We start from the raw sequence: 115,343 nt of genomic DNA on the forward strand, positions 1-115,343 counted from the left end.
TGCTGAAATCGCTCAACACATTTTGGAACAGGCTCTGACAATTGCGCATCCGGCCAGCGCTGAACCAAAAGTTCAGTGGAGTTTCCCGGACCGCAACCAATATCAACCACCTTGCGCGGGTTATTTGTCTTTATCTGCGCCAGAAGATCAGCCGCAGGACGGCTTCGTTCGCCTTCAAACTTCAAATATTGCTTTGCGGACCAGTCTTTCATTTGGACACGCCTCACCTGTAATTGCTCGCATGTTGTATAGAATATCAATATTCCATATCAATCAATGGCGGCATGTAAAAATTTATTAAAAAAATCATCAATTCAAAAAAGGAATAAAAATGTTTATAGAATTAAGAAGAATTGATCACCTTGTATTTACTTATAACTTTGATCATCTATGGACATTCAGCGATAGCGGCGGAACAACTACATTGTTATTCAGCTGGGGACCGGCTATAGTTCTGGAAACATATGAAGAAGTAAAAGCCCTGATCGAGACATACAAGTAAAAAAACAACCCCAAGAAAATATTCTTGGGGTTGTTCATTTCTAAATAAGCCGGAAATTATACCGGTTTAATCTTTCTATTTAGCGTGTCAGCGGCTTGTAAGTCACCCGCTTTGGATTGACGCTTTCGGGTCCGAGACGACGAACCTTATCCGCTTCATAATCTTCGAAGTTACCTTCGAACCATTCGACATGGCTGTCGCCTTCAAATGCCAGAATATGCGTCGCAAGACGATCGAGGAACATACGATCGTGGGAGATGATAACAGCGCAGCCAGCATACTTTTCAAGCGCATCTTCAAGCGCTGCCAGCGTTTCCGTATCAAGATCGTTGGTCGGTTCGTCGAGCAGCAGAACGTTACCGCCAGCCTGCAACATCTTGGCAAGATGCACACGGTTGCGCTGACCGCCGGACAGATTACCAACCTTGGCCTGCTGATCGCCGCCCTTGAAATTGAACGCACCACAATAAGCGCGGGAATTCATTTCAAACTTGCCGAGCTTGATAATATCGTTGCCGCCGGAGATTTCTTCCCAGACATTCTTGTTGGCGTCGAGGTGATCACGGCTCTGATCGACATAACCAAGATGAACGGTATCACCGATACGGATCGAACCCGAATCCGGCTTTTCCTGACCCGTGATCATCTTGAACAGCGTTGACTTACCCGCACCGTTTGGGCCGATAACACCTACGATACCACCCGGAGGCAGTTTGAATGTCAGGTTTTCGATCAGCATACGGTCGCCAAACGACTTAGTCAGACCTTCAGCTTCAATAACCACCTGACCGAGACGCTCACCAGCCGGGATCAGAATCTGAGCATCGCCCGGACGCTGATTGTTGGCGGCTTCCACCAGTTGGTCGTAGGCCTTGATACGTGCCTTCGACTTCGACTGACGTGCCTTAGGGCTCGCTGCAATCCACTGGCGTTCACGCTCAAGCGCTTTCTGGCGGGAATCGTCTTCACGACCTTCCTGAATCATACGCTTGGACTTGGCTTCCAGATAAGCAGAGTAGTTGCCTTCGTAAGGAATGCCGCGACCACGGTCGAGTTCAAGAATCCAGCCAGTTACATTGTCAAGGAAGTAGCGATCGTGCGTAATGAGCAGAACAGCGCCTTCATATTCACGCAGATGCTTTTCGAGCCATGCGGTTGTTTCAGCGTCAAGGTGGTTGGTCGGTTCGTCAAGCAGCAGCAGGTCTGGCTTCGATAGAAGCAACTTGCAAAGTGCTACACGGCGACGTTCACCACCCGAAAGCGTTGTGACATCGGCATCTGCTGGCGGGCAGCGCAGGGCTTCCATCGCCATTTCAACCTGACTGTCCAGATCCCAAAGGTTCTGGCTGTCGATGACGTCCTGAAGAGCCGCACCTTCGTCTGCGGTTTCATCAGAATAGTTCATCATCAGTTCGTTGTAACGGTCGAGAATAGCTGTCTTTGAAGCCACACCTTCCATAACATTGCCAAGAACGTTCTTTTCAGGATCGAGATGTGGCTCCTGCGCGAGGTAACCACAGGTCGCACCGTCTGCGAGCCAAGCTTCGCCGGTGAAGTCCTTATCAAGACCAGCCATGATCTTGAGAATTGTCGATTTACCGGCACCGTTTGGACCAAGAATACCGATCTTCGCATCTGGATAGAACGACAGATGAAGATTTTCGATAACCTTTTTAGCACCATAGGCCTTGTTCAGCCCGGACATATGATAGATGAATTGGCGTGCCATAAAGCGCGTCGTCTCCACGAGTTAGAGAGCGTGAACGGCCAGTTGCCGAACCGCAAGGAAAAATTCTGCTGGGTATGTAGGCGAAATAGTGCGCGGAAGCAAATATCATCACGCAGATCGTGCTTGAAAAGCGCCCATATAAAATGAAACCGGGCGCGGATATTTCCGTCACCCGGTTTCCCCTCTGGCCACCACTCGGGAAAGTTTCCTCCCTTTCGCCGAATGGCCTGCTCGGTATGCCTTAAAGCTGGTCTTCCACGGCTACTGAAACGTAGCCAGCATGCGTTGTTAAAGATAGATTTGCCTATGATTTTGCGCTTTTCAAGCGGAATTTGCTCAAAAAATGCAATTGCCTAAAATTAATTCACTCAACCCCTGGATGCCTTATTAAAAGACGCACCCAAAAGAGAATTTGACTATTTGCTCAGCATAAATTCTGATGCTCTGATGTCATTTCAAATCACCCATCGCGTGAAACTCACAGACGGAACCGAACTGCCGTTCCGGCAGTCGTTGGCTTCTTTGCCAAAAGGAACTATTCACATCAATCATGGACTTGCCGAACATTCAGCGCGTTATGCGCGATTTGCACGCGCACTCAACCTAGCCGGCTACAACGTCTACGCCCATGATCATCGCGGCCATGGCGTCAATATCGGCCCACATGCGCCAAAAGGGACGGTCGCACGAAAACACGGCCATAGCTTGGCTATTGATGATGTTCTGGCGCTAAACCGCCACATACATGCAACGCATCCGGGTTTACCGGTCGTTATATTCGGCCACTCCATGGGTGGGCTAATTGCGCTCAATTATACAGTGGCGCATTCAGACACCGTTGATGCCGTTGCAATCTGGAATTCAAGTTTCAATGGCGGCATTGAGAACCATGCTGCAACCGCACTTCTATATGCAGAACGCATGTTCAAGGGGTCCGACGTTCCAAGCACGATCCTGCCGAAGCTTACCTTCCGCGCCTGGGGCAATTCAATCCCCGATAATCAAACAGCTTTCGACTGGCTTTCGCGTGATCCCGCCGAGGTCAAAGCCTACATCAATGACCCTCTGTGCGGCTTTGATGCCAGCGTTGCTCTGTGGATTGACATTTTCCGCATGATGAAAGCCGGAGCAAAAGACAGCAACTTTGCAAACATCCGCAAAGACTTACCGTTCAACCTTGTTGGCGGCGAAGAGGACCCCGCAACCGATAAAGCCAAAGCGACACGCAAACTCGCTCAAAGAATGCAGGCAATGGGCTTTAAAAATGTCACCTGCACCATTTATCCCGAAACCCGCCATGAAAGCCTTAATGACATAAACCGGGATGCGGTCACGCAGAATTTTCTGAATTGGCTGCGCGAGGTACTTCCGTCGCGTCACAAGTCCGGGTAAAAGCGGCTTCTATTTTAATTAGCGGTCGAGCCAAGGCTTTCCTGAAAAGTCTTGGTTTGGTTTGCGATCGATGGTATGGAGCCCGCCTTGCGCACTACAGGGCACCTGTACTGAGATATTACGCACACTGATTTCACGGTAAATGCGCAAGGAATGAAGGAAGCTCCGCTTGGCAACACCAACGATTTCTGTGGTCATACCCTGCCGCAATGAAGCCGACAATCTCGCTTTTCTACTCGATGAAGTCGACAGCGCCATGCTCGGCCGCGCCTATGAAGTGATAGTCGTAGACGATGGCTCAACAGATTCCACCAGCGATGTTCTGGCTGGGCGCATCCATGCAGGCAGGCCTTTGCGCCACATTCGTCACGACCGTTCATCCGGCCAGAGTGCCGCATTGCGCTCCGGCGTTTTCGCGGCGCGCGGCCATATCGTGGTTACTATGGATGGCGATGGTCAGAACAATCCGGCCTACCTGCCAGCGCTTGCAGATGCTTTGATCAATGCCGGTCCGGCTTTTGGTATTGCAGCCGGTCAGCGCCTTAAGCGCACCGATACCAAGCTCAAGCAGCTTTCGTCGCGCTTTGCCAATAATCTGCGCGGTGCGATCCTCAAGGACGAGACGCGCGATTCCGGCTGCGGACTAAAAGCCCTGCACACTGATCTTTTCCGACAACTGCCGTTTTTCGACGGCTGGCACCGTTATCTACCAGCGCTTGCGCTGCGTGAAGGTTTTGATGTGGTGCACATTGATGTCACCGACCGCGAACGTCGCCACGGCAAATCCAATTACGGCATTCTCGACCGCGGTCTGCGCGGTGTTCTCGACCTTTATGGCGTGTGGTGGCTTCGCAAGCGTCGCAAGGTAGTTCCGCGCGTGACGGAGATCACCCATGACTGATATTTTAAACAGCTTGTTGCAATGGCTCCACGATGTTTTCGTGGCACAATGGGATGGCTGGATCATTCTTGGCTTTGTTGCACAGGCCTGCTTTACCATGCGCTTTGTCGTACAATGGCTGGCATCGGAAAAAGCGAAGAAGAGCGTCATGCCGGTGGCATTCTGGTTCTTCTCGCTGTTTGGCGGCGTTCTTTTGCTCGTCTACGCGATCCAGCGTAAAGACCCGGTTTTTATCGCCGGTCAGGGCTTTGGCCTGATCGTCTATATCCGCAATCTCTGGCTGATCGCCAATGAGAGGAAGCGGTTGAAAGCAGCGGAATAAAACCAAAACGCCGGCCTGATCAGACCGGCTTTCTTATATTACATGCGCCCCACCGAACGATAATCCAGTCCAGTGCCAAACACATCGTCCGCCTTATAAACATTGCGCAGATCGATCAGCACATTGCCTTCCATCAAGCGCGCAACACGTTTGAGATCAAGCGCGCGATAGGCATTCCATTCGGTGAGCAGCGCCACAACGCCTGAACCTTCTGCTGCTTCATAGGCAGAGCTGCACCAGACCACATCCGGCAGAACGGTCTTTGCAGCCTCCATAGCCTCCGGATCATGTGCACGCACGGAAATACCAGCCTTTTGGATAGCGGCGACAATATCAAGCGATGGCGACTCACGAATATCGTCAGTGTTCGGCTTGAACGCGATGCCGAGAACGGCAACCGTCTTGGTTCCGCTTTCGCGCGCCGCCGCAACTATGCGTTCCGCCATGGCCTGCTTGCGCGCCTCGTTCACTGCAATCACTTCCTCAATCAGCGACTGCGGCGCATCATATTTCTTGCCGGTCGCAGCAAATGCCCGCGTATCTTTTGGGAAACACGAACCACCAAAACCAGGACCAGCATGTAAGAATTTTGAGCCAATGCGATTATCCATGCCGATAGCGCGCGCGACTTCCTGCACGTTTCCGCCAGTCCTTTCACACAGATCAGCTACCTGATTGATGAAAGTCACCTTCATCGCCAAAAATGCATTGGCTGCATATTTGATGATTTCCGCATTTTCCAGCGACGTGATGACCATCGGCGTTTCGCGCAGATAAAGCGGACGATAAAGCCGCTGCATGGCAGCTTTTCCGCGCTCATCATCAACGCCTACGACCACGCGATCAGGCCGCATGAAGTCTTCAATCGCAGAGCCTTCGCGCAAAAATTCAGGGTTTGAAACCATGGAAAATTCAACGCCCGGGCGAGCGGCCGCAATCCGGTCGCGAATACGCGCATTGGTGCCAACCACAACCGTCGATTTGATGACAACCACAGCACCTGGCTTCATTGAGGCTGCAATTTCATCCGCAGCCGCTTCGATATATTGGAGGTCAGCTTCACCGTCGCCGCGCCGCGAGGGCGTGCCGACCGCAATCAGGATCACGTCTGCATCGGCAACACTGCTGACAAGATCGGTGCTGAACTCCAGCCGTCCGTCGCGAATGTTCCGAGCCAGAAGCTCATCAAGCCCCGGCTCAAAGATAGTGACTTTGCCAGCCTCCAGCCGTTCGATGATCGACGGATTCTTGTCGACACAGGTAACGTGAAAGCCAAATTCAGCAAAACACACACCTGAAACCAGTCCCACATAACCAGTTCCGATCATCGCCAGCTTCATGATTTGATCCTTTTTCGTTTGTCGCAGGCCTGCTGAACCTGTTGAGATTCCGGTTATGGTCTCTCGAAAATAGTGATTTTCGAGAACCGGCGTGCAGCGTCCTTAAAGGTACGCGAGCACCGGAAGCCAGAAAAGTGCCATTTGCAAACTGCCAAAGCCGGAATATCAGTAGGGTCAGAGCCACTTATCGTAGTCAGAAACCAGTAGATGTAACGGTTTTTCATTCTCTTCAATATTTGAGAAACGACCGATCGGCTCACGGAAAATATTGTCCGTCAGATCGTCATTGACCGTCGAGACTTCCCCTATCAGCACATCGCCGCCCTCACCCCAGAACGCATGCCAGTTGCCGGGAAGCAATGTCACGCTTTCACCCGGTGCGAGCTTCAAATGCGCGCCAGCCTTTTGCGTCACAAGACGTCCATCGGTGGCAACCGTTACATCTGTTTGCTCATCGACGCTGCCATCGGCGTTTGAGTTAAAAAGCTCAAGCACAAGTGTGCCGCCACCCCGATTGATGATGTCTTCGGCCTTCACTACATGACGATGCATGGGTGAGAGCTGATTCTTACGCGAAATCATGATCTTTTCAGCATAAAGCATTCCGCCGCCACGCTTGAGGTCTCCCGAATTGCCGTTGCGCGTGGTGAAAAGAAACAGGCCAAGATCGGCAAAGTTGCCCTGACCGTAATCGGTAATGTCCCAGCCAAGACGTCCATCCAGAATAGCTTTGGCATCGCTTGATGTGCGGTTTTTCAACTCTTCCGGCGACCAATAAGCAAACGGAGGCATGACATAGCCAAATGAGCGAATGAACGCATCGCTTTCGCGGATGATCTCGTTAATTTCGGAGCGTTTCATGTCCTCTGAGCCTCCCATTGAATGAAACCGAATATACTCGCAGTTTGGTAACTGCCTTTGAGTGCGTTTGGCAATCCCGTACGCGCAAGTCACACATATTTGCAAAATGCAGCGGGTCATTTTTAGAGCGCATTCCGAAAAATGTGTAACGGTTTTTAGACAAGATGCGCGTCAAAACAAATGCTTAGAGCGCCGATCTGCTGAAAGCAGATCGAAATGCGCTCTGAGTGTCGTCTTTACGCGAAAATCATGTCGCATCCCAATGCGCGTTTAGAACATTTCAATGATTGAATCATGACAACGGAAGCCAGCCTGAACATCGAGGAATGAACAGGCAAGCCATTGAGATAATGGGATAAGCTGTGCTTCCAGAAGATAACGGGAACACCCGGTCAAGCAAGCGTCGCTGAGAGAACAGCACCGGCATGATCAAGATCACGGACACAGAGGGTTCAAAACGATGGACGTTCGCAACGAAATGCTGGGACACTTAACCGGGCGTAACCCGAATTTCAGCCTGGAGCAGAAGTTTTACACGGATCCAGATTATTACAAGCTGGATCTGGAAAACATCTTCTATCGCGACTGGTTATTCGTTGGCCATGATTGCGAGCTGCCAAAAACCGGCTCTTACATGACAGTGCAGGTCGGCGCCTATCCGGTGGTAATCGTGCGCGATGCACAGGGTGGCATTCGCGCCTTCCACAATTCCTGTCGTCATCGCGGCTCGCGTATCTGCTCCGCAGAAAAAGGCACAGCTGCAAAGCTCGTCTGCCCCTATCACCAGTGGACCTATGAGCTTGACGGTCGCCTTCTGTTTGCGCGTCAGGTAGGCCCGGATTTCAAGCCTGCCGAATATGGTCTCAAGCAAGTCCATTGCGAAACAGTTGCAGGCTATGTCTATGTGTGCCTCGCTGACGAAGCACCCGATTTCAACAGCTTCCGTGCACTTGTCGAGCCCTATCTCGCACCGCACAACATCAAGGAAGCTAAGGTTGCCTTTGAAAGCTCAATCATCGAGAAAGGTAACTGGAAGCTCGTCTGGGAAAACAACCGCGAATGCTATCACTGCGCGGCCAACCATCCAGAACTCTGCCGCACCTATCCTGAGGCTCCAAGCGCAACCGGCGTTCAGGGCGTTATGGAAGACCCGGAGATCAACCAGCTCTGGAAAAACTGCGCGTCCATCGGCCTGCCGGCCGAGTTCAACATGTCGGATGATGGCCGCTATCGCATTACCCGTATCCCACTGCTGCGCGATGCGGTGAGCTACACCATGTCAGGCAAGCCAGCTGTGAAGAAGTCATTGAGCGATCAAGTATCGGGCAACACCAATATAGGTGCAATGCTGCTCTTCAATTATCCGTCGACCTGGAACCACTTGATGGTTGATCATGCGATTTCCTTCCGAGTGCTACCGATTAGTGCAGAGGAAACCATGGTCACAACCAAGTGGCTTGTGCACAAGGACGCAGTAGAAGGTGTCGATTACGATCTTGATGAGCTGACCCATGTCTGGATTCAGACCAATGATCAGGACCGCCAGATCGTTGAAGAAAATGCTATCGGCATTCGTTCGCCTGCCTATCAGCCTGGCCCCTATTCGGTCGAGCATGAAGGCGGCGTGATGCAGTTCCTCGAATGGTATACCAACACCATAACACCGCGCCTGCGTGGTGATACTGCGAAACTAAGCCGCGTTGCCTGATAAAAGGGTGGGCGTTATTTGGACCGCAAGGACCAAGATAATTGTAGAAGTGAGAAGGCCATGCAGCCTCTGAAATATCTGGATGAGATGCTGCCGTGGAACGACAGGTTGCAGATGCTGCAATGCATCTCGGCCATCGAAGAAGCGCCAGACGTGATGACCTTCTCCTTCAAGGCAGCCGACGACAACTGGTTTCGCTACACGCCGGGCCAGTTTGTCACTCTGGAACTGCCGATTGAGCGCGCAGACGGGCTTGGACCAGTCATGCGCACCTATACGCTGTCATCCACCCCTTCCCGGCCCTATCATATATCGGTTACGGTCAAGGCCCAGAAGGACAGCATTGGCACCCGCTGGATGCTCGAAAATTTGCGCCCGCCGATGAAAATCAAGGCTTATGGGCCAAATGGCGATTTCTCTCTCGCCAATCATCCAAGTGAAAAATACCTCTTTATCTCAGCAGGCTCCGGCATCACGCCGATGGTGTCGATGACGCGCTGGCTGTTCGATTGCGCGCCTGCAACCGATGTCGCTTTCATCAATTGCGCACGCTCCCCGGACGATATTATCTTCCGCAAAGAGCTTGAGCTGCTTTCTGGCCGCATGGAAGACATGCACCTTGCCTTTATCGTTGAGCAGTCTTCAGCGCGCCACGTCTGGCCGGGGCTTCATGGTCGTATTGACCGCGCACGTCTTGAACTACTGGCACCCGACTTCATGCGTCGCAAAGTTTTTTGCTGCGGACCAGAGCCTTTTATGAATGGTGTACGTGGCCTTTTGGAGCAATCCGGCTTCGATATGGCCAATTATCATCAGGAGAGCTTTCAGCCTGCGACGGAAATCTCTTCGATTCCAGTGCCCGCAGCACTTACCACTGCACCAGATAAAACACCTACGGCACCGACTGCCCCTGTTGTGGCACCTGCAAGCGTTGTGTTCACGCTTTCTGGCATTGAAGTCGAATGCACGGAAAACGACACGATTCTGCTTGCAGCGCGCAATGGTGGACTCAAAATTCCAAGCGCCTGCGAATTTGGCATTTGTGGCACCTGCAAAGTCAAATGCATCGCGGGCGAAACCGAAATGAACCATAATGGCGGCATTCGCGACGACGAGGTCGAAGAAGGCTACATTCTCGCATGTTGCAGCCGCCCCCGCGGTCGCGTCGAGATTGATGCCTGAACGACTTGACGACCCCAGCCACATAGCGCACCACTAACTTATTGTTTAAGATGGAGCGCTTTATGATTGGTCATGCCCTTCTGGTTGTCGATGTTCAGAATGATTTCTGTCCCGGTGGTGCACTGGCGATTGATCGGGGTGACGAAATTCTGCCGACCATCAATCGACTGATTGAGGAAAGCGAACACGTCATTCTGACGCAAGACTGGCATCCCGCCAATCATACAAGTTTTGCATCCAATCATTCTGGAAAGAAGCCCTTCGATATGGTCGAAATGGCTTATGGACCGCAAACACTATGGCCCGATCATTGTGTTCAGGGAGCGCAGGGCGCCGATTTTCACCCAGATTTGCAATGGACCCGTGCACAGCTTGTTATCCGCAAGGGTTTTCGCATTGGCATCGATAGCTATTCGGCCTTCTTTGAGAACGACCGTGAGACACCGACCGGGCTTGCCGGATATTTACGCGACCGCAATATCGGCTCGCTCACTTTGGCTGGTCTCGCAACCGACTTCTGTGTCGCTTATTCGGCACTTGATGCCGCAACACATGGCTTTCAGGTGCGTGTGCGGCTGGATGCTTGTCGAGGCATTGATCTAAACGGCTCCATGAGTGCAATGCTCGAAGCAATGCAAAAGGCGGGCGTTGAACTCATAAACGAACCCGCCCTTGCATCGCATCTGCTCTGATTATTTTTGCAATTCACCATCGGGCAGAACGACATAAATCAGCACGGCAATGATCGTGATGAAGAAGCGGAATGCGGATTCAATTCCGTTCCATGTGGACGACATCCACATGCCGAACCATTCGCCACCAATCGACATAAAGCCGACCTGCCAGACAAGAAAGCCGACCGAAAGACCGGCAATTGCCCATTTCTTGGAGCGGTTGAAGCTTGCAGCATCGCCACTCAGCCGGCCGAGCATCGCGAAAGCACCAATCCAGCATAAAATGGCTGTGAGCGTCTCAGCCGCAATAATCATGATATAGGCAGCGTTATGCAGGAAGTTGCTGTCAATGGCGCGATACTTGATCGTTGCATCTGGGAAAATCGTATCCATCAGAAGCACATGCTGAACGAATGCAAAATTGCTGCCGTAATCGGTAATGTTGCCGAAGGCGACAAGTGTTGCGAAAAATGCAATTGCCGCAACAAATGCGGTTTTGCTCAAACGAGTAACGACCATGGAAAACCCCTCTCCAAAAAAGTCGCAGCCGTAGCCATTCCTGACTGACGGCATGTGAAGGTACACTCAGACGGGCCTTGTCGTGAGCAAGTCAACGCTTGCCAACTCTTTTGATTCGGTCAACAAAAAAGGCGACCAAAGCCGCCTTTCTCACCATTATGCAGTGGGCCTTAATGCAAAGCAGCTTCATCAGCCTCGTTCTGCCAATCCGGATTTTTCTTGTTGTAGCGGATCGACGAAAAGAGCGAAAGGCCAATAAGCAAGGCGCCGATCAGACCGGTGATCACTTCCGGAATATGGACGAGTGTCTGCACATACATAATTACGGCAAGCACGAGGATCGCGTAAAACGCGCCATGTTCCAGATAACGATACTGACCGAGCGTCTTTCGTTCCACCAGCATGATGGTGAGCGAACGCACGTAAAACGCACCAATACCAAGACCAATCGCGATCACGAACAGGTTCGTAGTCAGCGCAAAGGCACCGATAACACCATCAAACGAGAAGCTGGCATCAAGCACTTCAAGATAGATAAACGCACCTAAACCGCCGCGATGCACCATATCGACCTGCTCCTGCGACGCATCAAGAACCGCGCCCAAGCCTTCGACTGCAAGAAAGGTAAGCAAGCCAAACAATGCGGCGACGAGGAACGTGTGCGAATGTTCAGCATCAAGCTGGTATGAGAAAAACAGGATCAACGCGATGGCAACGCCAATCTCGATACCTTGAACTGATGCAAACTTCGACAAGCGGCTTTCTATCACCTTGACCCAGTGAACATCCTTTTCGACATCGAAAAAGTATTTCATGCCAACCATCAGCAGGAAGGTGCCGCCAAAGGCTGCAATGCCGGTGTGGGACTCAGCAATAACCCGCGCATATTCATCCGGTTGCCAAATGGCAAGCTTGAGCGCCGAGATCGGGTCTGTCCACATAGCAACGGCAACAATGGCAAGCGGAAAGACAATACGCATGCCGAAAACGGCAATGATAATGCCCCATGTCAGAAATCGATGCTGCCATTCCGGCGTCATGTCGCGCAGAATGCGTGCATTAACGATGGCATTATCGAATGAAAGTGAGATTTCCAAAACGCTCAGAACCGCACAGATGATAAAAACGGAAACCATGCCTCCGATCGTACCTGTGGTCGAATACCCCAGCCAGAGCGCACCGAGAAGGCCTATGACCGTGAAAAAGGCAGGCCAAATGAAGTACTTATAAGTGGTCATAGCAAACCATCTGATTGTATGTTGATGAGGCAGGCCGAGTATCAACCTGAAAACAGCCAGGCCAACGGCGCTCCTCCTGCGGCGCAAACCTTATGTAAGAGGCAAGCCACGCGCGAACAAGAAAAACTATGGTCAAATTTTGTTCACGAAAAAACGCACAGCTCAAAATTGCGTGATCAGTTGATCTAGGATGTTGTTACGATTTAACTTAAATAAATCACCTATATCTGAGGTTGCAAGGGAGATTGCCATGATCACAGGTCCACAATGTCGTGCAGCGCGGGCGCTGGTTGAATTTTCGCGGGATCGACTGGCCCAGCTATCCGGAATTGACGCGCAGGTCATCGAATATTTCGAGCGCAAGATCGGCACGCCCACGGATGAACAAAATCAGGCTCTGCAAGATACACTCGAAAAGGTTGGCGCACAGTTCATCTGGGAGAATGGCGGCGGACTTGGCGTTCGTTTGAAATTCAACCGCTCGGAAGCAAAGCGTATCGCAAGCCTTGAAAACGAAGGTGGTGTCGCCGCTTATGACGATGTGCCATAAAAGAATGGGCGACCATGTAGTCGCCCTTCTCTCTCAAACTGATTAGTTTTTATTAAGCAGCGAAGCTGGTTCCAGTTTCGGCTCCATCTTAATCACCAGCACATCCGTGGCATCAAGGTCGAGATCCTTGAATGCTACACCTTTCAGGACCGCTCACCACAGGTTAAGCGGCAAGAACAAAACGCTGGCCCGAATAAAACGCGACGGCGGCGTGGTGTCACCCGGAATGCCCAGCATTCCTGAACCTGCGCCCAGCGGTTTCACTTCCTCCCTAAGAATTTTGGTTGGCTTTGCATCAAGAGGCGAAAGCTTCACATAATTTCTCAGATTGGTCAGATGCCAATCAAACGACGGCGCATTGGTCATGACACCAAGCGGATTGTCAGTAGCTTTCAGCTTACCCTCAATTGGTTCGATAACAATCGCAGCGCCAGCCGCATCATGCAATGTGTAATGCACAAGCGGCACAATACCCATGTCATTTTGCTGGACGGTGACGACTGAAATCGAGTTCAGCGCCTCCTTGACCTCTGAAACCGTCTCGAAATTCATCAGCGCCAAGGTCAGAAAATCCCACGGAGTAAGTCTTTAATCAGACTTTGCACTGGATGGGTCAGTATAATCAGCAAAGCCCGGAAAATAAAGAATGCCGCCCGTCAGACCCTTTTCATTCATACCATCTGCGAGAGCCAGTATCCCGAAAGCATTCATGCCGACAGCAGCATATTTTGCTTTCCACTTCTTACCGGTCTTTCCGTCAGGAGCGCTTGCTACAAGCGCAAAGTTGCGTGGAATCACGATCATTTCGGAGTTGATTGGGAATGCAAATTCCATCGTGCATCCATAAACCAGAGTACCATCCATCGTCGGCTGAACGAAGCTGGTTCCAGCCAGAGCCGCCTGGTGGCGCGATGAGCCAGACAGCAATCAACGCGACTGCAGCAGCGCGGGCCAAAGCCTTGAAAGTCGATTTATAAATTGACAAACTTTTCCGCATCATATCCGCTGCAAAAGCAAATATCCAAAATGATAAACTAACTGGCAATTCCGAATCTTAACATTGCACCTGACATCGTCAATAAAGGCGTCTACGCGATACCGGCGAATGAAATGATTCGTCCTGTAAAATGTCAATCAAGTAAAACTGTTCAGTAATCGAAATTTTTAGTTTATTTCTCACCATGATTAACATATTGATGTTAATAAGCCTTTTCTGGCAATACTTTAAATTACTCTAAATTACGTTCCCAGGGGATTTAACCAAAATGAAGCTGAATTCACGCGCTGATAGCAAGAATTTTGCGGGTACGCATATGCGTAATATTTTTTTCGCAAGCGCTTTTTCTTTGGTAGTGCCAGCAACATCTGCATTAGCAGCTGACATCGTTGCACCCGCGCCTGTACACGCAGAAATACAAGACCAGCAACATTGGCGTGTGATCTTCAGTCCCTATGTTTGGGGTGCCTCGCTGAATGGCAATGCCGGATTGCTTGGATTTTCGAGCAAAGTTGACGTCCCGTTCAGGGAAACTTTCAAAAATCTCGATATGAGCCTCATGGGAAATATCGAGATTACGAATGGCACATATGGTGCCTATTTCGACGGCCAATACACCAAGACCAGTCAAGGCGAAGATGTTTTTAACGAGCAGCTTGATCTCGACATTACCGCTACAACGTTAACTGGCGGCGTTTATTATCGTGTTTATCAACAGGATCTGGATGGGCTGACTTATTTCGGGAGACAGCGCATTTTTGCAATCGAGCCGACCGTCGGCATTCGCTGGACGCAGCTAAAAGCGACATTGAATGTTGGGCCTTATAGTGAATCACGTAAGGTGGACTGGACTGATCCGTTTATTGGCACGCGCGTGCTTTATGACATTAATGATCGCTGGAATATTTCCGCAGAAGCCGACATCGGCGGCTTTGGAGCGGGCACCAAACTGAGCGCCAACGGCCAAATTTACCTTGGTTATCGTACAAAACTGTTCGATGTGCCGACAATATTGCGTGTCGGCTATCGCGCACTTTATCAGGATTATCGTGATGACGATACGCGTGAGAAATTCAAATACGATGTGACACAGCACGGACCGGTTGTTGGTTTTTCCGTGCAGTTCTAAACCCGTAAGTTCTGCGAAAAATAAGAGCCGCTCTTCATCAAGGGCGGCTTTTTTTGTTTAGAAAGAAATAAGCATCCCCCTACTTCATACTTGCAAGATTTATATTTCTGGCTTCAAGTGAAATCATAAGGGGTGAGGTTTCGCTAAAGCTTTTTTCTAAAAACTGCCGCATCCCGACATATCTTCAGCACTGAGGAACGGATGTCTCTAATTTTTGAACTTTCAGTCTACGTTTCTTTCATCGTCTTTTTAGTGCTGGGTATTGGCGTGTATGCCATCGGGCGCGTGGCGCTTCATCTTCTTTTCCGCCATGCAAGCCATGACGTGTTATCGATACCAATTGGCGCTTTTATAAGCACCATCGCAACGGCCTGGGCGCTCTCGCTGGGCTTCGTGGCGGCTGATATTTGGACTGCGAACTCCAGAGCTGATCAGGCCACCAGCGAGGAAAGATCGTCGATTTCGCGCCTTATCGGTGCCGCCAGTCCCGATATTCTGAATGTACCTGCACTCCGAAGTGCCCTAGTCGATTATCGCGAAGCTGTCGTGAAAGATGAATGGCTGAAGAACAGTAATATCGAACCCGCGGCCACCGTGGAAATTGAGTTGCAAAATATCCGCCGTCAGATTGTCGATCTCGCGAGAACAGATATTCCAACACCTATCATCACGCAGCTCGTTCATGACTTTGACGAGTTACAGGATGCGCGCAATACACGCCTGTCTGTGGGGTCAACGTCGGTCGATATGTATAAATGGTATCTTCTTCTGTTCTTAACGATCCTGACAGCGATCACCATTTCGGCCACCCATGCGGACAGAGTGGTGGCCGGCGTCAAAGCCCTGATCATTTATTCGACCACGGCAGCTTTTTGTCTGTGGATTTTGGCAATCCATGCCAATCCTTATCAGGGACTTGAGCGGATAGAACCTTCGCTTCTATTTACAAATCATAAACTGGGATGATCGAACATCATTATACGCTTGCAAAATAACACCTATTTAAAGCCATCCATTATGGCGATTACAGCAATCGCTTTGTTCGCAGTCATCCCGCAGGCCAACGCTGCGACGTTCCGCGTGTGCCACGGTTACGACTGCTATTACAAAACGAAAGTCACCCTGACACCCAAAGACGTCAGCCGCATTGAGAACTGGCTTCGGCAAGGCACCAAATCCGCTGCAGCTGAACGCAAAGCGCTACGTCACGCCGTCGCTCTTTTCGAAGAACGCAGCACCATTACCATCGGGGTTCGCGATAAGCCTCGCATGCAATTTGGCAAAGCGCGCATCAAAGGACAGATGGATTGCGTCGATGAATCTACCAATACGGATAATTTTCTGCGCTATCTTCATTCTCTCGGCTGGTTGAAATACCATCAACCCGCACGCAAAACGACGCGTGGCAGTTTCATTGACGGGCGATACCCACATTGGACAGCCGTTATCGAGGATAATGGCGGAGTTAAATGGGCGGTCGACTCTTGGTTCGAAGCGGGCGGTGGCCCGCCAGACATCATGCCTTTGGCCGAATGGAAACGCCGGGGCTATGGCGGCGAGCGATAGACGCTAAAGCATGTCGCGGAAAAGTGGGAACCGCTTTTCCGCGACATGCGTAAAAACAACGATTTAAAAGTGTGTTGTATGAATATGATAAAAAGCGACACGCTTTAAAGAACAAATAAACAGTCAACCAATTGAAAAGCGGGGTTATCAATGGCTATTCTGAAGAAATCTCTGGCAGCTGCATGCACCAGCGTTCTTGTCGCTGCCAGCATGTTCGTGGCACCTGTCGTCGAAGCTTGTACACGTGTGGTTTATCTTGGCGCGGATGATCAGGTAATCACCGCACGTTCCATGGACTGGAAAGTGGATGTTGGGACCAATCTGTGGATTTTCCCGCGCGGCATGGATCGCAGCGGTGAAGCAGGCCCCAATTCCATCAAGTGGACCTCAAAATATGGCAGCGTTATCTCATCGGGCTACGATATTTCGACGACAGACGGAATGAATGAGGCCGGCCTCGTCGCCAATGTTCTCTGGCTGGTTGAATCCGAATACCCAAAATACGACGGAACTGGACCGGGCCTTTCAATTGCAGCATGGGCGCAATATGTGCTCGATAATTTTGCCACCGTTGATGAAGCTGTCAAAGCGCTCAGCAGCAATCCGTTCACCATCGTTACCGATTATGTACCGGGCGAAGACAGGCTTGCAACGCTGCATCTCTCCATCTCAGACGCATCTGGCGACAGCGCAATTGTGGAATATATTGATGGCAAGCAGGTCATTCACCACAGTCCCACCTTTCAGGTTCTAACCAATTCTCCAACATTTGATGAGCAATTGGCCCTTCATTCCTATTGGACACAGATCGGCGGAACGGTCATGCTGCCGGGTACCAACCGTGCGGCAGATCGCTTCACCCGTGCAGCTTTCTATATCAATGCTGTGCCTAAAACCGATGACGCGGTTGAATCCATTGCCAGCGTATTCAGCGTCATTCGCAATGTTTCTGTTCCATACGGCTTAACGACGCCGGATCAGCCCAATATCTCCTCGACACGCTGGCGTACGGTTTCCGATCAGAAGCGTAAACTCTATTTCTTTGAATCGGCTCTCACGCCAAATGTTTTCTGGGTGGATCTGAACACAATTGACTTCTCTGCCGACAAGGGAAAAGTGCAAAAGCTTGATCTCGGTCCCGATCAGCGCAACATTTTTTCAGGTGTCGCAAACAAGCAATTCAAGGACGCGGAGCCTTTTAAGTTCCTGGGTATATGAAAAAAGCTCAGAAAAATCTGAACCAATCGCCCACACGCACGTTGATTTAACACAACAACCAGAACGGAGGAAATCCAATGGACTGGAATCGCGTAGAAGGCAATTGGAAGCAGGCTAAGGGTAAGGTCAAGGAACAGTGGGGCAAGCTCACTGATGATGACCTCGACCAGATCAATGGTCGCCGCGAGCAGTTGGAAGGCAAAATTCAAGAGCGCTACGGCATCGAAAAGGACCGTGTTAAAACGGACGTCGATGACTGGTACAAGCATCAGCAATGGCTCTCTTGATAAGAGCGCTCCAAAATTAATATGAAGCCCTGCCTCTCGCGGGGCTTCTTTTTAATCTACATTCTTTTTGCCTAGCAGCGATCAACGCGCGAGAGCGATGCGGACAGACCCATCAGCGAAAATGTGTATTTTGTTTGTGTTCCGCGCGAAGACGTTGCCTGCACGTTCACGGTGCGTCCAGAGCGCATAGCACTGATAATACGCGCCTCATCGCCTTCATTCTGCGCCCAAGCGCGGTTTCCCTCGCTGAAAAACGGGAATTGTGCGCCGTCAATCATAACTTTCACGCCACTATCAGACTTTAAATCGTAACCCATCACGAGTTGGGGGCTGTAGCTGGTTGAGCCTTTTGAGATAATGATGAAGTTATCGCCATGCCGGACGCCTGCAGGAAGGAAACTCGAAGGCACGGTCAAGGCATAGCATTTGTTTCCAGGCAACTGCGTGTTCTGATAAACACCCCAATCCCGGAACTCGCCAATGTGGCTTGTTTTAGCCGAAGCCGCGAGAGAACTCGCCACCAACCCTGCAAGCGCCAACGCAACAGTGGTTGTCTTTTTAGTCATTGCCTGAAACCTCCATTTGTCAAAAATCACGTAGCATAAAAAATTGTTTCATTACGTTACTATTTCTTTAACAGCGCCCTAAAAACTTGTTGAACGGGAAAATCGTCACACCAAAACCTGTTCCTAATCCCTGACTCAAACGTTTTTTGTCCTATTTTAGAATAATGTGAATGAGCTTGAAACCTTCTGCCCTCCCGACAGTTTCTATGGCCAGAGGAGTTCCACCATGCTCATTCGCGTTGGATATGAAGTTGCTATTGAAGTCACGCAGCCGACAGCTGTTTACACCTATTTGAAGGTTCATCCTGAAAATCAGAAAGACGTCTTATGGTCGACGGTTGATCAGCCTGATGCCTCCACTTTCATTGATATTTACGGCAATGAATGCAGTCGGCTGATCATTGAACCTGGCGATACGGTCTTCAAATATGATGCAATTGTCAAAAATAGTGGAATGCCTGACCCCTTCGATGAAACCGCAGACCAGATTATCCCAAACGATCTTCCGGTCGAATGTTTGCCCTACCTGCTGGGCAGTCGTTATTGCGAAACGGACCGGCTATCACAGGTGGCATGGAACCGTTTCGGACATTATTCTCGTGGAGCGGACCGAGTGCGCGCGATTTGCGACTTCGTGAACGCCCATTTGAATTTTTCTTATGGCTATGCAAGGTCAACCCGAACAGCCCTCGAAGCATATAGTGAACGCGTGGGCGTATGTCGCGACTTTGCTCACCTGGCGATTACGTTCTGCAGGGCGCTTAACATTCCCGCCCGTTATGTGAATGGCTTTATGGGTGATATTGGCGTGCCCGCTGATCCATCACCGATGGATTATAACGCATGGCTTGAAGTCTATCTGGGTGGACGGTGGTTCACCGTCGATGCAAGGCACAATCAACCACGCATAGGTCGGATTGTTGTCGCGCGCGGCAGAGACGCTAGCGATATTCCCCTATTCTCAACCTTCGGGCCGCATCAACTCAATAGATTTGAAGTCTGGACGCAGGAGCATGAAGGTACTTACCCGATTAGCCGTGCACAGCCACGCAACCCACGCCCTGTCTCGGCCCGCTATGGACCGGCAGGACGTTCTCCGCACGATCTCGGCGTTAGCCCTTACGTGAATAGTTTATTCTAAAGCATAGTCGGCACTTCGTCACACGAGAATCGATAAGATTGTGCTTAAAGAACCAGGAGTTAGAGCACCCCCAGCAAAAAGTTCGCAGCGGTTCAGCACGGGATAATGAATAAAGACAAATAGCTAATGCATGTACATCGTTACGAGTAGGTTCAACACTCTATACAAGATAAAACTTAAAAAAGCGCCTGTTCTGGCGCTTTTTTTGTTGTAGTATATAGCGTATATTCAAGCATAAAACCTGCTTTACATCGTCGTCTCGTGATGATCACCAAGATCGGGTTTACCACCGCTAATTGCAGCAAAAAGCATTTTACTGGCAGCTACAAAACGACCCGGGCCATCCCAGAATTCAGCTTTAATCGGACGCACCGTAATAATTCGAATACGTGGATCTTCCGGCTTATCCCAGAACGCCGCAGAAAACTGGTTCCAAAGGTCTTTTACCTTCACAGGATCATAAGTGATCGTCGCAGAACCCTTTATAAAAAGATAGTCATTGGCACTTTCATTTGAAAACGTCAGTTCAACGGTCAGATCGTCTTTAATCTCATTGACCTTTTCCGTAGCAGCTTCGGTCAAAAAATAAATCGCGCCCTCCTCTTTTCTGACAATTGCAGACATTGGAAATTGCTGATTTCCGGTTCGAAAAAAGCAAACATGGCACCCTTCAGCAATTTCCCAAGCGCGGTCTTGGTGATCTGCGGACATTATTGTTTCTCCTCAGTTAAACTCACTGACAATAAACGGCTGGCGTCCGCCATCGTTCCACCAAAACTCTGATAATCACTAATTCAATTGTCAGTAGACCTTCAAAACTTACACCTCATTCATTGACGAACAAAACAAGAACATGTAGATTGAATTATGGCTCTCATGACCTTACAAACGAAACTGGCGATTTTGTCGGATGCCGCAAAATATGATGCCTCCTGTGCGTCGAGCGGCGGTGAAAAACGCAACTCCTTAAAAGGCGGCATTGGATCGTCGGGAGGCAGCGGCATATGCCACGCTTATGCGCCCGATGGACGTTGCATATCCTTGCTCAAGATTCTGATGACCAATTTTTGCATGTTTGATTGCGCTTATTGCATCAATCGAGTGTCCAGCAACGTGCAACGCGCAAGATTTTCAGTTGAAGAAATCGTTTCATTAACGCTTGATTTCTATCGGCGAAACTATATCGAAGGCCTATTCCTTTCATCCGGCATTATCCGTTCTCCCGATCAGACCATGTCAGAAATGGCGCAGGTTGCCCGAACCTTGCGAGCGGATCACGGTTTTCAAGGCTATATTCACCTCAAGACTATTCCAGACGCAGCGCCTGAACTTATTCGGGAAGCAGGTCTTTATGCGGATCGTTTATCAATCAATGTGGAGCTTCCGCAGGACCAGAGTGTACGGAAATTTGCACCCGAAAAACGGCCGGAAACTATTCGGGCAACGATGGCGCAAGTCCGCCTCGAAGGTGAAGCAGCCTCGGAAAAGACCTTGAAGGGTAAAAAGCCACCCAAATTTGCACCCGCCGGTCAGAGTACGCAAATGATCATCGGAGCGGATGGCAGCAACGACGCGACGATTTTGAACACTGCTGTGCGTCTCTACACCGGCTATAAGTTACGACGGGTCTATTATTCTGCCTTCAGTCCCATTCCGGATGCAGCCAAAGCGCTGCCGCTTATTAAGCCCCCGCTTGAGCGCGAACACCGACTTTATCAGGCAGATTGGCTGATGCGGTTCTATGGCTATGATGCGCAGGAAATAACCGCTGGCTCAAAAGACGGTTTTCTCGATCTCGATATTGATCCCAAGCTTTCTTGGGCCTTGAAAAATCGTGGCATCTTTCCGCTCGACGTCAACAAAGCTTCTCGCGAAATGCTGTTACGCGTGCCCGGGTTTGGAGTACGCACAGTGGACAGAATCCTACTTGCGCGACGTCAACAGCGTCTGCGGTTTGACGATCTTATGCGCATGGGTGCGCTCACGCGCACAGCAAGGCCCTTTATTATGTTGCCCGATTGGACGCCCCGTGCACTCACGGACAGCGCGAATTTACGAGATCGTTTTGCACCGCCACCCAAACAACTGAGTTTGCTTTAAACCCCATGAAAATGCCTTCGTGTTAGGTGATTCTGCTATGTCTTTTTCTGTCGGCCTTGCCGAAACAGGCACATTCGATGCCTGGAGGCAGGCAGCCAAAAGCGCCATATCACATCATATCGAGCCGCAGCATATTAACTGGGCCGCGCAAAATTCGTTGTTTATTGAACAGCCATTGCCTGACGCTTGCGATAAGACCGCAATTTCCACACCAAAAGCTTTCCTTGATTTGGCGCATAGTATCGTCTGGCATTCCGATCCTGAACGGTTTTATTTGCTCTATGAAGCTTTGTGGCGGATTGTTCATCGCGATGGCAACCCACTTTCTCCCGTCGATGCGTTGGGTATTCGCCTCAGCCGTATGGCAAAAAACGTTCGACGCGATCTGCATAAAATGCATGCATTTTTGCGATTTCGAGAAGTTGAACCGCTCACAGAACGCAGACGCTTTGCGGCTTGGTTTGAACCGGACCACAACATTGTCGAACCTGCATCGAGCTTCTTTGTGGCTCGATTTTCGGACATGGACTGGTCTATCCTGACGCCACAACGCTCAGTCAATTTCGAAAATGGGAAACTATCATTTCAGCCGGGGGCAGAGCGGCCAAACCTTTCGTCCGATGCCACTGAGGCGCTTTGGGCGACCTATTTCACCCATATCTTCAACCCCGCGCGAACCAATGCGCGCGCTATGCTTTCGGAGATGCCAAAAAAATACTGGAAAAACCTTCCAGAAACCAACCTGATACCGGAGATGCTGAAAAATGCAGAAGCGCGTGTCGGCGAGATGCGTGAAGCTCAGGCAAGTACGCCTCGAAAAGGCGCGGCACGCATCTCCGAGCGCTATCGTGTTCAGTTTGAAACATTATCTGACAATGTGGAGGTGTTGGATGATCTTCAAAAGGCCATCCGCCAATGCACGCGTTGTAACCTGTGTGAACATGCAACGCAGGCCGTTTGTGGCGCAGGAGCGGAGAAGGCCGATCTTATGATCGTCGGCGAGCAGCCGGGCGATCAAGAGGATTTAAACGGCCAACCGTTTGTCGGACCAGCTGGCCAATTGCTGCGCCGCCTTATGCATCAGGCTCATATTGCGCATGAACATGTCTGGTTGACCAATGCCGTCAAGCATTTCAAATTCATGCCGCGCGGAAAAAGACGCCTGCATCAGACCCCCAACCGCGATGAAATAAATCATTGTCGCTGGTGGCTTCGTCAGGAGATAACCTTGATCAAACCACGCGTAATTCTTGCTTTGGGCGCATCGGCAGCTTTTGCATTGACCGAGATAAACAAACCACTTTCTGAACGTCGAGGCCGCACCGAAACGACTTATGATGGCACAATTATAAAATTTTCCTGGCATCCCGCCTATATTTTGCGCGTACCAGACAAACAGCGTCATATCTCAGCCGAACAAGAATTGCTGGCCGACTTAGTGGAATCTTTTCATCTTACGAAAGCAGACGCTTTGCATATGCCCCAGCGGTTTGTCTCTGGGGCATAGTGTTTTCAAGTTTTAGCTTTGGATGTAAACGACGTGCGTTACGGTAAACTCGTATAGGCCGTGCTTGCCATCGGCACCACCGATACCCGACTTGCGGCGACCTGCATGAAAGCCCTGCATTGCTTCGAAATTTTCACGGTTAATGTAGGTTTCACCAAACTTCAATTCCCGTGAAGCCTGCATGGCAGCAGAAAGATCACGCGTATAGACTGACGATGTCAGGCCGTAATCGGAATCATTCGACAATGCGATTGCTTCATCCAGACTATCTACGATCTGCACTGGCAGAACAGGGCCGAAAGTCTCCTCGCGCATAATGTCCATATCAGCCGTAGCGCCGGTAATCAGCGTCGGCTCATAATGGAAGCCTGAAGCGCGGTCGGCTACCTTGCCGCCAAGTACGACTGTTGCGCCCTGCGCGCGAGCCTTATCGACAGCTTGAGCGACCTTGTCCAGTCCTGCCTGATTGACCAGTGGACCCATATGAAGATCGTCTTCGACAGACGGATCGCCATAACGGGTGGTTTCAAACAGAGCCTGCAGTTTTGCAACGAACTCATCATGCACAGGGCGTTCGACATAAACGCGCTCCGCACAATTACAGACCTGACCCGTATTGATAACGCGGGAGTCGTAGATCGCTTTGGCTGCCAGATCGAGATCAGCATCTTTAAGCACGATTGCCGGTGCCTTGCCGCCCAGTTCGAGATTGACCTTGGTGAGGTTTTTGCCCGCGAGCTGCATAATATGCGAACCCGTACCAACACTGCCTGTGAAGGTGATTAGATCAATGCCGGGATGAGAAGCAAGCGCTTCACCAGCGACGCGGCCACGACCACCCACAAGGTTGAACACGCCCTTTGGCAGATCCGTTTCGGCCAGAAGCTCCGCGAAAACATAGGCGTTGAGCGGTGTTTCTTCACTTGGCTTGATAACAATCGTATTGCCGGTCAACAGCGCAGGCGCCATTTTGCGAGCAATCAGGAAGAATGGGAAGTTCCACGGCAGGATACCAGCAACCACACCAAGCGGCTTGCGCAGAAGCAGCATGGTTTCATTTGGGCGGTCGCTGGTCAGGACTTCGCCTTCAATCCGGCGTGCCCATTCAGCCATGTAGTCAATGTAATCAGCGGTAAAATCGACCTCGACCTGTGCAAGACCGCGAACCTTACCCTGTTCCTTAACGATAATATCGGCAAGCTCAACACGATGTTCGCGTAGCTTGGCGCTAATCTTACGCAGATAATTGGCACGTTCGATCGGCGGAAGCTTTTCCCAAGCCCCTTGCGCAGCGCGCGCAGCCTTAACCGCAGCATCGACTTCATCTGCGCCTGTTTCTGGAATACGACCGAGCAAAGCACCAGTTGCGGGATTGGTAACGTCAATCAACTCGCTACCAGCATGCACGAATGCTCCGTTAATATAATTGCGATAGTCGTGCGGCGTGTCAGAAAATGCCTGCGATTGCGTACGTGTGCTCATGCCTGTTCCTCCTTGAGCGATAATCAATCAGTTCTTAACCCTAAACATGTCAGTGGCTTTTATCAGTATTCCCCTCCGCATAGCGTGGACGCAAGCGACTGATGTCGAAGACTTTTCTATCAACACTTGTCCGATCACCGGTGATCAGATCGGCCATCAGTTGCCCCGCACCCGGACCAATACCAAAGCCGTGCCCTGAAAAGCCGGATGCAATATGGAAACCAGGAATGTGATGGATCGGGCTGATGATCGGAATTGCACCCGGTGTGGCATCAATCACGCCGGACCATTCGTTCAGCACGCGTGCCTTCGCAAAGCCGGGAAAGCGCCGCGTCATGTTACGCAATGCTTTGCGCGTGAAACCAGAGTTCGCGGGCGGATCCATGACGCGGCATTGTTCAAAAATGGTCTTTTCGTTGAGCTGCCATTTGCGTTTCGTTGCAAGCTCCCGAAAAAAACTTGAGTTAAAGCGCAGGCTCAGTTCACGCCATGTGGTGAGATAGGTCGGCGCAAATTCTGTGAAAAGCCGCAGATGATCAGGTGTTATGGGGGCAAGGTTGAGATTGCGCACCGCAATGGTGAAGCTGCCATCGAGGCGCTTGCGATAAGCAAAATCCCCCGCCCCCACAGGCATGTCGGTCATGCCTTCAACACCATCGACATGTGCGACCGGGCCTATGACTTTGAGTTGCGGGAAGTCGATACCCATATTGCCCGCAAACAAGCGCGACCAGATACCACCGGCCAGCACCACAGCCTGACAGTGGATCTCACCGCGTTCCGTCACGACTGAACTGACACGTCCGGCAGTGGTTTCGATACCACGCACCGCGCAGCCGGTCACAATATGTGCACCCTTTTCGCGGGCAGCCTCCGCCATAGCTGGCACAGCTATCCACGGCTCGGCGCGTCCATCTGAGCCAGTGTGCAAAACGCCCAGAAGACTGCCGTTATTTCCCGGAATTTTTTCAGCAATTTCGCTAGGCGTAAGCATCCGGGCATCGACGCCGTGGCGCTTGCCGATCTCTGCCCATGCAAGCCAGTCTTGAAGCTCGCGCTTTGTATAAGATAGGTAGCTGATACCAGTAGGGCGCCAGCCGGTTTCGCGATTAATGCGAGCATTCATCTTGGACCAGAGTTCAACAGAATGCATACAAAGAGGCAATTCGCGCTCATCGCGTCCCATCTGACGCGTCCAGCCCCAATTGCGCGAGGATTGCTCGCCAGCAATGACGCCTTTTTCGCAAACAGCGACCGATATTCCCCGTTCGGCAAGTTCAAGTGCAGTGGAAATGCCAACAATGCCGCCGCCGATAATGACCACGTCGACAGCTTTCGGCAGCGTATCCTCGCCCTTGAATGGTGCGACCGGAATAGAAAGCGGCTTCATTTATAGAACTCACTTTGATAATATAAGCAGCAATTTTGGTTGAAGATTTATCGACCCGGACGGTCTATAAAATCGCGCAACCGATACCAGCCAGTAAAGAGTGGCAAGAACCACGGCTTTTCCGAATAAAGAGGAATAGCCATGAATTTCTCGCGATCAAAGGCAGATGGCATGTTCTGCTGGCCGAGAATTTTCCGCGCAACCTGATAGCCAAGATAGGTCATCAGAGCGACGCCATTGCCGTTGCAACCAACCGCAAAATGCGCGCCATCGCGTTCACCAATATGCGCAATCTTATCGGCAGTCATAGCAACGCTCCCCACCCAGGAATGTGTTATTTTAACGCCGGAAAGTTCAGGCCATATCGCCAGCATCCGTGCGTAGATGCGCTTTGCTGCCTGTTTTTCGCTCATCTCAAACACACCGGGGCGCGATCCAAACAGGATACGTGTGCCATCTGGCGATACGCGCGTATAAATAAGATCACGCCTGGTATCGGACACCATCCGGCCATTCGGGATCAATCGCGCAAGCAGATCGGCTGGCAATGGCTCGGTTGCAATCTGATAACTTTTGACTGGAACCAAACGTCGGGCCAGTTCAGGCGAAGCATCCTTGCCGGTATAACCATTGGTGGCATAAATGACATTCGTCGCGCGAATAGAACCGCGAGCAGTCGGCACAATTTTTTCACCATTGCCACTTTCTTCAACACGCCCTGCACGCGCATGGGAACGAAGCTGGACACCGGCAGCTTTTGCGCGTTCACGCAATGATTTATGGAACATGGCAGGATGCAAACCACCATAATCATCCACCAGCATGCCACCGTGATAATAATCCGACCCAATCACTGAACGTTGCTCTGCGCGCAAAATGTGATGAACTGTAACGCTTGTCTTCTCGTTGAGAAGCGTTCCATGCCGCTTGAGAATGTCGTAATCTCGGGCTGTGTAAGCGCCGAAGAAGCGTCCGGTCAGCGTCAGGGACGCATCCAGATTTTCACTGTCGATCAGTGTCTTAAGATAATCGAAGCTCTCATTGCTTTCGCCGATCAGGCGCGACACAAGTGCCGGATCAATTCCGTTGATAGCGCCACCAACCACTAGCTTTTGTCCACTGGAAACCATGCCGCCGGAACGCGTGGAACAACCAGCACCCAGTTGCTCACTGTCGAGCACGACAACCGATCGCCCCGCACGGGCAAGATGTGTGGCTGCATTCAGCCCGGCATAGCCAGACCCAACGACAACAACATCAACACGCGTGGGCAGCGGATCAAGGTTGGTTTCGGGCTGCGCAGCCTCCCACCAATAAGGTGTTTCCTTGAAATTCTCGGCATAAATATTGTCGTAACGGGACATGGAACATCGGGCCTGAGGGCTCGTCCTTCTTGGAATGAAACAGTGCCAAAAGCGAAGCCGTCAACACCGTGAGAAGAGGTCGCAGCGTAGTGAATGCTTGATGCTAGATTAGAGGACTTGCCCCAAGAACTCGCGTGTGCGGGGGTCCTGCGGGTTATCGAAAATCTGCGCAGGAGGTCCACTTTCAACAATCATGCCATGATCGGTGAAGCAGACGCGGTGTGAGACTTCGCGGGCAAACTTCATCTCGTGGGTGACGAGAATGCACGTCAGCCCATCTTCCACCAGTTCACGAATTGTCAGAAGAACGTCTTTCACGGTTTCAGGATCAAGCGCGGCGGTCACTTCGTCGAACAGGATGACTTCCGGCTGCATGGCAAGTGCGCGCGCAATCGCCACACGCTGCTGCTGACCACCGGAAAGCTGGCCGGGATAGCTGTCAGCCTTGTTTGAAAGGCGGACTTTATCCAACAGTTTACGCGCACGCTTCTCGACTTCAGCACGATCATGACCCAGCACCTGAATGGGCGCCATCATAATATTTTCCAGCGCTGTTTTATGCGGAAACAGGTTGTATTGCTGAAACACCATTGCGACTTCGTGACGAAGCGGACGCATGGCTTTTTCGGTCTTCATCTCATGAACCTGATAGGGTCCGACACGAATGGACCCGTGATCGATCGGGATCAGACCGTTGATACAGCGCAGGATCGTCGACTTACCGGAACCCGAAGGCCCGATGATACATACGGCCTCGCCTTTTTTGACCGACAGATCAATGCCTTTGAGAACTTCGAAACTGCCGAAGGATTTGCGGACATTTTTGATTTCAATGAGGGGGGCAGATTGGTTCATAGATTATCTCCCTTGACTGCACGTTCCAGACGGCGGGCAAACACCGCGATCGGATAGCAGTAGGCAAAGAACAGGAAGAGCACGGTCAAGTAGAAGTAGACGAGCGCACGCTCGCTCTCCATGGCAATGGACGTGTTCAGAATGGTCAGAACGTCCTGAATGCCGGTCACCGTCGCAAGCGAAGTGGCGATCATCAACAGCGCATAAAGGTTCATCCAGCCGGGGATCATGCGTCGAAACGCTTGCGGCAGGATCACGTAGCGATAGATCTGGGTGGGTGTATACCCGAGGGATCGCGCCGCTTCCCATTGACCGGTATGGATCGACTGCACCGCACCGCGAATGACTTCCGAGAAATTTGCAGCTGTCGGCAACGCCAAACCGATGACTGCTTTCATGAATGTTGGAAACGGGATGACAAAGCCCAGAACGCGCATTTCAAACGGGATGATGTAGAGCATCGCAAACAGCAACACCAACCAAGGTGAGTTGCGAAGGAAGTTCATCACGAGCAAAGCCGGAACACGCACAGCGGCACTTTTAGCCATTGTGGACAGGCCCATAATGGTTCCCAATGCTGTTGCCAGTGCCATTGCTGCAATCGACAGCAGTATGTTGAGCGCAAACCCACCCGTTATGGGCCATCCCGAACCGGAGCCGGTCAAAAGCAACGGCAGTCGTACACCAACCCTGCGCCACTGATCGGCACCACCGGAAAGCGCATCAATGGCGATCCACGTTGCGATGGCAAGGGCGATGAAGAGAAGGACTGCCTTCTTCTTGTTATCGTAGGTCAAAAGATTATTCATCATCAGCCCGCCTTGCCATAACCAGGGAAAGCCATCCATGCTTCCAACTCCGCCATGCCATAGGTCAATATGGACACAAGGGTCACATAGATCAGCAATACCAACAGCATAACTTCCAGTGTACGGAAATTATCGTTGTAGATTTGACCTGCATAATACATCAGCTCAGGAACAGTAATGACCGACGCCTGAGACGTTGTTTTGAAAAGATTACTCAAGATGTTCGTCAGCGCAGGAAGGCAAATGCGTGTTGCGATTGGCGCTTCAACCCGCCAAAAACGTGACCAGCGGCTATAGCCAAGCGAACGTGCAGCTTCGATAATCGAACGCGGCATTGTATCAATGCCCGAACGGAACGCCTCGATTGCCAAAGCGCCGCCAAACAGACTTAGTGAAATGGCAGCACACGCAAATGCGCTCAACAGCGGAACGGAAAGTCCCGTTACTGGATCAACAACCTTCAAACCTAAAGTTGATAGGGTAAAATACGCAAACAGCATTTGCAGCAGTGGCGGCGTGTTGCGAAACACTTCCACGAAAAGCTCTATCAGCGCATCGAGCCAATAAACGCGCAGTGTCAGACCAAGCGCACCCAACATACCAATCAGCACCGCAGCGAAGGAGGAAATCGCTGCGAGCTGAATAGTATTGAGAACACCAATCACCAACCAATGCTGGTAGGTCGGATCACCGAGCCATGAATAATCAAGACCGAACAAAAGTGTCTCTCCGTCTTGACGTCAGTTATTTGCAGCAGCGGCAGCTTTCGCTCGCTCTGCAATGTAGTCGGAAGCAGGCATGTTGAATTCCTTCTCCCATTCAATGAGCTTGCCTTCGGCTTCAGCTTTGTGGATCGCTTTATCAACGACTTCTTTGAAAGCCACGTCGCCTTCGCGAATGCCACCGCCCATTGGCGCGAACTCGTAAGGCTGAACAGCGATCTTGTAGCCGGCCCAATCCGCCTCACGCAGCTTCATGCGAAGCGTGATGTCGTCAAAAACGAAACCGATGCAGCGATTATCCTTGAGCGCGCGATAGGCTTCCGGTGGGTTTTTGAAAGCAACCAGTTTCATGCCGAAGTCTTCGGTCATCTTCTTGTTGAAGTATGATCCCTGAATTCCGCAAACAGGCTGACCTTTGAATTGGTCCCATTTGTCCAGCTTGGCTTCTTGCGCCATCATGATCGACGGTCCGCCTGCCGATACGTACTGCGTGGTAAAATCGATGACGCGGTCACGTTCAGGCGAAATGCCAAGCGTCGCAAACACCACATCGACGCGACCAGCGGACAGAAACTCAATACGATTCGCCGCAACAACTGGCACGAGCTCAATCTTGTCTTCTGAGCCAAGCAATTCTTTGGCGACGTATTTCGCCAGCTCGATTTCAAAACCGACAATTTCACCCTTATCATTGAGATAACCGTAAGGTGCGTAATCGTTTTTGACGCCAACAACGAGTTTGTCACGCTCTTTGATGGTTGAAAGTGTATCAGCCATGGCGCTTTGCGCAGACAGCACGGCACAGACGGCAACCGTCGAGAAAGCAAGTTTCTTAATCATTGAAGTTCCCTTTTTCAGAATGCTCAGAATCCACCAGAATGAAGCCGCCATTTATTTAATCATTTTCCCGGACAGCTCATTTTTCAGCATTGAACACCGATAATTCTCACTATACAAGTTATCTGGCCATAGTTTTTCATAATGTGAGAATTGATGATTCAAAATCCCAAAACTTCTCCAACCGGCGGCACGCAACTTTTGGATCGTGCCGTGCAATTGCTTGATCTGGTCGCCGACGGCGGCAATGAAGGACTAACGCTAAAAAAACTGACGGAATTATCTGGCCTCAACAACGCTACTTGCCACCGCATACTGAATACGCTTGTCGGCCATAAACTTCTTGCCCGAGACGATAAGAAGCGCTGCTATCGCTTGGGAGCGCGCATGTCGATTTACGGTGCTCGCGCTGCACGCGGACCCGGACTTATCAGCCGTTGTGAAATTGCCCTTACCCGATTGCGTCGCCGAACCGGAGACACCGTGCACCTTATGGCACGGTTCAACCATGATTCAGTCTGCCTTGACCGCCGCGACGGAGAATGTGTGGTTCCCACTTTAACGGGAATGATCGGCGGGTCTGTGCCGCTGGGCGTTGGTCCCGGATCAATAGCTATGCTGTCCTATCTCGATCAGGACGAACAGGATTTCATCATTCGCGCGAATGTCGAACGCTACTCAAACTACAGGGGTTTGAGTGTAGACAGGATTCATGAGCTGATAGGACAAACGCGCGAGCGCGGATATGCGGTGGATGACGAAGAACTAATAAAAGGAATCGTGGGCGTAGCCGTTCCCATTTTTACCGACGGCGTTACTGCCGGAGCATCCATAGGTTTTACGATACTGGGTGCAAAACTCGCACCAAATTCTTTAAGTGAATACGCTCGTTTATTAAAAGATGAAGTGACCGCCATTTTGGATCAGTAATTTTCTTAGAGCGCATCCCGAAAAGTGTGCAGCCTTTTGGAATGCCATGCCCGTAAAAATAAAGGAATTAGAGCGGCTTCTCCGGATGCGGGGATGCATCATATGCGCCCCAGATTGATTGGTCGAAATTAACGATTGCGCCTGTCATTAAGCCAGACTCTTCTGACGCCAGAAAGGCAATCGCGCGGGCAACTTCGGCGGGATCAATCAGGCGCCCAAATGGCTGATTTTTTACGGCTTCATCCAGCCAATTGGCTGGCGCACCATGAAATTCGCGCTGGATACGGTCTTCCCCATCCGATGCCATCCAACCGATATTAAGGCTGTTGACGCGAATGCGATTGCGCAACACCGAATAAGCCACGTTACGGGTCAGCGTGTCGAGTGCACCCTTGGACGCGCAATAGGCTGCAATGAATGGCTGTCCGCCCATGGAAGACATTGATGAAATGTTGACAATAGCCCCTTCAATCTTGTCGCGCCTGAATAGCTTGACGGCCTCCTGAATAAGAAAAAACGGTGCACGTGTATTGACTGCAAAAAGCCGGTCAAACAGTTCAGGCGATGTATTAAGAATATCACCACGATCTGTCAGTCCGGCGGCATTGACGAGAACGTCGATCCGCCCAAAACTCTGATCCGCTTCCGCGATTACCTTGCGGCAATCTTCGACTTTTTCGAGATCAGCTTGAACGAAAACTGCTTTCGTACCCAGCTTCTCCAACGCATCTACCTGCGTTTCTCCCTTCTCAACTGAACGCCCGCAGATCACGATGCCCAGCCCACCACGCTCTGCAAAAAGCCGCGCTGTGGCCGCACCAAGCCCCTGGGTGCCGCCCGTGATGACCGCAACCTTGCCTTTGAATTGCCCGCTCATTCCCAGCTCCAGATTCAAATTAAACCCGCCCGCCAAGCGCCGACGACAGATCAGCCAGTTCCTGACCACCCGCCATAAGGCTTTGCAGCTCATCCATGTCCACATCGCTTCTCGTGCGCGTACCGAGCGTGGCCCCACGATTAAGCACGGTGAATTTATCGCCCACGGCATGAGCATGTCGCACATTGTGGGTGATAAAGATCACACCAAGCCCACGCTCCCGCACGAGATTGATATATTTGAGCACCATAGCCGTTTGCCGCACGCCGAGTGCCGATGTCGGTTCATCAAGGATCAGCACTTTCGCGCCAAAATAGACGGCACGTGCAATGGCCACACATTGTCGCTCACCGCCGGAAAGCGTACCCACCGCCTGCTGCGGGTCGCGAACATCAATGCCGATTTTCTTCATTTCCTCACGCGTGACGTCTTCAGCAAATTGTGTGTCGAACCATTTAACCGGCCCGATACCCTTTGTCGGCTCCCGTCCGAGAAAAAAATTCCGCATGACCGACATCAGCGGGATCATCGCAAGATCCTGATAAACCGTCGCAATCCCATGATCCAGCGCATCGCGCGGACTGTTAAAAACGACCTGTTTGCCTTCGACAAAAAACTCGCCACTTGTCGGCTTATGTACGCCAGAAAGCGTTTTAATCAGCGTCGATTTACCGGCACCGTTATCGCCAAGCAGACAATGCACCTGCCCCGGCTCTACGATAAGCGAAACACCGTTGAGTGCAATAACCGGCCCAAAGTGTTTGACAAGATTACGAACTTCAATGATCGGAGTTGTCATCGTTCATACTCCCTATCAGCGCAGTTTCAGGAAAAGTCGCAGCCGGTTTTCCTGAAACTGCGTGAATGATAAAACCTATCGCTCGCCAGTGGCGCGCTTGCGAATGAAATTATTGAAAAGCACAGCAATCAGCAGCATTCCGCCGAGGAATACCAGATACCAGTCCTGATCAATCGTCGTGTAGGTCAGACCAATGAGCACCATGCCGAAAATGATCGAGCCAAAAAAAGCGCCAATGGCAGAACCATAACCGCCGGTCAGCAGGCAACCACCGATGACAGCTGCAATGATCGCCTCGAACTCTTTTTGAAAACCGCGTCTTGCATCGGTCGATCCCGCATCCAGCACAGTGAGAATTGCAACAAGCGCCGCGGCCATCGCCGTGCACATGAACAGAATTGTCTTCACACGCCGAACCGGCACACCGGAATTGCGTGCTGCAAGCGCGTCACCGCCCGACGCAAAAATCCAGTTACCAAAGCGAGTACGCACGAGAACATAAGTTGCAAGAAGGGCAATCCCCACAAACCACAGCACTTCGACCGGAACACCTGTCACGCTCGGCTGGCCATTAGGAAACTTTGCAATCAGGTCTTTTTCCGCAAGCCAGGCGAACAACCCTTGAAAAGCATCGCCCGAAAACAATCCCGCAATATAGCTGGTACCTACAGCTTCCTTCACGCCGCGCAGCTGCGTTGCGCCACCTGTTGCCCATTTAAGACCGACAAGCGAAAGCCCGCGCAGAATAAACAAAAACGCCAACGTTACGATAAAGGATGGCAAGCCGGTTTTAAGCACAATCTGCGCATTAACCGCACCCACAAGGGCGGCAAAAAACAGCGTCAGGACAATCGCAACAATTAGCGGCACCTGAAAGACAACAAGGGCTGCGGCGAATATCAGCCCCGCAAAGGCTATCATTGAGCCGATCGAAAGATCGAACTCGCCACCAATCATAAGGAGCGCAGCAGCGATGGCCAGAATGCCAAGCTGAGAAGCTGGCGCCATAAAATTCATGATACCGGCAGCGGTGAACATTGCCGGATTGGCCGTGGAAAGGAAGAAAATCGTAATCAGCACGAGACCAGACACCGCGCCCAATTCGGGACGGCTAAGCATACGTTGCAATGGGCTGGCATTCTTCAGCCGTTCATCCTGTTTTGCAGCGGCAATCGCCGGGTCATTTGTGGCTGCCTGAGCGGGCTGCTCTGATGAAGTTGGCTCACTCATGCTTTCCTCCTGCAAGCGCATCGATAAAAAATACGCATTAAAACAATTCTCTAGAGCACCATATTGATTCAACTTGAGAGATACGCGCTCGAGATTAAGCGCCACCAAGGGCGCGAGCTTATGGGTATTATTACCCATTCCCGCCCATTTTCATGGGCGGGTGAGGCATTTAAAGAATTATGCTTTACTAGCGGATACCCTTCGCAGACAACTCAACCACCTGCTTGGCCTTATCCTTCGTGATCAGGTTTGGACCGGAAGGCACGTTACCACCCGGCATCAAACCATATTTCGCATTCAGTGCAAGGAACGCCACCGGAAGATAGCCCTGCAGGAACTGCTGCTGGTCAATCGCAAAATCCGCTTTTCCATTTTCGACGGCTTCAAGAAAGCCTGCCGACATGTCGAAAGTGGCTACGTGAATACCTTCGCGACCGCTTTCCGAAGCCGCCTTCACTGCTGGTTCGCCAGCAAGCGTCGCATTCAGTGTCAGGATTGTATCGAGAGTGGTGTCGGATGCGAGTGCAGCACGAACCTTGGATTCATTTTCAGTAGGATCAGCTGAGGTTGGTAGAACAGTCACATCGCCGAAACCTTCCTTGAAACCCGCGCATCGCTGATCAAGCGAAACGTTACCGACCTCCTGATTGACGCAGATGCCTTTTTTGCCCCCAGCTTTTTTGAGCGCTTCACCCGCGACTTTGCCGGCATCAAACTCATCCTGACCGACATGCAGAAGCGCACCAAGTTTCTTAGATGCATCCGAACCCGCATTCATTGAAATGACCGGAATGCCTGCTGCAACTGCCCGCTCAATCGATGGCCCAAGCGCATCTGCATCGGGGATAGAGACGACTATCCCCTGCGGATTCTGGTTAATTGCAGCATCAATAAGCTGCGCCATCTGCACCATATCGAAGGTTTCAGGCGCACGGTAATCAACCTTTGCACCTGTATCTTTGGCGGCTTCAGCCACGCCATTTTTCACAACCGACCAGAACGGATCGGATGCCTGACCGTGGCTTACAACCACAATGCTGACGTCCTGTGCCTGTGCTGCGAACGACCCAGCCATCAATGCAACGCCAGCAACAGCCGACTTCAAAAGAGATTTCATCTGCACTCCTCCCTGCCCGGCACTCCCCGCCGGTTTGTTAATTTGTCTACACCTCAATCAGAGCTCATTCCGGGGCTGCCTCCACGCATTTTATCCCTGCAATTTCGCTCTGGCCTTTACTGCTTAATGGAATGAAACATTCATTAGAAATTTCTCGTGGAATTATAATTCCATTTCTGTTAGCTCATGTCAATCACATAAGCTACAGTTGAAACACGTCCGTAATTTTACTCTGGGAGGAGAGAATGGCAGTTGTAGCAGGCCTTATAGGTTCTGGCTTCATGGGCAAAACCCATGCTTTGGCTCTTGCGAACGTAACCCGGGTTTTCAATCTGCCAACAGCAGTCGAACTGCACACATTAGCCGATGTGGACGAAGCAGTGGCCAAACGCGCGGCGCTCCAGTTTGGCTTTGCGCACTCCACAGACAACTGGCGCGAGCTAATTAACAACCCTTCAATCAAGCTTGTCCATATCACCACACCCAACCGCTTTCACAAGGAAATGGCGCTTGCCGCGATTGACGCGGGAAAGCATGTCTATTGTGAAAAGCCACTAGCCCCCACCGCTGCCGAATGCCTTGAGATGACGCTCGCTGCCGAACGAAAGGGCGTTGAAACCGCTGTCGGCTTCAACTATCTGAAGAACCCGATGATGAAACTTGCAAAGGACATCATCGAGAGCCGTGAAATAGGGGAAATTAGAAATTTTCGCGGCATTCATGCCGAAGACTTCATGGCCGATCACCGCATTCCATGGACATGGCGACTTGATCCGGCAGGTGGCGGCGGTGCACTTGCAGACATTGGCAGTCATATCATTGCCGCAGCACGCTATCTGGTTGGCCCGATCGCCGAAGTGATGGGCAAAAGCATTACCGCAATCACTACGCGCCCTGATCAAGCCGATCCATCTGAGATGAAAGCTGTAGAGGTCGACGATATTTGCCATGCCTTTGTCTCGTTCGAAAATGGTGCCACAGGAACACTCGAAGCGAATTGGGTGGCAAGTGGCCGCAAGATGCAGCATGAATTTGAGATTTCCGGCTCAAAAGGATCAATCTTTTTCTCGCAAGAACGTTTTAACGAACTCGATCTTTTTCTTTTCTCCGACAAAAAAGGCCAACAGGGCTTCCGCAAGATTTTCGCTGGTCCCGATCATAAACCTTATGGCGAATTCTGCGTGGCTGGCGGACATCAGATCGGCTTCAACGATCTGAAAACCATAGAATTGCGCGACTTTTTGCTGAGCATAATAGGCCAGACTCCGGGACACGCAGATTTCCGCGAGGGCTATGAAGTGCAAAGGATAATTGAAGCCATCTATGCCTCTAGCCGCGAACGGCAGTGGAAGACCCTATAAATTTTGACGGCAATTTGAGAAGGCGCTTCAAACAATGTTTAGTCTCAAAATTCTCTTCTAGGCCGTTTGGACGATTATGTTTTGGAGCGTGTTATGGATGAAAATAGTACAGGTTTAGGAGCAAAGCCGAAGGTGGAGTGGTTCTCCATCAAGGTTCTGCGACGCAAAGCTGGGTTATTTTCACCATATCCCTTCGGGACGTGGTGGATTTTCTCTCTGAATGCGTCGAACAACCTTTGTGGAGAACCACTCCATTGGCGGTCTGTTCTCCTGTTCAGAAACAAAATCCGTCTCACGCCACGCCCGAAAAATAATCGTCCACACGGCCTAAGAACTTTTAAGAACTAAGCTTGGACGGGTGGCTCGGTTTGTCAGAACAGGTCCGGGCGCTTGCTCAGAGAATTTTGCCTTGGTTATGGCCCATCATATATAAAGTAGGTCTCGTCCAGAAGCTGCCGATCAAGGAATAAATATGGTTGCCGAGAATTATAACAGCCCAGTTAATGGGTAATTCCGACACCAGCATCAGAAACTGCCCTGTGGCCGCAGAGATCGATTTCTCCAGTTTTTATTGACGCCTAAACCGCTCGACGAACCCCCTCTTACCCGAGTTTCTTTGGCGTCCATCGAAAAAGCAAACCTAATTTTTGTCAAAATACCCATTCAGTCCACCGAGGTGAACTGCGATTTCTAGTCAGTATTGAAGAGGTTGAGTTTGATATGACGGGCAAGTGTACCGCGTCGAAAGCCAATATGGGTTCTCGCGCGATCATACCGTCAGGATATTTCCTACTACCAGCAGCGAAGCCGAAGTCAGGCAAAAAGTCAGTTATCTTAGCTGTTGAAACTTTCTAAGTGAGCTCACTCTGTCTGTTATACCACGACCGCCTTGCTATCTCCCAAAACTTAACTCTTCATGGAAATACCAAGTTATTAATTCCTTGAGGAGGTTGCCTGGATTCGAACCAGGGGATGCCGGTACCAAAAACCGGTGCCTTACCGCTTGGCTACGCCCCAACGTGTAGGTGTGGATAGACGCTCTCTATTAAAAACTCAAGTGCCAGTTTTTGGTTTGGGTGTTATTTTTTAACACACTGAAAATGCTGACTATCAAGCTGCGAACACGCGATACCAGGAGCTCAAGCATTTTCAATCCAAATGGTTCAGACGAACTTGGTTTACGTTGGTAACGCGCTTCTGCGTTTTGCTTTAAACCTGATCTGAGATTTGTTTGGCAACTTCCATAACCGAACACAGAAATATAAAAATTAAATAGAAATTCTCACATCATTCCTTAGCTGAAATGTGGTGGACCGAGTCATATCCAACTTGATTCTTTGAATACTATTCACGATCGAATAGTCAAAACCACTCAAATAATCCGGGTTTTCCCTGGGCGTCGCCGTGACAACCTATTAGGCCTAAGTCTTTGAATTTTATAAATAATGGTGGGCCCGGAGGGACTCGAACCCCCAACCAAGCGGTTATGAGCCGCCGGCTCTAACCAATTGAGCTACAGGCCCCACGCAACACTGCACGTAGCGTAAAGAAACGCGGGACACAAGCTGTCAATTATACGATTTGCCCTAATACGCACATATTCGATTGCCATTCATGCAACTCAAGACAAAAGCCTATCCAATTTGAAGCGTTTGGTTGCAATTGCGCAGCGTTTCGCATCAGATAGTGGCATATTTTTCTTAGGGGGAACTTAAATTAATTAATGCGTAGACCAAAAAGCCTCAAGCGCTTTTCGGACAAAATGCGCAGCAAAATAAATAGTTATAGTACTCATCTTATTCAATCGAATTAGAAACCGTACTAACAGCAAGGCAGAATTGGTTTCTTGCAGAGACTGCCTTGCATCGGCTGTATCAACTTTCTCTACAGGAGATTTTATGAATAACCGCGCAACTACTCTTCTTGCCACCTCTTTATCGGCAATCATGCTTGCAGGCGCATTTTCACTGCCAGCGACAGCGCAGGAGAAGCATATGTCCAGACATCATGCTCGCATTTCGGTCTCGGGCGAAGGCAAGATGACCGCCGCCCCGGACATGGCTATTCTTAATCTCACCGTGCTCCGCGATGCAGAAACAGCGCGTGAAGCAATGACCGCCAATAATGAAGCAATGACTAAAGTTCTGGAGGCTATGAAAAAAGCTGGCGTCGAAGAGCGCGATCTCCAGACAAGTGGCATCAACATTCAGCCCCGCTATGTCTACCCAGACGACAAGAACGGTCTGAAAGAAGCTAAAATCAGCGGATATAGCGTTTCCAACGGCCTTACGGTTCGCGTGCGCGATTTGTCAAAGGTTGGCAGTATTCTTGATGAATCGGTTACGCTCGGCGTCAACCAAGGCGGCGATTTGACTTTCGTAAATGACAATCCGGCGGCCACCATTAACGAAGCACGCAAGCGTGCCGTTGCAGATGCTATTGCAAAGGCAAAAACGCTTGCTGATGCAGCTGGTATTGGGCTGGGCCGTGTCATTGAAATCAGCGAACAAAGTCGCCCGCCCATGCCAATGCCTATCGCACGTCAGGTGAAGATGATGGCGGCCGCAGCACCGCAAGATTCAGTTCCTGTTGCAGCCGGTGAGAACAGCTACGATGTTTCTGTGAATGTCGTTTTTGAAATAAAGGAATAATAATAGGACGCCTGGGCGCCCTCCTCTTCAATTTTCCATCAAAAAAGCCAGCCTGATAGTCGGGCTGGCTTTTATTGATTTAGGGCTTATGTTCAGCGAATAATTGGGCAACCGCGCACATTGGCGAAAACAACGCCGGTCGAACGACCATGACGGATACCGCGAACCTGAACTGATTTTCCGCGGTACGCAACGCGTGCGTTGCGGATTCCCATGCGGTGTGCCTTCATCTTCGCACTTTCAACAGAACATGCAGGGCCACGATAAGAGGAACGTCCGGGATGGCGATTACCCCGGTAGTCGATATTTATCACTGACGAATGTGCCGCTGTGCTCATTGCGGGCACGGACGAAGGGGACGCGGCATTTGCGGAAGCGCCAGCACTGAAAGCCGCGGCCAAACCAATTGCAGCAGTAACAACGAATGACTTAAACGAAATTGCAGACATCTTGAAATCCTTTCAAATTTTTGTCAGGCGATGCTCACCTTACACACCCAACAAGTACTCGATGAAAGATGAACACAAACCTCGCCGTGTATTCACATGGCGTTCAGTTTGGTAAAGAAATAAGGATAATTTGAAGATTCCAAAATTAAATTTACTGTCTTTTCAGTAACTTAGCGAGCTTCAACTGTTAATTGCTCGAAGCACGAGTACAACATTAAACTTAATTAATGGAAGTGTTTTTAATCCAGCGGAACCATATGCTGGATATATTCCTCTTCGTCTGCCAACTCATGATCAAAAGCAGTTACTTTACCCCGAATGGAAACCCCTGCCTCATAGATCGTATCCGGTGACCCCGAAACCAGCGGGTGCCACCAATAGAGATCAGCCCCCTCTGCAACCAGCCGATAAGCACAGGTGGCGGGTAGCCAGTTGACCTCATAGACGATCTCAGGCGTCAGAAACACGCAATCAGGAACTGTCTTGCGGCGGTTTGGGTAGTCGCTGCACTTGCAGCTCTCTGCATCCAGCAGCGTGCAGGCCACCGTTGTCCAATAGACTTCCTCGGTATCATCGTCCAGCAACTTATGCAGGCAGCATTGACCGCACCCATCGCACAGGCTTTCCCATTCCTGCCGGTTGAGTTCTTCAAGAGATTTGGTCTGCCAGAAAGGTTTTTTATCCATGCGGGTGCATATAGAGTATTTGCAGCAAAAGTGCGTAGCGGTTTTGAGTCGCATAACGCGTAAAAATAAGAGCCTATGCAATTAGTAAGCAAATGGCATGGGCAAATCGCCGCCCTTCCCTATTGAAACAAACGTGATGCTACGTTAGAGAATGTTCATCATCCTTATGATCGTAAGCGTCTTACGTTAAGCAACGCATCAATTCAGCCGGGAACGGCGATTTGCTTTGATGTTTGGTTGCGCGTTCCCCGCCTAATATTCAGGAATACACATGTCTCAGTTTAACGGTTCACGCCGCAGAAAACTGCCAGCGCGCTATGCATCTATTGTGATGCCTCTTATTCTCTCAATTATGATGACATTTGTTGTCTCGCTGATCGCAACAGCAAAAAGCCTCGGCTTCACCCATCCCGATCTCGCTTATAACTGGATGACCTCGTGGGCGCTGTCATGGGCAATTGCTTTCCCAGTCCTTCTGGCCATATTGCCAATGGTTCGAAGGATGGTCGGTTTCGTCTGCCATCTGCATTAAAAAAAGCCGCGTATTATTCATACGCGGCTTTTTCAATTCGATTGTAGGTATCTAGCGGAAAATCGCTTCGCCTTGCTCATCAACGATCTGACGACCTTTATTGAGCGAAATGCTGGCTGCGTCTTCAATGCCCGGGCAACGATCTGCACGCACAAAACGGTGCTCTTTCAGTTCACCACCTATGGTCTTCGAGATCACACCACAAACCTGATATTGACCACCTTCACTATAAGGTGTTGCAATAATCAGGAAATCTTTATGCTCAAGGCGTCCGGCTTCTTTTGGTGCTACTGGGGTTTCTTCTGCTGAGCTGCCGCCGAAAAGGCGTTTCAAAAAAGACATAACGCTCCCTCTCTTTAGAGCGCACTTCGATCTGATTCAATAAGAACGACGCTCTATATCTTTGTTTTGAAGCGCATCCCGAAAACCGTTTCACACTTTTCGGGATGCGCTCTCATAAAATTCGCCCGAAACCATATCCGGCATCGGGCTATATATTTTTAGCTGTCGAGGAACGAACGCAGCTTGCGCGAACGGCTCGGATGCTTGAGCTTGCGCAATGCTTTCGCTTCGATCTGGCGGATACGTTCACGCGTTACGGAGAACTGCTGACCAACTTCTTCAAGCGTATGGTCAGTGTTCATGCCGATACCAAAGCGCATACGCAGCACGCGTTCTTCACGCGGAGTCAGCGATGCGAGAACACGCGTCGTCGTATCGCGAAGGTTTGCCTGGATAGCGGCATCGATTGGCAGCAGTGCATTCTTGTCTTCGATGAAATCGCCAAGGTGTGAATCTTCTTCATCACCGACAGGCGTTTCAAGCGAGATCGGCTCTTTCGCAATTTTGAGAACCTTGCGCACTTTTTCAAGCGGCATGGCCAGCTTTTCAGCCAGTTCTTCCGGCGTTGGCTCACGACCAATTTCATGCAGCATCTGGCGCGATGTACGAACGATCTTATTGATCGTTTCGATCATATGCACCGGAATACGAATGGTGCGTGCCTGATCCGCAATCGAACGGGTGATTGCCTGACGAATCCACCATGTCGCATAGGTCGAGAACTTGTAACCACGGCGATATTCGAACTTATCAACCGCCTTCATCAGACCAATATTGCCCTCTTGAATGAGATCGAGGAACTGAAGGCCACGGTTGGTATACTTCTTGGCAATCGAGATAACGAGACGAAGGTTGGCTTCCACCATTTCCTTCTTGGCAATGGTTGCTTCGCGTTCGCCCTTCTGAACCTGATTAACGATACGGCGGAATTCACCGATCGAAATCGCAGTTTCAGTAGCAAGCATCTGAATTTCCGAACGGAGTCGATCAATCGCCCGTTCTTCTTTGGCTGCGAAATCTTTCCAGCCGCGCGCTGTCAAAGTGCTGACGCGCTCAACCCAGTTTGGATCAAGTTCGTGACCCTGATATTCTTTCAGGAAATCTTCACGACGCACGCCAAAGGATTCCGCCAAGCGAAGAAGCTTGCCTTCGTTCTGAACGAGACGCTTGTTAATGTCGTAAAGCTGTTCAACCAGCTGCTCAATACGGTTCTGGTTCAGCGAAAGCGACTTAACCGCCTTAATCAGCTGATCTTTCAGTTCCTTGTAGCGGCGTTCCTGGCTCGAAGACAGATCAGCGGCAGCGGCCAAGCGGCTTTCGACCTGCTGGTCCTGCAACTTGCGCAGCTTGCGATAGGTATCAGCGATCAGATCGAGCGTTTCCATAACCTGTGGGCGTAGCTCGGCTTCCATGGCCGCCAGCGACAGGTTGGCTTCGTCCTCGTCGTCTTCTTCCTCTTCCGCAGGCATGTCGCCGCCGACATTGGTAATGTCGTCGTCATCACGCGAGCGGCGTGGACCCTTATCATCACGTGGCTTCTCTTCTTCCACGCGCTCAACGATAGGCGCTTGCTTGGCTTCAGGGCCGGCATAAGTGGTTTCGAGATCAATAATTTCGCGCAGCAGAATGTTGGATTCATTCAGCTGTTCGCGCCAGATAATGATAGCCTGAAATGTCAGTGGGCTTTCGCAAAGCCCGGCAATCATCGTTTCGCGACCCGCTTCAATACGCTTGGCAATGGCGATTTCGCCTTCGCGCGACAGAAGCTCGACCGTACCCATTTCGCGCAGATACATGCGCACAGGATCGTCGGTCCGGTCCGTTGGCTCTTTCTTGGTTGTGGTGGCAGCTACGGCAGTGCCAGTTGCCTCAACCAGATCGCCGCCTTCTTCCTGCTCATCATCACTGTTGTTGTCGTCGCGATCAGTTTCCTGCTCATCGTCTTCAACAACGTTGATGCCCATATCCGACAGCATAGCCATCGTGTCTTCGATCTGCTCAGATGTCACTTCTTCGGAAGGAAGCACAGCATTCAGCTCGTCCATTGTGACGTAGCCGCGCTTCTTCGCAAGCTTGATCATCTTCTTGACAGCATCGTCAGAAAGGTCGAGAAGCGGCCCGTCGGTCGCACCTTCGCGCTCGACTTCGGCTTCTTCGTTTTCCTTAGCCTTCGTTGCCATATTGCTCGTCTCCAGGCGACACCGGTCGCGTCTAAGATATATAGAGTGGTCAAACGGTTTTGCGAGAGCGCCGTTTAACTGTTGATTCTGCGAATAGCTGATTTCACGTTAATGCCGGATTAACCCTGCCTTCATTAACGGATCCTGCTGTCTCCAAATTCCTGTGGGTAGATCCGGTATCAATGGTCGCCATAAAGGCCCTGCCCGGTCTGTAATCATTGCCCATCAAGGTGGAATTCAGGAACTCATCCAGGTAACGTCTGCAATATCAGTTCTTTATTCCTTGTCTGAACTGTCGTGATTCCGTCATTTGTGCCGCACGTCAAAAGCGACTCACCTGATTCGGGTCTAAAAAGCGAATCATTTATTGTCGCGGCGCATTCTCAGGCCCTCAAGTCACGCCTGATTCCCGCAAATCAGCGATTTCACCGGCGCGTTATCTTGAAGTGATTCGGCTATGAATTAGGACGAACCGGCACTACGACCAGAAGACAATCCAAAACCATCAATAAGCGCTTCCGTGGCTTCGGCCTGAGCAATCTGCTTTTGAATATCAATGAGGCGGGCAAAGACTTCACCCGTTTCATCACTATCAAGCGATGCCTCAACAGCACGCAACTCCCTATGTAGGGTGCGCGCGCGCTGATGCAAGTGAAGCGCCTGTTTTAACGCTTCACGCACATCATCCTCCGCAGCCTGCGCTGTGGCTGTCCATTCGCGGGTCCGACGCACCGTTGCCTCAAGCATTTCGATCAGTTCAACATGACCGGCTGCGACCAGCGCCTTGCGCATTGCAAAACCATCATCCACATGACCTGACGCAAGAACGTCAAGCATTGCAAAATGCAGAACCTTCAAAGCCTCATGCTCAAAATCAAGCGCTGCCATTGCCTCGAAATCTTCTTCGATCAAGCGCGGATGATTAAGCAGCATCAGCACAATCGCCGTTTCGCGCAAAGGTGCATTGCGCCCCTTCACCACGTTGGACCGTGTCAGGCTGTCTGAGAAAGCAAGGCGTCCTCCAAAGGCTGCGCCGCCTCTTCCGCCTTGCTGCCCACGGGGATTATTGCCCTTGCCGCGATTGAAATTACCGTTGCCGCGCTGGCCATTTTGCCTTCCCTGCCCAAAGAAAGCCTGCGCACGCTCACGCATTTCCTGACTGTAGTGACGGCGAATATCTTCATTGGCAATGCGGCTGGTGATTTCGCGCAACCGAGCTTCAAGTTCGGCACGTCGTTCGGGCGTATCGAACACACCGCTTGCGGTTTCGCGCGTCCAGACCATATCGACAAGCGGCTTGGCATCGCGCAAGACTGCATAAAAAGCCGATGGACCTTCTGCCTTGACCAGATCGTCGGGGTCCTGCCCCTCCGGAAGCATTGCAAAACGCAGCGATTTGCCCGGCTGCAAACTGGGCAACCCAAGATCAGCAGCACGATGCGCTGCACGCACGCCAGCGCCATCACCATCAAAGCACAGGATTGGCTCAGGGCTGATACGCCAGAGCAATTCAAGCTGCTCTTCGGTCAAAGCTGTGCCAAGTGGCGCTACGGCCTGATGAATCCCAGCCTGTGCCAGCGCAATCACATCCATATAGCCTTCAACGGCAATGATGGGCTTTGCTTCTTCACCGCCCTGTGGCTGACAAGCTTTTCGTGCACGCAAACCGTTGTAGAGAATGCGGCCTTTATGAAAGAGTTCGGTCTCGGGCGAATTCAGATATTTTGCAGGCGCATCAGCGGAAAGCGCGCGACCACCAAAAGCGATGATCCGCCCACGCAAATCCTCAATCGGGAACATGATACGGTCACGAAAACGATCATAGGATACGGCAATACCTTCGCCATGGACAACAAGACCGCAAGCCTCGATCTGATCTTTCGCCACCCCCTTGGAGGCCAAAAACTCTTTGAGAGCATTGCGTGACTCCGGTGCATAGCCAATCCGGAATGTTTGCTGCGTTGCACTGGAAAGCCCGCGATCACGCAAATAGGCACGCGCTTTCGCACCCGATGCACTTTGCAACTGGCTCTCAAAAAACTGTGCTGCAAGCTCCATCACTTCATAAAGCGTTGCGCGTTGTGCCTCGCGCTTTTCCATTTCTGGATCACGCTCAGGCATCGGAACGCCTGCCATATCTGCAACGCGTTCGACAGCTTCCGGAAAACTAGCACCCTCAAGCTCGGTCAGAAATTTGAAATGATCACCGGTCACGCCGCAACCGAAGCAATGGTAACGCCCCTTGCGGTCTTCACAGTGAAAGCTCGGCGTCTTCTCGCCATGAAATGGGCAGCAGCCCCAGAAGTCGCCCTTGGGTGGATTACTCTTCTTGCGATCAAACGAGACGCGCGTTCCGATCAGCGTCGAAATCGGCACCCGATCTCTTATCTCATCAAGGAATGAAGGCGGAAAACGCATTGAGATTGTTTCTTTCAGGTCAGCAAGCTGTATAGTCTATAGCCTATATAGGCTTGCGCGCAGATGCAGTCCATCACCCTGGCAAAACCCTCCCCGTTAATCACAAGCTGCGAACAACCAGTACGGCAAACCGTTTTGTCACAAAACTGTCACATATCCTTCACGTGAGCGCCGCTAGGCTTGATTTTGAAGGCATTCAGGCCCATATTCTTTAACTGATATGATTAGCCGGAACATATTTTTTCTCTTTTTGTTGCGTAGACTTAACTGAAATATTTGTTCCCCCGCCTCCAACCTGAAAGGAGTTCCCGTGAACGGTTCTCTTGTCCTTTTGCATCTTGCCGGTGCTGTTGCCCTCCTGCTGTGGGCCACACGCATGGTGCGAACAGGTGTGGAGCGGGCCTATGGTGATCGCTTGCGCCGTCGTTTGCGCAACCAGATGCAAAACCCGCTGCTTTCAATTGCCTTTGGTCTTGCGCTTGCAATCGCACTGCAAAGCTCGACAGCAGTCACACTGCTGGTCGGCTCTTTCGTCGGATCAGGCATTGTTAGTGGCGTCGCAGGCCTGATGGCGGTGCGCGGTGGCGAGCTTGGTTCGGCGCTTGTCGTCAAGATCCTGAGCTACGATCTCACACTTCTGGTGCCGCTCTGCCTTGTATCGGGCACCGTCATTTTCATGACGACAGAACGCCGTGACTGGCGGCAGATCGGGCGTATTCTCGTCGGTATCGGCCTGCTCATCATGTCATTGGAAATGACAGGTCATGCAACCGAACCACTACGTCAAAGCGAACTTCTGCCCGTCATAGTCGATTACCTTTCCGGTGATCCAGTGACTGCCTATCTGCTGGCAGCGCTTATGACGTGGCTGTTTCATTCAAGCATCGCAGCCGTCATTCTGCTGACCACATTTGCATCACGCGGACTGATCACTCCTGAACTGGCCGTGGTTATGGTGCTTGGCGTCAATCTCGGCTCTTCGATTATTGCACCTATCCTGACCCGCAATGCGCCACCTGAAACGCGCGTTGTACCGCTTGGCAATCTTTTGATGCGTGGAGCGGGCTCCTTGGTGATCCTCATCCTGTTTGAAACCTTCAAGCCATCGATTGCTTTCCTCGGTGGCGATCCGGTTTCGCAAGTGGTCAACGCGCATATTATGTTCAATGTCATTGTCATGGTCGCAGGCATTCCTCTTTCAGGATTGGTTCTACGCGCAACGGAAGCACTGGTGCATCTCAATGCCGACAAAAACGCACCCTCTCAACCGCTTGAGATCGAGGAATATAGTGCGCTTGATACGACAGTTCTTGATCGGCCCTCGCAGGCACTTGCCAATGCAACGCGCGAAGTGGTGGGCGTCTGTGACACAATTGAGGTCATGCTGCGACGCATTATCGACCTGTACGAAAAACCCGATCAGGCACGCATCAATGAACTCGCGGCTTTGGATGACCGGGTTGATAAAAAACACGCAGCCATCAAGCTTTACCTTACCAAGGTTGCAAGCAAGGATCTTGATGAATATGAAGCGCTGCGTATGCAGGAGCTGATGGGCGCTTGTGTAAAGCTCGAACAGGTTGGCGACATCATCGTGCGCAACATGCTCGCGCATGTTCAGAAAAAGATGGATCACAATCTCGAATTTACCGAGGAAGGCTGGAAAGAGCTAAGCCACTTCCATGCCATGGTGCTCGCCAATGCGCATATGGCCTTTAACGTGATTGTCTCGCGGGATGGCCACACGGCGCGTCAGCTTGTGCAGGAGAAAGACAATCTGCGCGATCTGGAAAAGCAGACAAGCATGCGCCACTTCTCGCGCCTTCGCGATGGTTCAACCCGCAGCATCGAAACAAGCACCATCCATCTCGATACCATTCGCGATCTCAAGCAGATTAATTCGCTGCTGGCATCAATGGCTTACCCAGTTCTTGAAGAACAGGGTCTGCTCGGTACAACACGCCTGAAAACGATCAAGCAAGGTTCATAGAAAACGTTCAGAAAGGCTACGGGTCTTTCTGAACGCATAAAAGAACATGTCATCTACCGAATAACGACGTGACGCTAAAAATCGATCACCACTGAAGGTGCGCTGCGCTGTGCTGCACCATGGTAAACCGCCTCAATGTTATTGCCATCGGGATCGAGCACGAAAGCCGCATAATAATCGGGGTGATAAGGACGCTCGCCGGGAGCACCATTATCCTGACCGCCATTGTCCAGTGCGGCGCGGTAAAACGTGTCAACTGTCGCGCGATCTTTTGCCTGAAAGGCCAGATGGTGCCGGCCCGTCAATACACCGAGTGCGGCTGGACTATCCGCCGACGACACAACAAGTTCGTCGGCCCAGAAATAGCCGTCAGATGTCACATTGATAGGAATATCCAGTACGGCCAGAACAGCCGTATAGAAATCCTGACTGGCCTTAAGGTCGCGGACGACAAGCTGAATATGGTCAATAAGCCTGCCGCGATGCAGTTGCATAGTTTCCATGGTCGTTCATCCGATGTGGGTTTATTTTTGCGTCGCAAAATTCCTGACGGGTGAATGATCAGAATGCTTCAAGATGATACTTTCAGCAATATAAAACGCGCAAGACTTCTAAAATCCGAATGCAAGCAGGGATCGCTATCTGCTGGCATTCGGGGTTTCTATTGCGGAGCATACCTCGGATGCGCAGTTCTCAGCGTTTTATTGCAGCAGTGTTTTCACCAAAGCGCTGGCCTTGGTGAAATCCATCTGGCCAGCATAGCGCTCTTTAAGAGCGGCCATGACCTTGCCCATATCGCGCAAGCCCTGAGCGCCAATATCGGCGATCACATCTGCGCAGGCTTTCTTGATCTCGTCTTCACTCATCTGCGCTGGCAGAAAATCATTGAGAATGAGGATTTCCGCACGCTCGCCTTCAGCCAATTCGATGCGATTGCCTTCTTCATAAATGCGTGCGGATTCTTCGCGCTGCTTGACCATCTTGCCAAGAATGCCAAGCAGTTCTTCATCGCCAACGGGGTCTTTTCCCGCACCGCGATTGGCAATATCGCGATCCTTGACCGCTGCCATGATCAGACGCAGTGTGGACAAGCGAAGCTTATCCTGCGCCTTCATAGCGGCGGTCATTGCATCAGAAATCTCTTGGCGCAGCATATGTTTCTCCTAAAATCTGTAAACTGTTCAATTAAACCCGCTTCTATTCTAAAAGCGGGGGCATAAGCAATCACACGCCCAAATCCGACATTTCATGAAAAGCTTGCAATCAGGCAATTGACCCGGAGTGCAAGTTTCTCTATTCCTCAAAGCTTAGCAGGACATCGGTATGTGCTCACGGCGGGAAGTTTAATCCCCGCTGCTTTTTGGCGCATATATGGCCCCGAAAACACCGGTTTTCAAGTTGCTCAGCCTTGAGCGGCTTAAACATGGACACATGCCGCATGACTGATAAACCAAAAACGCGCGCCGGACGGCAGCGCGAAACCACGCAGGAGTGCACGCCATGACCAAATCCCCATCGAAGACAGCACCCTGGACAATTGCCAAGCGAACCGCCGTTCTGGTGCTGGCGGACGGCACCGTTATTGAAGGTCAGGGCGTTGGCGCAACCGGCGCGATTGAAGCGGAAGTCGTCTTCAACACCGCCCTTACCGGCTATGAAGAAATCCTGACCGACCCTTCCTATGCAGGCCAGATCGTCACTTTCACGTTCCCGCATATCGGCAATGTCGGCGCAAACGCTGAAGACATCGAAGACCTGACACCCGCCAATCGCCACGGCGCAGTCGGTGCGATCTTCAAGGCAGACATTACCACGCCATCCAATTTCCGCGCCTCTGAACACCTCGACGCTTGGTTGAAAAGCCGCGGCGTCATCGCACTGACCGGCATCGACACCCGTGCGCTGACCGCTCTTATCCGTGAGCGCGGCGCACAGAACGCCGTCATCGCGCATGACCCGGAAGGCAATTTCGACATCGATGCACTCAAGGCACGCGCCGCCAGCTGGTGCGGCCTTGAAAACCTCGACCTCGCAAAAGATGTTACCATCGGTCAGAGCCAAACTTGGGATCAAACTCCATGGGCGCTCGGTGAAGGCTACGGCGAGCAGGGCGACGCCCCATATCATGTGGTTGCGCTCGACTTCGGCGTGAAGCGCAATATTCTGCGTCTGCTCTCGGGCCTTGGCGCGAAAGTGACCGTGCTGCCTGCAACGGCGACCGCAGAAGACGTGCTGGCTTATAATCCAGACGGAATTTTCCTATCGAACGGCCCTGGCGATCCGGCTGCAACTGGCGAGTACGCTGTGCCAACCATTCAGAAGCTTGTTGATAGTGAACTACCGGTTTTCGGTATTTGCCTCGGCCACCAGATGCTGGCATTGGCGCTTGGTGCCAAGACCGAAAAGATGCATCAGGGCCATCATGGTGCAAACCATCCGGTCAAAGATTACACCACCGGCAAAGTTGAAATCGTATCAATGAACCACGGCTTTGCGGTTGATTCCGACAGCCTGCCGGATCATGTCGAAGAAACACATGTTTCGCTGTTTGACGGCACCAATTGCGGCCTGCGCGTTATCGGTAAGCCGGTCTTCTCCGTGCAGCATCACCCTGAAGCTTCGCCCGGCCCACAGGACAGCCACTATCTGTTCCGCCGCTTCATCAATCTGATCCGTGAGAAGAAGGGCGAAGCGCTCCTGCCTGAACGCGAAGAAGCTGCTTGAAATCAGCTATGAACTAAAAACGAAAGCCGGGATTTGATCCCGGCTTTTTCTTTATTCATAGTCATCTCAGCGATCAAATATCGCCACTAAATGTATCACAGGAATCGATCTTCCCGCTATCAAAACCGCGCTGGAACCATTTTGCGCGTTGCGCCGATGTACCGTGGTTGAAACTTTCCGGCACAACATATCCCTGAGAGCGCTTTTGCAGCGTATCGTCACCAATCTGATGCGCAGCATTAATCGCTTCTTCGAGGTCGCCCGCTTCCAGAATACCTTTCTGATCAGTGTAATAACCCCAGACACCTGCAAAGCAATCCGCCTGCAATTCGACGCGCACTGACATTTGATTGGCCTGCGCCTCGTTCATTTGCTGACGCATCTGATTGAAACGCGGCAGAATGCCGAGCAAGTTCTGCACATGATGCCCAACCTCGTGCGCGATCACATAGGCATTAGCGAAGTCACCCGATGCACCAAACTTGGTCGCAAGCTCGTTGAAGAACGTCAAATCGAGATAAAGCTTGCGATCTCCGGGGCAGTAGAACGGACCCGATGCCGAAGAGGCCATGCCGCAAGCAGAACGCACGCCATCCGAGAAAATAACCATTGTCGGCGGTGCGTAAGCCTGTCCGCGCGATTGGAAAATACCGCTCCACGTGTCTTCGGTTTCAGCCAGAATCGTGCGTGCAAATTGCGTCGCCTCATCATTGGCAACCTTGCCACCGCTGCTCTGCTGGCTCGTTTGGGTTGACTGAATGCTGCCATCACCAAAAAGCAACGGCAGCGGATCAATACCAAACGCGCGTAGTACAAAAAACATCACGACAAGAATGAGAATGCCGGAGATACCGCCGCCTCGCATAATGCGAAAGCCCGGACCACCACCCATGCCGCCGCCGCGAAAGCCCCCGCCTCCGCTTTGTTGTCCACGTACGTCTTCGACATTATCGCTTTGTCTACGGCCTTGCCAACGCATGGACCAACTCCCCTTAACCGCACCGTTCAGTCACTAAAACGGCATCAATCTATTGCCAGTAATTGTCGCACAAACTGTTGTCACAGCAACATAAAAAGTAAATGGCAAAGCCGATCACAAACCAACAACCTACCGTAACACAAAACGACAGGCCGCACCTCTTACGAGAAATTTCGCAAATGCCCGCATTTTCTTTGAAATAAGGGCATTTGTGGGGTTCCGCTTTCGCTCATCATTGCCTATAAGGCCCACTTAGCCCACAGAATATACCTCTGCCAACCCGCCGGTAAACCGAGCGGGATTTTCTGGCAGGCTAAAAGCATGTCTCTCAAAAGTGGGAACCGGTTTTGAGACAAAGACATGCGTTAACACTAAGAACAAGGATGACGCTCCCATGCCGAAACGTACAGATATTAAATCGATTCTGATCATCGGCGCGGGCCCAATTGTTATCGGTCAGGCTTGCGAGTTCGATTACTCCGGCACGCAGGCTTGTAAGGCGCTGAAAGAGGAAGGCTATCGCATCATCCTCGTCAACTCCAATCCGGCAACGATCATGACTGATCCGGATCTGGCAGATGCGACCTATATTGAGCCAATAACCCCTGAAGTTGTTGCAAAAATCATCGCCAAGGAACGCCCGGACGCGCTGCTGCCGACTATGGGCGGTCAGACCGCACTCAATACCGCATTATCGCTCCGCCGCATGGGCGTTCTTGAGCGCTACAATGTTGAGATGATCGGCGCCCACGCGGAAGCCATCGACAAGGCAGAAGACCGCGCCCTTTTCCGCGAAGCCATGGACAAGATTGGTCTTGATACGCCCAATTCCATGTTGGCCAATGCCACTGAAATCAAAGATGAAGACCGTAAGCGTCACGAAGCCAAGCGCAACGAAGTAAAGTCGCAACACACGGGCGACGACCTCGATAAGGCGCTCGACAAGCTCGAAACCGAATGGCAGCTGGGCGAAGTCGAACGCAAGCAGCGCTACATGAGCCATGCGCTGGCCAAAGCAGCACAGGCGATGGATTTCGTTGGCCTACCAGCCATCATCCGCCCAAGCTTCACGCTCGGCGGCACCGGCGGCGGCATTGCCTATAACCGTCAGGAATTTTTCGAGATCATCGAACGTGGTTTGGATGCATCGCCAACCACCGAAGTGCTGATTGAAGAATCGGTTCTCGGCTGGAAAGAATATGAAATGGAAGTCGTCCGCGACAAAGCGGACAATTGCATCATCATCTGCTCGATCGAAAACCTTGATCCAATGGGCGTGCATACAGGTGACTCTATTACAGTAGCCCCTGCTCTGACACTGACTGACAAAGAATACCAGATCATGCGTAACGCCTCAATTGCGGTGCTGCGCGAGATCGGCGTTGAAACCGGTGGCTCAAACGTTCAGTTCGCGATCAACCCGGCCAATGGCCGCATGATCGTCATCGAAATGAACCCGCGTGTATCTCGTTCTTCGGCACTTGCTTCCAAAGCAACCGGCTTCCCTATTGCCAAGGTCGCGGCCAAGCTTGCCGTCGGCTACACGCTGGACGAACTCGACAACGACATCACCGGCGGTGCCACGCCTGCATCGTTCGAACCTTCGATCGACTATGTCGTCACCAAAATCCCACGTTTTGCCTTTGAAAAATTCCCCGGCTCCTCGCCGATCCTGACCACCGCCATGAAGTCGGTGGGTGAAGTGATGGCCATTGGCCGTACTTTCCAGGAAAGCTTGCAGAAGGCGCTGCGTGGACTTGAAACCGGCCTCACCGGTTTCGACGAAATCACTATTCCTAATATTGAGGAAGGCGACGAAAAGAACGCGATCCGCGCCGCCATCGGCACGCCAACGCCAGATCGTCTTCGCATGGTCGCTCAGGCTATGCGCCTCGGCCTCACCACTGAACAAATCCATGACGTCTCAAAGATCGATCCGTGGTTTTTGGAGCAGATAGAAGAGATCATCAACACTGAAGCGCGTATTCGCGAACATGGCCTGCCAAAGGACACAGAAAATCTGCGCAAGCTCAAGTCGATGGGCTTCTCCGACGCTCGCCTTGCAAGCCTGATTGGCAAAGATGCCGAAGACATCGCAAAACTGCGCAATGAGCTTGATGTGCATCCGGTCTTTAAGCGCATCGACACCTGTGCTGCGGAATTCGCTTCACCGACCGCTTACATGTATTCGACCTATGAAACGCCTTTTGTCGGTCAGCTGCGCTCAGAAGCAGAAGTTTCGGATCGCAAGAAGGTCGTCATTCTCGGCGGTGGTCCAAACCGTATTGGTCAGGGCATCGAGTTCGATTATTGCTGTTGCCATGCGGCCTTCGCGCTTAATGATGCCGATTATGAAGCCATCATGATCAACTGTAACCCGGAAACCGTATCGACCGATTACGACACCTCGGATCGTCTCTACTTCGAGCCTCTGACTGCCGAAGACGTGCTGGAAATCCTGCGCGTTGAGCAAGAAAAAGGCACACTTCATGGCGTGATCGTCCAGTTCGGTGGCCAGACCCCGCTCAAGCTTGCAACAGCACTTGAAAAGGCCGGTATTCCAATCCTCGGCACGTCGCCGGATGCAATCGACCTTGCAGAAGACCGTGACCGCTTCCAGAAGCTTCTCATCAAGCTCGGCCTCAACCAGCCAAAGAATGGCATCGCCTATTCGGTTGAACAGGCCCGCCTGATTGTTGCCGACCTCGGCTTCCCGCTGGTTGTGCGTCCATCCTATGTTCTGGGTGGCCGTGCCATGCAGATTATTCACGATGAACGCGGCTTGCAGACTTATCTCCTCGACACCGTTCCTGAACTGGTGCCGGAAGACATCAAGGCCAAGTATCCGAACGACAAGACCGGCCAGATCAACACGCTTTTGGGCAAGAACCCGCTTCTGTTTGATACCTATCTGACACAGGCTATCGAAGTGGATGTGGATTGCCTTTGCGATGGCAAGGACAGCTATGTTTCCGGGATCATGGAGCATATCGAAGAAGCTGGCATCCACTCGGGTGACAGTGCCTGTTCGCTACCAGTTCACACACTGTCAAAAGAGATCGTCGCTGAACTGGAACGCCAGACTGCATTGCTTGCCAAGGCACTCAATGTCGGCGGCCTGATGAACGTGCAGTTTGCCATCAAGAACGATGAAATCTTTATCCTTGAAGTGAACCCACGCGCATCGCGTACCGTTCCATTCGTCGCAAAAACCGTTGGCACGCCAATTGCCAAGGTTGCGGCCCGCATCATGGCAGGTGAAAGCCTTGAAGATGCGATCAACGCCTATGGCGGCAGGCCACAGCCAAATGCCCGCCCGCACATCGCGGTTAAGGAGGCTGTGTTCCCATTCGCCCGTTTCCCCGGCGTTGACACATTGCTCGGACCTGAAATGCGTTCGACCGGAGAAGTCATGGGGCTCGACTATGATTATGCACTGGCTTTCGCCAAGGCACAGCTTGGTGCAGGTGTTGAACTTCCACGCGAAGGCACGGTTTTCGTGTCAGTTCGTGACGAAGACAAGGAACGTGTACTTGGTCCGGTGCGCAAACTGGCAAGCATTGGCTTCAAGGTTATGGCAACGGGCGGAACCCAGAAGTTTCTTGAAGATAATGGTATTGAATCAACCAAGATCAACAAGGTTATCGAAGGTCGTCCGCATGTTGAAGACGCGATCCGCAATCGTCAGATTCATCTGGTCTTCAACACGACCGACAGTGCGAGCGCTGTCTCGGATAGCAAATCGATTCGCCGTGCAACGCTGATGCAGAAGCTGCCCTACTACACCACAATGGCCGGTGCAGAAGCTGCCGCCGAAGCCATTGCGGCTCTTAAAGCGGGCTCGATGGAAGTCCGTCCGCTTCAGGATTACTTCCGCGCATAAGCGTTAAATCAGCGATTGAAAAAGGCTGCAGATGAAAATCTGCGGCCTTTTCATTTTCAAACACCTGCTCAAGATTGATGCGGCAAACGCAGTGGCGTAGCCTGTAAATCCATCTCAAGATGAAGCTTGGTCGGAAACAAACCGTTATGACCTAATCCTTTGCCAATATGGATAACGGATGCGGCTTTCAGTGGCCCTTCCAGAAGATCATAGGCACGCTTTCGCGCATCTTCATCCATGCCGTCCAGCGTACCATCAATCACTATCCAGCTTGGATTTTGTAGCACCAGCCGCGCCAAAGCAAGGCTCTGCTGCTCATCAGCCGTCAGCGTCCGATCCCAACGCAAAACACGGTCTATCTGCGACACAAGCCGTTCAAGTCCTGCAAGCTTCAACACCTCTGCAATCTGATTTTTTGAAAAATCAGCCGAACTCAAAGGATAAACTACCGCATCATGCAGATTACCCGGCGGGATGTAAGGCGCATGGGGAATGAACACCACGCGGTCGCCCGCAGGCAATCCAATCCGCCCACTGCCCCAAGGCCATAGGCCACCGAGCGCTCGAAAGAGCATGCTGCGCTCCGATTCTGTGGCCCCCGTTACAAGCAGACGCTCACCGGGATTGATGACAACCCTCGTCTCCACCAGATTGAGACAACCTTCCGGCGCTGCAATCGACAGATTATCGATCGTCAATTGCTCTTGAGGATTGGTTTCAACAGCAATCTGACGATCAAGATGACCAATTTCATCCATACGCAAAATCGCTTGCCGAAAACTTGCGACACGCAGCAGCGTTGCCCGCCAATCTGCAATGGCGCCGAAATTATCGACAAACCAGCGTAGTGAATTATGCACCTGCGTAAAAGCGCCAACGGCCATCATCAGGCCACCGAAGGTCAGCCCACCTGAGAAATAAACGGGAGCCGCGACAAGGATCGGCGCAACGATGGTAAACCAGCCATAGCCTGCCGTCACCCAAGTGAGATTAGTGGTGGCAATCACGATGCGTTTGATAGCGAGCAGCACCGCATCAAGATCACGATCCAGCCTGCGACGCTCATCGGCTTCACCACGCGCCAGCGTTACTGCATCGATATGCTCGTTGACGCGCATCAGAGAAAAGCGGAAATCAGCCTCACGCGCATAGCGATTAGCATTGTGATTGACGAGGCTGCGACCCACAAACCACGAAAGTAGTGATGCAGATCCCGCATAAAACACCGCCGCCCAAACCATGTAACCGGGTATGGAGAAATTATAACCCCACACATGGAAAACAAAGCCACTCGAAAGCGACCACAAAACGCCAACAAAACTCACCAGAATGACGGTTGATTGCAGCAGGTTGATACCGAGATCGCTGGTTGTTTCGGCAAGATGCCGCGCATCTTCCTGTAAGCGCTGATCCGGGTTGATGCCAATTTCGCCTGCCTTTGCAAGACGGAATGCCCGTCCCGGCTGCAACCATTGCCCCACGAGATCACGTGCCAGCCCATCCCGCAATTTCAGCTTGAACATCTGGTTCAGCCACGTTTGCGATACGTTGAGAATGAGAACCGTGCCTGCAATCGCGAAGAAAATCAGCAACTGATGGAAGAAGGCACTCAGATTGCGATCAGACAACGCATTATAGAAAGGCACATTCCAGCGATTGATCGCGACCTGTCCAACAGCGATGAGAACAATGAGAACAAAAATTCCGGTTCCAAGCGCAATAAGCTGATTACGCACGGGCGACACCCAAAACGCACTCATCATCATGCCAGCTTGCGAGAAAAGATCGCTGCCGTCCTGCTTTTCAGGAGGCTTACCCTTTTGACGCGTGCGGTCGACTTCTTGCGGCTCATCCTGCTTTGACTGGGGCAACGCGTCTTTCCTTACCAAACCTGGCAGATATGCAATTTTGTTGGCAAAAATCTTGTCTGCAATAGCAGACGTGTCTGTTTGGTCTTAACCAGTTCTATTGGCAGCCTATAGCAATATTTTGGAACTTTTGCGTGAAGTGTGAACCTGTCATGTCAGCGCATCAAATAAAATAATGCATTGCCGCAATCGCAGTTCCAGCGGGCTTGAGCATAAACAACAATGCGCCGTGATTGATGATGAGAAAAAGCATTTCAAAAATAGGCGTTTACAGATAGCAAAGCCTGTCTTGTGCTGGTCAAATTTGTCGCATATAGTTTCGTCATCGATTTTTCGGTCAAGTGACTTTGTGACCGCCCGGCCTGCCGTGCTTCCTAACGATCTCCTGTCCATAAATTCGATCCACAGGGACGTGTGCGAAGCATACGGACTAACGACTACTAATGTTACAAAGGAATTTCCCATGGCTACGGGAACAGTTAAGTGGTTTAACACGACCAAGGGCTTCGGCTTCATTCAGCCTGATCAGGGCGGCACGGACATTTTCGTTCACATTTCCGCTGTTCAGCGCGCTGGCCTGGCCACGCTCGATGAAGGCCAGAAGGTTTCCTACGAAGTCGTAGAAGACCGTCGTTCGGGTCGCTCGTCTGCCGACAACCTCGTCGCAGCATAAATTTTGCCGGATAGGCAACAGCATGTCTCCCAAAAGTGGTAATCGATTTTGAGACTAAAGCATGCGTTAAAATAAACAAAAAGGCGGGGTCATGCCCCGCCTTTTTGTTTGTTATAAATCAGGGCAGCCAATCCATCGGCACATGACCCTTATCGGCTTCCACCCGTGTAAGCCATGCTTTGATCTCTGGATAGCGATCCATATCAAAGCCGCCGCGGTGCGCTTCATGCGTATAGGCATAAAGCGCAATATCCGCGATGCTTAGACCATCACCTGCCAAAAACGACGTCTTTTCAAGCTGCACCTCCATAACACCCAACGCCTTGTCTCCACCTACCAGTGTCGATGCAAGACGTTCAGGCGTCGCATCACCCGCACGCTCAGGATAAACCATCAAGGCACGGCGCACCGCCACATACGGCTCGTGACTATATTGCTCAAAGAACAGCCATTGATAAACAAGCGCCCGCTCATACGCATCTTTCAGCAGATACGGCGTATTCTCAGCGAGATAGAGCAAAATCGCATTTGATTCGGATATGAAGCGCCCATCATCAAGCTCAAGCAGCGGAACCTTACCATTGGGGTTCTTGGCCAGATATTCAGGCGTGCGCGTCGAGCCATCAAGCGATGAAACACTGACATGCTTGAAAGGCTTGCCGAGTTTGGCAAGCAAAAGCCGTGGCTTATAGCAATTTCCAGAATCTGGCTGTGAATAGATCGTGAGCATTTATCTCTCCTGTATCGATATAACATGTCCGCCACTTCACGCGCTGTCCAATCAGTTTCGTTGAAGCAATATGTGTGCATCCATGATGGTTCAGAACTTTTCAGCAACACAATCGCGCGACAAACCGGAATTTCTTGCGAAACTGCAAAGCTTTTGTTGCGATTCGTGCGCCGATGCGACATAGAAAGCCCGCAAGACCGGACCATGCCCGGTGCCGGTTATCTGATCCTGCCATCTATGGAGATCTATCATGGCATTTCTCGCCGACGCCCTTTCTCGTGTAAAGCCATCTGCGACCATCGCGGTCAGCCAGAAAGCACGTGAACTGAAAGCCAAGGGCAAGGACGTGATTGGTCTCGGAGCGGGCGAACCCGATTTCGACACGCCGGACAATATCAAGCAGGCCGCTATCGACGCAATCAATCGCGGCGAAACCAAGTACACTCCGGTTGCAGGTATTCCTGAACTGCGTCAGGCCATCGTTGCCAAGTTCAAGCGTGAAAACGGCCTCGACTACAAGCCTGAACAGGTCATCGTCGGCACCGGCGGCAAGCAGATCCTCTTTAACGCCTTCATGGCCACGCTGAACCCAGGCGATGAAGTCATCGTGCCTGCGCCATACTGGGTGAGCTACCCTGAAATGGTCGCAATCAACGGCGGCACCCCGGTTTTCGTCAACACGAAGATCGAAGACAATTTCAAGCTGACAGCAGCCGATCTCGAAAAGGCAATTACGCCTAAGACCAAGTGGCTGATCTTCAACTCGCCATCCAACCCAACCGGCTCCGCTTATACGGAAGCAGAACTCAAGGCGCTGACCGACGTACTCGTACGTCATCCGCACGTTTGGATTCTGACCGACGACATGTATGAGCATCTCGTCTATGGCGATTTCGTCTTCACGACGCCTGCGCAGGTTGAGCCTTCGCTTTACGACCGCACGCTCACTATGAACGGCGTATCTAAAGCCTATGCAATGACCGGCTGGCGCATTGGTTACGCAGCAGGCCCGCTGCAGCTTATCAAGGCTATGGACATGGTGCAGGGTCAGCAGACCTCCGGTGCCTGCTCCATCGCTCAATGGGCCGCTGTCGAAGCGCTAAACGGCACACAGGACTTCATCCCGAAGAACAAGGAAATCTTCCAGGCGCGTCGCGATCTGGTTGTCTCCATGCTCAATCAGGCGACTGGTATTCATTGCCCAACACCGGAAGGCGCATTTTACGTCTATCCGTCATGCGCTGGTCTGATCGGCAAGAAGACGGAAGCTGGAAAGGTTATCGAAACCGACGAAGATTTCGTAACCGAACTGCTGGAAGCAGAAGGCGTTGCTGTCGTTCACGGCTCGGCCTTTGGTCTTGGACCAAACTTCCGCATTTCCTATGCAACATCTGATGAGTTGCTTGAGGAAGCCTGCTCACGCATTCAGCGCTTCTGCTCAAGCCTGCGCTAAACATTTCGAAAATAAAAAGACGAAGGGGCCGAAAGGCCCCTTTTTCGTATGTGCTTTTCGGAAATCCTCGGTCCGGCGCGAAGCCAAAAAAAAAGCCAGACAAATGTCTGGCTTTGAGTTTTGAAGGTGCCATTGAGGCAAACCTCCAGAGGGGAACACTCAGCCTGCGTAAAATGGGAGGAGGAAACGCAGCACTGAGATGATCTTTATATGCCCTGTGCTTATTGTTTTGGCAATCCAACTTTCGCACAATACAGCTATGCATTTTACGCATGGCTATTTTTAAAGAAAAAACTTCGCGATTTCATTGACTTACCGATTAACCACTCACAAAGTATTACACATCACTGTTGCACGACCAGCCCAAACATAAGGCATTTTGTTACCTGCCCTGCCTGCAAAAATAGCAAATCACTTGGCTAGGTTCCAAAAAAAGGCCGCGCGAGTATCACCCGGCGCAGCTTTATTTGGCTTAAAAGTCGATAATCAGAACGTCCAGTTACGGGCTTTCGAAAATAGGAAGTCGCGGAAAGCATGGAGCTTGGCTGAATTCTTCAGCGCTTCCGGGTAGCAGAAGAATGTATCGAAAGACGGGATTTCCTCAAGCTCCGGCAGAAGCTGCACCAGACCGGATTCTTTGTCAGCCATATAATCAGGAAGAACCGCAATACCCGCCCCACGCTGAACTGCACGGCGAATGGATAGCAGATTATTGACCTGCAAGACCGGAATACGCGTGCTTCCATCGGTACGCCCGGCAATCTCCAGCCAGTTCAGCCCGGTGAGATAGCTTGGTGCTGGCTCACCGAAAGTCACAACGCGATGCTGGTCGATCTCATCGATCGAATTCAACTTGCCATATTTCGATACATACCCTGCCGACGCATAGACATGCATATGCACGGTAAAAAGACGGCGCTGTATCAGATCAGGCTGCTGCGGCTGGCGCAGGCGGATCGCACAATCTGCATGACGCATGGTGAGATCGAGCTCTTCATTATCAAGAATAAGCTGAAGCTGCACATCGGGATAAAGCTCGACAAACTCCTGAATCCGCTCGATCAGCCAGCCGGAACCAAGACCAACGGTCGTTGTCACACGCAGGCGTCCGGTCGGCTTTTCCTTGCTCTCGGCAAGTTTCGAGCGGACATTTTCAAGCTTCATCAACACATCATGCGCGGTGCGATAGAGCGTTTCGCCCTGCTCCGTCAGGATGAGGCCACGCGCATGCCGGTGAAAAAGCGGAACACCGACATCCTGCTCCAACGCGCTGACTTGCCGCGAAATAGCTGATTGCGACAGATGCAATGTCTGTGCGGCATGGGTGAATGACCCTGCTTCCGCAGCAGCATGAAAAATACGCAGTTTGTCCCAATCAAGCGGTGCGACCACGTTCTCCCCCTATCTTTACTCCGCAGCTTCGTGCAGCGGTTCCTGTGCAGCCAACCAGCGCTCGGATTCAAGCGCTGCCATGCAGCCCATACCGGCGGCGGTCACTGCCTGCCGGTAAATATCGTCGGTGACGTCGCCAGCAGCGTAAATACCCGGCACGTCGGTCGCGGTCGAATCGGGCGCCGTCCAAAGATAGCCGTTTGGCTTCTGCTTAAGCTTGCCCTCGAACAAGGAAACAGCAGGCGCATGGCCAATGGCAACAAATACGCCATGGGTTTCAAGCTCACTCAATTCGCCCGTTGCGATATTCTTGAGACGAACACCGGTTACAGTCGCGCCCATGGGCGGCTTTGCCTGCGTGCCAAGGATTTCATCGATCACGCTGTTCCAGACCACTTTGACGTTTTCACGCGAAAGCAGACGATCCTGCATAATCTTTTCAGCGCGGAACCCTTCACGGCGATGCACGATGGTTACACTTTTTGCGATATGCGAAAGATAGAGCGCTTCTTCGACTGCCGTATTGCCGCCACCGACCACAACAACATCCTTGCCGCGATAGAAGAAGCCGTCGCACGTGGCACAGGCCGAAACGCCGCCACCCATAAAGGTCTGTTCGCTCTCAAGGCCAAGCCACTTGGCTTGCGCACCGGTTGCGATAATCAGCGCATCACAGGTGTAAATAGTACCCGAATCGGCAATCAGGCGGAACGGACGCGTTGTCGTTTCAACTTCAGTAATGATGTCATACACGATTTCCGTGCCGACATTCTGCGCCTGTGTTGCCATCTGATCCATCATCCACGGGCCCTGCACAGGCTCGGCATAGCCCGGATAATTTTCCACGTCAGTGGTGATCATCAACTGACCACCTTGCTGCAGACCAGTAATAATGATCGGCTTGAGCATCGCACGCGCTGCATAAATCGCCGCCGTGTAACCTGCCGGACCTGAGCCGATAATGATGACGGGCGCATGACGCTGTGACATGGGATAGTTCTCCGGTCCAAAAATCGATTTAACGCGGACATATCGCTTGGTAGAATCGCTTTCGCGCTCAGTTTTGCCAATGCCCTGATATTATGGCCAAGTTAGGTCCGCGAACCTGCCTTTGCAAGGTTTGAGCCACGTTTGCCATCGGTCGCCCACAGCTTGTCGTCGTTAAGCACAGCGATACACGATACCCACATTGCGGCTGGCAAATTCCCGCGTTAAACAAACATAATAGACTGCTGCTTTCAAAATTCGCTGGAGCCGACCGCCATTTACAAGACTGTCGCCAATATCTGTGCGCGTTTCGGCCTCGTAATGGCTGTAGCCATGCTGCTCCCTGCGGCTATCGATCTGCGTGATGGCAGCGACGACTGGCTGATTTTTGTGCGCTCCGCTGCCGCCACCGGCGCGCTGTCCGCGCTTATCCTGCTTGCAACACAAAACCAGAATACACGATTCACGCCGCGCTTGGGTTTTCTGCTCACCGCCTGTCTGTGGCTAACCGCAAGTTTCTTGGGTTCGATCCCGCTCTATTTTTCACATCTGCCAATCAGCTATGCGACGGCATTCTTTGAAGCCATGTCGGGCGTAACCTCCACGGGGGCTACGGCGCTTACCGGACTTGACGATATGCAGCGCGGCATTTTGCTCTGGCGCTCGCTTTTGTGCTGGATCGGTGGTGTCGGCTTCATCGGCTTGGCGCTTTTGATGCTGCCTTCGCTGCGCGCAGGCGGTTTGGCGCTTTTTCATATGGAAAACTCAGACAAATCGGAAAAGATTTTGCCGCGTATGAACCAGATCGCGCTTGGCATCATCCTCGCCTATTTAAGTCTCACCGCCGCCTGTATGATTGCTTACTTTGCAGTTGGCATGAGCATATTCGATGCCGTCAATCATGGCCTTGCAACCGTCGCGACCGCTGGCTTCTCGACTCATGACAATTCATTCGGTTATTACGAAGGCAATCAGATGCTCTTGGTGGTTTCGACGGTCTTCATGATGCTGTCAGCCCTGCCCTTCGTGCTTTACATTAAGGCATTCATGCCGCGCCGCACCGAATTGCTGAAAGACCCGCAGGTGAAGCTCTTCTTCACCATCGTCATCGGGTTCAGCTTCATTCTCGCCATCGTTTTGCAGGCAAACACGCATATACCCTTCGGCGATGCGCTGATTTCAGCCTCATTCCACTTCGTATCGGTGATTACGACCACAGGCTTTACCATAGAGGACTACTCCCTGTGGGGCCCGCCAGCCATCGGCATTTTCTTCCTCGCATCCTTCTTGGGCGGCTGCGCGGGCTCGACATCGGGCGGCATCAAGATGAACCGCCTCATCATTCTGTGGAGCCTGACACAAGCCAATCTCGCACGCCTTGTCATGCCGCACGCGGTTATCAAAATCCGCTACGGCTCTTCGGAAGTATCGGGCGAGATCGCGCAGAATGTTTTGCTCTATCTGTTTCTCTACATTGCATCGCTGGTGATCGGTGCAGTTTTGCTGGCTTCACTTGGGCTTGATTTCGTCTCGGCTTTCACGGGTGCATTGACGGCGCTATCCAATGTTGGCCCGGGATTTGGCGATACAATCGGCCCGGTCGGCAATTTCTCGACAATCGACGACCCTGCACTTTGGGTACTCTCATTTCTGATGCTGGTCGGTCGTCTTGAGCTTGTGACCGTATTTATCCTGTTCACACGCACTTTCTGGATGCGCTAACACCTCTATAGGCAGTTTACATCGTGTCATTTCTTTTGGTATGAGCAGGATTAGATTGCGCTACAGTGGCGCTGAATGTTTTATTATTACGCCTGAATGAAATTTCATTGCGCGCGGAGTTTTATATGCCGATCAAGGCCGACCTGGACGACATCGATTGGAAAATCCTTCGGGAGCTCCAGAACAACGGGCGCATTACAAATGTCGAGCTCGCCGAACGCGTCGGCATCTCTGCTCCTCCCTGCCTGCGTCGTGTGCGCAAGCTGGAGGAAAGTGGCGTCATTCGCGGTTATCGCGCAATCCTCAACGGCAACACACTGGGCCAGGATCTGGTGGCATTTTGTTCGGTAGGTCTGCATCGACAGGCCGATGCTGATCTCAAGGCCTTTGCCGAAAAGACCAAGCAATGGCCGCTGGTACGCCGCGCATGGATGGTGTCGGGCGAATCCGACTTTCTGCTGCATTGCGTTGCACGCGATCTGAACACATTCCAGACCTTCGTCATCGAAGAACTGACCGCCACGCCCAATGTGGATTCGGTGCGCACAGCACTGACAATTCGTCCGGTTAAGGACGAACCACTGATGATTCTCTAAGCATGTTTCCCCAAAGTGGGATCCGGTTTTGGGATAAAGACATGCGCAAAAACAAAGAATCGAACTACTTGCTACAAAAAACCCGCTCGTAAACTGCGCTGATTGCTTCAGCCTCTTTTTCGAGCGGGAATGTATTGCGCACATGTGCCAGTGCGTTTTCGCCATGACGTTCAGCCATGGCAGGATCGGCAAGATAAGGCTCGACTGCATCGCGCAGCGCATCACCATCGCCTGCCGCAACGAAACTGCCCGTACCATCGACGATCATTTCAGCATAAGCACCGGCATCACTTGCAACCACGGCGGTTTTTGAAGCCATGGCTTCAAGCGGTGTGAGGCCAAAACCTTCATTGCGCGATGGCGCAACATAAAGCGTCAACCGCCGATACCAGATGCGCACATCCGGCACTTCACCAAGAATACGTATACGATCCTGTAATCCCGCAGCAGCAATGCGCACTTTCAGATCATCCTCGAATGCCTGATGTTCAGAAGTCGTGCGGCCTGTAATAATTGCCGTCCATTGTGGATATTTCGGCAGAAGCGCAATCATCGCATCAACAAACAGATCGGTACCCTTAGAATGGCGCACGCGGCCAAAACAGCCAATCGCATATTGTCCGGGCAGGCCTGATGCGCTGAACTGATCTTCTTCGCCAACAGGCGGATGAAACCGCTCCAGATCAACGCCATGCATGATGACCTGATGTGGCACTTCAAGAAAGCTTCCCGAACGACCACTGGTAGCGATCACCGCATTCATGCGGCGGATCAGCCATTTGGTGAAAGGCTTGTGATGACGCTGGGCAGCGGAGGTAAAGACCAGTCGCAGCTTCATGCGCAGCACATCGCGCATAAAAACACCGGCCAGCATTTCAATATTGCGACGCGCATGCCAGATGCGAAAACGTCGCTTTAAAGGTTTTCGCCAGAATGAGAAGATAGCTGTACCGCCAAGATGCGGCAGGCTGTCGGGCAATCCCGGCCCCATTGTAGCAATGCCCAATCCCTTTGCACGTTGCAAAGGGATAAGCTGCACGATGGTTGAGGTCACACCGGAAAGGCGGCGCTTGAAATTGGGCGCTACAACCTCAACCTCTTCAACGGGAACTGACACGTTTAGTCTCAAACGTATTTAAGCCCAAGAATCTCGTATGAACGCGAACCGCCCGGTGCATTGACCTCGATGGTATCGCCTTCACCCTTGCCAATCAGCGCACGCGCAATCGGCGACGAGATGGATATGCGGCCTTCCTTCACGTCAGCTTCCTGATCGCCAACGATCTGATAGACTTTTTCTTCTTCGGTATCTTCATCAATCAATGTGACTGTTGCACCGAACTTGATCTTGTCACCAGAAAGCTTGGTGACATCAATAACTTCTGCGCGACCAACCAACTCTTCCAGCTCGTTAATACGGCCTTCATTCAGGCTCTGCGCTTCTTTAGCGGCATGATATTCAGCGTTTTCAGAAAGATCGCCATGCGCACGCGCTTCGGCAATTGCCTCAATAATCCGCGGGCGTTCATTTTGCTGACGCGTGCGAAGTTCTTCTTTAAGGTTCTCGAAACCGCGAGGGGTCATAGGGAACTTTTCCATACCCAGTCCAGTCCTTTCCATCGCCCGCCGCACTTCCGTTCAGGACAAGCGCGACGGCATTTTAATTGCCCGCCTGATCCTGCACCACAACTGAAACAGGATACCCAACCGGGGGTAGATCACCCGCCGATACACAAAAAGAAAACGGTCCCTGAAGCGCAGGCTCCAGAACCGTTAAAATAACATTCCAAGAACTATAGCATTTTCAATGGCCATTTCACGAACAAAAATTTTAGCCTGTTAATTATGCTCAACGATAGCTGCTATTTTGCTGGAACGGGCCAGGTTGCAGGCCATTTTTCAGGTCCACCATCGTAATTGCCATCGCAATCGCCTTTAGATCGCTCTTCGACCAACACAAGACGCACTTTCCCGTTCACATCATCAATGGCTTTCCAGACATCATAAGTGCCGCAATCACCAATGCCACGGCCTTTGAAAAAGGCAGTTAAGGTCTTGTTTGCCTGTGACCAGTCGATATTCCATGCCTGATCCGTTGTCGTCGGACCATCATCGGAAATGGTTGGCAATGAAATTGGAACAATCTGGTCATCATTCTGACTATAGAAGACATAAGACTGATTATAGGCTCCCGGAGAACCGCATGGCATCGCGATCAGCTTGAGACCATCGGCGATTTTTGCCTCAAAACCACCGCCCGTCCTGAACGAATCACCATCTGATAAGCCACAAACCCCATTCTCGTCGCTAAAATCTGTGCGGATTGCTTGCGGCAACTGATCAATGGCGGTGATCAGTGTCACCTCTGGCGCAGATGGTGCAGGCTTGGTGCCCTTCGCCTGCAATGCATCGACCGTTCCTGCACGCGATTGCTGCTCATCCATGTAAATCAGGCCGCCGACAAATCCCGACAACGAATAATTGGAGGTTTTGCCCGCAAATTTGAGTTGCAGTTTCTGCCCATTGCGCATCGTGTCCATCAGTTTAGTAACTGCGGCTGCATCCGTATAGGTGAGCTGGCTATCCTCCAGTTTCAACGCCGACACTGCGACGCTTAGCGCTGGTTTACCATCAATCGAAATGTCGATGCTTCCCGATAGTTTCGCGGGGTCAATATAAAAAAGCTGAAGCTCCGGCTTTGCGCCAACGGCACGAGAGCGATAAATGCCAAACCCCGGAGCACCTTCGCTGGCAACAGGACTAAGAGTCAAAGTACAATTCTGCGCAAAATCACACATCACAGCAGTATCGCGGATCTGCTTGTACGCTGCTTGCGAAATGCCCGCTCCATACAGCAACGATGCCGCCGCTGCACTCGCCAGCAAGATTGCTCTCATTTTGCATTTTGGAAAAATCATCGACGACTCCTCAACGGGTGGGCTTGCCGAGACCTCATCATATTTTCTATAGCATGGCCATCCCGAAAACATGACGCGGATCAATGCGGGCATATCGGGGCGAGGCAATCAATCATGACGCGTGTGCAGGCAAATCTACTCCTTCTTCTGGCCGGTGTTATTTGGGGCATGGGCTTTGTGGCACAATCGACCGCCATGGCCAGCATTGGCCCGTTCTTTTTCATCGGCGTCCGTTCAGCCATTGCCGCCGTTAGCGTTTTGCCTTGGTCAATTGCCGAAGGACGGCGTTCATCCCATAAGCTTCAACGCTCGAACTATCTGTTTTTCATGCTTGTCGGTGCTTGCTTGTTTACAGGCCTCATCCTGCAACAGATCGGCCTCATCACCACCTCCGTCACCAATGCCGGCTTTCTCACCGGACTTTATGTCGTCATGGTGCCGGTGATGGGTGTAACCATTTTTAGAAATTGGCCGCATCCGATTATTTGGCCAAGCGCTGCAGCCTGTCTTATCGGCATATTTCTTTTATCAGGTGGCAAGCTGAGCGCGCTTAAACAAGGCGACTGGCTGGTGATTTGCGGCGCATTGTTCTGGGCCATGCAGGTTTTGCTCATTAGCCGCGCCAATCGTGCGGGACGCCCTATCACACTCAGTTGCATACAATTTGCGACCGCCGCAGTTGCAGGACTTGTGATTGCTGCGGCGGTCGAAGACATCAACTGGAATGCAATCGCACTAACATGGAAAGAGTTGCTGTTTACCGGCATCTTTTCATCGGGCATAGCCTTCACGCTGCAAGCCATCGGCCAGCGTTATACAACATCTGCACAGGCAGCGATTTTCCTGTCATCCGAAGCAATCTTTGCGGCGATGTTTGGCGCAATCTTCCTTGGCGACCGTTTAACCTTTATCGGCTTTATCGGTTGCGGCCTGCTATTTGCTTCCATGATGGCTGTTGAACTGGTTCCTATGTTCTGGAAAAGAAAATCAGAACCAGTCCCTGTAGCGGCAGAATAGCTAACCTCGGAAAATAAGAGCAGCGCCACCGGCAATCAGCGCAAAACCAAACACATGATTCCAGGTGAAAGCTTCTTTGAGATAGAAGATCGAAAACAGGCTAAAAATCACCAATGTGATGACTTCCTGCATCGTCTTAAGCTGCGCTGCTGAATACACCTCATGTCCGATACGATTGGCAGGCACCGCCAGAAAATATTCGAACAGCGCGATACCCCAACTGATGAAAATGACCGTCACCAGCGGCGTACTGGTGAACTTCAAATGCCCGTACCAGGCAAAAGTCATGAAAACATTGGAGCCGATCAGAAGCAAAATCGGCAGAACACTTGGCGATATAAGTGCTGACATGGAAGAAAACTTTGGGGACCGAGAGGACAATGTAGCGGCTTGGCCCGAAACCGCTGAAATATACTAACAAATAGGCATGAAGATTTTGCCAATCTTATGTCAAACAGCGGCCCGAATATCACCACAGACATTAACGCAGACACTGACTGTTCGTTTACGCTTATGGTCTAATATGTGTTGGGGCCAGTTCCAAAATGAAAGGCATGGACATGAGTTTTGCGTTGTCCAACCGCTTTCGTCGCTATGCACTTTCGGCAAGCTTTGCATTGCTTTTACTTATGGCTGGCTGTTCCGGAGATCGTCCACAACGTCCGCAGGCCGAAATCGGCAATGCCGATATAATTGTTCCACCTGCCCCCGTAGCTTCCGCCAGCACACCGCCCGAAGATCGTGTTGTTGGCCTTGCCGAAGAAATCGAAAACAATGCTCATGAGATGACAACGCGGAGCCAACCGCAATATACTGGCGATTATGGCTTTGCTTCACCTGTGCAAAACCCGGTCAGTACCGCTGAAAACATCTATACTATGTCCAATTCAGAGGTTGCCTGCCGCACCCGGCTCAAACGCCTCGGTGTCGTCTTCACGGAAAAATCGCCCATCAATCAAAGCGGAAGCTGCCGTATCGACAACCCGATTGAAGTCAGCGGCTTCAACAGTGGTTCCATCGCCTTCAAGCCAGCCGCAACACTGAATTGTCAGGTCACAGAAGCGTTTGCGCGCTGGATCAAGGGCGATCTGCAACCATCGTCCCGCCTGCGCTATCTTTCCGGCATCAACACCATTCACAATGCTGGCGGCTATTCATGCCGCACGATGAACAATCGTCGCGGTGCCAAAATGTCGGAGCATTCTCGCGGCAACGCCATCGACGTTACGAAAATCGTCCTCAACAACGGCAAAAGCATAGTGGTACGCAAACCGGGCTTCTTCTCCTTTCGGGAGAAGGGCCTGCTCAACAGCGTTCGTTCGGATGCCTGTGATTATTTCACTACCGTTCTTGGACCGGGCTATAACCGCGAACATGCCGACCATTTCCACTTTGACCTGATGCAGCGCCGCAGCGGTTATCGCACATGTAAATAGATAGCAAAAAGCCCGGACATATCCGGGCTTTATAACTATTCCGCAGGAACCGGCGTTGGCTGACCGCTCTTGTCGAGTGCGACCATGACGAACTCGCCATGTGTCACCAGATCCATCTCTTCCGCGAGATAGCGCTGCGCCCACGCTTCGACATGCAGCGTAATCGATGTGCGGCCAACGCGCGTAATCTCGGTGTAAACACACAGGACGTCGCCGATCTTCACCGGCTTTGCGAAAGACATTTCCCGAACAGCCGCCGTTACAACCCGCCCCTTGGCACGTTCTGAAGCGCGAATAGCACTGGCAATATCCATCTGCGCCATAACCCAGCCACCAAAAATATCGCCAGCTGAGTTGGTATCGTTCGGCATGGCCTGTGTGCGAACCGTCAGCATGCCCTTGGGCGCAGTAAGATCGATCATCGATAAGTCCCTCGCATATAGAGCATTTCCAGCAAAAGTGCGTAGCGATTTTGCGTAGGATAATGCGGAAAAAAATAATTACAGCGTTTCCTAAGATTCACTCAAAAGAGTCGGTTGTGAGTATGCTTCAAGCAAACTCCAAGGAAAAGTGCGGCATCCGCACCGCAGCCATGCAAATCAAGTGCACCCATAATTAAAATGGATAAATTCTGAATTGTTAAGCATAGATACATCCATATAAATATTACCAAGTAAATTTTTAAAAATAGTGATATATATACATTTATCTCGATTAGATATGGGGAAAATAATGAGACTTATTTTTAAATCATCTATTGCTACATTAGCTATTCTATTTGCAACGAGCGCAGAAGCTTCAAGCGGCCTTGCGACTACAAATATAAATCTGCGCACTGGTCCCGGCACACAATATCAATCCATGGGCACTATACCAAACGGTGTCGTCATTGGCGTTGCGGGCTGCACAAGCGGTTACGGCTGGTGCCGTGTCAATTTTCACGGCCTCGATGGATGGGCATCCTCCCGCTACATTGCCGTTCAGACAGGGGGCGGCGGTTACACCACCAACGACAACTTCGGATCGACCGCTGCTGCCATAGGCATTCCTTTGATTGCAGGTCTGGTAATCGGCTCAGCCATCAGCAACAACAATCGATGGGATGATGGTCCCAACTGGGGACCCCGTCCAGGCTGGGGGCCAGGTCCATATCGTCCCGGTCCCGGCTGGCGCGGACCAAATCAGTGGGGTCCACCGCGTCCACATTGGGGCGACCGTCCCGGCTGGAGCGATCATCCGGGGTTCCACCCGAATTTCTATGGACCGGGCGATCGCTGGCGTCCGCGTGGCAGGCTCTAACATACCTCCTGACAGCCTGATGTCAGGAGCCGCATATAATTGAGAAGGTGCGCACCGGATTTGATACAGATTCAATCCGGCTCCCCTTTTCATTTCGACTACGACATTCCATATTGCCTCTATGGCCTCCTCAAAAGACAAATACACTCAGGATTCGCACGACGAAACTCACGGCTTTGGCGAAGCGCCACAGCCCGGCTTGTCAGGCACACCATTATCCGGTTCGATTGCCGATTGGGCAAAAGAGATCGGGGATGAGGCTGATAAGCCAAAACCCAAAGCAAAATCTGCAAAGGCAGCTAAATCGCCTAAGAAAGTGCCGGAACGCAGCGCGGAATCCTCGCGCAGTTCTCGCGGCACATCCTTGGGCGGCGCAGCCTCCGCAAAAGAGCGTGCCGCCGCAGGTCTCAATCCGGTTGCCGGTCTCGACATCAGTCTTGAAGACGCCGCCGCATTGAATCCCACGGGCGCAACTGCGACCGTACAGGCACTTTCCGATCTCATCGAATCCGGTAATCCGCTGTTCAAAAATGGCGAATTATGGACACCACATCGCCCTGCCCGCCCGCCAAAATCCGAAGGCGGCATTTCGATCCAGATGGAATCGAGCTTCGAGCCATCGGGCGATCAGCCGACGGCTATTCATGATCTTGTCAGCGGACTGGCAGATCAGGACCGTACCCAGGTTCTTCTTGGCGTCACCGGCTCCGGCAAGACCTTCACCATGGCGAAGGTCATTCAGGAAACGCAGCGCCCGGCGCTTATTCTTGCGCCAAACAAGACGCTTGCTGCCCAGCTTTACGGCGAGTTCAAAAACTTCTTCCCGAACAATGCCGTCGAATATTTTGTTTCCTATTACGATTACTATCAGCCCGAAGCTTATGTCGCGCGGTCTGACACCTACATCGAAAAGGAATCGACGGTAAACGAACAGATCGACCGGATGCGCCACGCGGCGACCCGCGCGCTGATCGAGCGCGACGACGTGATCATCGTGGCATCAGTATCGTGCATTTACGGTATCGGCTCAGTCGAAACCTACACGGCCATGACTTTTGAGATGAAGATCGGCGACCGGCTCGACCAGCGCCAGCTTCTCGCCGATCTCGTGGCACAACAATATAAGCGGCAGGATATTAATTTCGTGCGGGGCTCGTTCCGCGTGCGCGGCGATACGATTGAAATCTTCCCGGCCCACTTGGAAGACCGCGCATGGCGTATCTCTCTGTTTGGCGATGAAATCGAATCCATTGCCGAGTTTGACCCGCTGACCGCTCAGAAGACCGGCGATCTGCAATCGGTCAAGATTTACGCGAATTCCCACTATGTCACGCCGCGTCCGACGCTCAACCAAGCCATCAGGTCGATACAGGAAGAGCTTCAGCATCGTCTTGCCGAACTGAACAGTGCTGGTCGTCTGCTAGAAGCGCAACGTCTTGAACAACGCACCAATTTCGACCTCGAAATGCTTGAAGCAACCGGCGTCTGCAACGGCATCGAAAATTATTCGCGCTACCTGACCGGACGCAAGCCCGGCGAACCACCACCAACGCTGTTTGAATATATCCCCGACAATGCGCTTGTTTTCCTCGACGAAAGCCACGTCACGGTTCCACAGATCGGCGGCATGTATCGCGGTGACTTCCGCCGTAAAGCAACGCTGGCCGAATATGGCTTCCGGCTGCCTTCCTGCATGGATAACCGTCCGCTGCGTTTCGAGGAATGGGACGCCATGCGTCCGCAGACCATTGCCGTTTCGGCAACGCCGGGTAAATGGGAAATCGAAGAAGCTGGCGGCGTGTTTGCCGAGCAGGTCATCCGCCCGACCGGGTTGATTGATCCGCCGGTCGAAGTGCGTCCAGCGAAAAATCAGGTCGATGATGTGCTGGGCGAAATCCGCGAAACAGCGCGCAAGGGCTACCGCACGCTCTGCACAGTGCTGACCAAGCGCATGGCCGAGGACCTCACCGAATATCTGCACGAACAGGGCGTTCGCGTGCGTTATATGCATTCGGACATCGACACGCTGGAACGTATCGAAATCATCCGCGATCTGCGCCTCGGTGCATTCGACGTGCTGGTGGGGATCAACCTGCTGCGCGAAGGTCTGGATATTCCCGAATGCGGCTTCGTCGCCATTCTCGATGCCGACAAGGAAGGTTTCCTGCGTTCAGAGACCTCGCTTGTTCAGACCATCGGCCGCGCAGCGCGTAACGTCGACGGTAAGGTCATTCTTTACGCCGACAACATGACCGGCTCCATGACACGTGCGATGGATGAAACCAGCCGCCGTCGTGAAAAGCAGGAAGCATACAATCTGGAGCATGGCATCACGCCTGCTTCCGTGAAGAAGAACATCTCGGACATTCTCAATTCGGTCTACGAGCAGGATCATGTCCGCGCCGATATTTCCGGCTTTGCCGAACAAGGCGCCATGATGGGCAACAATCTTGCATCACATCTTGAACATCTGGAAAAGCAGATGCGCGATGCTGCAGCCGATCTTGATTTTGAAAAGGCAGCGCGTCTGCGTGATGAAGTCAAGCGACTGCGTGAAATGGAACTAGCGATTGCCGACGATCCGATGGCGCGCGAAGTGGAACTCGAAAGCCCGGTAACGGGCCGCACCAAGGGCCGACATAATGCGGGTCGTAAGGTGCATCGCACGGTCGATGCCGAGCCAAAGCAATCGCTTTTCGCCAAGCCGTCGCTCGACAATATGGGCCCGGGCACCGATATGGCAAAGCCGCTGTTCCGTAAAAATACGCTGGATGAAATGACCGTCAAGCGCACGGAAAAGCCAGCTGGTGCGGATGACGCTGCAATCCGACGCGAACGCGCTGGCGTCGGCTCTTATGAAGACCCGGCTGAAGCAGCCCGCAAAAAACGTCGCCCCGGCAAGACTGGCCGACCGGGGCGGTGATTAAGCGCTCACTTCATCAGCGGCACTGACTGCCGCTGATAATGCGATAGCCTGCACGTTCGGCTTCACAGCGGTTGGAGAATGTCTGCCGGTCATTGCCACGTCGTGCACAAACCGGCATGAATTCCCGCGTACATGCACCAGCACTGGGACGGCCCGGTCTGTTACCCTGATGTGGCGGACGCCCCGGGCGCTCGCCTCCCCAGCCGGAACCCGGCCTCGTAGCAGGTCTTGAACTACACTGGCCGTTGCCGACAACCCGATAGCCGTCCGCGCGTGCCTGACATGCATTGCCAAATGTCTTTCGTGATTGCCCGCGTTCTCCACAAACCGGCGCATAGATCATCGGGCACATTTGCGGCTGTGATGGCCCCGGGCGCACCGGTGGCCGGTAATCTGGCCCACCCTCGGCGACACAACCTGCCAGAAACACAGCACCGGCAATCAAACCCCAACGGCTGATTTTACGAAAAAACATCGCCCTCTCCCTCACTTATCTGAATAGTAAAATGGCACAGTTCCCCTCAAGAACAAGGACCTTCGCGAGATAATCCGTAGAGCCTCATATCGACAAGTTGTAAACTTGCATTACTGTATCACCCAGGTAGCGGGACAGGGGTGGAAGAAACAGCATGAGTCGTTTGCATTTAACGATAGCGACATTTGCCTTCATGCAGCTTTTCTGCTGGCCTGACGGCATCCATGCAGCAAACCAGACAGCCACCAACCCCGAATCTCTCATCTATGGTCCACCAATGCCGTCAGAAAGAGCATCTCCGACTGTCGGGCGCATCTGCGAGCTCATAGAAATCAATGCTGAAGCAAAGGGCATTCCGAAAGACTTCTTTGCAAGGCTAATATGGAAAGAAAGCCGCTTTGATCATCGCGCAGTCAGTCCGGTAGGCGCGCAAGGCATTGCACAATTCATGCCCTATACTGCAAAGGAGCGCGGCCTTGCCGATCCTTTCGACATTGAACAGGCCATCCCTGCATCGGCTGGCTTTTTGAGCGAACTCAAGCGCGCATTCGGAAATTGGGGGCTTGCCGCCGCCGCATATAATGCCGGGCCTGGCCGGGTTTCCAACTGGATGCGATCGGGCGGCTTTCTGCCGCTTGAAACGGAAGATTACGTGCTTGATCTTACCGGCGCACCCGCCGACAATTTTGCATCAGGCAACGAAATCTCAAACACGCCGCTTGATGCCAAACTGACGTTCGCGGAAGCTTGCCAGCGTCTGCCGATCATTCGCACTGCAACAATCCCCATGTCACGTATTAAACCAAAACCGTGGGGCATTCAGGTCGCTGGTAATTTCCGTCGTAGCGTTGCTGTCAATCAATGGAGCCAGCTCCGCAAACAGTTCTCAACGGTGCTAGCAGGGCACGATCCTGTTATCAGTCGTGTTCGTACACCCATTGCCCGGCGCGGCATCTATGCAGTGCGTATAGGCGCCAACAGTCGCAGCGAAGCGGATAATATATGCACTAAACTACGCGCTGCCGGCGGAGCATGCATAGTTTTGCGCAATAGATAAGCAACTGAGCATACTATACCATAGTATGATTTGATATATTGCACCCAACCTGCTCTCTTTTGGTATTAAATTGCCGATATTCTGGTAATTTTTATAAAAATTAGCAACGATACCGCTTCAAATATAACCAATCACATTTTAATTGAAAATTTTGCTTGCCAAACAACGCATCATAGATCAGTCTTCGTTTCGTCCGGGCAATTTGAGTACAAACGGAAGACTGGAAGAACGGCGCGCCGGAACCGCTAGAAGTTCCGGGTTGGGGGATTGCTCTCCAGCAATGATCGGTTCCTTTCCTAAGTCGAGAACTGCCTGCATGACCCTCTGCCGGGTGTGTGGTGCGTTCGGCAGAAGTTGTAATTCCACTGCCTCTAATAAAGCGGTGGCGCCAAGGAAAAGGAACGGATCCCATGGCACAGACCGGACAGGTCAAATTCTTCAACTCCGAAAAAGGTTTCGGATTTATCAAGCCTGATGACGGCGGCGCAGACATCTTCGTGCATATCTCTGCTGTACAGGCTTCGGGTTTGGCAGGACTTGCCGACAATCAGAAGGTTTCCTACGAAACGGAACCGGATCGTCGTGGCAAGGGTCCAAAGGCAGTAAACATCTCGGTTACTGACTAATCGATTTTTTGCTGATCAAGAATTTGATCCCCGGCTAACGCCGGGGTTTTTTATTGGATCGACGGCGTCGAATTTCCACTTATTAGAGCGCGTTTCGATCTGATTGAATCAGATCGGCCCTATAACCCATTTTATCTTGAGCATAATCTTATCGATCCTCGTTTCACTCTGGTCGGACTATGCTCTAAAAGCGGTGTTGCACTTTTCACCCCCCCAAAGCGCGAAATATTACCGAGACTGCATCTAATTTACCGGCCGATTTCCATTTAAGCCGCGCCATGAACATTGTTCAGCCTCCATTCATGTCGAAGCTATTAACTTGTTATTCATGATCGATGCTCCGCGCCAACGCGACCGGATGCATCGAAGAGATTACAGTTATGCGTTTAGAGCGCCATGCGTCCAACTGGACGCATAAAGACGCTCTAAATTGTTGAATCTACGCATCGCGCTTTCCAAAAATCGATTTCGATTGTTGGGCCGATGCCGTAAAGGAGCGGACAATGAACAAGTTACTCAAAGCGGCCATTTTGGGCGTTGCCTCCATTGCAGCCGTTTCAGCACCGCTAGCCGCCGCTTCGGCGGATTCCTGGGGGCGTCGTGGCTGGGATGGCGGCGGCTGGAACCGCGGCGGATGGGATCGTCCTTATTATCGTCACCGCGACCGTGACCGTACCGGAGATGCTGTTGCCGCTGGCGTTATCGGCCTTGCAGCAGGCGCATTGCTTGGCAGCGCACTCAGCCAACCACAGCCAACCTATGTGCAGCCAGCGCCCGTTTATGCACCACCACCTCCACCGCCTGCTTATTATCCTGCACCACCCGCACGCAGCGTGCAGTATCGTGCGGGTTATGAGCCCTGGAGCCGTGGATGGTATCAGTATTGCTCGGATCGCTATCGCTCGTTCAATGCGAATACCGGCACTTATCGTGGCTATGATGGTCGCGACCATTTCTGTTCTGCCAATTGATCAGACCATAAATACCGCAGAAGAAAAGCCGCCTCACCGGGCGGCTTTTTAGTTATACCATTTCAAAAATCAGGCATATCCAATGTCGTTTAGAAACGGATTATTGCGGCGTTCTTCACCAAAGCGCCCGCCTGTGCCGTGCCCGCACAAAAAGCCAATATCATCACCAAGCGGCAGAAGCTTTTCCTTGATCGAACGAATAAGCGCTGCGTGATCGCCACCCGGCAAATCGGTACGCCCGATCGACCCGTTGAACAAAACATCACCGACAATCGCGAAACGCGCTTCGGGATTGAAAAATACCACATGGCCGGGCGCATGGCCGGGGCAATGCAGCACATCGAATGTGTGGCCGGCAACCGTGACGGTATCGCCCTCTTCAAGCCAGCGATCCGGCGTCACATTCCGTACGCCTTCGGTCAGGCCATATTTAAGGCCGGTGGTCGCCAGATTATCGAGCAGAAACTTGTCGTCCTTGTGGGGGCCGATAATGTCGACGCCGAGATCTTCCTTGAGATCGAGGGCCGCACCCGCATGATCAATATGCCCATGCGTGATCCAGATGGCTTCCACATCGACGTTCTGTGAGGCAATTGCTTCCTTGATCCGATCAAAATCACCACCCGGATCAATGACCACACCCTTTTTCGTGTCACCGTCAAAGAGAATAGTGCAGTTCTGCTGAAATGGCGTCACAGGAACGATGATGGCTTGCAATTGTCCCATACAGAATACTCCATTCAGTCAGCAGAGTTAAAAAATGCGGCTAAAGCCGCAATACTTCAATTAATGCGATGCAAGAGTTTTTGCAAATAAAACGGGCAGCTTAAAGCCGCCCGTTTCTCCTCTCGCAAGAATTTTACATCGGTTGTCGTCCCCACAACCGCGCTATTCAACTGCTCTTACGCCTTGCTAGCCAATGAGTTTTTGATCAGTCCGACAATTGCCGTAAGCACGAGACCGCCCACGCCGCCGCCTGCCAACTGGCCAACCACACCATTAAGAACAGAATCCAGCCCGCCACCGGACAGCAGCGGAAGAAGCTGACCAAGGATAACGCCACCAATACCACCGGCAACAGTATTACCGGCAGTTCCAAGGCTCAGGTTTTTGACGGCACCAGCAATATTGCCACCGACTGCACCTGCAACAAGCTGAAGAATGATAGGCAGTAGAGATTCCATAATCGTCACCCCATCTGAGTTAAAAGCCGGAATAACGCGAATCCGACTTTAAAAGTCTTGGGCCGAAACTTTGGAATGTCAAACAATAAGCATTAACATAGTAAAAAAGCGGCCCGGAAGCCGCTTTTTTCTGTTTAAAACCTTGTCATTCAGCCACTCTTCGCTTGGGCTGAACTTCATTTGTATAATCGTTCATAAGAATATTCGTAATTTCGCCGGGCTTGAAATTGTATTTTCCAATTTCCGAAACCGGCGTCACTTCAGCAGCTGTTCCGCACAGGAAGCATTCCGTAAAGCTGTCCAGTTCTTCTGGCATAATTACGCGCTCGATAACTTCCAGACCACGACGCTTAGCAAGATCAATGATCGTGCGGCGCGTAATGCCATCAAGGAAGCAATCGGGCTTTGGTGTATGCAGCGCGCCATCCTTGACGAAGAAGACGTTGGCACCCGTCGCTTCCGCAACCTGTCCGCGCCAATCCAGCATCAGCGCATCAGCGTAGCCTTTGGCTTCAGCGGCATGTTTGGAAATGGTGCAGATCATATAAAGACCAGCGGCCTTAGAGCGCGAAGGTGCCGTGCGTGGGTCCGGACGGCAATATTCTGCAATGTCGAGACGAATGCCCTTCATCTTTTCTTCAGGCGAGAAATAGCTTGGCCACTGCCAAATGGCGATTGCAAGATGAATGCGATTGTTCTGCGCGGAAACGCCAAGCGATTCTGATCCACGCCACGCAATCGGCCGGACATATGCATCCTCAAACCCCTGCTTCTTAAGCAGTTCGCGGCAGGCATTGTCGATCTCTTCCACGCTATACGGAATTTCGAAGCCAAGAATTCGAGCTGATTCATGCAGACGCTCTGTATGCTCGGTCAGCTTAAAAATCTCGCCGCCATAAGCGCGCTCGCCCTCGAATACGGCACTTGCATAATGAAGACCATGGGTCAGCATATGCACTTTTGCATCCTTCCAGGAAACAAATTCGCCATCCTGCCAGATAAATCCGTCGCGTTGATCGAATGGAATCGCAGACATTTCACTTTTCCTCAAAGTTGGTTAGCGTTTTCCGCTAACCCGTTTGGCCCTGATGAGCCTTTCCCTAATCTCTTCTAGCTAATTTAATCGATATTTCCGACAATTACGGAAAATAACGCTCGCCATGATGCGGTACCGTCCTTATTGGACAGTATTACACGACAAACGGCGTAATTATCTCTCCTCCAACATGCGTCAGCGCAAACTTTATTCCAAAAAAGCCCACCTGTACTTCCCAAAAATTATCTTGGCGATTGAGTTATGTCAACAATGCTGACATATTTATCGCAACAAGACGGAGCTTCGACGTGAACTCGACGAATGATGTGAATTATCTGACCAGCCCTCTCACCTCGTTGGAGGCAGCCGATCTCAGCGTCATTGAGTTGCTGTTCTTTTCCTATCGCGATTTCACCGCCGACCCGGATCTGATCCTCGAAAAGATTGGCTTTGGCCGCGCCCATCACCGCGTGCTTTATTTTATCAACCGTAAGCCCGGCATGACAGTTGCAGAACTTCTGGATGTTCTGCGTATCACCAAGCAAAGCCTGTCGCGTGTTCTCAAGCAACTTATCGACACCGGACATGTCATCCAGGCCACAGGATTGGATGATCGGCGTCACCGTAGACTTTATCCGACAAAATCCGGCCGGCAACTCACGCTCTCCCTCGCTTTGCCACAGTCGCGCCGCATCGCTCGCGCATTGGAGCAATCCGGACCGGATGAACGGGAAGTGATCAAGCGTTTTCTCTATAATATGGTCAATCCTGAACGCCGCGCCCAGATCGATGATTTTGCTTCCACCGAGATAAATATGGAAGCGTCATAACCCCAGGCCGTGTAGACGGTTATTTTTCGGGCCTAGCCTTAGAAGGCTGGGGGTGAACACGTAACACGATAAGCCTTGCATAGACGTGCGGTCTTGCAGTGGCTAAGATGTGGTCTTTAATAAAAGACCACGAACAGGATGGGATCAGACGACGCCATGGCTGTAGAAGAGAAAAACCTATCGGATGACGCCCCGCATCTTCTCGTTGTCGATGACGACACGCGAATCCGCAGCCTCCTTTCGCAATATCTGACGACCAGTGGTTTTCGAGTGACCATGGCTGGCAGCGCTGCCGAAGCGCGCCGCAAGCTCGAAGGAATCGATTTCGACCTGTTGATCCTTGATGTAATGATGCCAGGCGAAACCGGCGTTTCGTTGACCCGTTCGCTGCGCGAGCACAAAACCGTCCCTATCCTGATGCTCACCGCATTGTCGGAAACCGACAGCCGCATCGACGGATTGTCGGCAGGTGCAGACGACTATCTGCCAAAGCCGTTCGATCCGCGTGAGCTGATCTTGCGCATCAATAATATCCTGCGTCGTGGTTCATCGCCCTCCCAGCCAAAAATCGAACAGATCGTCTTTGGACCCTATACTTTCTTTATTCCACGCCGCGAATTGAAGAAAGGAGCCGAGACGATCAAGCTCACAGATCGCGAACAGGACATTATGGCGATCTTTGCCGAGCGTGCTGGGGATACTATTCCTCGGCATGAGCTAACCGGACAGGATGGCGACGTTGGTGAGCGCACCATTGACGTGCAAATCAACCGTCTGCGCCGCAAGATCGAGCAAGACCCGGCAAATCCTGTATGGCTGCAAACCGTTCGCGGCATTGGCTACAAGCTGAGCATTGAATAGAAGCCAATATTAATAACGGAGCCTCGAAAATCTCAGAGTGTGCCCAAAACATGAAATTTGCAGAACCGTCTGGAGTATTCTGAGACGATGACGTCACTCTGGAAAACACTGACGCGGTGGTTTGCGCGCCGCATGCCAAAAGGGCTTTATGCGCGCTCGCTCATCATCATCATCGCGCCGATGGTGTTGCTTCAGTCGGTGATTGCCTATGTTTTCATGGAACGCCATTGGCAGATGGTAACGGAGCGGCTTTCAACGGCGGTTGTGCGCGATATTTCCGGCATCATAGACATTCTCGAAACCTATCCGCAGGAACCCGGCTACGATAATCTCATCCGCATTTCGCAGCAGCGGCTGGGGCTGAATATTTCAATTTTGCCGCCTGATCCGCTGCCACCGCCGGGACCAAAGCCATTCTTCGCTATTCTTGATTACTTCCTAAGCGAAGAAATTACCCGCCAGATCAACCGTCCATTTTGGGTGGATACGGTTGGCGATTCTGATCTTATCGAAATCCGCATCAAACTCGAAGACAAGGTTTTGCGCGTTTTTGCCCGCCGCAGTCAGGCCTATGCATCGAACACCGGCATATTCCTCACGTGGATGATTGGTACAGCACTTGTGCTGCTCATCATCGCGATTGCCTTCCTGCGCAACCAGATCAAGCCGATCCAGCAGCTTTCACAGGCCGCCGAAAGCTTTGGTAAAGGTCGCCCAATGCCGGAGGGCTTCCGACCCCATGGCGCAGAAGAAGTGCGGCGCGCTGGCATTGCCTTTATTCAGATGCGCTCGCGTATTGAGCGGCAGATTGAACAGCGCACCGCTATGCTTTCAGGCGTCAGCCACGATCTGCGTACAATCCTGACGCGCTTTAAGCTGCAATTGGCGCTTACCGGAAATGCTATCGACACCGAGCCGCTCAATCAGGACATTGCTGACATGCAAACCATGCTTGAAGGCTATCTGGCTTTTGCGCGTGGCGAAGGTGCGGAGGAGGCAGCAGCCTATGACATGCGGCTTCTTTGCGACAAGCTCGCCAATGAAGCCCGGCTGCGCGAACGTGGCTTTAAATATTCCATTGAAGGCGATAGCGAGGTTCACGTCCGTCCCAATGCCTTCTCCCGCCTTGTCAGCAACCTGGTGTCCAATGCATTCCGTCATGCGCAGAATGTAGAGCTTGCACTTACTCATGAGGATAGCTGGTTGAAAATCGTTGTCGATGATGACGGCCCCGGCATTCCGGAAGACCGCCGCGAAGACGTTTTCAAACCCTTCGTGCGGCTTGACGAAGCACGCACACAAGACTCAGGCGGCACAGGTGGCCTTGGTCTTGCCATTGCGCGTGATATTGCAAGAAGCCACGGCGGGGATATTGAACTTGAAGATGCCCCGATGGGTGGCCTGAGAGCCATTATCCGTATTCCGGCATAGCAGATCCCGAAAAGTGTGAAGCTGTTTTCGGAAAAGATTCGCGTTAAACAAAGTGTTAGAGCGCGTATCTGATTAAATTAAATCAAACGAGCTCTAACCTCTGTTGAGTGCCTGCGCTGCCATATAACCAAGCGCTGTGGCCGCAAAACACACAACCAGCGAAATGCTAACATTCATCAATGCGCGTCCCGGCATATCAAGCCGCAGTAAATCAACTGTCTGCATGCTGAATGAGGAAAAAGTTGTGAAGCCGCCGCAGATACCGACCATGAAGGCAATGCGCCAGATTTCAGGCAGTTCAAATCGGCTGGAAGCAATCGTCAGCGCGCTGAAAAAGGCGATTGCGAATGATCCGATAATGTTGACGACAATTGTGCTCCACGGCAGATCGCGACTGATCGGTGCAAGCCAGATTGAAAACCAGTAGCGCAATACGCTTCCAATCGCGCCACCCAGCGCCACGGCAATCGTCGCCTGCATTGTTCAAACCATCCATCGGTTGCTTGAAATGACCAGTCACACAGCGCATCTATCGGATAAAAGATCAGAATAGTTTGACGCCATCCTGAACTTTTTTGTCAATTGCAGCGAGAACAACTTCGCCATTCTCATCAGGGAAACCAAGGGTGAGAACTTCGGACATGAAAGGTCCGATCTGGCGCGGTGGAAAATTGACCACCGCCAGCACCTGCCGACCAACCAGATCATCCGGCTGATAATGCGTGGTGATTTGCGCCGAAGATTTCTTGATGCCGATCTTGTCGCCAAAATCGATTTTTAGCTTGAAAGCAGGCTTACGGGCTTCGGGAAATGGCACCGCTTCCACAATCGTTCCGGTGCGAATATCGACTTTCTCGAAATCAGCCCAGCTAATTGTTTGCGTCTCACTCATTTAAAGCCCCCCCCCAAAAAAGTGTGTCTCGACGAACCCGCCGAGACCTAATTCTTATGCGCGTCCGACCGTCTCGAACAAAACGCTTTCCAGCGCCTCGCGCGCGGTGACGCCCGACCAGACAACGAACTGGAAGGCCTGAAAATAGCTTTCGCACGCTTCAAGCGCCGCCGACAACAGCACTTCAACTTGACGGCTGGTTGGCTCTGCACCACCGGCCAGCAGCAACGACTGGCGATACATGATCGCCCCTTCCTGCTGCCACAGGTCGAAATGGCCCATCAGAAGTTTTTCATTAATCAGCGACAGCAACCGCATCACTTCATTGACGCGTGGCTCTGCAACCTTGATGTCGAAGGCGCAAGCCAAATGCAGGGCTTCAAAGTCCTCCATCCAGGAGAACGAGATGTGGTAGTCGGTCCAGTTACCCGCCACCGAAATTGCAATTTCGTCGTCGCCAGTCCGCTCGAACGTCCAGTCGTTTGAATTCGCAACATGCTCGATTACATCCACAGGATGCGCCTCGCGTGCAAATTCAAGCTCAAGAAGGCTCATGTCCATTTCCTGTTCTGGGAAGTAGCCGCAAAGACACTTCCAAATTCCCGGCGCGCAAGTCACTGCTCGCCCGCGCCTCGCCCCGCACAAGACCAAGTGCAGAAAAAAGACACGAATTGATCGGTCGAGGAATCGACATGCTTTAAAAACATGCAACGCCTCAATGGCACACGCACATACGCAACTGATACTGGAAAGCAGCCTGAAGACGCGAAAACTAAAACTACAGCCCCTCGCCGCTGCCTACATGACCACATTACGAATCATGTAGTGTTTTCAGTCTATTGATGCTGAATCTGAACGCCAGCCCCTTTTATAAAAAGAGGCATTAAAGCATGTGGAAATATGACTGGGACGGACCGCGACCCTTGCCTTAAGCGACTCTAAGACAAGGGTTTTTGGCACTTACGGCCTGTTAATAAAAAATTATGAATTATCTTTGGATTTCGCTGCCTGAGTAGAGGTTTTTGCCGTTTTTGCAGTCGAATCAACTTCAAATTTAGCAAGACGCGCTTCAAGTGTTTCGATTTTAACAAGCAGAGCAGCATTTTCAGCGCGTGCTTTGATGGCCATTTCACGCACCGCTTCGAAGTCTTCGCGCTGCACAACATCGAGCGTATTGAGCACGCGCTCGCTCTGCGAACGCAAAGCGGTTTCTACTTCGCGACGCACGCCCTGGGCAGCGCCTGCTGCATCAGTCACAAGCTTGGCGAGTTCATCGAGAACCCGGTTTGATCCGCTGGTCATGGCATTCTTTCCTATCTTCGATACGGTCTTGTTGAAAACCTCAATTGGAAATAGGGCTGTCTCGGTTCTGATGCAAGTGAAGCTGTATAAACGTGATGACTTGACCACTCAGATAACGTCGCGCATGTTCCGCCGGAAAATGGAGTTCCTTTATGTTAGAGACTGTAGCGCCGACATCTGGCCTGGCTTTTCCAAATATCGATCCAATCATATTCTCGATCGGCCCGTTTGCGGTTCACTGGTACGGGCTGGGCTATGTCATCGGTATCATGTTTGCATGGTGGTATGGCAAGAAACTCCTGCGCAATCATCGTCTGTGGCGCGACAACCAGCCGCCAATGCAGCCAGAAGCGCTTGATGACTTTGTTATCTGGGCAGCGCTCGGCGTGGTGCTTGGCGGGCGCCTTGGCTATGTGCTCTTCTATAATTCCTCCTATTATCTCGCCAATCCGCTGGCTATTCCGGCTGTGTGGGATGGCGGCATGTCGTTTCATGGCGGTATTCTCGGTACAACTCTTGCAATGATCTTCTTTGCGCACTCGCGTGGCATCAAGGTCTGGAGCCTATTCGACACGGTTGCAGCCGGCGTTCCGGTCGGGCTTGGCGTTGTTCGTGTGGCCAATTTCATCAATCAGGAATTGTGGGGCCGCGTCAGCGATGTGCCATGGGCTGTCAACTTCCCCAATGGTGGCCCACTGCCCCGTCATCCAAGCCAACTCTATGAAGCTTTCCTCGAAGGTCTGGTGCTGTTCTTCGTGCTATTCCTGCTGGTCTGGGTAGGCAAAAAGCTGAAAAAGCCCGGCTTTATCGCAGGTGCTTTCGTCACCGGCTATGGTCTTAGCCGTATCGTGGTTGAGTTCTTCCGCGAACCCGATGCACAACTTGGCTATCTTTTCGGCGGCTGGCTTACCATGGGCATGGTGCTTTCGGTGCCGATGGTGCTGATCGGCCTATGGGCGATGTTGCGCGCAAGCCGGGCCGCAGCAAAAAATGCCTGATACAACACTGAAAGACCGTCTGAAACGACTGATCGGCACAACGGGGCCGATCAGCGTTGCTGACTATATGGCTGCATGCCTCGGTGATCGGGATTCTGGATATTACACCACCCGCGAACCCTTTGGACGTGAAGGCGATTTCATCACCGCTCCCGAGGTAAGCCAGATGTTTGGAGAACTGATCGGCATATGGTGTGTCGGCATATGGGAAGGCCTCGGACGCCCAACCAATGCAGTGCTTAGCGAAATCGGCCCCGGACGCGGAACGCTGATGAGCGACATGCTGCGCACGATAGCAAAGCTTGCACCGCAAATGTCTGGCTCAATGCGTGTTGCCATGGTTGAGACCAGCCCAAGGCTGATCGAAAAGCAAAGGCAGAAGCTCGACCATGCCAATATAGAATGGTTCGAGAGCTTCACCGATATTCCTGACGGTCCGCTGATCCTCGTTTCCAACGAATTGTTCGATGCAATTCCTTTCAGGCAATTCGTAAAAGCAAATGGTCGCTTTGTCGAACGTCTGATCTCGCTTGATGAACACGACGAGTTTCAATTCGTCAGTGGCGCAGGCGGCATCGATGAAGCGCTTCTGCCTGATGGTCATAAGCTTGCGCCTGAAGGCACGATCTTTGAAGCAGCCCCTGCCCGCACGGCACTGATGCAGGAAATTGCCCAGCGCATAGCTGCAACACGCGGCGCGGCCCTTTCAATCGACTACGGGCACCTCAAATCGGGCTTTGGCGACACGCTTCAAGCCATGCTCAAACATGCCTATGACGATGTGTTTGCGCATCCGGGAGAAGCAGACATCACCAGCCATGTCGATTTTGACATGCTGGAAAAGGCCGCACACAATTGTGGCTGCAAGACAGGCAGCATGACGCAGGGCGATTTTCTGCTATCTATGGGGCTGATCGACCGCGCGGGGCGGCTCGGCACCGGCCGAGATACCGCATTTCAGGATGAAATCCGCAGCGATGTCGAACGACTGGCATCGCCCGATCAGATGGGAGCGCTGTTCAAAGCCCTCGCGATTAGCGATCCGGCAACACCAATCTTCCCGTTCAAAAGCTCCTGACGAAAACCCCTGTCAAAAAGCTACGATTGACAAGCAATCAAGCCTCCCCCACCATCCAGCCGTTTGAAAAGAGAAAGCCAATGACCGACAAGCCGCAACCGCTCCGCTCCTCTTTGCTGGATGGCCCTGTGGGTACAAACGGCAAGCGCATTGCGCATGGCTTTTTCACGCGCAAGGGCGGCGTTTCCGATGGCATCTACGCGGGTCTGAATGTCGGCAGTGGCTCCAATGATGTGCCGGAACTGGTAAGCGAGAACCGCCGCCGTGTTGCAGAAACGCTCGGGGTTGCATCCGATCATCTCATCACCGTGCATCAGGTTCATTCGCCAGACGTTGTTTACGTCACCGAACCGCTCTCAACACCGCGTCCAAAAGCCGATGCAATGGTCACCGATGTGCCGGGTATTGCCCTCGGTGCCCTGTCGGCTGACTGCGGCCCGGTTCTTTTTGCCGATCATGAAGCAGGTGTTATCGGCTCGGCCCATGCTGGCTGGCGCGGCGCGTTCACTGGTGTTCTCGAAAACACAATCGAAGCGATGATTAAACTTGGCGCAAGCCGCGAAAACATCATCGCGGTTCTTGGCCCCACAATCGGCCCTGACAACTACGAAGTGGGCCCAGAATTCTATACCGAATTCACGTCAAAAGACGCGTCTTATGCCAGATATTTTCAGCCTTCAGACAAAGAAGCACACAAACTATTTGATCTGTGGACCTTCATCACAGATCGTCTGAACGCTGCAGGTGTCAAAGCAGAAGCGCTTCGCCAATGCACCTATGCCGATGAGGACCAGTTCTATTCCTATCGGCGCACGACACATCGCAATGAGCCTGATTACGGTCGCCAGATCGCGGCCATCGCTATCATCAAAGATTAGGAGAACCCGCATGGCCCTTCACTTCGAGCCGGAAGAATTCGCTGCGCGCCGTGACCGTCTGATCTTGAAGATGGAAGAAGAAAAGCTGGATGCTCTGCTGCTGTTTGCGCAGGAAAGCATGTACTGGCTGACCGGCTATGACACATTCGGGTTCTGCTTTTTCCAGTGTCTTGTGGTGAAGGCCGATGGCTCCACCGTTTTGATGACGCGCTCCGCTGATCTCAGACAAGCGCGGCACACGTCCAATATCGAAAATATTGTCGTCTGGACAGACCGTGATAATGCAAACCCGGCTATTGATCTGCGCAATATTCTGACCGAGCTGGACCTTCTGGGCATGCGCATCGGCATCGAATATCAGACACATGGCCTGACCGGTGCCAATGCCCGCAGGCTCGATGAACAATTGCAGAGCTTTGCCAAGCTTTACGATGCATCCGGCATGGTCGACCGTCTGCGCCTTCTCAAAAGCCCCGCCGAAATTATCTATACGCAGCGCGCAGCGAAACTGGGCGACGATGCGCTGGATGCAGCACTCAAACTCACCAAGGCAGGCGCCAGCGAAGCCGATATTCTGGCAGCGATGATGAGTGCCAATTTTGCAGGCGACGGCGATTATCCCGCCAATGAATATATCATCGGCTCTGGACCGGACGCGCTTTTATGCCGTTACAAAGCAGGTCGCCGCACGCTTTTGACCAATGACCAGCTCACGCTCGAATGGTCTGGCGTTTTCCGCCACTATCATGCGCCCATGATGCGAACGGTCATTATCGGCCAGCCACGGCCCGAACATATGAAACTCTATGATGCAGCACGCGAAGCACTGGAAGCTGTTGAAACAGCTATGACACCGGCCTCGACCTTTGGCGATGTGTTTGACGCGCATTCACGCACGATGGAAGCCCACGGCCTGACCCGCCATCGTCTGAACGCCTGTGGCTATTCGGTCGGCGCGCGCTTCACGCCGTCATGGATGGACCCGCAAATGTTTTATTCCGGCAATCCCGAAAGCATTCAGCCCGACATGACGCTGTTTGCGCATATGATCATCATGGATTCAGATAACGAAACAGCCATGACGCTGGGCCAGACTTATCTCACCACAAATGGCGCTGCGCGTGCTCTGTCCCGGTATTCGCTGGACATTATTGTCAAGTGAGCCAGGATAGGCGATAAACTCCATTCATTGCGCAGGAGTGGTCTGCGCTTTCAGGAGCATGACGCCGAACATGAACAAGGCACATCTTTCGACGATGCTGTTGCTTGCTGGACTGCTTGCCGCCTGCAACAGCACAGAATCTGCATTGAACGTGCAGGGAGCCACCCCGCAATCTGCACAAACCACAACGCCACCAGCCGCAGCACCTGCTCCAGTGGCAACGCCAGCGCCCACGCGTTCCGCAGCGTTGAAGCCGGGCAAGCTTTACATCGCGCCCATCATCGGTGCGCCCGTCAGCGTCGTCACGCCCCTCACCCATCGTATCAATGACGATGCACGCGCCAAAGGTGTAGAACTAGCCAGCAACAATGCAGCAGATGCAGCCTATGTTATGAAAGGCTATTTCTCGGTTTTGTCCGAAGATAATGAGACAACGGTTCTCTATGTCTGGGATGTTATGGACGCCTCCGGCAATCGCCTTCACCGCATACAGGGACACGAAAAAGTACCGGGCGCATCCGCAGACTCATGGAGCATCGTTCCCGCTTCTGCCATGCAGTCAATCGCCGATAAGACCATGCAGCAATATTCAACCTGGCTTGCGGCAAATCGCGCATGAAAAAGCGCTGAGAGCGCAAAAGACTGAAATCTTTTGCTGAATCTCACGCCTGCCCCTGTGGGAAAGCGCATTGCGGAGGCTTTTTACTGCAATTGTGACCCGTCAGGCCTTGCATTGACGATGACTCTTTGCAATAGGCCGCTCATTCGAGAAAACCTTGCAGGCTGCGGCACTTGACCTTTTGGACGAACCCGCAGTTTTAAAGTTTTTAAAGAATGACAAAAGCGAAACCGGACATGTTTCGGATTTTCGCTTTTATGAGAGATAACGTCCGTTTCACGGACTTTTTGCGACAGAACGAAACTGCTCCGGCTTCAGAGGCAAAAAGAATGAAACTTTTCGCAGGCAACTCCAACCGGGTTCTTGCCGAATCCGTTGCTAAATATCTCGACATTCCGCTTGGCAAGGCCACTGTGCGCCGTTTCGCCGATCAGGAAATCTTCGTCGAGATTCAGGAAAACGTGCGCGGCGAAGACGTATTCGTTTTGCAATCGACCTCCTATCCGGCCAACGACAATCTGATGGAACTGCTCATCATGATTGATGCGTTCCGCCGCTCGTCCGCTCGTCGTATCACAGCCGTGCTGCCTTATTTCGGCTATGCGCGTCAGGATCGTAAGCCCGGCCCACGCACGCCGATTTCGGCAAAGCTAGTCGCAAACCTTATCACCGAAGCAGGTGCAAACCGCGTTCTGACGCTTGACCTGCATGCAGGCCAGATTCAAGGCTTCTTCGATATTCCGACCGACAATCTTTATGCTGTTCCAGTGATTGCGCGCGACGTGAAGGCCAATTACGCCAATGGCAATTGCATGGTCGTATCACCTGACGTTGGCGGCGTGGTTCGCGCCCGTTCGCTTGCAAAGCGTATCGATGCGCAGCTCGCAATCGTCGACAAGCGTCGTGAGCGTCCGGGTGAATCGGAAGTCATGAATGTTATTGGTGACGTGACCGGCAAAGATTGCCTGCTGTTCGACGATATTGTCGATTCCGGCGGCACACTTTGCAACGCAGCCGAAGCGCTGCTCGCAAAGGGTGCAAAGAGCGTTACTGCGTATATCACCCACGGCGTGCTATCCGGCGGCGCTGTTGCCCGTATCGCGTCTTCCAAGCTCAAGGAACTGGTCATCACCGATTCCATTCAGCCAACGACAGCCATCAATGATGCCCCGAATATCCGCGTGCTTCCAATCTCCGATCTGATCGGTGAAGCGATTGCCCGTACGGCTTCTGAAGAATCGGTATCAAGTTTGTTCGATTAATTCTCGATAAGACGAAGGCAAATACCGAGACACGCCGCCAGCAAAAGCACGAGTGGCATGTTGAGCCTGAGCAGCAAAAGCAAAAATGCCGCTGCGCCTGCAATCAGGACGGCGGCATTGTCTATTGTGCTCCAAACTGGCAGTGGCAGGCTGAACGGCCCGATCTGATGATCGACCACTTTTCCAAACAACACATGCAGTGAAAACCACAGGGCTAGATTGGCGATCACGCCAACGACAGCCGCCGTAATGCCACCAAGCATAGCCGAAAGCCATCGCACCTTGCGCAAGCGCTCGATAAAAGGGGCTCCTGCAAATATCCATAAAAAGCACGGCACAAAGGTAAACCAAAGCGCAATCAATCCGCCAAGGAAGCCACCCCAAAGCTGTGGCAAGCCGGACAGATTGGCAGCGCCCACAAAACCCACAAAAACCAGCACAAGAATGAGCGGCCCGGGTGTGGTTTCGGCCAGTCCAAGACCGGTCAACATTTCTCCGGGCTGCATCCAGCCAAAATGTTCGACCGCCTGTTGCGCCGTGTAAGACAGCGCAGCATAGGCACCGCCAAATGTCACCGCTGCAAGCTTTGAAAAAAATGCGGCCTCTGCCGTGAACACATGGGCTTCACCAAAAATCAGATAGAGAGCCAGAAGTGGCAGCAGCCACAAACTGCCCCAGATCAGCAGTTGCTGAGAAAACGCGCGCAGAGCATTGGGAGCGGCCTCATGAAAGCCGCCTGATGCCTCACCTGTCTGCAATAAATGGCGCAAACCACCGGCAAGTGCCGCTAGCACCACTACAAGCGGGAATGGCAGTTTCAATAAAGCGATCGCAACAAAGGCAAAGACTGCCACAGAATAGGAAAAACCGGACGCCAATGTGCGCTTTGCCATGCGATAGAGTGCCTCGAACACCACCGCAAGCACCGCTGCTTTCAGACCAAAAAACAGCCCTGCAACAATATCGACTTGGCCGAGCGCAACGTAAAGTGCTGAGAGGATCAGCATCACGCTCGCACCCGGCAACACGAACAGCGAACCCGCCAGCAATCCGCCGCGCCACCCTTTCGCCGCCCAGCCGCAATAGGTGGCAAGCTGCATCGCTTCGGGTCCGGGCAACAACATGCAGAAATTAAGCGCGTGGATCAGTCGTTCCTGATCCATCCAGCGCTTCTCATCCACGATAACACGCTGCAGCATGGCGATCTGTGCTGCAGGTCCACCGAAAGACAGCAACCCGATTTTGCCGAATGTGACAAATAACTCTCTGAAATCCGGTTGTGCCTGTATCGTCATGTTGTCTCTCTGTATGCTCCCCAAGCAGTTGCCGAGGATCATTACAGGTTCATGACAGTTTGCACAGAAACGTGTTATTCCGCAGCCGTTGCTTCGTCAGCCTGATCATCCGGCGCATTCGGATCGCCGGGAGCCGTCTCACAGCCAAGGTCTGGGAAATTGACGATGCGCAGACCTTTGAAGTCATTGCGCAGGACAAGAAGACCGCGCTCCTCGAAATAGGTCAGAAGACGCCGCGCACGGCTTAAGGAATGCGTACCATAGGCACGCGCCAAAGACGCATCCGATGGACACGGCGCGCCGGTGACGGCCGCCTGTGCCACGATCAGGAACACGCCCTGCACATCATCGGTCAGGCTTTCCGACAGTATAAGCGCCTGCTGCCACGTTTCGCCCGTTGCGACATCGCTTTCAATACTGGCCTGCGCAACCGCTAGCCGTCTGCGAAACGCTGGAAGTGCGAGTGGCTCGCCGGGAACACGATGAATGCGGCAACGCACCAGAAAATCCTGATAAAGCACGGCCACCGAACGGAATGAGGCTTCGGGGTCGTCAACGATCTCGCGCATGACCTTTTCAAGCAATTCCTCGCGCTCTGCTTCCAGAATACCCGGAAACAATGGCGCTTCAACGGGTTCGGCTTCGGGCTTTGGTTTGGCAACCTGTGCCAGAATTTCTGCCGTTGATGGCGCCGGCGGTGGCGGTGGCGTGCGACGAACAACGGTGCGGATTTCCTGCGGCGCAGGCGTGAAAATCAGATCGCGTGCATCTTCCGGCGCATCAGGCAGTGGCATCAGCTTGGGCGATGATGAGCGCGCCGATGTTTCAACCTTGCCGATTTTTATCGGCAATGGACGCCGCGACAAGGCCGGTCCAAGCGCTACGAAATGCCCACGCTGCAAATCGCGGAACATTTCGGCCTGCTTGCGTTCCATGCCAAGAAGATCGGCAGCACGCGCCATATCAATATCGAGAAATGTTCGGCCCATCAGAAAGTTGGAAGCTTCCGCAGCCACATTCTTTGCAAGCTTTGCGAGACGCTGTGTTGCAATCACTCCGGCAAGGCCGCGTTTACGGCCACGGCACATGAGGTTCGTCATGGCACCAAGCGATAACTTGCGCGCTTCATCGGACACTTCACCGGCTGCGGCAGGCGCAAAAAGCTGCGCCTCATCCACCACTACAAGCATCGGATACCAATAGTCGCGCTCGGCATCGAACAAGCCACCCAGAAACGCCGCCGCTGCCCGCATCTGCTGTTCAACGTCGAGGCCTTCAAGATTAAGCACAACCGAAACCCGATGCTGACGAATGCGCCCGGCAATGCGGGTCAGTTCGGCCTCGGTACGCGCCGCATCCACGACAACATGACCGTGAATATCAGAAAGCGTCACGAAATCGCCTTCCGGGTCAATGATGCATTGCTGCACCCATTGCGCGCTCTGCTCAAGCAAGCGGCGCAGAAGATGCGATTTACCCGAACCGGAATTGCCCTGCACCAGAAGGCGCGTCGCGAGAAGCTCTTCAAGATCAAGCATGGCCTGTTTGCCACTGCCAAGTGCTGCTGCCGAGGCAGAACCACTTCCAGCAACAGAACCCATGTCGATACCGACCTGCATCTCATTTCCTTTGTTTCATAAATGCCGTGACGACTCGCGAGACAACCGCAGCCGATCCGTCATGCGCTTAACATTTTTGACGCGGCCAATGCCACCCGTTAAAGGAAAAGCCCACAGGAGGCGTGTTTCCAACCAAAAAACTTGCACATACAATGCCTATGGGCTATAGGCCTGCGCATCCGCGTAGACACCCTTGGAGGCAACGCGGAATGGAGCGGTCCGGTCTTACACAATGTGAAAGACGTTACGGACTGTTTCATGTTGTTCGTTGGAGCATGATCCCGAAAAGTGAAAACCATTTTTCGGATAATATCATGCATGGATAAAACTGCGAGCGACACTCCAGTAACTTTGAAAGGTAATGCCATGAGCGATACTTACGTGCTCAAGGCCGATCTGCGCAGCCGGGTTGGTAAGGGGTCCTCCCGCGAACTTCGCCGCAACGGCCTAATTCCTGCAGTCATCTATGGTGACAAGCAGGAGCCCCTCGCAATCGCCGTTTCTTATAAAGAAGTTTATTACAAGATCTACGGCGGTGGTTTCAAAACCACGATCGCTACGATCGAAGTAGACGGCAAGAAGATTCAGGTCCTTCCTAAGGACTACCAGCTGGATCCAGTTCGTGACTTCCCACAGCATGTCGACTTCCTGCGCGTTTCCGCAAAGTCGGTTGTAACCGTCAATGTTCCAGTTCACTTCAAGAACGAAGACGCAGCACCTGGCATCAAGAAGGGCGGCGTTCTCAACATCGTTCGTCACGAAGTCGAACTGATCGTTCCAGCGAATGCAATTCCAGAAGCTCTCGAATTTGACCTCACGGGTCTTGAAGTAGGCGATTCCGTGCACATTTCGGCTATCAAGCTGCCGAAAAATGCAACCACCGTCATTCAGGATCGTGACTTCACAATCGCCACTATTGCTGCACCAGCCGCTCTCAAGTCGGAAGAAAATGCAGAAGGCGAAGAAGAAGCCAAGGACGGCGAATAATCGCTTTCCGCATAAGAGGGTCAGAAAACCATGCTGCTCATCGCAGGACTTGGCAATCCGGGCCCTCAATATGCGCATAACCGACACAATATCGGTTTTATGGCGGTGGATGAAATATTCCGCCGCCATAGATTTTCAAACTGGCAGAAGAAGTTCAAAGCAGAAATCGCCGATGGCGTGATCGACGGCGAAAAAGTGCTTCTCATCAAGCCAATGACTTTCATGAACCTTTCCGGCCAGTCGATTGGCGAAGCCATGCGCTTCTACAAGCTCATGCCTGCCGACCTCGTTGTCATTTATGACGAACTTGATCTTGCGCCTGCGAAGCTGCGCATCAAGACTGGCGGCAGCTCCGGCGGTCATAATGGCATCAAATCCATCGACGCCCATGTTCAGGCTTTCCCCGGCGGCAAAGACTATCGTCGTATGCGGCTTGGCATTGGTCATCCCGGCGCTAAAGAACTGGTGCACAATCATGTTCTGGGCGACTTCGCCAAGGTCGATAACGAATGGCTCGACACGCTGTTTGGCGCTATCGCCGATAATGTGGGTCTTCTTGCGAAAAAGGAAGACAACAGCTTCATGAACCGCGTAGCGATTGCCATGGGCGATGGAAGCCAGCGCCCAAGCGGTTTTAAAGCGGACCCAGAACAGGCTGTAAAAGCACCAGCCAAAGCACAGAGCCATATCCGGCAGGCGCGACAAACCGCAGCTAAACCGAACATTCCGGCGACTGGTCCTATGGCTGAAATGCTTAAAAAGCTGCTTGGCAAGAAGGATTAGTCCGCGACAACTGCGCGGCGCTCTTGACGCCTTCCACTCCCATGCCGCATAGCGGCATTCAATATATCCATCTCGCATAGCGACAGTAATTCTATTCTAGTCTGACAGGTAAGATCATGGGTTTCAAATGCGGCATCGTCGGCCTGCCTAATGTTGGCAAGTCCACGCTATTCAACGCGCTGACCAAGACTGCGGCGGCACAGGCTGCAAATTATCCGTTCTGCACCATTGAGCCGAACACAGGCGAAGTGGCGGTCCCGGATCCACGTCAGAGTGGCATTGCAAAGATCGCTGGCTCCAAGGAAATCATCCCGACCCGCATCAACTTCGTTGATATTGCCGGTCTGGTACGCGGCGCATCCAAGGGCGAAGGTCTAGGCAACCAGTTCCTTGCCAATATCCGCGAAGTCGATGCCATCGTGCATGTGCTGCGCTGCTTTGAAGATGACGACATTACCCATGTCGAAGGCCGTATCGATCCGGTGTCAGATGCTGAAACCGTTGAAACGGAACTGATGCTCTCGGACCTCGAAAGTATAGAGCGACGCATCGTGCAGATTCGCAAACGTGCGAGCAGCAAAGACAAAGAAGCAACCACGATCCTGCCTGTCATGGAACAAGCGCTGGAATTGCTACAGAATGGCCAGCCGGTTCGCCTGATGCTCAAAGACATCGCACCCGATGATCTACTGATCCTCAAGGGCCTTAACCTGCTTACCTCCAAGCCAGTTCTTTACGTCTGTAACGTGGCTGAAACCGATGCATCGGCAGGCAACGAACATAGTGCTGCCGTGGCCAAGATGGCTGAGGAACAGGGTGCGCAGAGCGTCATCATTTCCGCAGCGATTGAAGCAGAAGTCGCGCAGCTAGCAGACGAAGAAGCCAAAGAATATCTCGATGCCATGGGCCTCGAAGAACCCGGCCTCGACCGTTTGATCCGCGCAGGTTACAAGCTGCTTGACCTGATCACCTATTTCACCGCTGGACCGAAGGAAACACGCGCCTGGACAATCCGTCGCGGGACTAAGGCTCCGGGCGCTGCTGGCGTGATCCACACGGATTTCGAGCGCGGCTTTATTCGTGCACAGACCATCGCCTATGATGACTACATCAAGTTCAATGGTGAAGTCGGTGCCAAGGAAGCAGGCAAAGCGCGGGACGAAGGCAAGGAATACATTGTCCATGACGGCGATGTGATGCTGTTCCGCTTCAATACCTGATACGGTCAGGCCACCGTGAAAACGGTGGCCTTTTTTCTATGCATGTCTCCCAAAAGTGGGAACCGGTTTTGGGCAATAAAGACATGCGCGGGCAAAGAAACAGAGTAGCGAATGCCGCTCTGTTAGGGAGGAGACCCGATTGACTGATAAGACGCCTAAATACGCTTATGAAGATTTCAAGCAAGGACTGAAGCTTCCCTTCGGACCGCGCACTATTACCAAAGAAGAGATTATCGAATTCGCTCGCGAATTTGACCCACAGCCCTTTCACCTTGATGAAGAAGCAGGCAAGGCTAGTGTGCTTGGAGGCCTCGCTGCTTCGGGCTGGCATACCGTGTCATTGTTCATGCGGATGATCTGGGACGCATATCTCAAAGATTCGACATCTCAAGGCAGCCCCGGCATTGAATTCAATCGCTGGAAGCGGCCTGTTCTGGCGGGCGACACACTGAGCGGCTTCTCAACCGTGCTTGATCGTCGCCGCTCAAAATCCATGCCGCATGTGGGCTTTCTCACTGTCTATAACGAGATCGTCAATCAGCGTGGTGAAGTAGTTTGCGAATTGCAACACACGGCCATGGTCGGCCTTCGCAACCCTGAGATCGAAGGAGATGCGGCATGAGCTTTATCGAAGAACATCTCGGCGAAGAACTATCCATCGGCAGCTATACATTTACCGCCGAGGAAATTATTCACTTCGCAACAAAGTTCGACCCGCAGCCATTTCATCTGGATGCGGAAGCGGCCAAAAACAGCGTGCTCGGTGGCCTCTGTGCATCGGGATGGCATACAACGGCAGTGTTTATGAAGCTCAACGTGGCCTCCATCGTTGAGGCAACCAAGAATGCAATGAAGCGTGGCGAGGTCCCGCCGACATTTGGCCCCTCACCCGGCTTTGAGAACCTCAAATGGCTACGTCCGGTCTATGCAGGCGAGACAATCACCTATAAGCGCACCGTGCATGCCGTGCGGCCGCTTAGTTCACGCCCCGGCTGGTCGATGTTAAGCATGAGCAGCAGCGCTTATAATCAGCACGGCGAAAAGGTTTTGTCGTTTGACAATGCTGCAATGGTGAAGCTGCCTGCATAAGGCAAAAGCCCCGGCAGCGTTTCCGCTCCGGGGCTTTTCTCATAATCAATCGCCTTCAAATTCGACGAGCGTGCGCACCGGCACGCCCAGCGCTTCGAGCTTCTTGCGCCCACCCAGATCCGGCAGGTCGATAATGAAGCAGGCTGCAACAATCTCCGCACCCATCTGCAAAAGCAGCTTGGCTGCGGCTTCCGCCGTGCCACCAGTCGCAATAAGATCGTCAATCAACATGATACGCTCACCCGGAATGATCGCATCGCGGTGCATTTCCATTTCATCGATGCCATATTCAAGGCTGTAGGCAATGCGCACGGTATCGCGCGGCAGCTTGCCTTTCTTGCGGATCGGCACAAAACCAGCCGAAAGCTGATGTGCAATAGCACCTCCAAGGATGAAACCACGCGCTTCGATACCTGCAACCTTATCAACCATATTACCCGCATATGGATAAACCAGTTCATCGACTGCCCGGCGGAAAGCCCGCGCATCACCCATCAGCGTCGTAACATCGCGGAACTGAACACCCGGCTTCGGATAATCGGGAATCGTTCTGATCGCGTCTTTCAACGTGGCTTTAAGGCCGGATTCCATGTTCAGTCCTTTCAGAGGAAAAGCCATAACGCTATCTAATGTAGGCAGCAGCGGCTTATCAATTATATTAAACTCTCTTCAACCACGATATGGACATCACGCCAAGCATGTTTGCGCGTTTATGAACGGCTTGTGATGCAACCCAATAAAAAGGGCGCCTCTCGGCGCCCTTTTTATTAAATTGGATTGACAAAGATCAGTGCTTCACATTCGACCAGACAGACCGCTTGGCAATGTAAACAAGGCCAGCAAACAGGACGAGGAAAATAATAACCCGGAAGCCAATCTTTTTGCGCTCTTCCAGATGCGGTTCAGCAGACCACATCAGAAACGCTGAAACGTCACGCGCATACTGATCAACCGTCTGCGGCGAACCATCATCATAGGTCACCTGATCATCACTAAGCGGCTTAGCCATAGCCAGCGACTTTCCCGCGATGAAATACGGATTGTAATATGTGCCTTCCGCAACTTCCACGCCTGCCGGCGGCTGCTCATCATAGCCGGTCAGAAGCGAGTGAATGTAGTCCGGACCTGCTTCGGCATATTGTGTGAATATGTCTGTGACGAAGGTCGGAAAGCCACGCTCAACCGCTCGTGCCTTGGCAATGAGCGAAAAATCGGGCGGTGCTGCACCATTATTGGCAGCTGCAGCGGCATTCGCATTCGGAAATGGTGATGGAAAATGATCCGTTGGAACTGCCTTACGGGTGAACATTTCACCATCGGCATTCGGACCATCTGTCACCTCATATTCCGCAGCAAAAGCCTTCACCTGCTCCGGTGAATAACCAAGCGCTTCCAGATTTCGGAAAGCAACAAGGTTCATCGAATGGCAAGCCGCGCATACTTCCTTGTAAACTTTCAGTCCCCGCTGCAGCTGGCCTTTATCATAGGTGCCAAATGGACCTGAGAAGCTCCAGCTTTCCTCCCTGGGATGATGAATAGGATAATGCTCAGCTTCGCCTTCGCCGCCAGCGGCGAAAGCCCCACCCATCGTCACTCCAAGAGCCACCAACGGAGCAATACCGAAAGCAGCGAAATTCTTGAGGATGTTTTTCATTTTTACGTCCTTAATTTCCCGCTGCTTCAACCGTTGATTCCCACAGGGGTAATCTCAGGCTTGCCTTCGTTCTTTTCCAGAACCGCTTCCGTGATCGAATTTGGAAGGCGTTTCGGTGTCTCGATCAAGCCAAGAACCGGCATGATGACGATGAAGAATGCGAAGTAGTAAAGCGTGCCAAACTGCGCCATCATCGTGTAGACGCCTTCCGCCGGACGCGAACCCAACCAGCCAAGGAAAATAGCGTTGATGACAAATAGCCAGAAGAACAGCTTGAACCACGGACGATAAACAGCCGAACGAACTTTCGATGTATCGAGCCATGGCACGACAAACAGGATGGCAATCGAGCCAAACATCACCAGAACGCCACCAAGTTTGGAGTCGATCGGGCCGATGTTGAAGGTGATCGCACGCAGCATCGCGTAGAACGGTAGGAAGTACCATTCAGGCACGATATGCGCCGGTGTCTTCAGAGAGTCAGCCTGAATATAGTTATCCGGGTGACCGAGGAAGTTCGGCATATAGAAGACGAAATAAGCGAAGAAGATGAAGAAGACGAGCGCACCAAAAGCGTCCTTAATGGTCGCATAAGGCGTGAACGGCAGCGTATCAGTCTTCGACTTGACTTCAATACCAGTCGGGTTGGTCTGGCCTGTTACATGCAGCGCCCAGACGTGCAGGATAACCACACCAACAATCATAAACGGCAGCAGATAATGCAGCGAGAAGAAGCGGTTGAGTGTTGGATTATCGACAGCAAAACCACCGAGTAGCAATTGCTGGATCGGCTCGCCTATCACCGGAAACGCAGTGAAGAAGCCAGTAATAACGGTTGCGCCCCAGAAAGACATCTGTCCCCATGGAAGCACATAGCCCATGAAAGCAGTTGCCATCATCAGAAGGAAGATCACAACGCCCAAAATCCAGAGCAACTCGCGCGGTGCCTTGTAGGAACCGTAATAAAGACCACGCGCAATATGCAGATAAACCGCGATAAAGAAGAACGATGCACCATTGGCGTGCATATAGCGCAGCAGCCAACCGGAGTTGACATCGCGCATGATCTTTTCAACCGAGTTGAATGCAAGGCCCGTATCGGCTGCATAATGCATGGCCAGTACGATGCCGGTCAGAATCTGGGCAATGAGCATGAAGCTCAAAATGCCGCCAAACGTGTACATATAGTTCAGGTTACGCGGCGTCGGATAGGCAACAAAGGAATCATAGACAAGGCGTGGCAAAGGAAGTCGTTCGTCGACCCACTTCCCAATCCCGGTCGAAGGCGTATATGTGGAGTGATGACCACTCATATTTTATCTCCCCAAGATCTGTTTTAGCCGACCCTGATGACCGTATCGGAAGTGAAAGCATATTCTGGAATATGCATGTTTTCCGGCGCTGGACCGCTGCGAATACGACCGGCGGTGTCATAAGTCGAACCGTGGCACGGGCAGAACCAGCCACCGAAAGACCCTGCTTCACCGAGCGGTACACAACCAAGGTGGGTACAAACACCGATCATGACGATCCAGTTTTCTTTACCCTCGCCCGCCGAACGGGCCACATCGGTTGCTTCAGCATCCAAAGGAAGGTTGGCATTGCGTGCAGCAATGTCTTTCAGGTCACTCAACGCTGTGACCTTGGCACCCTCAACTTCTTTTGCGGTACGATTGCGAATAAAAACTGGCTTGCCGCGCCATTTGATGGTCATCGATGCACCTTCCTCAAGGGAAGACACATCGACTTCAATGGACGCAGCAGCAAGCGTCGAGGCGTCGGGGCGCATCTGGTCGATAAACGGCCATGCCAGTCCGCCGACGCCGACGACACCGGCCATTCCCGTCGCAATATACAAAAAATCACGTCGTGTCGGCTCAGCCGTGTCGTGTGCGCTCACGTGCCAATTCCTTTTTAACCTGGATATTCAATTGATAACTCCCCTCGTCCCTTTGCAATTACGCAAAAGCAGTTCAGCCTTTTGCGCTCACGCAAAAAGCGGTTCTACAATTGCTTGCAGAACGAAATTCCCTCCATCTCAACATTCAGGTGTAGGCAGGTTGAAAAGGCTTGTCCAGACGCCAACCCTATAGGACGGCACCATGTCGCAGGCTACTTTGTCGGCTGGTTTTCAAACTCCCCCAAAAAGAAAAGCCGCCAGAAACAGTTCTCTGGCGGCCCGATGCCCATCATCTATAAATATGCCAGATCAGTCGTTTACACCCAGAAAACCGCCCGACTGACGCGCCCAGAGACCGGCATAAATACCGCCTCGCGCAATGAGTTCCTCATGGGTACCTTCTTCAGCAATCCGCCCTTTATCCATGACAATGAGACGATCAAGGGCTGCAATGGTCGAAAGACGATGCGCAATGGCAATCACCGTCTTGCCTTCCATGAGCTGACGAAGATTTTCTTGGATCGAAGCTTCAACCTCTGAGTCGAGCGCGGATGTTGCCTCATCCAGAATAAGGATCGGCGCGTTTTTCAAAATGGCGCGTGCAATTGCAATGCGCTGACGCTGACCACCCGAGAGCTTCACACCTCGCTCGCCCACGAAAGCATCAAAGGATTTGCGACCGTTGAAGTCTTCAAGCCTTGCAATGAATTCGTCCGCTTCTGCCTGTCGTGCGGCCTCCGTAAGATCTTCATCCGTCGCATCGTCGCGCGCCAGCATGATGTTATCACGCAGCGAACGGTGCAAAAGCGCCGTCTCCTGACTGACAACCGCAAATGCACGTCGCAGCGAGGCTTGCGTCACATCGCGCACATCCTGACCATCAACAAGAATGGCACCTTTTTCAACATCGTAGAGCCGCAGGATCAGATTGACGAGCGTGGACTTACCAGCACCAGAGTGACCCACCAGCCCGATGCGCTCGCCACCCTTGATGGAAAAATTGATCTTATCGAGAACACCGGCAGCTTTGCCATAATGGAAAGTGACATTCTGAATATCGATCCGTGCATCGGTAATCAGCAATGGCTTTGCGTCACGCTTATCTTCCAGACCAAGCGGCGCCGACAAAAGCTTCATCGAGTTTTCGATCAGGCCAAGCTGCCGTAGCATGCCGTTCAGCTGCATCATCAAGCGGCCAAGCAGCATATTAAGACGCAGGATCAAACCCAGCGTGAAAGACACCTGCCCGACGGTGATCGCATCTTTCGTCCACAAATCGATAGTGATGCCCGCAATCACCACAATCATCACGCCCGAAAGGGCTGTCATGGCAAGCCGCACGCCTGTCAATGAGCGCATAAATGGAAAGACTGCCGCGAGATAACGGGTGAAGCCCTCGCGCATGTAGCGCTCGTCATCATCAACGGTATTAAGCTTGATTGTCTGTATATTGGAATAACTATCAACGATGCGTCCGTTGATCATCGAGCCTGCTTCAGCTGATGCCTCTGCATTCTTGCGGATGCGGGGCAGATAATGTCTTGCGATTAATCCAAAAGCCACAATCCAGACAATGACCGCAGCCGCTAACCGCCAGTCGAGCTGTCCGACGAGAACCAGCGTCGTGATACTGTAGATCGCCATGAACCAGACGACCTGAATAAGGCTTTCGATCAGATCTCCTGCCGCTTGTCCGGCTTGCCAGACTTTGGTGGCAATCCGCCCGGCAAAATCATTCTGAAAAAACGCATAAGACTGACGCTGAACATAGGAGTTCGCCTGCCAGCGGATCATATTATAGAAACCTGGCGAAAGCGTCTGGCCTTCGAGCATCGTCGTCAGCGCTGTAACAATAAAACGAATTACCAGAACCGTAACCGCCATGAACAGCAGTTCCGGGCCAGCGGCCTGAAACAGTTCTGACCAGCTTCGCTCGGCACCCGCTCGTCCTGCCTGATCAAGAATATCGACCAGCCTGCCGGTAAAATAAAACAGCCCTGCTTCAACCAAAGGCGCAAGACCGCCAACAGCCAGAGCCGTTGCGAGCGGCCATTTGGCCTGTCGCGCATAATGCCAGAGAAACGCCAGCGTTGTAGAAGGCGGTCTAAGCTTGTCCGGTTCGCGGAAGGGATCAACCCAGCGCTCGAACAGGCTATAAACCGCTTTCATCAATTGCGTATTCCTTACTGTGTCAGTTCCGCTTCGCTCTGATCTTCAAAACCAAGGAACCCACCCGACTGGCGCGCCCATAGTCCGGCATAAATGCCGCCAAGCGCTACAAGTTCCTCATGCGTGCCATCTTCGACAATCTGGCCCTTATCCATCACCACCAGACGATCAAGCGCTGCAATGGTCGAAAGGCGATGCGCAATTGCAATGACAGTCTTGCCTTCCATCAGCGTGTTGAGACTGTCCTGAATGGCTGCTTCAACTTCTGAATCAAGCGCAGACGTTGCCTCGTCCAGAATGAGGATCGGCGCATCTTTGAGCATCACACGCGCAATCGCGATACGCTGACGCTGACCACCGGAGAGCTTCACACCCCGTTCGCCAACATGCGCATCAAGACCGCGCCGCCCTTTGGCATCTGTCAGCAACGGAATGAATTGATCAGCCTGTGCCAGACGAATAGCGCGTTCGACCATTTCATCCGTAGCATCAGGACGACCATACATGATGTTTTCGCGCACCGAGCGATGCAGCAGCGAGGTATCCTGTGTCACCATGCCGATGCTGGCACGCAGCGAATCCTGCTTAACCTGAGAAATATCCTGCCCGTCAATGAGGATGCGCCCCTTCTCAAGATCGTAGAAACGCAGCAACAGATTGACCAGCGTAGATTTACCGGCACCAGAACGCCCAACGAGACCAATCTTCTGTCCAGCCTGAATATCCAGCGACAGGGCTTCAATGATGCCTTTACCCTTGCCGTAATGGAAGCCGATTTTATCAAAATCCAGCGCACCCTTGCTGACATGAAGTACAGGTGCGTTCGGAACGTCGACCACTTCATGCGCACGCGAAATCGTGGTGATTCCGTCTTCGACGGTGCCTATATTTTCGAACAGCGCCGACATTTCCCACATGATCCATTGCGACATACCATTGAGACGCAGCACAAGACCGATTCCCACCGCAACAGCACCGACTGAAATGGCTTCATTCATCCAGAGATTAATGCCGATCAAACCCACCGCAAACAGCAGAATGCAATTCGCAAGATAAAGCGTGAAATGGAACATGGTGATCATGCGCATCTGCCGATGCACAGTACCAAGGAACCCATCTAAGCTTTCTTTCACGTAAGATTCTTCGCGGCTTGAATGCGAGAACAATTTGACGGTCGCGATATTGGTATAGCTATCAACAATACGCCCGGTCATGGATGAGCGCGCATCGGCCTGCTGTTCGGAAATCACCCGCAATCGTGGAATGAAGAAGCGCAGCAGAACCATATAAACGAGAAGCCATACGGCAAACGGAATCATCAGAACAATATCTGCAGAGGCCGCAATGAACAGCGTACCTGCGAAATAGACGATGACATAATTCAATACGTCGAGCAGCTTCATTACCGTTTCGCGCACGGCAAGCGAAGTCTGCATCAGCTTAGTCGAGATACGTCCGGCGAACTCATCCTGAAAGAACGACATGGATTGACGGATCAGATAGCGATGCATCAACCAGCGAATTCGCATCGGATAATTGCCGAGCAATGTCTGGTGAATGAGCAGCGAATGGATCAGTACCACACCCGGCAAAATGACCAGCACGACACCTGCAATCAATGAAAGCCGCCAGCCTTCATTGCTCAAAAATGTCTCACGCGACTGGTGCGAAAGCCAGTCGACAATATTGCCCATGAAGGCAAAGAGCGACACTTCGATAATAGCAATCAGCGTCGTGAAAATCGCCATGCCAATAATCCATGGCCATGCACCACGCGAATAATAAAGGCAAAAGGCAACCAGCCCGCGGGGCGGTTCGCGCGGCGGTTCTTCGGGATAAGCTTCGAGTCGTTTTTCAAACCATGTAAACATGGCGATCCTTTTACAAAGCCCTTACCCAATTTCCAAGATACAACAGGAACAAAAAGAGAATATTTTCGTGATGAATGCACTCACCGCTCAATTCACGTCTATTGATGTGTTGACGCGATGGGAGCGATCAATCTCAAGGCTTGCAGCGACTGATTTTGTACGTTACCGCCTTCATATGGAACTGCGTATCGCCCTTTACCAGCCTGACATTCCCGGTAACACGGGAACGATTTTGCGCATGGCCGCCTGCCTTGGCTTTGCGGTCGATCTCATTGAGCCTGCGGGTTTTGATGTTTCCGACCGCTCGCTTAAACGCGCCGGCATGGATTATCTCGAACAAGCCGCCCTCACCCGTCATGCCGATTGGCAGCATTTTAACGAATGGCGCAAGCGAGCGGGCAAGCGCCTTGTGCTGTTTTCGACGAAAGCTGCGGCGTCCTATACGCAATATCAATTTCAAGAAAATGATATCCTGCTTTTTGGACGTGAGTCTGCGGGTGTGCCGGATAGTATTCAAGATGTGGCCGACGCGCGGCTGATCATCCCAATGGTGCCGGGCGCGCGATCCCTCAATCTTGCCGTTTCCGTGGCGCTTACAGCAGGCGAAGCTCTTCGCCAGCGAAATCTCGAAATCGATTCTGGTTCAGGCACATAGACCGTGAGGCGGAATCATTTCCCGAAGTAAATTTTATACACCCAGAAAGGTTCCTGTTTTCATGAAACCGTCATTCCGTACCGTTATTCTTTCGACCTCACTTCTCACGACTGTCATCGGCGCACCAGCCTTTGCGCAAACGCCTGAAACCGTTACCCCAAAGGTTATGGTCATCACCATGTTTGGTGAAGAAGCCAAGCCATGGCTTGAAGGTGAAAAATTCACGCAGAAGCTGAAGCTGCCGGGTTTGAGTTCCGAATATCCAGAGATCGATTGCACGGCGGAAGGCCTCTGCCACATGACGACCGCCATGGGCTTTGCGAATGCGGCAACGGCTGTTTCAGCAATGGCATTAAGCGACAAGCTCGACCTTAAAAACACCTATTTCCTCATCGCCGGTATTGCAGGGGTTGATCCCAAGCACGGCACGCTCGGTTCGGCCCATTGGGCGAAATATGCCATCGATGGAACCCTCAACCACCGTATCGATATTCGTGAAGCGCCTGAAGGCTGGCCAACCGATTTCTTCGGTCTGGGTGCAGCAAAGCCCGGCGAAAAGCCAAAATGGGCGGCTGGTACAGAAGTGTTTGAACTCAATGGCAAGCTCGCCGACTATGCGCTTGCGACCACCAAAGGCGTCGAACTTCTCGACAGCGATGATGCGAAGGAATATCGCAAACATTATACAGAAGAAGCTGCAACCAGCGCGCCTAAAGTGACGATCTGTGACACCGCATCCGCCGACACTTACTGGCATGGAACCAAACTCGGTGAAGCCATGGAACAGTGGTCGAAGCTCCTGACCGATGGAAAAGCCGACTATTGCACATCACAGATGGAAGACAATGCAACGCTGACCGCGCTCAAGCGTGCAGCCGATGCAGGCAAGCTCGACTTTAACCGCATCGCGCTGCTGCGCACATCGTCTAACTTCGATCGTCAGGGCAAAGACCAGACAGCTTCTGAATCACTGGCCGCAAAGTCAGGTGGTTTCCCGCTTGCAACAACCAATGCTTACCGCGTTGGTAAGATCTATGCCAACAGCATCATCAAGGATTGGAAGTCTTGGGAACAGGCACCCCAGACGGAAGCCAAATAGTTCGGTAATGCTATAACGACTCAGAAATCCAAGCACTCTTTGGAAAATCCGAAGAGTGCTTTTTTAAATGTCTAATCTGAATCTTATTTCAACGACTTATACGGCCAACCGGAATCAGTTCCCGAAGCCGAACTTTAATCAGATCAGAAACGCACCCCAAAAAGTGGAAACCGGTTTTCGGATAAGATGCGCGCAAAAAGAATCTCTGATTATAGCCGAGCTTTAATCAGAAGTCGGCAAGCGTCGCATTGTGAATTCGATCACATCATCGGGTCGCTCGCACCAGCTTTCGATTTCTGTCCAGTAGGCAGCCTTGGGAAAACTCTCGAACCATTCGCGTGCTTTGTCGCGTGCGGCCTGTCTAGGCAGGGCAAAAGTCTCGCGGATAAAGCCATCTCGCGGGAGCCGGCTTTTGTTCGCACGGCCTTTTTCCAGCTGCTTTCGCAAGCCTTCAAGCGGTGGTTTGGGCGGTGATGCGGTCATGCAGTTGCCTCCCGGAACAGGGAACTTTCAATCCCTTGGAGGATTAAGATAGGCAAGCAACGCGTTTATGACGAGTCTTTTCTTGGGGAGAGCAATTTACACGCGCATACCTCTCAGCCTTCACTCTTTGCGCCACCGCAAGACTTTGCTAAGTCATGACTATAGATTTGTAAGATACATTGCGTGAGAGGGTACAAAATGCAGCGCGACGAAATTCCGGCAATCATCCCGCAAGATATCGAAGAGAAAAAACGCGCCGCGCAAAACTGGTTCGAGGAATTACGCGACCGTATCTGCGCGAGCTTCGAGCAGCTCGAAGACGACTTGCAGGGGCAACTCTCCGATCAGGAACCGGGCCGCTTTGTTCGCACGCCGTGGCAGAAAGACGAAGGCAATGGTGGTGGCGGCGTGATGTCCATCATGCATGGCCGCGTCTTTGAAAAAGTCGGCGTGCATGTCTCAACCGTTCATGGCGAATTCTCTCCTGAATTCCGCAAGCAGATACCCGGTGCCGAAGAAGACCCGCGTTATTGGGCCAGCGGCATTTCGCTGATCGCGCATCCGCAGAATCCGAATGTGCCTGCTGTACACATGAATACGCGCATGGTCGTGACCTCACGGCAATGGTTCGGTGGCGGTGCTGATCTAACACCTGTGCTTGATCGCCGCCGCACACAGGAAGACCCGGATACGCTTGCCTTCCATAAGGCATTCCGCTTCATCTGCCAAAAGCACAATGACATTGTCGATTATCAGCGTCTCAAAGAATGGTGCGACGAATATTTTTATCTGCCCCATCGCGATGAAGCACGTGGCATTGGCGGCATTTTCTATGACTGGCTGCATTCATCCGAAGAACAGGGCGGCTGGGAAAAGGACTTTGCTTTCACCCGCGATGTGGGCCGTGGCTTCTCGGTCGTCTATCCGCATCTGGTACGCCAGAACTTCAACAAGGACTGGACACCGGAAGACCGCGAAGAACAGCTTATCCGTCGCGGACGCTATGTCGAATTCAACCTGCTTTATGATCGCGGCACGATCTTTGGTCTTAAGACCGGCGGCAATGTGAATTCCATTCTGTCATCCATGCCGCCAGTGGTGAAGTGGCCATAATACTCCAATAAAAAAGGCCGGATTATCCGGCCTTTTTTATTTATGCTTTTGGCTGGTTGCGAAGCTTTTCCGCCTGCGCATAAAACTTCTTTTCCCACTCATTGTGATTATCCAGCCCTTCCTTGATGAAGGGGGTGAAGATCGCCAGATTCATCAGCGCCCAGTTGACGAAACGGGCCGGGAATTTCAGCGGCTTTACGAAATCCACAAACAGCACCACACGCGTATGATCGGTATGGTTCCATGCCTCATGCTCATAGGCATCGTCGAAAATCAGAACCTTGCCTTCCTGCCAATGGCAGATCTGCTTATCGACGCGGATTGCAAGCTTGTTGGCAGGTTCCGGCACGATCATGCCCATATGCAGACGCAGCACACCATTATAAGGTCCACGATGCGGCGGCAGGTGTTTGCCCGGCTCGAAGATCGAGAACATCGCAGTCGTCAGACCCGGAATATGCTGCACAGCATTCCATGTATTCGGACATGCTTTGACATTCTGCTCAGACTTCACACCGAAGCCCAACAGGAAGAACGTCTTCCAGTGGTTGTCGGTCGAGATCGTCTTAACGTCCGACGAGATATCCTGAAACGATGGCAATTCGCTCTGCCGCAACAGAACCTTTTCAAGTTCGGCACGAATAGCCGGATATGCCTTCTCGATTTCTGCTACCCACGGAAAAGTTGTATTGTCATAAACGGGTGGATTGCCGAGCTTTGCATATTTGAGATTGAGCCGTTCCGCCCAGGCAACAATGCCCATAAAAAAGCGCGTGACAGCACCCGGGCGCTCCATCGGCGCAATACCATCGGTGCCAAAATTCTGCTTGGGATCAGAACCTATATTGTGTGGTGTCGATTTATCAATATTTGACATTCGTTGTTCTTTCAAAAACTACGCTCAAGTTTGTCCAGAAGCGCTTCGCGGTCAAGACTAAAACCTGACTCTATCCAGAGAGTTTCCAGCCCCCTCAGCTTTTCGCCGAGCACAGGTCCCTTTTTTATGCCAAGGTTAAGCAAATCACTTCCCGTAACCGGAAAGGTCGGTGCATCATAGCTTTGCAGCGCATCGAGCAAACGCGCGAAACCTCCGGCTCTGATCATCGCCGTGTCACTTTCCGCCGCTTCATTGCGTGCTGACGCGTAGCTCAATCTGATGCGATCCATGATGGCTTGCTTGCTGCCGCTATAAACGAGCTTTTTCAGTGTCTGCTCGGACAGTTCCGGCGCAACAAGATCAGCGCGTGCCCAAGCTTCCAGACGCGCGCGTTCGGCATTGGACATTTTCAGTCGCTTGCCCAACTCAACAATTCGCTCTTTATCTGGTGGAACCATGCTTTCAAGGCGCAAAAGCGCATCAACCGGCCAGCCAAGATCGGCCTCCGTGCGCATAAGCCCATGAATGGCATCAATCCCCCATTTCTCGCTTTCAGGTAGAATAGCGGTTAGAACGCCCGACTGCCGCATCCACAAAAGCGCACGCGAAGGATCGGGCGCGGAAAGCAATTTCTTGAGTTCAGACCAGACGCGCTCGGCGGATAATTGATCAAGTCCATCTTTCAGACGCGCACTGGCGCGCAAACCGTCGGCTTCAGGACGCCCTGAACCGTACCAGGCAAAGAAGCGAAAGAACCGCAAAATGCGCAGATAGTCTTCACGAATACGGGCTTCTGCATCACCAATGAAACGCAAGGTTTTTGTTTGAATATCGGCAAGACCACCGACATAATCGATCACATCGCCATCAACCGTTGCATAAAGCGCATTGATCGTAAAATCGCGCCGCTCGGCGTCTGCTTCCCAATCTGTGCCGAACGCAACTTTCGCGTGACGGCCGTCGGTTTCAACATCCTTGCGCAAAGTCGTCACTTCGAAGGGCTGGCCCTGCACGACGACGGTTACGGTGCCATGCTCAATACCGGTCGGCACCGGCTTGAAGCCTGCTTCCTTTGCCAGCCGCACCGTATCTTCCGGCAGATGCGTGGTGGCCAGATCGACATCACTAACGTCTGTGCCAAGTAAAGTGTTGCGCACAGCTCCGCCCACAACACGCACTTCGCCGCCATCACGATTAAGCGCTGCAAAAAGCGCCTTCATTGACTTCGTATGCAGCCATTTGGCTCGATCTGAAATATTTACTGTGTCGCTCAAGCGTAGAGCCTTTCATAAAGTCCGCGAATTATGCCTGCGGTCACGCCCCAGATGAATCGCTCATGATATGGCATTGCGTAATAAAAGCGTTCCTGACCATTGAACAGCCGGCTTTCGCGCCGGTGATTGGCCGGGTTCATCAGGAATGAAAGTGGCACCTCGAAAATATCCGCAACCTCGTCCGGGTTCGGATACACATCAAAAGGCGTATTGACCACCGCCAAAACTGGCGTGATTGAAAAGCCGCTGCCTGTGAGATAGCGCGGCATATGCCCGATAATGTTCGCGCGTTCGGACACAAGCCCGATTTCCTCATTGGCCTCGCGCAGTGCTGCTTTTTCAGCGGTCCCATCCTCCGGGTCGATTGCCCCACCCGGAAAAGCGATCTGGCCCGAATGCTTACGCAATGTTTCGGTGCGCCGTGTCAAAAGCAATGTGGCCTCTGGTCCGCGATCTACCACCGGCACCAGCACGGCGGCATCGCGCAATTTCGATGTCACCATGGCCTGCGTGAATTCGGGATTAAGCGAATGATCGCCGGTCAGATCGTCGTGATCAGGCTGCCAGTTGCGCACACGCTCCGTAAAACCACCGGCGGAAAAAGCCGGAAAAAGATGCGATGCACGATCATTCATTGCAATGCCGCCTCCAGCGCATCAACCGGCATGATCGGAAAAACATGTCCCTTTGAGCGCACGGCAAACATCGTCACACCATCGACTTCGATCTCTTCACCAAGCGCCACAAGATCATACATAACAGCGCGGGTCAGCAAGGCTTCGAGCCGTCCACGCACCAGCATATAAGGCTTCAATCCGCCGCTCGTCTTTTCAATGACAAAGCGTAACGGGTTCTCCTCACTGACCTCAATCACATCTCCGACATTGGTGCGTAGCGTAAGTGTCTGCGATTGAGCCTCACCCGAAACCTGCATTTCCACCGCAATAAAATGCGCGTCTTCGACGCGAATTCCAACCTTTTCCACCGGCGTTACGAGATAGGTTTTGCCGTCTTCATCCTTGCGCAACACAGTTGAAAACAACCGCACTAATTGTGGGCGTCCAATCGGCGTTCCCATATAGAACCACGTTCCATCGGCGCGGATTTCCATATCAAGATCGCCACAGAAATCGGGATTCCAGCGCTCAACCGGTGCAATTCCTCGCTCTTTCTTGGAAGGGCCGCTGGTGGCGTCTTCATGCGCACGCGCAATAAGCGCTTCGAGACCGCTCACGCCATCGTCACGCTTTACTAAACTTTGCGGCTCTTGTTTGCCGTCAGGGGTGCTTTTTGTCATCCGACTCGGTTATTCCTGCTCGAATGTGATTAAAATTCTTAAAGTCATGAAATAGTCACCGTTTCACGGCTTGTCAGCATATATAGTGTTTTCAACATTATATTGCAGGTGCGGATATTTTTGCGAGGTCCCTATGAGCGTTGTCGTTACGCCCGAAGCTATCAACCCCGATGAAATTGTTGCCGAAGCCGAACGCGCCCTCGCCGACATTGCACGCATTAGAGAAAATATCGGCACCGTCATTTTCGGTCAGGAAAGCGTTATTGAGCGCACGCTCGTAGCGGTTCTGGCTGGCGGTCATGCGCTGCTGGTTGGCGTTCCCGGCCTTGCCAAGACAAAGCTTGTCGAAACACTCGGAACTGTCCTTGGTCTTTCAGGCCAGCGTATCCAGTTCACACCCGATCTCATGCCATCCGATATTATCGGCTCGGAAGTGATGGAGCAGGATGCGGATGGTCGTCGTTCTTTCCGCTATCTCAAAGGCCCGATCTTCACCCAGCTCCTAATGGCCGATGAAATCAATCGTGCCTCGCCCCGCACCCAATCTGCCCTTTTGCAGGCTATGCAGGAATATCATGTGACGGTTGCTGGTCAACGTTATGATCTGCCTGCCCCATTCCATGTTCTCGCCACGCAAAATCCGCTGGAGCAGGAGGGTACCTATCCGCTGCCGGAAGCGCAGCTTGATCGTTTTTTGATGCAGATAGATATTCTTTATCCAGAATTGGAAGCCGAACGCCGTATCCTGCTTGCAACAACGGGCGTGAGCGAAGCCAAGCCGCATGCAATTCTCGATGCTGACAGGCTGCGCCAGATGCAGGCGCTGGTGCGCCGCATGCCGGTTTCCGAAAGCGTGGTCGAAGCGATCCTCAAACTCGTCCGCTCAGCACGCCCTGATGCCGATAATGAGCATGCCAAAAAGCATATCGCTTGGGGTCCTGGTCCCCGCGCCAGTCAGGCGCTCATGCTTTGCGCGCGTGCGCGTGCGCTTTATGAAGGCCGTCTTGCCCCATCCGTTGATGATGTGAAGGCTTTGGCCGAGCCAGTTTTGCAACATCGTATGGCGCTTAATTTCGCAGCCCGCGCTGATGGAATGCATGTGCGTGATGTCATCGCCAATCTGGTGAAGGCAGCCAGCTGATGGCGATTGGCGCAGAAGTTTCATCAGCAAACCGCAAGGATAGTTTGGCACGCGCCCGGGTGCGCGCATCGAGTATCCCTGATCTGCTGGTTGAAGCGCAGCGCGTCGTCAACACCGTGATGAATGGCTGGCATGGTCGCCGCAAACGCGGCCCCGGCGAAAACTTCTGGCAGTTTCGCCCTTATGTTCAAGGCGAATCGCTGGCCCATATCGACTGGCGGCGCTCAGCCCGCGACGATCATACCTATGTCCGTGACCGCGAATGGGAATCCGCACATACGGTCTGGCTGTGGTGCGATTTCTCGCCTTCCATGCTTTACCGCTCGCAATTCTCACCTGTCTCAAAGGAGGCGCGTTCGCTCGTGCTCACGCTGGCACTGGCCGAACTTCTTTCGCGCTCCGGTGAACGCATCGCCTTCCCGTCGCTGCTGCAACCTTTCTCAGCGCGCAATGGTGCGGAACGTCTGGCAGGCGCATTAATGCATGATATTTCTGCTCGCGCTTTGCCTGATATTGACCAGATACGCCGCTTTTCCGAAGTGGTGCTAATTTCCGATTTTCTGCATCCGCTTGATGAACTGACCGCGCTTCTCGACAGTCTTGCGCGTCGCGGCGTGCGCGCACATCTGGTGGAAGTGGCCGACCCTGCCGAAGAAGCCTTCCCCTATTCGGGTCGTACCGAATTTCGCGATCCTGAAACCGGTACCACGCTTGTTGCAGGCCGTGCGGAAACCTATGCGGAAGACTATCGCCGCCTTTATATCGCGCGGCGCGATACGCTGGCTGATTTTTGCAGACGCCTTGGCTGGAGCTTTACCGTGCATCGCACCGACACACCCGCCACACAGGCCTTGTCGCGATTGCATGATGCTTTGAGCGCATCCTCATCGGGAGGCGCGCGCTGATGAATTTTCTGCCACTCGCATTCGGATCACCGCTCATTCTTGCAGGGCTGATTGCACTTCCGGTTATCTGGTGGTTGCTGCGCATGACGCCACCGCGCCCGCAGGAAGAAACATTTCCACCGCTCAAAATTCTGGCACAGGTCTTCAAGCGCGAAGAAGTGCCGTCCAAAAGCCCTTGGTGGATGACACTTTTACGC

General features: G+C 52.2%; 109 protein-coding genes, 2 tRNA genes and 3 pseudogenes (1 of these 114 running past the window's edge). 54 read left to right on the top strand and 60 right to left on the bottom strand.

Annotated features, from left to right (window positions below):
* Positions 1–212 (bottom strand): annotated as a pseudogene (locus CEV31_RS01610) (trans-aconitate 2-methyltransferase); the annotation flags it as partial.
* 369 nt (positions 213–581) lie between these two features.
* Complete coding sequence (gene ettA / locus CEV31_RS01615; protein ID WP_094505166.1) at positions 582–2,231, bottom strand: energy-dependent translational throttle protein EttA; 1,650 nt, start codon at positions 2,229–2,231, stop codon at positions 582–584.
* Positions 2,232–2,678: 447 nt separating this feature from the next.
* Here ettA and CEV31_RS01620 point away from each other — a divergent pair, with 447 nt between their 5' ends.
* The 3 genes from CEV31_RS01620 (at position 2,679) to CEV31_RS01630 (ending at position 4,846) form a co-directional block, all read left to right on the top strand.
* Positions 2,679–3,623: an alpha/beta hydrolase gene (locus CEV31_RS01620; protein WP_094505167.1), complete on the top strand. Its 945-nt coding sequence runs from the start codon at positions 2,679–2,681 to the stop codon at positions 3,621–3,623.
* A gap of 169 nt (positions 3,624–3,792) precedes the next feature.
* The gene (locus tag CEV31_RS01625) at positions 3,793–4,524 is read left to right on the top strand and encodes a glycosyltransferase family 2 protein (RefSeq protein ID WP_094505168.1); all 732 of its coding nucleotides are present in this window, start codon (positions 3,793–3,795) and stop codon (positions 4,522–4,524) included.
* Positions 4,517–4,846, top strand: a complete 330-nt coding sequence (locus tag CEV31_RS01630) for a lipid-A-disaccharide synthase N-terminal domain-containing protein (protein WP_094505169.1) — start codon at positions 4,517–4,519, stop codon at positions 4,844–4,846. The genes CEV31_RS01625 and CEV31_RS01630 overlap by 8 nt, the downstream gene beginning before the upstream one ends.
* Before the next feature lie 38 nt (positions 4,847–4,884).
* On the opposite strand, the gene CEV31_RS01635 is transcribed toward CEV31_RS01630, so the two are convergent.
* Together CEV31_RS01635 and CEV31_RS01640 are read right to left on the bottom strand one after the other, a co-directional pair.
* The gene (locus CEV31_RS01635; RefSeq protein ID WP_094505170.1) at positions 4,885–6,186 is read right to left on the bottom strand and encodes a UDP-glucose dehydrogenase family protein; all 1,302 of its coding nucleotides are present in this window, start codon (positions 6,184–6,186) and stop codon (positions 4,885–4,887) included.
* Positions 6,187–6,360: 174 nt separating this feature from the next.
* Positions 6,361–7,047, bottom strand: coding sequence for a D-lyxose/D-mannose family sugar isomerase (locus CEV31_RS01640; protein ID WP_094505171.1), 687 nt, complete (start codon positions 7,045–7,047; stop codon positions 6,361–6,363).
* Between the two features lie 460 nt (positions 7,048–7,507).
* Here CEV31_RS01640 and CEV31_RS01645 point away from each other — a divergent pair, with 460 nt between their 5' ends.
* From CEV31_RS01645 to pncA, 3 genes are all read left to right on the top strand, one after another.
* Complete coding sequence (locus CEV31_RS01645) at positions 7,508–8,755, top strand: aromatic ring-hydroxylating oxygenase subunit alpha (protein ID WP_094505172.1); 1,248 nt, start codon at positions 7,508–7,510, stop codon at positions 8,753–8,755.
* A 60-nt stretch (positions 8,756–8,815) separates the two neighbouring features.
* The gene (locus CEV31_RS01650) at positions 8,816–9,937 is read left to right on the top strand and encodes a hybrid-cluster NAD(P)-dependent oxidoreductase (RefSeq protein WP_094505173.1); all 1,122 of its coding nucleotides are present in this window, start codon (positions 8,816–8,818) and stop codon (positions 9,935–9,937) included.
* Positions 9,938–9,999: 62 nt separating this feature from the next.
* Positions 10,000–10,629, top strand: a complete 630-nt coding sequence (pncA, locus tag CEV31_RS01655) for a bifunctional nicotinamidase/pyrazinamidase (RefSeq protein ID WP_094505283.1) — start codon at positions 10,000–10,002, stop codon at positions 10,627–10,629.
* Here pncA and CEV31_RS01660 read toward each other — a convergent pair whose 3' ends face one another.
* Entirely contained in the window at positions 10,630–11,130 is a 501-nt protein-coding gene (locus tag CEV31_RS01660) for a DUF2165 family protein (protein WP_094505174.1), read from the bottom strand.
* A gap of 170 nt (positions 11,131–11,300) precedes the next feature.
* Positions 11,301–12,368, bottom strand: coding sequence for a DUF475 domain-containing protein (locus CEV31_RS01665; protein ID WP_094505175.1), 1,068 nt, complete (start codon positions 12,366–12,368; stop codon positions 11,301–11,303).
* Between the two features lie 250 nt (positions 12,369–12,618).
* Between CEV31_RS01665 and CEV31_RS01670 the strand changes: the two genes are divergently transcribed.
* A complete protein-coding gene (locus CEV31_RS01670; RefSeq protein WP_094505176.1) occupies positions 12,619–12,918 on the top strand; it encodes a hypothetical protein in 300 nt (99 codons plus the stop codon).
* 42 nt (positions 12,919–12,960) lie between these two features.
* Here CEV31_RS01670 and CEV31_RS01675 read toward each other — a convergent pair.
* Positions 12,961–13,915, bottom strand: a pseudogene (locus tag CEV31_RS01675) (choloylglycine hydrolase family protein).
* Positions 13,916–14,231: 316 nt separating this feature from the next.
* Between CEV31_RS01675 and CEV31_RS01680 the strand changes: the two are divergent.
* From CEV31_RS01680 to CEV31_RS01700, 5 genes are all read left to right on the top strand, one after another.
* Entirely contained in the window at positions 14,232–15,044 is an 813-nt protein-coding gene (locus CEV31_RS01680; protein ID WP_094505284.1) for a hypothetical protein, read from the top strand.
* A gap of 201 nt (positions 15,045–15,245) precedes the next feature.
* Positions 15,246–16,010, top strand: coding sequence for a bestrophin-like domain (locus tag CEV31_RS01685; protein WP_094505177.1), 765 nt, complete (start codon positions 15,246–15,248; stop codon positions 16,008–16,010).
* A gap of 51 nt (positions 16,011–16,061) precedes the next feature.
* Positions 16,062–16,610, top strand: coding sequence for a hypothetical protein (locus tag CEV31_RS01690; protein WP_094505178.1), 549 nt, complete (start codon positions 16,062–16,064; stop codon positions 16,608–16,610).
* A gap of 210 nt (positions 16,611–16,820) precedes the next feature.
* Positions 16,821–17,828: a linear amide C-N hydrolase gene (locus tag CEV31_RS01695; RefSeq protein ID WP_374847210.1), complete on the top strand. Its 1,008-nt coding sequence runs from the start codon at positions 16,821–16,823 to the stop codon at positions 17,826–17,828.
* Positions 17,829–17,905: 77 nt separating this feature from the next.
* Positions 17,906–18,115, top strand: coding sequence for a CsbD family protein (locus CEV31_RS01700; protein WP_094505179.1), 210 nt, complete (start codon positions 17,906–17,908; stop codon positions 18,113–18,115).
* Between the two features lie 71 nt (positions 18,116–18,186).
* On the opposite strand, the gene CEV31_RS01705 is transcribed toward CEV31_RS01700, so the two are convergent.
* The gene (locus CEV31_RS01705; protein WP_094505180.1) at positions 18,187–18,681 is read right to left on the bottom strand and encodes an invasion associated locus B family protein; all 495 of its coding nucleotides are present in this window, start codon (positions 18,679–18,681) and stop codon (positions 18,187–18,189) included.
* A gap of 226 nt (positions 18,682–18,907) precedes the next feature.
* Here CEV31_RS01705 and CEV31_RS01710 point away from each other — a divergent pair, with 226 nt between their 5' ends.
* Positions 18,908–19,822 (top strand): transglutaminase-like domain-containing protein, encoded by a 915-nt coding sequence (locus CEV31_RS01710; RefSeq protein WP_094505181.1) that lies wholly within the window; start codon positions 18,908–18,910, stop codon positions 19,820–19,822.
* Positions 19,823–20,068: 246 nt separating this feature from the next.
* Here CEV31_RS01710 and CEV31_RS01715 read toward each other — a convergent pair whose 3' ends face one another.
* Positions 20,069–20,533, bottom strand: a complete 465-nt coding sequence (locus CEV31_RS01715; protein WP_094505182.1) for a pyridoxamine 5'-phosphate oxidase family protein — start codon at positions 20,531–20,533, stop codon at positions 20,069–20,071.
* A gap of 165 nt (positions 20,534–20,698) precedes the next feature.
* Between CEV31_RS01715 and CEV31_RS01720 the strand changes: the two genes are divergently transcribed.
* Together CEV31_RS01720 and CEV31_RS01725 are read left to right on the top strand one after the other, a co-directional pair.
* Entirely contained in the window at positions 20,699–21,922 is a 1,224-nt protein-coding gene (locus tag CEV31_RS01720; RefSeq protein ID WP_169717298.1) for a putative DNA modification/repair radical SAM protein, read from the top strand.
* Positions 21,923–21,959: 37 nt separating this feature from the next.
* Positions 21,960–23,429, top strand: a complete 1,470-nt coding sequence (locus tag CEV31_RS01725) for a UdgX family uracil-DNA binding protein (protein ID WP_094505184.1) — start codon at positions 21,960–21,962, stop codon at positions 23,427–23,429.
* A 12-nt stretch (positions 23,430–23,441) separates the two neighbouring features.
* Here CEV31_RS01725 and aldA read toward each other — a convergent pair whose 3' ends face one another.
* The 7 genes from aldA to CEV31_RS01760 form a co-directional block, all read right to left on the bottom strand.
* Positions 23,442–24,911 (bottom strand): aldehyde dehydrogenase, encoded by a 1,470-nt coding sequence (gene aldA, locus CEV31_RS01730; protein WP_094505185.1) that lies wholly within the window; start codon positions 24,909–24,911, stop codon positions 23,442–23,444.
* A 49-nt stretch (positions 24,912–24,960) separates the two neighbouring features.
* Positions 24,961–26,301, bottom strand: coding sequence for an NAD(P)/FAD-dependent oxidoreductase (locus CEV31_RS01735; protein WP_094505186.1), 1,341 nt, complete (start codon positions 26,299–26,301; stop codon positions 24,961–24,963).
* 47 nt (positions 26,302–26,348) lie between these two features.
* Positions 26,349–27,665 carry an NAD(P)/FAD-dependent oxidoreductase gene (locus CEV31_RS01740; RefSeq protein WP_094505187.1) on the bottom strand — a complete coding sequence of 439 codons (1,317 nt, stop codon included), beginning with the start codon at positions 27,663–27,665 and terminating at the stop codon, positions 26,349–26,351.
* 108 nt (positions 27,666–27,773) lie between these two features.
* Positions 27,774–28,520: an amino acid ABC transporter ATP-binding protein gene (locus tag CEV31_RS01745; protein WP_094505188.1), complete on the bottom strand. Its 747-nt coding sequence runs from the start codon at positions 28,518–28,520 to the stop codon at positions 27,774–27,776.
* On the bottom strand, positions 28,517–29,332 hold the full coding sequence (locus CEV31_RS01750; protein ID WP_235818017.1) for an amino acid ABC transporter permease: 816 nt from the start codon (positions 29,330–29,332) through the stop codon (positions 28,517–28,519). Before CEV31_RS01750 ends, CEV31_RS01745 begins: the two co-directional genes overlap by 4 nt.
* Positions 29,332–30,048 (bottom strand): amino acid ABC transporter permease, encoded by a 717-nt coding sequence (locus CEV31_RS01755; RefSeq protein ID WP_094505189.1) that lies wholly within the window; start codon positions 30,046–30,048, stop codon positions 29,332–29,334. The genes CEV31_RS01750 and CEV31_RS01755 overlap by 1 nt, the downstream gene beginning before the upstream one ends.
* Before the next feature lie 21 nt (positions 30,049–30,069).
* Positions 30,070–30,891: a transporter substrate-binding domain-containing protein gene (locus CEV31_RS01760; protein WP_235818018.1), complete on the bottom strand. Its 822-nt coding sequence runs from the start codon at positions 30,889–30,891 to the stop codon at positions 30,070–30,072.
* Between the two features lie 153 nt (positions 30,892–31,044).
* Here CEV31_RS01760 and CEV31_RS01765 point away from each other — a divergent pair, with 153 nt between their 5' ends.
* Positions 31,045–31,818 (top strand): IclR family transcriptional regulator, encoded by a 774-nt coding sequence (locus CEV31_RS01765; protein ID WP_094505190.1) that lies wholly within the window; start codon positions 31,045–31,047, stop codon positions 31,816–31,818.
* Positions 31,819–31,885: 67 nt separating this feature from the next.
* On the opposite strand, the gene CEV31_RS01770 is transcribed toward CEV31_RS01765, so the two are convergent.
* The 4 genes from CEV31_RS01770 to CEV31_RS01785 all read right to left on the bottom strand — a co-directional run bounded on the left by CEV31_RS01770 (position 31,886) and on the right by CEV31_RS01785 (position 35,841).
* Complete coding sequence (locus CEV31_RS01770) at positions 31,886–32,695, bottom strand: SDR family oxidoreductase (RefSeq protein WP_094505191.1); 810 nt, start codon at positions 32,693–32,695, stop codon at positions 31,886–31,888.
* 19 nt (positions 32,696–32,714) lie between these two features.
* Positions 32,715–33,494, bottom strand: coding sequence for an ATP-binding cassette domain-containing protein (locus tag CEV31_RS01775; protein ID WP_094505192.1), 780 nt, complete (start codon positions 33,492–33,494; stop codon positions 32,715–32,717).
* 75 nt (positions 33,495–33,569) lie between these two features.
* Positions 33,570–34,724: an ABC transporter permease gene (locus tag CEV31_RS01780; RefSeq protein ID WP_094505288.1), complete on the bottom strand. Its 1,155-nt coding sequence runs from the start codon at positions 34,722–34,724 to the stop codon at positions 33,570–33,572.
* Positions 34,725–34,911: 187 nt separating this feature from the next.
* The gene (locus CEV31_RS01785) at positions 34,912–35,841 is read right to left on the bottom strand and encodes a sugar ABC transporter substrate-binding protein (RefSeq protein WP_094505289.1); all 930 of its coding nucleotides are present in this window, start codon (positions 35,839–35,841) and stop codon (positions 34,912–34,914) included.
* A 245-nt stretch (positions 35,842–36,086) separates the two neighbouring features.
* On the opposite strand from CEV31_RS01785, the gene CEV31_RS01790 reads away from it, so the two are divergent.
* Positions 36,087–37,202, top strand: coding sequence for a Gfo/Idh/MocA family protein (locus CEV31_RS01790; protein ID WP_094505193.1), 1,116 nt, complete (start codon positions 36,087–36,089; stop codon positions 37,200–37,202).
* A gap of 944 nt (positions 37,203–38,146) precedes the next feature.
* Here CEV31_RS01790 and CEV31_RS01795 read toward each other — a convergent pair.
* Together CEV31_RS01795 and CEV31_RS01800 are read right to left on the bottom strand one after the other, a co-directional pair.
* A tRNA-Gln gene (locus CEV31_RS01795) sits at positions 38,147–38,218 on the bottom strand.
* A 430-nt stretch (positions 38,219–38,648) separates the two neighbouring features.
* Positions 38,649–38,725, bottom strand: a tRNA-Ile gene (locus tag CEV31_RS01800).
* Between the two features lie 375 nt (positions 38,726–39,100).
* Between CEV31_RS01800 and CEV31_RS01805 the strand changes: the two genes are divergently transcribed.
* On the top strand, positions 39,101–39,853 hold the full coding sequence (locus tag CEV31_RS01805; protein ID WP_094505194.1) for an SIMPL domain-containing protein: 753 nt from the start codon (positions 39,101–39,103) through the stop codon (positions 39,851–39,853).
* A gap of 92 nt (positions 39,854–39,945) precedes the next feature.
* On the opposite strand, the gene CEV31_RS01810 is transcribed toward CEV31_RS01805, so the two are convergent.
* Positions 39,946–40,302 (bottom strand): antifreeze protein, encoded by a 357-nt coding sequence (locus CEV31_RS01810; RefSeq protein ID WP_094505195.1) that lies wholly within the window; start codon positions 40,300–40,302, stop codon positions 39,946–39,948.
* A gap of 239 nt (positions 40,303–40,541) precedes the next feature.
* On the bottom strand, positions 40,542–40,988 hold the full coding sequence (locus tag CEV31_RS01815) for a YcgN family cysteine cluster protein (RefSeq protein WP_094505196.1): 447 nt from the start codon (positions 40,986–40,988) through the stop codon (positions 40,542–40,544).
* A gap of 271 nt (positions 40,989–41,259) precedes the next feature.
* On the opposite strand from CEV31_RS01815, the gene CEV31_RS01820 reads away from it, so the two are divergent.
* Complete coding sequence (locus CEV31_RS01820) at positions 41,260–41,520, top strand: DUF2798 domain-containing protein (RefSeq protein WP_094505197.1); 261 nt, start codon at positions 41,260–41,262, stop codon at positions 41,518–41,520.
* Between the two features lie 51 nt (positions 41,521–41,571).
* Here the strand turns inward: CEV31_RS01820 and CEV31_RS01825 are convergent, their stop codons facing one another.
* The 3 genes from CEV31_RS01825 to dnaG all read right to left on the bottom strand — a co-directional run bounded on the left by CEV31_RS01825 (position 41,572) and on the right by dnaG (position 46,460).
* Positions 41,572–41,862, bottom strand: coding sequence for an HlyU family transcriptional regulator (locus CEV31_RS01825; protein WP_094505198.1), 291 nt, complete (start codon positions 41,860–41,862; stop codon positions 41,572–41,574).
* A gap of 158 nt (positions 41,863–42,020) precedes the next feature.
* Positions 42,021–44,042: an RNA polymerase sigma factor RpoD gene (gene rpoD / locus CEV31_RS01830; protein WP_094505199.1), complete on the bottom strand. Its 2,022-nt coding sequence runs from the start codon at positions 44,040–44,042 to the stop codon at positions 42,021–42,023.
* Between the two features lie 462 nt (positions 44,043–44,504).
* Complete coding sequence (dnaG, locus tag CEV31_RS01835; protein ID WP_094505200.1) at positions 44,505–46,460, bottom strand: DNA primase; 1,956 nt, start codon at positions 46,458–46,460, stop codon at positions 44,505–44,507.
* A gap of 310 nt (positions 46,461–46,770) precedes the next feature.
* On the opposite strand from dnaG, the gene CEV31_RS01840 reads away from it, so the two are divergent.
* Positions 46,771–48,450 carry a Na/Pi cotransporter family protein gene (locus tag CEV31_RS01840; protein WP_094505201.1) on the top strand — a complete coding sequence of 560 codons (1,680 nt, stop codon included), beginning with the start codon at positions 46,771–46,773 and terminating at the stop codon, positions 48,448–48,450.
* A 74-nt stretch (positions 48,451–48,524) separates the two neighbouring features.
* Here the strand turns inward: CEV31_RS01840 and CEV31_RS01845 are convergent, their stop codons facing one another.
* Together CEV31_RS01845 and CEV31_RS01850 are read right to left on the bottom strand one after the other, a co-directional pair.
* The gene (locus tag CEV31_RS01845) at positions 48,525–48,953 is read right to left on the bottom strand and encodes a VOC family protein (RefSeq protein ID WP_094505202.1); all 429 of its coding nucleotides are present in this window, start codon (positions 48,951–48,953) and stop codon (positions 48,525–48,527) included.
* A 198-nt stretch (positions 48,954–49,151) separates the two neighbouring features.
* Positions 49,152–49,604, bottom strand: coding sequence for a GatB/YqeY domain-containing protein (locus CEV31_RS01850; protein WP_094505203.1), 453 nt, complete (start codon positions 49,602–49,604; stop codon positions 49,152–49,154).
* Between the two features lie 346 nt (positions 49,605–49,950).
* On the opposite strand from CEV31_RS01850, the gene carA reads away from it, so the two are divergent.
* The gene (gene carA / locus CEV31_RS01855; RefSeq protein WP_094505204.1) at positions 49,951–51,174 is read left to right on the top strand and encodes a glutamine-hydrolyzing carbamoyl-phosphate synthase small subunit; all 1,224 of its coding nucleotides are present in this window, start codon (positions 49,951–49,953) and stop codon (positions 51,172–51,174) included.
* Between the two features lie 73 nt (positions 51,175–51,247).
* Here carA and ypfJ read toward each other — a convergent pair whose 3' ends face one another.
* Complete coding sequence (gene ypfJ, locus CEV31_RS01860; protein ID WP_094505205.1) at positions 51,248–52,153, bottom strand: KPN_02809 family neutral zinc metallopeptidase; 906 nt, start codon at positions 52,151–52,153, stop codon at positions 51,248–51,250.
* A gap of 394 nt (positions 52,154–52,547) precedes the next feature.
* Between ypfJ and carB the strand changes: the two genes are divergently transcribed.
* The gene (gene carB / locus CEV31_RS01865; protein ID WP_094505290.1) at positions 52,548–56,036 is read left to right on the top strand and encodes a carbamoyl-phosphate synthase large subunit; all 3,489 of its coding nucleotides are present in this window, start codon (positions 52,548–52,550) and stop codon (positions 56,034–56,036) included.
* A gap of 68 nt (positions 56,037–56,104) precedes the next feature.
* On the opposite strand, the gene CEV31_RS01870 is transcribed toward carB, so the two are convergent.
* Positions 56,105–57,907 carry an ABC transporter ATP-binding protein/permease gene (locus tag CEV31_RS01870; protein WP_328587681.1) on the bottom strand — a complete coding sequence of 601 codons (1,803 nt, stop codon included), beginning with the start codon at positions 57,905–57,907 and terminating at the stop codon, positions 56,105–56,107.
* Positions 57,908–58,367: 460 nt separating this feature from the next.
* Here CEV31_RS01870 and CEV31_RS01875 point away from each other — a divergent pair, with 460 nt between their 5' ends.
* Positions 58,368–58,577, top strand: coding sequence for a cold-shock protein (locus tag CEV31_RS01875; protein WP_094505206.1), 210 nt, complete (start codon positions 58,368–58,370; stop codon positions 58,575–58,577).
* A 118-nt stretch (positions 58,578–58,695) separates the two neighbouring features.
* Here CEV31_RS01875 and CEV31_RS01880 read toward each other — a convergent pair whose 3' ends face one another.
* Complete coding sequence (locus CEV31_RS01880; protein WP_094505207.1) at positions 58,696–59,307, bottom strand: glutathione S-transferase family protein; 612 nt, start codon at positions 59,305–59,307, stop codon at positions 58,696–58,698.
* Positions 59,308–59,557: 250 nt separating this feature from the next.
* Here CEV31_RS01880 and CEV31_RS01885 point away from each other — a divergent pair, with 250 nt between their 5' ends.
* Together CEV31_RS01885 and CEV31_RS21265 are read left to right on the top strand one after the other, a co-directional pair.
* The gene (locus tag CEV31_RS01885; protein ID WP_094505208.1) at positions 59,558–60,760 is read left to right on the top strand and encodes a pyridoxal phosphate-dependent aminotransferase; all 1,203 of its coding nucleotides are present in this window, start codon (positions 59,558–59,560) and stop codon (positions 60,758–60,760) included.
* Between the two features lie 19 nt (positions 60,761–60,779).
* A pseudogene (locus tag CEV31_RS21265) lies at positions 60,780–60,963 on the top strand (hypothetical protein); the annotation flags it as partial.
* Between the two features lie 283 nt (positions 60,964–61,246).
* Here CEV31_RS21265 and CEV31_RS01895 read toward each other — a convergent pair.
* Both CEV31_RS01895 and trxB read right to left on the bottom strand, forming a co-directional pair.
* Positions 61,247–62,152 carry a LysR family transcriptional regulator gene (locus tag CEV31_RS01895; RefSeq protein WP_094505209.1) on the bottom strand — a complete coding sequence of 302 codons (906 nt, stop codon included), beginning with the start codon at positions 62,150–62,152 and terminating at the stop codon, positions 61,247–61,249.
* A 15-nt stretch (positions 62,153–62,167) separates the two neighbouring features.
* On the bottom strand, positions 62,168–63,142 hold the full coding sequence (trxB, locus tag CEV31_RS01900; RefSeq protein WP_094505210.1) for a thioredoxin-disulfide reductase: 975 nt from the start codon (positions 63,140–63,142) through the stop codon (positions 62,168–62,170).
* A 318-nt stretch (positions 63,143–63,460) separates the two neighbouring features.
* On the opposite strand from trxB, the gene CEV31_RS01905 reads away from it, so the two are divergent.
* Both CEV31_RS01905 and CEV31_RS01910 read left to right on the top strand, forming a co-directional pair.
* A complete protein-coding gene (locus tag CEV31_RS01905) occupies positions 63,461–64,861 on the top strand; it encodes a TrkH family potassium uptake protein (protein ID WP_094505211.1) in 1,401 nt (466 codons plus the stop codon).
* A 125-nt stretch (positions 64,862–64,986) separates the two neighbouring features.
* Positions 64,987–65,457: an Lrp/AsnC family transcriptional regulator gene (locus CEV31_RS01910; protein ID WP_094505291.1), complete on the top strand. Its 471-nt coding sequence runs from the start codon at positions 64,987–64,989 to the stop codon at positions 65,455–65,457.
* A 64-nt stretch (positions 65,458–65,521) separates the two neighbouring features.
* Here the strand turns inward: CEV31_RS01910 and CEV31_RS01915 are convergent, their stop codons facing one another.
* The 3 genes from CEV31_RS01915 to CEV31_RS01925 form a co-directional block, all read right to left on the bottom strand.
* On the bottom strand, positions 65,522–66,574 hold the full coding sequence (locus tag CEV31_RS01915) for a glycosyltransferase family 4 protein (RefSeq protein ID WP_169717297.1): 1,053 nt from the start codon (positions 66,572–66,574) through the stop codon (positions 65,522–65,524).
* An 8-nt stretch (positions 66,575–66,582) separates the two neighbouring features.
* Entirely contained in the window at positions 66,583–67,056 is a 474-nt protein-coding gene (gene greA, locus CEV31_RS01920; RefSeq protein ID WP_094505292.1) for a transcription elongation factor GreA, read from the bottom strand.
* Between the two features lie 263 nt (positions 67,057–67,319).
* Positions 67,320–68,375 carry a DUF1176 domain-containing protein gene (locus tag CEV31_RS01925; RefSeq protein ID WP_210190865.1) on the bottom strand — a complete coding sequence of 352 codons (1,056 nt, stop codon included), beginning with the start codon at positions 68,373–68,375 and terminating at the stop codon, positions 67,320–67,322.
* A 114-nt stretch (positions 68,376–68,489) separates the two neighbouring features.
* On the opposite strand from CEV31_RS01925, the gene CEV31_RS01930 reads away from it, so the two are divergent.
* On the top strand, positions 68,490–69,392 hold the full coding sequence (locus CEV31_RS01930) for a DMT family transporter (protein ID WP_094505214.1): 903 nt from the start codon (positions 68,490–68,492) through the stop codon (positions 69,390–69,392).
* Here CEV31_RS01930 and CEV31_RS01935 read toward each other — a convergent pair whose 3' ends face one another.
* The gene (locus CEV31_RS01935) at positions 69,393–69,743 is read right to left on the bottom strand and encodes a DMT family protein (RefSeq protein ID WP_094505215.1); all 351 of its coding nucleotides are present in this window, start codon (positions 69,741–69,743) and stop codon (positions 69,393–69,395) included.
* A 209-nt stretch (positions 69,744–69,952) separates the two neighbouring features.
* Between CEV31_RS01935 and CEV31_RS01940 the strand changes: the two genes are divergently transcribed.
* A complete protein-coding gene (locus CEV31_RS01940) occupies positions 69,953–70,828 on the top strand; it encodes an extensin-like domain-containing protein (RefSeq protein WP_235818019.1) in 876 nt (291 codons plus the stop codon).
* 35 nt (positions 70,829–70,863) lie between these two features.
* On the opposite strand, the gene CEV31_RS01945 is transcribed toward CEV31_RS01940, so the two are convergent.
* Positions 70,864–71,250 (bottom strand): acyl-CoA thioesterase, encoded by a 387-nt coding sequence (locus CEV31_RS01945; RefSeq protein ID WP_094505217.1) that lies wholly within the window; start codon positions 71,248–71,250, stop codon positions 70,864–70,866.
* 310 nt (positions 71,251–71,560) lie between these two features.
* Between CEV31_RS01945 and CEV31_RS01950 the strand changes: the two genes are divergently transcribed.
* The gene (locus CEV31_RS01950; protein ID WP_094505218.1) at positions 71,561–72,127 is read left to right on the top strand and encodes an SH3 domain-containing protein; all 567 of its coding nucleotides are present in this window, start codon (positions 71,561–71,563) and stop codon (positions 72,125–72,127) included.
* Positions 72,128–72,248: 121 nt separating this feature from the next.
* Positions 72,249–75,050 carry an excinuclease ABC subunit UvrB gene (uvrB, locus tag CEV31_RS01955; RefSeq protein ID WP_094505219.1) on the top strand — a complete coding sequence of 934 codons (2,802 nt, stop codon included), beginning with the start codon at positions 72,249–72,251 and terminating at the stop codon, positions 75,048–75,050.
* A 16-nt stretch (positions 75,051–75,066) separates the two neighbouring features.
* Here uvrB and CEV31_RS01960 read toward each other — a convergent pair whose 3' ends face one another.
* On the bottom strand, positions 75,067–75,528 hold the full coding sequence (locus CEV31_RS01960; protein ID WP_094505220.1) for a Kazal-type serine protease inhibitor family protein: 462 nt from the start codon (positions 75,526–75,528) through the stop codon (positions 75,067–75,069).
* A gap of 154 nt (positions 75,529–75,682) precedes the next feature.
* Between CEV31_RS01960 and CEV31_RS21525 the strand changes: the two genes are divergently transcribed.
* From CEV31_RS21525 to CEV31_RS01980, 3 genes are all read left to right on the top strand, one after another.
* On the top strand, positions 75,683–76,585 hold the full coding sequence (locus CEV31_RS21525) for a lytic transglycosylase domain-containing protein (RefSeq protein ID WP_235818020.1): 903 nt from the start codon (positions 75,683–75,685) through the stop codon (positions 76,583–76,585).
* Positions 76,586–76,995: 410 nt separating this feature from the next.
* A complete protein-coding gene (locus CEV31_RS01975) occupies positions 76,996–77,211 on the top strand; it encodes a cold-shock protein (RefSeq protein ID WP_024899445.1) in 216 nt (71 codons plus the stop codon).
* 503 nt (positions 77,212–77,714) lie between these two features.
* Complete coding sequence (locus CEV31_RS01980) at positions 77,715–78,182, top strand: BA14K family protein (RefSeq protein ID WP_094505222.1); 468 nt, start codon at positions 77,715–77,717, stop codon at positions 78,180–78,182.
* A gap of 69 nt (positions 78,183–78,251) precedes the next feature.
* On the opposite strand, the gene CEV31_RS01985 is transcribed toward CEV31_RS01980, so the two are convergent.
* From CEV31_RS01985 to CEV31_RS01995, 3 genes are all read right to left on the bottom strand, one after another.
* Positions 78,252–78,908, bottom strand: coding sequence for an MBL fold metallo-hydrolase (locus tag CEV31_RS01985; protein ID WP_094505223.1), 657 nt, complete (start codon positions 78,906–78,908; stop codon positions 78,252–78,254).
* A gap of 176 nt (positions 78,909–79,084) precedes the next feature.
* Positions 79,085–79,366: a hypothetical protein gene (locus CEV31_RS01990; RefSeq protein WP_094505224.1), complete on the bottom strand. Its 282-nt coding sequence runs from the start codon at positions 79,364–79,366 to the stop codon at positions 79,085–79,087.
* Positions 79,367–79,511: 145 nt separating this feature from the next.
* Complete coding sequence (locus tag CEV31_RS01995) at positions 79,512–80,402, bottom strand: branched-chain amino acid aminotransferase (protein WP_094505225.1); 891 nt, start codon at positions 80,400–80,402, stop codon at positions 79,512–79,514.
* Between the two features lie 308 nt (positions 80,403–80,710).
* Between CEV31_RS01995 and CEV31_RS02000 the strand changes: the two genes are divergently transcribed.
* The 3 genes from CEV31_RS02000 (at position 80,711) to CEV31_RS02010 (ending at position 83,524) form a co-directional block, all read left to right on the top strand.
* Complete coding sequence (locus CEV31_RS02000; protein ID WP_094505293.1) at positions 80,711–81,232, top strand: MarR family winged helix-turn-helix transcriptional regulator; 522 nt, start codon at positions 80,711–80,713, stop codon at positions 81,230–81,232.
* Between the two features lie 138 nt (positions 81,233–81,370).
* Positions 81,371–82,093: a response regulator gene (locus CEV31_RS02005; RefSeq protein ID WP_094505226.1), complete on the top strand. Its 723-nt coding sequence runs from the start codon at positions 81,371–81,373 to the stop codon at positions 82,091–82,093.
* An 87-nt stretch (positions 82,094–82,180) separates the two neighbouring features.
* Positions 82,181–83,524 (top strand): ATP-binding protein, encoded by a 1,344-nt coding sequence (locus CEV31_RS02010; RefSeq protein WP_094505227.1) that lies wholly within the window; start codon positions 82,181–82,183, stop codon positions 83,522–83,524.
* 93 nt (positions 83,525–83,617) lie between these two features.
* Here the strand turns inward: CEV31_RS02010 and crcB are convergent, their stop codons facing one another.
* From crcB to CEV31_RS02030, 4 genes are all read right to left on the bottom strand, one after another.
* A complete protein-coding gene (gene crcB / locus CEV31_RS02015) occupies positions 83,618–84,004 on the bottom strand; it encodes a fluoride efflux transporter CrcB (RefSeq protein ID WP_094505228.1) in 387 nt (128 codons plus the stop codon).
* Between the two features lie 64 nt (positions 84,005–84,068).
* A complete protein-coding gene (locus tag CEV31_RS02020) occupies positions 84,069–84,416 on the bottom strand; it encodes a tRNA-binding protein (RefSeq protein ID WP_094505229.1) in 348 nt (115 codons plus the stop codon).
* A 54-nt stretch (positions 84,417–84,470) separates the two neighbouring features.
* Positions 84,471–84,971 (bottom strand): type III secretion system chaperone family protein, encoded by a 501-nt coding sequence (locus CEV31_RS02025; RefSeq protein WP_094505294.1) that lies wholly within the window; start codon positions 84,969–84,971, stop codon positions 84,471–84,473.
* A 426-nt stretch (positions 84,972–85,397) separates the two neighbouring features.
* The gene (locus CEV31_RS02030) at positions 85,398–85,718 is read right to left on the bottom strand and encodes an accessory factor UbiK family protein (RefSeq protein WP_094505230.1); all 321 of its coding nucleotides are present in this window, start codon (positions 85,716–85,718) and stop codon (positions 85,398–85,400) included.
* A 152-nt stretch (positions 85,719–85,870) separates the two neighbouring features.
* Between CEV31_RS02030 and lgt the strand changes: the two genes are divergently transcribed.
* The 6 genes from lgt (at position 85,871) to CEV31_RS02060 (ending at position 91,715) form a co-directional block, all read left to right on the top strand.
* Positions 85,871–86,716, top strand: coding sequence for a prolipoprotein diacylglyceryl transferase (lgt, locus tag CEV31_RS02035; protein WP_094505231.1), 846 nt, complete (start codon positions 85,871–85,873; stop codon positions 86,714–86,716).
* Positions 86,709–87,794, top strand: coding sequence for a class I SAM-dependent methyltransferase (locus CEV31_RS02040; RefSeq protein WP_094505232.1), 1,086 nt, complete (start codon positions 86,709–86,711; stop codon positions 87,792–87,794). Before lgt ends, CEV31_RS02040 begins: the two co-directional genes overlap by 8 nt.
* Before the next feature lie 80 nt (positions 87,795–87,874).
* Positions 87,875–88,672, top strand: a complete 798-nt coding sequence (gene pgeF, locus CEV31_RS02045) for a peptidoglycan editing factor PgeF (RefSeq protein ID WP_094505233.1) — start codon at positions 87,875–87,877, stop codon at positions 88,670–88,672.
* 10 nt (positions 88,673–88,682) lie between these two features.
* Positions 88,683–89,834 carry a M24 family metallopeptidase gene (locus CEV31_RS02050; protein WP_094505234.1) on the top strand — a complete coding sequence of 384 codons (1,152 nt, stop codon included), beginning with the start codon at positions 88,683–88,685 and terminating at the stop codon, positions 89,832–89,834.
* A 58-nt stretch (positions 89,835–89,892) separates the two neighbouring features.
* Positions 89,893–90,453, top strand: coding sequence for a hypothetical protein (locus CEV31_RS02055; protein ID WP_094505235.1), 561 nt, complete (start codon positions 89,893–89,895; stop codon positions 90,451–90,453).
* A gap of 329 nt (positions 90,454–90,782) precedes the next feature.
* Positions 90,783–91,715: a ribose-phosphate pyrophosphokinase gene (locus CEV31_RS02060; protein WP_094505295.1), complete on the top strand. Its 933-nt coding sequence runs from the start codon at positions 90,783–90,785 to the stop codon at positions 91,713–91,715.
* Here the strand turns inward: CEV31_RS02060 and chrA are convergent.
* Both chrA and CEV31_RS02070 read right to left on the bottom strand, forming a co-directional pair.
* Entirely contained in the window at positions 91,712–93,010 is a 1,299-nt protein-coding gene (chrA, locus tag CEV31_RS02065; RefSeq protein WP_094505236.1) for a chromate efflux transporter, read from the bottom strand. The two genes, CEV31_RS02060 and chrA, sit on opposite strands and share 4 nt — an antisense overlap.
* A gap of 74 nt (positions 93,011–93,084) precedes the next feature.
* Positions 93,085–94,629 (bottom strand): ATP-binding protein, encoded by a 1,545-nt coding sequence (locus CEV31_RS02070; RefSeq protein WP_094505237.1) that lies wholly within the window; start codon positions 94,627–94,629, stop codon positions 93,085–93,087.
* A gap of 366 nt (positions 94,630–94,995) precedes the next feature.
* Between CEV31_RS02070 and CEV31_RS02080 the strand changes: the two genes are divergently transcribed.
* The 5 genes from CEV31_RS02080 (at position 94,996) to CEV31_RS02100 (ending at position 98,708) form a co-directional block, all read left to right on the top strand.
* Positions 94,996–95,616 carry a 50S ribosomal protein L25/general stress protein Ctc gene (locus tag CEV31_RS02080; RefSeq protein WP_094505296.1) on the top strand — a complete coding sequence of 207 codons (621 nt, stop codon included), beginning with the start codon at positions 94,996–94,998 and terminating at the stop codon, positions 95,614–95,616.
* 30 nt (positions 95,617–95,646) lie between these two features.
* A complete protein-coding gene (gene pth / locus CEV31_RS02085; protein ID WP_094505238.1) occupies positions 95,647–96,399 on the top strand; it encodes an aminoacyl-tRNA hydrolase in 753 nt (250 codons plus the stop codon).
* A 116-nt stretch (positions 96,400–96,515) separates the two neighbouring features.
* Complete coding sequence (gene ychF / locus CEV31_RS02090; protein ID WP_094505239.1) at positions 96,516–97,619, top strand: redox-regulated ATPase YchF; 1,104 nt, start codon at positions 96,516–96,518, stop codon at positions 97,617–97,619.
* 139 nt (positions 97,620–97,758) lie between these two features.
* A complete protein-coding gene (locus CEV31_RS02095; protein WP_094505240.1) occupies positions 97,759–98,241 on the top strand; it encodes a MaoC family dehydratase in 483 nt (160 codons plus the stop codon).
* Complete coding sequence (locus tag CEV31_RS02100; protein ID WP_094505241.1) at positions 98,238–98,708, top strand: MaoC family dehydratase; 471 nt, start codon at positions 98,238–98,240, stop codon at positions 98,706–98,708. Before CEV31_RS02095 ends, CEV31_RS02100 begins: the two co-directional genes overlap by 4 nt.
* Before the next feature lie 45 nt (positions 98,709–98,753).
* Here the strand turns inward: CEV31_RS02100 and CEV31_RS02105 are convergent, their stop codons facing one another.
* The 6 genes from CEV31_RS02105 to CEV31_RS02130 form a co-directional block, all read right to left on the bottom strand.
* Positions 98,754–99,299 (bottom strand): adenine phosphoribosyltransferase, encoded by a 546-nt coding sequence (locus tag CEV31_RS02105; RefSeq protein ID WP_094505297.1) that lies wholly within the window; start codon positions 99,297–99,299, stop codon positions 98,754–98,756.
* Positions 99,300–99,495: 196 nt separating this feature from the next.
* Entirely contained in the window at positions 99,496–100,362 is an 867-nt protein-coding gene (locus tag CEV31_RS02110; protein ID WP_094505242.1) for a cytochrome c1, read from the bottom strand.
* Between the two features lie 26 nt (positions 100,363–100,388).
* On the bottom strand, positions 100,389–101,675 hold the full coding sequence (locus tag CEV31_RS02115; RefSeq protein WP_094505243.1) for a cytochrome b: 1,287 nt from the start codon (positions 101,673–101,675) through the stop codon (positions 100,389–100,391).
* 23 nt (positions 101,676–101,698) lie between these two features.
* Complete coding sequence (petA, locus tag CEV31_RS02120; RefSeq protein WP_094505244.1) at positions 101,699–102,262, bottom strand: ubiquinol-cytochrome c reductase iron-sulfur subunit; 564 nt, start codon at positions 102,260–102,262, stop codon at positions 101,699–101,701.
* 309 nt (positions 102,263–102,571) lie between these two features.
* Positions 102,572–104,431, bottom strand: a complete 1,860-nt coding sequence (locus CEV31_RS02125) for an ABC transporter ATP-binding protein (protein WP_094505245.1) — start codon at positions 104,429–104,431, stop codon at positions 102,572–102,574.
* A 14-nt stretch (positions 104,432–104,445) separates the two neighbouring features.
* On the bottom strand, positions 104,446–106,302 hold the full coding sequence (locus CEV31_RS02130; RefSeq protein WP_094505246.1) for an ABC transporter ATP-binding protein: 1,857 nt from the start codon (positions 106,300–106,302) through the stop codon (positions 104,446–104,448).
* 175 nt (positions 106,303–106,477) lie between these two features.
* On the opposite strand from CEV31_RS02130, the gene CEV31_RS02135 reads away from it, so the two are divergent.
* Entirely contained in the window at positions 106,478–106,957 is a 480-nt protein-coding gene (locus tag CEV31_RS02135; RefSeq protein ID WP_094505298.1) for a tRNA (cytidine(34)-2'-O)-methyltransferase, read from the top strand.
* Between the two features lie 61 nt (positions 106,958–107,018).
* On the top strand, positions 107,019–108,056 hold the full coding sequence (locus tag CEV31_RS02140; RefSeq protein ID WP_094505247.1) for a purine-nucleoside phosphorylase: 1,038 nt from the start codon (positions 107,019–107,021) through the stop codon (positions 108,054–108,056).
* 222 nt (positions 108,057–108,278) lie between these two features.
* Here the strand turns inward: CEV31_RS02140 and CEV31_RS02145 are convergent, their stop codons facing one another.
* Positions 108,279–108,539, bottom strand: a complete 261-nt coding sequence (locus CEV31_RS02145; RefSeq protein ID WP_094505248.1) for a hypothetical protein — start codon at positions 108,537–108,539, stop codon at positions 108,279–108,281.
* A gap of 198 nt (positions 108,540–108,737) precedes the next feature.
* Here CEV31_RS02145 and hemF point away from each other — a divergent pair, with 198 nt between their 5' ends.
* Complete coding sequence (hemF, locus tag CEV31_RS02150; protein WP_094505249.1) at positions 108,738–109,652, top strand: oxygen-dependent coproporphyrinogen oxidase; 915 nt, start codon at positions 108,738–108,740, stop codon at positions 109,650–109,652.
* Positions 109,653–109,692: 40 nt separating this feature from the next.
* On the opposite strand, the gene CEV31_RS02155 is transcribed toward hemF, so the two are convergent.
* Genes CEV31_RS02155 through CEV31_RS02170 form a run of 4 tightly spaced genes read right to left on the bottom strand, consistent with a single transcriptional unit; the run spans position 109,693 to position 113,100 of the window.
* Positions 109,693–110,529, bottom strand: coding sequence for an aspartyl/asparaginyl beta-hydroxylase domain-containing protein (locus tag CEV31_RS02155; RefSeq protein WP_094505250.1), 837 nt, complete (start codon positions 110,527–110,529; stop codon positions 109,693–109,695).
* 11 nt (positions 110,530–110,540) lie between these two features.
* Positions 110,541–111,803 (bottom strand): CCA tRNA nucleotidyltransferase, encoded by a 1,263-nt coding sequence (locus CEV31_RS02160; RefSeq protein WP_094505251.1) that lies wholly within the window; start codon positions 111,801–111,803, stop codon positions 110,541–110,543.
* A complete protein-coding gene (locus tag CEV31_RS02165) occupies positions 111,800–112,438 on the bottom strand; it encodes a CoA pyrophosphatase (protein ID WP_094505252.1) in 639 nt (212 codons plus the stop codon). Before CEV31_RS02165 ends, CEV31_RS02160 begins: the two co-directional genes overlap by 4 nt.
* Positions 112,435–113,100, bottom strand: a complete 666-nt coding sequence (locus tag CEV31_RS02170; RefSeq protein ID WP_094505253.1) for a DUF1285 domain-containing protein — start codon at positions 113,098–113,100, stop codon at positions 112,435–112,437. Before CEV31_RS02170 ends, CEV31_RS02165 begins: the two co-directional genes overlap by 4 nt.
* A gap of 133 nt (positions 113,101–113,233) precedes the next feature.
* Between CEV31_RS02170 and CEV31_RS02175 the strand changes: the two genes are divergently transcribed.
* The 3 genes in view from CEV31_RS02175 to CEV31_RS02185 are tightly spaced (each overlapping or abutting the next) and all read left to right on the top strand, a layout consistent with a single transcriptional unit that may run on beyond the window.
* Positions 113,234–114,241, top strand: a complete 1,008-nt coding sequence (locus CEV31_RS02175) for an AAA family ATPase (protein ID WP_094505254.1) — start codon at positions 113,234–113,236, stop codon at positions 114,239–114,241.
* The gene (locus tag CEV31_RS02180) at positions 114,241–115,146 is read left to right on the top strand and encodes a DUF58 domain-containing protein (protein WP_094505255.1); all 906 of its coding nucleotides are present in this window, start codon (positions 114,241–114,243) and stop codon (positions 115,144–115,146) included. Before CEV31_RS02175 ends, CEV31_RS02180 begins: the two co-directional genes overlap by 1 nt.
* A protein-coding gene (locus tag CEV31_RS02185; RefSeq protein ID WP_094505256.1) for a DUF4159 domain-containing protein crosses the window boundary here: on the top strand, positions 115,146–115,343 show its 5' end (the start). 2,649 nt of this gene lie beyond the right edge of the window; only the first 198 of its 2,847 coding nucleotides appear in the window; it begins with the start codon at positions 115,146–115,148; its stop codon lies off the right edge, out of view. The genes CEV31_RS02180 and CEV31_RS02185 overlap by 1 nt, the downstream gene beginning before the upstream one ends.

Origin of the sequence: Brucella thiophenivorans, assembly GCF_002252445.1 — a bacterium.
In the GTDB taxonomy this organism is placed as follows: domain Bacteria; phylum Pseudomonadota; class Alphaproteobacteria; order Rhizobiales; family Rhizobiaceae; genus Brucella; species Brucella thiophenivorans.

Bases quoted from the DNA above. Each gene is read 5' to 3' on its own strand.
- ettA (WP_094505166.1), bottom strand. From the start codon at position 2,231: ATGGCACGCCAATTCATCTATCATATGTCCGGGCTGAACAAGGCCTAT.
- CEV31_RS01620 (WP_094505167.1), top strand. From the start codon at position 2,679: ATGTCATTTCAAATCACCCATCGCGTGAAACTCACAGACGGAACCGAA.
- CEV31_RS01630 (WP_094505169.1), top strand. From the start codon at position 4,517: ATGACTGATATTTTAAACAGCTTGTTGCAATGGCTCCACGATGTTTTC.
- CEV31_RS01635 (WP_094505170.1), bottom strand. From the start codon at position 6,186: ATGAAGCTGGCGATGATCGGAACTGGTTATGTGGGACTGGTTTCAGGT.
- CEV31_RS01640 (WP_094505171.1), bottom strand. From the start codon at position 7,047: ATGAAACGCTCCGAAATTAACGAGATCATCCGCGAAAGCGATGCGTTC.
- CEV31_RS01645 (WP_094505172.1), top strand. From the start codon at position 7,508: ATGGACGTTCGCAACGAAATGCTGGGACACTTAACCGGGCGTAACCCG.
- CEV31_RS01650 (WP_094505173.1), top strand. From the start codon at position 8,816: ATGCAGCCTCTGAAATATCTGGATGAGATGCTGCCGTGGAACGACAGG.
- pncA (WP_094505283.1), top strand. From the start codon at position 10,000: ATGATTGGTCATGCCCTTCTGGTTGTCGATGTTCAGAATGATTTCTGT.
- CEV31_RS01660 (WP_094505174.1), bottom strand. From the start codon at position 11,130: ATGGTCGTTACTCGTTTGAGCAAAACCGCATTTGTTGCGGCAATTGCA.
- CEV31_RS01665 (WP_094505175.1), bottom strand. From the start codon at position 12,368: ATGACCACTTATAAGTACTTCATTTGGCCTGCCTTTTTCACGGTCATA.
- CEV31_RS01670 (WP_094505176.1), top strand. From the start codon at position 12,619: ATGATCACAGGTCCACAATGTCGTGCAGCGCGGGCGCTGGTTGAATTT.
- CEV31_RS01680 (WP_094505284.1), top strand. From the start codon at position 14,232: ATGCGTAATATTTTTTTCGCAAGCGCTTTTTCTTTGGTAGTGCCAGCA.
- CEV31_RS01685 (WP_094505177.1), top strand. From the start codon at position 15,246: ATGTCTCTAATTTTTGAACTTTCAGTCTACGTTTCTTTCATCGTCTTT.
- CEV31_RS01690 (WP_094505178.1), top strand. From the start codon at position 16,062: ATGGCGATTACAGCAATCGCTTTGTTCGCAGTCATCCCGCAGGCCAAC.
- CEV31_RS01695 (WP_374847210.1), top strand. From the start codon at position 16,821: ATGTTCGTGGCACCTGTCGTCGAAGCTTGTACACGTGTGGTTTATCTT.
- CEV31_RS01700 (WP_094505179.1), top strand. From the start codon at position 17,906: ATGGACTGGAATCGCGTAGAAGGCAATTGGAAGCAGGCTAAGGGTAAG.
- CEV31_RS01705 (WP_094505180.1), bottom strand. From the start codon at position 18,681: ATGACTAAAAAGACAACCACTGTTGCGTTGGCGCTTGCAGGGTTGGTG.
- CEV31_RS01710 (WP_094505181.1), top strand. From the start codon at position 18,908: ATGCTCATTCGCGTTGGATATGAAGTTGCTATTGAAGTCACGCAGCCG.
- CEV31_RS01715 (WP_094505182.1), bottom strand. From the start codon at position 20,533: ATGTCCGCAGATCACCAAGACCGCGCTTGGGAAATTGCTGAAGGGTGC.
- CEV31_RS01720 (WP_169717298.1), top strand. From the start codon at position 20,699: ATGACCTTACAAACGAAACTGGCGATTTTGTCGGATGCCGCAAAATAT.
- CEV31_RS01725 (WP_094505184.1), top strand. From the start codon at position 21,960: ATGTCTTTTTCTGTCGGCCTTGCCGAAACAGGCACATTCGATGCCTGG.
- aldA (WP_094505185.1), bottom strand. From the start codon at position 24,911: ATGAGCACACGTACGCAATCGCAGGCATTTTCTGACACGCCGCACGAC.
- CEV31_RS01735 (WP_094505186.1), bottom strand. From the start codon at position 26,301: ATGAAGCCGCTTTCTATTCCGGTCGCACCATTCAAGGGCGAGGATACG.
- CEV31_RS01740 (WP_094505187.1), bottom strand. From the start codon at position 27,665: ATGTCCCGTTACGACAATATTTATGCCGAGAATTTCAAGGAAACACCT.
- CEV31_RS01745 (WP_094505188.1), bottom strand. From the start codon at position 28,520: ATGAACCAATCTGCCCCCCTCATTGAAATCAAAAATGTCCGCAAATCC.
- CEV31_RS01750 (WP_235818017.1), bottom strand. From the start codon at position 29,332: ATGATGAATAATCTTTTGACCTACGATAACAAGAAGAAGGCAGTCCTT.
- CEV31_RS01760 (WP_235818018.1), bottom strand. From the start codon at position 30,891: ATGATTAAGAAACTTGCTTTCTCGACGGTTGCCGTCTGTGCCGTGCTG.
- CEV31_RS01765 (WP_094505190.1), top strand. From the start codon at position 31,045: ATGATTCAAAATCCCAAAACTTCTCCAACCGGCGGCACGCAACTTTTG.
- CEV31_RS01770 (WP_094505191.1), bottom strand. From the start codon at position 32,695: ATGAGCGGGCAATTCAAAGGCAAGGTTGCGGTCATCACGGGCGGCACC.
- CEV31_RS01775 (WP_094505192.1), bottom strand. From the start codon at position 33,494: ATGACAACTCCGATCATTGAAGTTCGTAATCTTGTCAAACACTTTGGG.
- CEV31_RS01780 (WP_094505288.1), bottom strand. From the start codon at position 34,724: ATGAGTGAGCCAACTTCATCAGAGCAGCCCGCTCAGGCAGCCACAAAT.
- CEV31_RS01785 (WP_094505289.1), bottom strand. From the start codon at position 35,841: ATGAAATCTCTTTTGAAGTCGGCTGTTGCTGGCGTTGCATTGATGGCT.
- CEV31_RS01790 (WP_094505193.1), top strand. From the start codon at position 36,087: ATGGCAGTTGTAGCAGGCCTTATAGGTTCTGGCTTCATGGGCAAAACC.
- CEV31_RS01805 (WP_094505194.1), top strand. From the start codon at position 39,101: ATGAATAACCGCGCAACTACTCTTCTTGCCACCTCTTTATCGGCAATC.
- CEV31_RS01810 (WP_094505195.1), bottom strand. From the start codon at position 40,302: ATGTCTGCAATTTCGTTTAAGTCATTCGTTGTTACTGCTGCAATTGGT.
- CEV31_RS01815 (WP_094505196.1), bottom strand. From the start codon at position 40,988: ATGGATAAAAAACCTTTCTGGCAGACCAAATCTCTTGAAGAACTCAAC.
- CEV31_RS01820 (WP_094505197.1), top strand. From the start codon at position 41,260: ATGTCTCAGTTTAACGGTTCACGCCGCAGAAAACTGCCAGCGCGCTAT.
- CEV31_RS01825 (WP_094505198.1), bottom strand. From the start codon at position 41,862: ATGTCTTTTTTGAAACGCCTTTTCGGCGGCAGCTCAGCAGAAGAAACC.
- rpoD (WP_094505199.1), bottom strand. From the start codon at position 44,042: ATGGCAACGAAGGCTAAGGAAAACGAAGAAGCCGAAGTCGAGCGCGAA.
- dnaG (WP_094505200.1), bottom strand. From the start codon at position 46,460: ATGCGTTTTCCGCCTTCATTCCTTGATGAGATAAGAGATCGGGTGCCG.
- CEV31_RS01845 (WP_094505202.1), bottom strand. From the start codon at position 48,953: ATGGAAACTATGCAACTGCATCGCGGCAGGCTTATTGACCATATTCAG.
- CEV31_RS01850 (WP_094505203.1), bottom strand. From the start codon at position 49,604: ATGCTGCGCCAAGAGATTTCTGATGCAATGACCGCCGCTATGAAGGCG.
- carA (WP_094505204.1), top strand. From the start codon at position 49,951: ATGACCAAATCCCCATCGAAGACAGCACCCTGGACAATTGCCAAGCGA.
- ypfJ (WP_094505205.1), bottom strand. From the start codon at position 52,153: ATGCGTTGGCAAGGCCGTAGACAAAGCGATAATGTCGAAGACGTACGT.
- carB (WP_094505290.1), top strand. From the start codon at position 52,548: ATGCCGAAACGTACAGATATTAAATCGATTCTGATCATCGGCGCGGGC.
- CEV31_RS01875 (WP_094505206.1), top strand. From the start codon at position 58,368: ATGGCTACGGGAACAGTTAAGTGGTTTAACACGACCAAGGGCTTCGGC.
- CEV31_RS01880 (WP_094505207.1), bottom strand. From the start codon at position 59,307: ATGCTCACGATCTATTCACAGCCAGATTCTGGAAATTGCTATAAGCCA.
- CEV31_RS01885 (WP_094505208.1), top strand. From the start codon at position 59,558: ATGGCATTTCTCGCCGACGCCCTTTCTCGTGTAAAGCCATCTGCGACC.
- trxB (WP_094505210.1), bottom strand. From the start codon at position 63,142: ATGTCACAGCGTCATGCGCCCGTCATCATTATCGGCTCAGGTCCGGCA.
- CEV31_RS01905 (WP_094505211.1), top strand. From the start codon at position 63,461: ATGGCTGTAGCCATGCTGCTCCCTGCGGCTATCGATCTGCGTGATGGC.
- CEV31_RS01910 (WP_094505291.1), top strand. From the start codon at position 64,987: ATGCCGATCAAGGCCGACCTGGACGACATCGATTGGAAAATCCTTCGG.
- greA (WP_094505292.1), bottom strand. From the start codon at position 67,056: ATGGAAAAGTTCCCTATGACCCCTCGCGGTTTCGAGAACCTTAAAGAA.
- CEV31_RS01925 (WP_210190865.1), bottom strand. From the start codon at position 68,375: ATGATTTTTCCAAAATGCAAAATGAGAGCAATCTTGCTGGCGAGTGCA.
- CEV31_RS01930 (WP_094505214.1), top strand. From the start codon at position 68,490: ATGACGCGTGTGCAGGCAAATCTACTCCTTCTTCTGGCCGGTGTTATT.
- CEV31_RS01935 (WP_094505215.1), bottom strand. From the start codon at position 69,743: ATGTCAGCACTTATATCGCCAAGTGTTCTGCCGATTTTGCTTCTGATC.
- CEV31_RS01940 (WP_235818019.1), top strand. From the start codon at position 69,953: ATGAGTTTTGCGTTGTCCAACCGCTTTCGTCGCTATGCACTTTCGGCA.
- CEV31_RS01945 (WP_094505217.1), bottom strand. From the start codon at position 71,250: ATGATCGATCTTACTGCGCCCAAGGGCATGCTGACGGTTCGCACACAG.
- CEV31_RS01950 (WP_094505218.1), top strand. From the start codon at position 71,561: ATGAGACTTATTTTTAAATCATCTATTGCTACATTAGCTATTCTATTT.
- uvrB (WP_094505219.1), top strand. From the start codon at position 72,249: ATGGCCTCCTCAAAAGACAAATACACTCAGGATTCGCACGACGAAACT.
- CEV31_RS01960 (WP_094505220.1), bottom strand. From the start codon at position 75,528: ATGTTTTTTCGTAAAATCAGCCGTTGGGGTTTGATTGCCGGTGCTGTG.
- CEV31_RS21525 (WP_235818020.1), top strand. From the start codon at position 75,683: ATGAGTCGTTTGCATTTAACGATAGCGACATTTGCCTTCATGCAGCTT.
- CEV31_RS01975 (WP_024899445.1), top strand. From the start codon at position 76,996: ATGGCACAGACCGGACAGGTCAAATTCTTCAACTCCGAAAAAGGTTTC.
- CEV31_RS01980 (WP_094505222.1), top strand. From the start codon at position 77,715: ATGAACAAGTTACTCAAAGCGGCCATTTTGGGCGTTGCCTCCATTGCA.
- CEV31_RS01985 (WP_094505223.1), bottom strand. From the start codon at position 78,908: ATGGGACAATTGCAAGCCATCATCGTTCCTGTGACGCCATTTCAGCAG.
- CEV31_RS01990 (WP_094505224.1), bottom strand. From the start codon at position 79,366: ATGGAATCTCTACTGCCTATCATTCTTCAGCTTGTTGCAGGTGCAGTC.
- CEV31_RS01995 (WP_094505225.1), bottom strand. From the start codon at position 80,402: ATGTCTGCGATTCCATTCGATCAACGCGACGGATTTATCTGGCAGGAT.
- CEV31_RS02005 (WP_094505226.1), top strand. From the start codon at position 81,371: ATGGGATCAGACGACGCCATGGCTGTAGAAGAGAAAAACCTATCGGAT.
- CEV31_RS02010 (WP_094505227.1), top strand. From the start codon at position 82,181: ATGACGTCACTCTGGAAAACACTGACGCGGTGGTTTGCGCGCCGCATG.
- crcB (WP_094505228.1), bottom strand. From the start codon at position 84,004: ATGCAGGCGACGATTGCCGTGGCGCTGGGTGGCGCGATTGGAAGCGTA.
- CEV31_RS02020 (WP_094505229.1), bottom strand. From the start codon at position 84,416: ATGAGTGAGACGCAAACAATTAGCTGGGCTGATTTCGAGAAAGTCGAT.
- CEV31_RS02025 (WP_094505294.1), bottom strand. From the start codon at position 84,971: ATGAGCCTTCTTGAGCTTGAATTTGCACGCGAGGCGCATCCTGTGGAT.
- CEV31_RS02030 (WP_094505230.1), bottom strand. From the start codon at position 85,718: ATGACCAGCGGATCAAACCGGGTTCTCGATGAACTCGCCAAGCTTGTG.
- lgt (WP_094505231.1), top strand. From the start codon at position 85,871: ATGTTAGAGACTGTAGCGCCGACATCTGGCCTGGCTTTTCCAAATATC.
- CEV31_RS02040 (WP_094505232.1), top strand. From the start codon at position 86,709: ATGCCTGATACAACACTGAAAGACCGTCTGAAACGACTGATCGGCACA.
- pgeF (WP_094505233.1), top strand. From the start codon at position 87,875: ATGACCGACAAGCCGCAACCGCTCCGCTCCTCTTTGCTGGATGGCCCT.
- CEV31_RS02050 (WP_094505234.1), top strand. From the start codon at position 88,683: ATGGCCCTTCACTTCGAGCCGGAAGAATTCGCTGCGCGCCGTGACCGT.
- CEV31_RS02055 (WP_094505235.1), top strand. From the start codon at position 89,893: ATGACGCCGAACATGAACAAGGCACATCTTTCGACGATGCTGTTGCTT.
- CEV31_RS02060 (WP_094505295.1), top strand. From the start codon at position 90,783: ATGAAACTTTTCGCAGGCAACTCCAACCGGGTTCTTGCCGAATCCGTT.
- chrA (WP_094505236.1), bottom strand. From the start codon at position 93,010: ATGACGATACAGGCACAACCGGATTTCAGAGAGTTATTTGTCACATTC.
- CEV31_RS02070 (WP_094505237.1), bottom strand. From the start codon at position 94,629: ATGCAGGTCGGTATCGACATGGGTTCTGTTGCTGGAAGTGGTTCTGCC.
- CEV31_RS02080 (WP_094505296.1), top strand. From the start codon at position 94,996: ATGAGCGATACTTACGTGCTCAAGGCCGATCTGCGCAGCCGGGTTGGT.
- pth (WP_094505238.1), top strand. From the start codon at position 95,647: ATGCTGCTCATCGCAGGACTTGGCAATCCGGGCCCTCAATATGCGCAT.
- ychF (WP_094505239.1), top strand. From the start codon at position 96,516: ATGGGTTTCAAATGCGGCATCGTCGGCCTGCCTAATGTTGGCAAGTCC.
- CEV31_RS02100 (WP_094505241.1), top strand. From the start codon at position 98,238: ATGAGCTTTATCGAAGAACATCTCGGCGAAGAACTATCCATCGGCAGC.
- CEV31_RS02105 (WP_094505297.1), bottom strand. From the start codon at position 99,299: ATGGAATCCGGCCTTAAAGCCACGTTGAAAGACGCGATCAGAACGATT.
- CEV31_RS02110 (WP_094505242.1), bottom strand. From the start codon at position 100,362: ATGAAAAACATCCTCAAGAATTTCGCTGCTTTCGGTATTGCTCCGTTG.
- CEV31_RS02115 (WP_094505243.1), bottom strand. From the start codon at position 101,675: ATGAGTGGTCATCACTCCACATATACGCCTTCGACCGGGATTGGGAAG.
- CEV31_RS02125 (WP_094505245.1), bottom strand. From the start codon at position 104,431: ATGAAAGCGGTTTATAGCCTGTTCGAGCGCTGGGTTGATCCCTTCCGC.
- CEV31_RS02130 (WP_094505246.1), bottom strand. From the start codon at position 106,302: ATGTTTACATGGTTTGAAAAACGACTCGAAGCTTATCCCGAAGAACCG.
- CEV31_RS02135 (WP_094505298.1), top strand. From the start codon at position 106,478: ATGGAACTGCGTATCGCCCTTTACCAGCCTGACATTCCCGGTAACACG.
- CEV31_RS02140 (WP_094505247.1), top strand. From the start codon at position 107,019: ATGAAACCGTCATTCCGTACCGTTATTCTTTCGACCTCACTTCTCACG.
- CEV31_RS02145 (WP_094505248.1), bottom strand. From the start codon at position 108,539: ATGACCGCATCACCGCCCAAACCACCGCTTGAAGGCTTGCGAAAGCAG.
- hemF (WP_094505249.1), top strand. From the start codon at position 108,738: ATGCAGCGCGACGAAATTCCGGCAATCATCCCGCAAGATATCGAAGAG.
- CEV31_RS02155 (WP_094505250.1), bottom strand. From the start codon at position 110,529: ATGTCAAATATTGATAAATCGACACCACACAATATAGGTTCTGATCCC.
- CEV31_RS02165 (WP_094505252.1), bottom strand. From the start codon at position 112,438: ATGAATGATCGTGCATCGCATCTTTTTCCGGCTTTTTCCGCCGGTGGT.
- CEV31_RS02170 (WP_094505253.1), bottom strand. From the start codon at position 113,100: ATGACAAAAAGCACCCCTGACGGCAAACAAGAGCCGCAAAGTTTAGTA.
- CEV31_RS02175 (WP_094505254.1), top strand. From the start codon at position 113,234: ATGAGCGTTGTCGTTACGCCCGAAGCTATCAACCCCGATGAAATTGTT.
- CEV31_RS02180 (WP_094505255.1), top strand. From the start codon at position 114,241: ATGGCGATTGGCGCAGAAGTTTCATCAGCAAACCGCAAGGATAGTTTG.